At 41.9% G+C, this 114,014-nt stretch carries 129 protein-coding genes, 7 tRNA genes, 3 rRNA genes, 1 pseudogene, 1 riboswitch and 2 other annotated features (2 of these 143 running past the window's edge); of the genes and pseudogenes, 23 read left to right on the top strand and 117 right to left on the bottom strand.

The features are described from left to right. The 5 genes from NSQ25_RS01310 to NSQ25_RS01290 all read right to left on the bottom strand — a co-directional run. A protein-coding gene (locus NSQ25_RS01310) for an aldo/keto reductase (RefSeq protein WP_034283114.1) crosses the window boundary here: on the bottom strand, positions 1–18 show its beginning. Its footprint begins 810 nt before the window's first position; only the first 18 of its 828 coding nucleotides appear in the window; the start codon lies at positions 16–18; its stop codon lies beyond the left edge, outside the window. An 81-nt stretch (positions 19–99) separates the two neighbouring features. Beyond that, positions 100–516 (bottom strand): DUF5301 domain-containing protein, encoded by a 417-nt coding sequence (locus NSQ25_RS01305; RefSeq protein WP_326136102.1) that lies wholly within the window; start codon positions 514–516, stop codon positions 100–102. A 30-nt stretch (positions 517–546) separates the two neighbouring features. After that, positions 547–1,008, bottom strand: coding sequence for a DUF523 domain-containing protein (locus NSQ25_RS01300; RefSeq protein WP_326136103.1), 462 nt, complete (start codon positions 1,006–1,008; stop codon positions 547–549). Beyond that, positions 1,005–1,235 (bottom strand): hypothetical protein, encoded by a 231-nt coding sequence (locus NSQ25_RS01295; protein ID WP_041115244.1) that lies wholly within the window; start codon positions 1,233–1,235, stop codon positions 1,005–1,007. The genes NSQ25_RS01300 and NSQ25_RS01295 overlap by 4 nt, the downstream gene beginning before the upstream one ends. A 105-nt stretch (positions 1,236–1,340) precedes the next feature. Next, positions 1,341–1,799 (bottom strand): MarR family transcriptional regulator, encoded by a 459-nt coding sequence (locus NSQ25_RS01290; RefSeq protein WP_034283105.1) that lies wholly within the window; start codon positions 1,797–1,799, stop codon positions 1,341–1,343. A gap of 201 nt (positions 1,800–2,000) precedes the next feature. Between NSQ25_RS01290 and NSQ25_RS01285 the strand changes: the two genes are divergently transcribed. Beyond that, on the top strand, positions 2,001–2,768 hold the full coding sequence (locus tag NSQ25_RS01285) for a GNAT family N-acetyltransferase (protein ID WP_326136104.1): 768 nt from the start codon (positions 2,001–2,003) through the stop codon (positions 2,766–2,768). Positions 2,769–2,821: 53 nt separating this feature from the next. Here the strand turns inward: NSQ25_RS01285 and NSQ25_RS01280 are convergent, their stop codons facing one another. Next, positions 2,822–3,994, bottom strand: coding sequence for an MFS transporter (locus NSQ25_RS01280; protein ID WP_251232553.1), 1,173 nt, complete (start codon positions 3,992–3,994; stop codon positions 2,822–2,824). A gap of 77 nt (positions 3,995–4,071) precedes the next feature. After that, positions 4,072–4,171: riboswitch (purine riboswitch) on the bottom strand. Between the two features lie 387 nt (positions 4,172–4,558). Between NSQ25_RS01280 and proS the strand changes: the two genes are divergently transcribed. Together proS and NSQ25_RS01270 are read left to right on the top strand one after the other, a co-directional pair. After that, the gene (gene proS / locus NSQ25_RS01275; RefSeq protein WP_326136105.1) at positions 4,559–5,992 is read left to right on the top strand and encodes a proline--tRNA ligase; all 1,434 of its coding nucleotides are present in this window, start codon (positions 4,559–4,561) and stop codon (positions 5,990–5,992) included. Between the two features lie 144 nt (positions 5,993–6,136). Then, positions 6,137–6,313 (top strand): hypothetical protein, encoded by a 177-nt coding sequence (locus NSQ25_RS01270; protein WP_165585036.1) that lies wholly within the window; start codon positions 6,137–6,139, stop codon positions 6,311–6,313. A 35-nt stretch (positions 6,314–6,348) separates the two neighbouring features. On the opposite strand, the gene NSQ25_RS01265 is transcribed toward NSQ25_RS01270, so the two are convergent. The 7 genes from NSQ25_RS01265 to NSQ25_RS01235 all read right to left on the bottom strand — a co-directional run bounded on the left by NSQ25_RS01265 (position 6,349) and on the right by NSQ25_RS01235 (position 10,430). Beyond that, positions 6,349–7,125, bottom strand: a complete 777-nt coding sequence (locus NSQ25_RS01265) for a sulfite exporter TauE/SafE family protein (protein ID WP_065215404.1) — start codon at positions 7,123–7,125, stop codon at positions 6,349–6,351. 58 nt (positions 7,126–7,183) lie between these two features. Beyond that, on the bottom strand, positions 7,184–7,414 hold the full coding sequence (locus NSQ25_RS01260; protein ID WP_034283076.1) for a sulfurtransferase TusA family protein: 231 nt from the start codon (positions 7,412–7,414) through the stop codon (positions 7,184–7,186). 33 nt (positions 7,415–7,447) lie between these two features. Next, positions 7,448–8,575 carry an MBL fold metallo-hydrolase gene (locus NSQ25_RS01255; protein ID WP_214755577.1) on the bottom strand — a complete coding sequence of 376 codons (1,128 nt, stop codon included), beginning with the start codon at positions 8,573–8,575 and terminating at the stop codon, positions 7,448–7,450. Between the two features lie 14 nt (positions 8,576–8,589). After that, a complete protein-coding gene (locus tag NSQ25_RS01250) occupies positions 8,590–9,150 on the bottom strand; it encodes a sulfurtransferase TusA family protein (RefSeq protein ID WP_061110451.1) in 561 nt (186 codons plus the stop codon). Positions 9,151–9,197: 47 nt separating this feature from the next. Continuing rightward, complete coding sequence (locus NSQ25_RS01245; RefSeq protein WP_025092501.1) at positions 9,198–9,551, bottom strand: rhodanese-like domain-containing protein; 354 nt, start codon at positions 9,549–9,551, stop codon at positions 9,198–9,200. Positions 9,552–9,563: 12 nt separating this feature from the next. Continuing rightward, positions 9,564–10,046, bottom strand: coding sequence for a DsrE/DsrF/DrsH-like family protein (locus NSQ25_RS01240; protein ID WP_041088802.1), 483 nt, complete (start codon positions 10,044–10,046; stop codon positions 9,564–9,566). Positions 10,047–10,169: 123 nt separating this feature from the next. Beyond that, positions 10,170–10,430 carry a metal-sensitive transcriptional regulator gene (locus NSQ25_RS01235; RefSeq protein WP_003217059.1) on the bottom strand — a complete coding sequence of 87 codons (261 nt, stop codon included), beginning with the start codon at positions 10,428–10,430 and terminating at the stop codon, positions 10,170–10,172. A gap of 183 nt (positions 10,431–10,613) precedes the next feature. Here NSQ25_RS01235 and NSQ25_RS01230 point away from each other — a divergent pair, with 183 nt between their 5' ends. Next, positions 10,614–11,120: a hypothetical protein gene (locus NSQ25_RS01230; protein WP_065215407.1), complete on the top strand. Its 507-nt coding sequence runs from the start codon at positions 10,614–10,616 to the stop codon at positions 11,118–11,120. 40 nt (positions 11,121–11,160) lie between these two features. Next, entirely contained in the window at positions 11,161–11,769 is a 609-nt protein-coding gene (locus tag NSQ25_RS01225) for a transglutaminase family protein (RefSeq protein WP_065215408.1), read from the top strand. Positions 11,770–11,910: 141 nt separating this feature from the next. On the opposite strand, the gene NSQ25_RS01220 is transcribed toward NSQ25_RS01225, so the two are convergent. Beyond that, positions 11,911–12,747, bottom strand: coding sequence for a helix-turn-helix transcriptional regulator (locus NSQ25_RS01220; protein WP_065215409.1), 837 nt, complete (start codon positions 12,745–12,747; stop codon positions 11,911–11,913). A 103-nt stretch (positions 12,748–12,850) separates the two neighbouring features. Here NSQ25_RS01220 and fabF point away from each other — a divergent pair, with 103 nt between their 5' ends. Continuing rightward, entirely contained in the window at positions 12,851–14,083 is a 1,233-nt protein-coding gene (gene fabF, locus NSQ25_RS01215; RefSeq protein ID WP_065215410.1) for a beta-ketoacyl-ACP synthase II, read from the top strand. 335 nt (positions 14,084–14,418) lie between these two features. On the opposite strand, the gene NSQ25_RS01210 is transcribed toward fabF, so the two are convergent. Then, entirely contained in the window at positions 14,419–14,796 is a 378-nt protein-coding gene (locus NSQ25_RS01210; RefSeq protein ID WP_034284218.1) for a multidrug efflux SMR transporter, read from the bottom strand. A gap of 277 nt (positions 14,797–15,073) precedes the next feature. Between NSQ25_RS01210 and NSQ25_RS01205 the strand changes: the two genes are divergently transcribed. The 4 genes from NSQ25_RS01205 (at position 15,074) to NSQ25_RS01190 (ending at position 20,593) form a co-directional block, all read left to right on the top strand. After that, complete coding sequence (locus NSQ25_RS01205) at positions 15,074–17,137, top strand: thioredoxin domain-containing protein (protein WP_326136106.1); 2,064 nt, start codon at positions 15,074–15,076, stop codon at positions 17,135–17,137. Between the two features lie 152 nt (positions 17,138–17,289). Then, the gene (locus tag NSQ25_RS01200) at positions 17,290–18,060 is read left to right on the top strand and encodes a SurA N-terminal domain-containing protein (RefSeq protein ID WP_039176104.1); all 771 of its coding nucleotides are present in this window, start codon (positions 17,290–17,292) and stop codon (positions 18,058–18,060) included. A gap of 224 nt (positions 18,061–18,284) precedes the next feature. Then, the gene (glpT, locus tag NSQ25_RS01195; RefSeq protein ID WP_326136107.1) at positions 18,285–19,619 is read left to right on the top strand and encodes a glycerol-3-phosphate transporter; all 1,335 of its coding nucleotides are present in this window, start codon (positions 18,285–18,287) and stop codon (positions 19,617–19,619) included. 92 nt (positions 19,620–19,711) lie between these two features. After that, on the top strand, positions 19,712–20,593 hold the full coding sequence (locus tag NSQ25_RS01190) for a glycerophosphodiester phosphodiesterase (RefSeq protein WP_326136108.1): 882 nt from the start codon (positions 19,712–19,714) through the stop codon (positions 20,591–20,593). Between the two features lie 38 nt (positions 20,594–20,631). Here NSQ25_RS01190 and NSQ25_RS01185 read toward each other — a convergent pair whose 3' ends face one another. The 7 genes from NSQ25_RS01185 to NSQ25_RS01155 all read right to left on the bottom strand — a co-directional run bounded on the left by NSQ25_RS01185 (position 20,632) and on the right by NSQ25_RS01155 (position 26,204). After that, positions 20,632–22,020: an amino acid permease gene (locus NSQ25_RS01185; protein ID WP_326136109.1), complete on the bottom strand. Its 1,389-nt coding sequence runs from the start codon at positions 22,018–22,020 to the stop codon at positions 20,632–20,634. A 286-nt stretch (positions 22,021–22,306) separates the two neighbouring features. Then, a complete protein-coding gene (locus NSQ25_RS01180; protein ID WP_046313627.1) occupies positions 22,307–22,912 on the bottom strand; it encodes an ABC-2 transporter permease in 606 nt (201 codons plus the stop codon). Then, positions 22,896–23,771, bottom strand: a complete 876-nt coding sequence (locus NSQ25_RS01175; protein WP_046313625.1) for an ABC transporter ATP-binding protein — start codon at positions 23,769–23,771, stop codon at positions 22,896–22,898. Before NSQ25_RS01175 ends, NSQ25_RS01180 begins: the two co-directional genes overlap by 17 nt. Before the next feature lie 5 nt (positions 23,772–23,776). After that, entirely contained in the window at positions 23,777–24,148 is a 372-nt protein-coding gene (locus tag NSQ25_RS01170) for a GntR family transcriptional regulator (protein WP_003217079.1), read from the bottom strand. 169 nt (positions 24,149–24,317) lie between these two features. Continuing rightward, on the bottom strand, positions 24,318–25,445 hold the full coding sequence (locus tag NSQ25_RS01165; protein ID WP_326136110.1) for a DUF418 domain-containing protein: 1,128 nt from the start codon (positions 25,443–25,445) through the stop codon (positions 24,318–24,320). A 176-nt stretch (positions 25,446–25,621) separates the two neighbouring features. Continuing rightward, the gene (locus tag NSQ25_RS01160) at positions 25,622–25,909 is read right to left on the bottom strand and encodes a hypothetical protein (protein ID WP_046313621.1); all 288 of its coding nucleotides are present in this window, start codon (positions 25,907–25,909) and stop codon (positions 25,622–25,624) included. Then, positions 25,902–26,204 (bottom strand): DUF2089 family protein, encoded by a 303-nt coding sequence (locus NSQ25_RS01155; protein ID WP_046313618.1) that lies wholly within the window; start codon positions 26,202–26,204, stop codon positions 25,902–25,904. Before NSQ25_RS01155 ends, NSQ25_RS01160 begins: the two co-directional genes overlap by 8 nt. Before the next feature lie 189 nt (positions 26,205–26,393). Here NSQ25_RS01155 and NSQ25_RS01150 point away from each other — a divergent pair, with 189 nt between their 5' ends. The 3 genes from NSQ25_RS01150 to NSQ25_RS01140 are packed head-to-tail and all read left to right on the top strand — an operon-like array spanning position 26,394 to position 28,442. After that, positions 26,394–26,819: a DUF4064 domain-containing protein gene (locus tag NSQ25_RS01150; RefSeq protein WP_326136111.1), complete on the top strand. Its 426-nt coding sequence runs from the start codon at positions 26,394–26,396 to the stop codon at positions 26,817–26,819. A gap of 13 nt (positions 26,820–26,832) precedes the next feature. Continuing rightward, positions 26,833–27,522, top strand: coding sequence for an ABC transporter permease subunit (locus tag NSQ25_RS01145; RefSeq protein WP_046313613.1), 690 nt, complete (start codon positions 26,833–26,835; stop codon positions 27,520–27,522). Next, on the top strand, positions 27,522–28,442 hold the full coding sequence (locus tag NSQ25_RS01140) for an ABC transporter ATP-binding protein (RefSeq protein WP_046313611.1): 921 nt from the start codon (positions 27,522–27,524) through the stop codon (positions 28,440–28,442). The genes NSQ25_RS01145 and NSQ25_RS01140 overlap by 1 nt, the downstream gene beginning before the upstream one ends. Positions 28,443–28,572: 130 nt before the next feature. On the opposite strand, the gene NSQ25_RS01135 is transcribed toward NSQ25_RS01140, so the two are convergent. The 9 genes from NSQ25_RS01135 to NSQ25_RS01095 form a co-directional block, all read right to left on the bottom strand. Continuing rightward, positions 28,573–28,704 (bottom strand): hypothetical protein, encoded by a 132-nt coding sequence (locus NSQ25_RS01135; protein ID WP_259407243.1) that lies wholly within the window; start codon positions 28,702–28,704, stop codon positions 28,573–28,575. 68 nt (positions 28,705–28,772) lie between these two features. Beyond that, positions 28,773–29,288, bottom strand: a complete 516-nt coding sequence (locus NSQ25_RS01130; RefSeq protein ID WP_326136112.1) for a HEAT repeat domain-containing protein — start codon at positions 29,286–29,288, stop codon at positions 28,773–28,775. Between the two features lie 19 nt (positions 29,289–29,307). Continuing rightward, entirely contained in the window at positions 29,308–30,729 is a 1,422-nt protein-coding gene (gene skfF, locus NSQ25_RS01125; protein WP_326136113.1) for a sporulation killing factor system integral membrane protein, read from the bottom strand. Next, positions 30,722–31,444 carry an ABC transporter ATP-binding protein gene (locus tag NSQ25_RS01120; RefSeq protein WP_034284233.1) on the bottom strand — a complete coding sequence of 241 codons (723 nt, stop codon included), beginning with the start codon at positions 31,442–31,444 and terminating at the stop codon, positions 30,722–30,724. The genes skfF and NSQ25_RS01120 overlap by 8 nt, the downstream gene beginning before the upstream one ends. Positions 31,445–31,669: 225 nt before the next feature. Next, positions 31,670–32,068, bottom strand: a complete 399-nt coding sequence (locus NSQ25_RS01115) for a RidA family protein (RefSeq protein ID WP_326136114.1) — start codon at positions 32,066–32,068, stop codon at positions 31,670–31,672. Between the two features lie 115 nt (positions 32,069–32,183). After that, positions 32,184–32,948 (bottom strand): ABC transporter permease subunit, encoded by a 765-nt coding sequence (locus NSQ25_RS01110; RefSeq protein ID WP_211043979.1) that lies wholly within the window; start codon positions 32,946–32,948, stop codon positions 32,184–32,186. Next, the gene (locus NSQ25_RS01105) at positions 32,945–33,862 is read right to left on the bottom strand and encodes an ABC transporter ATP-binding protein (protein WP_326136115.1); all 918 of its coding nucleotides are present in this window, start codon (positions 33,860–33,862) and stop codon (positions 32,945–32,947) included. Before NSQ25_RS01105 ends, NSQ25_RS01110 begins: the two co-directional genes overlap by 4 nt. Positions 33,863–33,876: 14 nt before the next feature. After that, positions 33,877–34,068 carry a PLD nuclease N-terminal domain-containing protein gene (locus NSQ25_RS01100; RefSeq protein WP_003217265.1) on the bottom strand — a complete coding sequence of 64 codons (192 nt, stop codon included), beginning with the start codon at positions 34,066–34,068 and terminating at the stop codon, positions 33,877–33,879. A 160-nt stretch (positions 34,069–34,228) separates the two neighbouring features. After that, positions 34,229–34,585, bottom strand: coding sequence for a DUF2200 domain-containing protein (locus NSQ25_RS01095; protein WP_326136116.1), 357 nt, complete (start codon positions 34,583–34,585; stop codon positions 34,229–34,231). A gap of 178 nt (positions 34,586–34,763) precedes the next feature. Between NSQ25_RS01095 and NSQ25_RS01090 the strand changes: the two genes are divergently transcribed. Next, complete coding sequence (locus tag NSQ25_RS01090; protein ID WP_326136117.1) at positions 34,764–38,195, top strand: restriction endonuclease; 3,432 nt, start codon at positions 34,764–34,766, stop codon at positions 38,193–38,195. Between the two features lie 58 nt (positions 38,196–38,253). Here NSQ25_RS01090 and glmS read toward each other — a convergent pair whose 3' ends face one another. From glmS to NSQ25_RS01030, 12 genes are all read right to left on the bottom strand, one after another. Beyond that, positions 38,254–40,056, bottom strand: coding sequence for a glutamine--fructose-6-phosphate transaminase (isomerizing) (gene glmS, locus NSQ25_RS01085; protein WP_326136118.1), 1,803 nt, complete (start codon positions 40,054–40,056; stop codon positions 38,254–38,256). 575 nt (positions 40,057–40,631) lie between these two features. Further along, positions 40,632–41,978: a phosphoglucosamine mutase gene (gene glmM / locus NSQ25_RS01080; protein ID WP_034284242.1), complete on the bottom strand. Its 1,347-nt coding sequence runs from the start codon at positions 41,976–41,978 to the stop codon at positions 40,632–40,634. Positions 41,979–42,003: 25 nt separating this feature from the next. Further along, positions 42,004–43,431 (bottom strand): YbbR-like domain-containing protein, encoded by a 1,428-nt coding sequence (locus tag NSQ25_RS01075; protein WP_061110477.1) that lies wholly within the window; start codon positions 43,429–43,431, stop codon positions 42,004–42,006. After that, complete coding sequence (gene cdaA, locus NSQ25_RS01070) at positions 43,424–44,245, bottom strand: diadenylate cyclase CdaA (protein WP_008344027.1); 822 nt, start codon at positions 44,243–44,245, stop codon at positions 43,424–43,426. Before cdaA ends, NSQ25_RS01075 begins: the two co-directional genes overlap by 8 nt. A gap of 216 nt (positions 44,246–44,461) precedes the next feature. Next, the gene (gene rsiW / locus NSQ25_RS01065; protein ID WP_326136119.1) at positions 44,462–45,088 is read right to left on the bottom strand and encodes an anti-sigma-W factor RsiW; all 627 of its coding nucleotides are present in this window, start codon (positions 45,086–45,088) and stop codon (positions 44,462–44,464) included. Between the two features lie 14 nt (positions 45,089–45,102). Next, positions 45,103–45,666, bottom strand: coding sequence for an RNA polymerase sigma factor SigW (sigW, locus tag NSQ25_RS01060; RefSeq protein WP_024424449.1), 564 nt, complete (start codon positions 45,664–45,666; stop codon positions 45,103–45,105). 183 nt (positions 45,667–45,849) lie between these two features. Next, on the bottom strand, positions 45,850–46,761 hold the full coding sequence (gene rocF, locus NSQ25_RS01055) for an arginase (RefSeq protein WP_024424450.1): 912 nt from the start codon (positions 46,759–46,761) through the stop codon (positions 45,850–45,852). A 136-nt stretch (positions 46,762–46,897) separates the two neighbouring features. Then, a tRNA-Gln gene (locus NSQ25_RS01050) sits at positions 46,898–46,969 on the bottom strand. Positions 46,970–46,973: 4 nt separating this feature from the next. Continuing rightward, positions 46,974–47,058, bottom strand: a tRNA-Tyr gene (locus NSQ25_RS01045). Positions 47,059–47,086: 28 nt separating this feature from the next. Continuing rightward, positions 47,087–47,159 (bottom strand) — tRNA-Thr (locus tag NSQ25_RS01040). A 3-nt stretch (positions 47,160–47,162) separates the two neighbouring features. Next, a tRNA-Val gene (locus NSQ25_RS01035) sits at positions 47,163–47,238 on the bottom strand. A gap of 6 nt (positions 47,239–47,244) precedes the next feature. Continuing rightward, a tRNA-Glu gene (locus tag NSQ25_RS01030) sits at positions 47,245–47,319 on the bottom strand. 220 nt (positions 47,320–47,539) lie between these two features. On the opposite strand from NSQ25_RS01030, the gene murQ reads away from it, so the two are divergent. The 6 genes from murQ to NSQ25_RS01000 are packed head-to-tail and all read left to right on the top strand — an operon-like array spanning position 47,540 to position 55,272. Further along, positions 47,540–48,451: an N-acetylmuramic acid 6-phosphate etherase gene (gene murQ / locus NSQ25_RS01025; RefSeq protein WP_326136120.1), complete on the top strand. Its 912-nt coding sequence runs from the start codon at positions 47,540–47,542 to the stop codon at positions 48,449–48,451. Positions 48,452–48,465: 14 nt separating this feature from the next. Then, positions 48,466–49,335 (top strand): MurR/RpiR family transcriptional regulator, encoded by an 870-nt coding sequence (locus NSQ25_RS01020; protein WP_041106088.1) that lies wholly within the window; start codon positions 48,466–48,468, stop codon positions 49,333–49,335. After that, entirely contained in the window at positions 49,332–50,711 is a 1,380-nt protein-coding gene (locus tag NSQ25_RS01015) for a PTS transporter subunit EIIC (RefSeq protein WP_326136121.1), read from the top strand. The genes NSQ25_RS01020 and NSQ25_RS01015 overlap by 4 nt, the downstream gene beginning before the upstream one ends. A 13-nt stretch (positions 50,712–50,724) precedes the next feature. After that, entirely contained in the window at positions 50,725–52,080 is a 1,356-nt protein-coding gene (gene pbp4b / locus NSQ25_RS01010) for a penicillin binding protein PBP4B (RefSeq protein WP_326136122.1), read from the top strand. A gap of 13 nt (positions 52,081–52,093) precedes the next feature. After that, positions 52,094–54,013 carry a glycoside hydrolase family 3 protein gene (locus NSQ25_RS01005; protein WP_326136123.1) on the top strand — a complete coding sequence of 640 codons (1,920 nt, stop codon included), beginning with the start codon at positions 52,094–52,096 and terminating at the stop codon, positions 54,011–54,013. Positions 54,014–54,024: 11 nt separating this feature from the next. Continuing rightward, the gene (locus tag NSQ25_RS01000; protein ID WP_326136124.1) at positions 54,025–55,272 is read left to right on the top strand and encodes a DUF1343 domain-containing protein; all 1,248 of its coding nucleotides are present in this window, start codon (positions 54,025–54,027) and stop codon (positions 55,270–55,272) included. A 43-nt stretch (positions 55,273–55,315) separates the two neighbouring features. Here NSQ25_RS01000 and NSQ25_RS00995 read toward each other — a convergent pair whose 3' ends face one another. The 7 genes from NSQ25_RS00995 to NSQ25_RS00965 form a co-directional block, all read right to left on the bottom strand. After that, positions 55,316–56,281, bottom strand: a complete 966-nt coding sequence (locus NSQ25_RS00995; RefSeq protein ID WP_034283929.1) for a bile acid:sodium symporter family protein — start codon at positions 56,279–56,281, stop codon at positions 55,316–55,318. Between the two features lie 62 nt (positions 56,282–56,343). After that, positions 56,344–57,783 (bottom strand): SulP family inorganic anion transporter, encoded by a 1,440-nt coding sequence (locus NSQ25_RS00990; RefSeq protein WP_326136125.1) that lies wholly within the window; start codon positions 57,781–57,783, stop codon positions 56,344–56,346. A 355-nt stretch (positions 57,784–58,138) separates the two neighbouring features. Continuing rightward, positions 58,139–58,211, bottom strand: a tRNA-Thr gene (locus NSQ25_RS00985). Position 58,212: 1 nt separating this feature from the next. Beyond that, positions 58,213–58,287: transfer RNA gene (locus tag NSQ25_RS00980), tRNA-Asn, on the bottom strand. Between the two features lie 42 nt (positions 58,288–58,329). After that, positions 58,330–58,445 (bottom strand): 5S ribosomal RNA (rrf, locus tag NSQ25_RS00975). Positions 58,446–58,506: 61 nt separating this feature from the next. Further along, positions 58,507–61,437, bottom strand: a 23S ribosomal RNA gene (locus NSQ25_RS00970). 182 nt (positions 61,438–61,619) lie between these two features. Next, positions 61,620–63,168 (bottom strand): 16S ribosomal RNA (locus NSQ25_RS00965). Together the 16S, 23S and 5S rRNA genes with 2 tRNA genes alongside form the textbook arrangement of a ribosomal RNA operon. 376 nt (positions 63,169–63,544) lie before the next feature. Here NSQ25_RS00965 and pdaB point away from each other — a divergent pair. After that, a complete protein-coding gene (gene pdaB / locus NSQ25_RS00960; RefSeq protein WP_024425619.1) occupies positions 63,545–64,309 on the top strand; it encodes a polysaccharide deacetylase family sporulation protein PdaB in 765 nt (254 codons plus the stop codon). On the opposite strand, the gene NSQ25_RS00955 is transcribed toward pdaB, so the two are convergent. Further along, complete coding sequence (locus NSQ25_RS00955; RefSeq protein ID WP_111927725.1) at positions 64,302–64,904, bottom strand: KinB-signaling pathway activation protein; 603 nt, start codon at positions 64,902–64,904, stop codon at positions 64,302–64,304. The two genes, pdaB and NSQ25_RS00955, sit on opposite strands and share 8 nt — an antisense overlap. Positions 64,905–64,994: 90 nt before the next feature. Here NSQ25_RS00955 and gerD point away from each other — a divergent pair, with 90 nt between their 5' ends. Next, entirely contained in the window at positions 64,995–65,573 is a 579-nt protein-coding gene (gene gerD, locus NSQ25_RS00950) for a spore germination lipoprotein GerD (RefSeq protein WP_065215438.1), read from the top strand. A 37-nt stretch (positions 65,574–65,610) separates the two neighbouring features. Here the strand turns inward: gerD and NSQ25_RS00945 are convergent, their stop codons facing one another. From NSQ25_RS00945 to NSQ25_RS00935, 3 genes are all read right to left on the bottom strand, one after another. Then, entirely contained in the window at positions 65,611–66,669 is a 1,059-nt protein-coding gene (locus tag NSQ25_RS00945; protein ID WP_024425873.1) for an Mrp/NBP35 family ATP-binding protein, read from the bottom strand. 103 nt (positions 66,670–66,772) lie between these two features. Next, the gene (gene cwlD, locus NSQ25_RS00940; RefSeq protein WP_034283867.1) at positions 66,773–67,486 is read right to left on the bottom strand and encodes an N-acetylmuramoyl-L-alanine amidase CwlD; all 714 of its coding nucleotides are present in this window, start codon (positions 67,484–67,486) and stop codon (positions 66,773–66,775) included. Positions 67,487–67,544: 58 nt separating this feature from the next. After that, positions 67,545–67,988, bottom strand: coding sequence for a DUF2521 family protein (locus tag NSQ25_RS00935; protein WP_034283869.1), 444 nt, complete (start codon positions 67,986–67,988; stop codon positions 67,545–67,547). Positions 67,989–68,140: 152 nt separating this feature from the next. Here NSQ25_RS00935 and NSQ25_RS00930 point away from each other — a divergent pair, with 152 nt between their 5' ends. Continuing rightward, positions 68,141–68,710: a DUF4825 domain-containing protein gene (locus NSQ25_RS00930; RefSeq protein WP_041115147.1), complete on the top strand. Its 570-nt coding sequence runs from the start codon at positions 68,141–68,143 to the stop codon at positions 68,708–68,710. Between the two features lie 36 nt (positions 68,711–68,746). On the opposite strand, the gene NSQ25_RS00925 is transcribed toward NSQ25_RS00930, so the two are convergent. The 63 genes and pseudogenes from NSQ25_RS00925 to gltX all read right to left on the bottom strand — a co-directional run. Then, a complete protein-coding gene (locus tag NSQ25_RS00925) occupies positions 68,747–69,763 on the bottom strand; it encodes a serine hydrolase (RefSeq protein WP_326136013.1) in 1,017 nt (338 codons plus the stop codon). A gap of 171 nt (positions 69,764–69,934) precedes the next feature. Beyond that, a complete protein-coding gene (locus NSQ25_RS00920; protein WP_326136012.1) occupies positions 69,935–70,408 on the bottom strand; it encodes a GNAT family N-acetyltransferase in 474 nt (157 codons plus the stop codon). Between the two features lie 277 nt (positions 70,409–70,685). Then, positions 70,686–71,210 carry a GNAT family N-acetyltransferase gene (locus NSQ25_RS00915; RefSeq protein WP_326136011.1) on the bottom strand — a complete coding sequence of 175 codons (525 nt, stop codon included), beginning with the start codon at positions 71,208–71,210 and terminating at the stop codon, positions 70,686–70,688. Positions 71,211–71,386: 176 nt separating this feature from the next. Further along, the gene (rpsI, locus tag NSQ25_RS00910; protein ID WP_034283876.1) at positions 71,387–71,779 is read right to left on the bottom strand and encodes a 30S ribosomal protein S9; all 393 of its coding nucleotides are present in this window, start codon (positions 71,777–71,779) and stop codon (positions 71,387–71,389) included. Between the two features lie 20 nt (positions 71,780–71,799). Continuing rightward, a complete protein-coding gene (gene rplM, locus NSQ25_RS00905; protein WP_003217042.1) occupies positions 71,800–72,237 on the bottom strand; it encodes a 50S ribosomal protein L13 in 438 nt (145 codons plus the stop codon). A gap of 165 nt (positions 72,238–72,402) precedes the next feature. Continuing rightward, the gene (gene truA / locus NSQ25_RS00900; protein WP_034283879.1) at positions 72,403–73,146 is read right to left on the bottom strand and encodes a tRNA pseudouridine(38-40) synthase TruA; all 744 of its coding nucleotides are present in this window, start codon (positions 73,144–73,146) and stop codon (positions 72,403–72,405) included. Between the two features lie 11 nt (positions 73,147–73,157). Continuing rightward, positions 73,158–73,955, bottom strand: coding sequence for an energy-coupling factor transporter transmembrane protein EcfT (locus NSQ25_RS00895; protein WP_034283880.1), 798 nt, complete (start codon positions 73,953–73,955; stop codon positions 73,158–73,160). After that, positions 73,952–74,821 (bottom strand): energy-coupling factor ABC transporter ATP-binding protein, encoded by an 870-nt coding sequence (locus tag NSQ25_RS00890; protein WP_039175989.1) that lies wholly within the window; start codon positions 74,819–74,821, stop codon positions 73,952–73,954. Before NSQ25_RS00890 ends, NSQ25_RS00895 begins: the two co-directional genes overlap by 4 nt. Continuing rightward, complete coding sequence (locus NSQ25_RS00885) at positions 74,797–75,639, bottom strand: energy-coupling factor ABC transporter ATP-binding protein (RefSeq protein ID WP_046314383.1); 843 nt, start codon at positions 75,637–75,639, stop codon at positions 74,797–74,799. Before NSQ25_RS00885 ends, NSQ25_RS00890 begins: the two co-directional genes overlap by 25 nt. A 125-nt stretch (positions 75,640–75,764) precedes the next feature. Beyond that, positions 75,765–76,127 carry a 50S ribosomal protein L17 gene (gene rplQ, locus NSQ25_RS00880; RefSeq protein ID WP_003216944.1) on the bottom strand — a complete coding sequence of 121 codons (363 nt, stop codon included), beginning with the start codon at positions 76,125–76,127 and terminating at the stop codon, positions 75,765–75,767. 75 nt (positions 76,128–76,202) lie between these two features. After that, a complete protein-coding gene (locus tag NSQ25_RS00875) occupies positions 76,203–77,147 on the bottom strand; it encodes a DNA-directed RNA polymerase subunit alpha (protein ID WP_003217009.1) in 945 nt (314 codons plus the stop codon). A 175-nt stretch (positions 77,148–77,322) separates the two neighbouring features. Further along, positions 77,323–77,718, bottom strand: a complete 396-nt coding sequence (gene rpsK / locus NSQ25_RS00870; RefSeq protein ID WP_003217231.1) for a 30S ribosomal protein S11 — start codon at positions 77,716–77,718, stop codon at positions 77,323–77,325. A gap of 20 nt (positions 77,719–77,738) precedes the next feature. Continuing rightward, positions 77,739–78,104: a 30S ribosomal protein S13 gene (rpsM, locus tag NSQ25_RS00865; RefSeq protein WP_003217023.1), complete on the bottom strand. Its 366-nt coding sequence runs from the start codon at positions 78,102–78,104 to the stop codon at positions 77,739–77,741. Positions 78,105–78,125: 21 nt separating this feature from the next. Further along, on the bottom strand, positions 78,126–78,239 hold the full coding sequence (gene rpmJ, locus NSQ25_RS00860) for a 50S ribosomal protein L36 (RefSeq protein WP_003156543.1): 114 nt from the start codon (positions 78,237–78,239) through the stop codon (positions 78,126–78,128). Between the two features lie 31 nt (positions 78,240–78,270). After that, entirely contained in the window at positions 78,271–78,489 is a 219-nt protein-coding gene (gene infA / locus NSQ25_RS00855; RefSeq protein WP_003217190.1) for a translation initiation factor IF-1, read from the bottom strand. Then, positions 78,467–78,755: pseudogene (locus NSQ25_RS00850) on the bottom strand (RNA-binding protein). The gene infA and the pseudogene NSQ25_RS00850 overlap by 23 nt, the downstream one beginning before the upstream one ends. A 45-nt stretch (positions 78,756–78,800) precedes the next feature. Further along, positions 78,801–79,547, bottom strand: coding sequence for a type I methionyl aminopeptidase (gene map, locus NSQ25_RS00845; RefSeq protein ID WP_003217210.1), 747 nt, complete (start codon positions 79,545–79,547; stop codon positions 78,801–78,803). Then, on the bottom strand, positions 79,544–80,197 hold the full coding sequence (locus tag NSQ25_RS00840; protein WP_034283883.1) for an adenylate kinase: 654 nt from the start codon (positions 80,195–80,197) through the stop codon (positions 79,544–79,546). The genes map and NSQ25_RS00840 overlap by 4 nt, the downstream gene beginning before the upstream one ends. Before the next feature lie 55 nt (positions 80,198–80,252). Beyond that, entirely contained in the window at positions 80,253–81,545 is a 1,293-nt protein-coding gene (gene secY, locus NSQ25_RS00835) for a preprotein translocase subunit SecY (protein WP_007496334.1), read from the bottom strand. 1 nt (position 81,546) lies between these two features. Beyond that, on the bottom strand, positions 81,547–81,987 hold the full coding sequence (gene rplO / locus NSQ25_RS00830; RefSeq protein WP_003216888.1) for a 50S ribosomal protein L15: 441 nt from the start codon (positions 81,985–81,987) through the stop codon (positions 81,547–81,549). A 30-nt stretch (positions 81,988–82,017) separates the two neighbouring features. Further along, a complete protein-coding gene (gene rpmD / locus NSQ25_RS00825) occupies positions 82,018–82,200 on the bottom strand; it encodes a 50S ribosomal protein L30 (RefSeq protein WP_003217067.1) in 183 nt (60 codons plus the stop codon). Positions 82,201–82,213: 13 nt separating this feature from the next. Next, entirely contained in the window at positions 82,214–82,714 is a 501-nt protein-coding gene (gene rpsE / locus NSQ25_RS00820; RefSeq protein ID WP_007496332.1) for a 30S ribosomal protein S5, read from the bottom strand. A 24-nt stretch (positions 82,715–82,738) separates the two neighbouring features. Continuing rightward, on the bottom strand, positions 82,739–83,101 hold the full coding sequence (gene rplR, locus NSQ25_RS00815; protein ID WP_008356544.1) for a 50S ribosomal protein L18: 363 nt from the start codon (positions 83,099–83,101) through the stop codon (positions 82,739–82,741). A 32-nt stretch (positions 83,102–83,133) separates the two neighbouring features. Further along, positions 83,134–83,670: a 50S ribosomal protein L6 gene (gene rplF / locus NSQ25_RS00810; protein WP_024425602.1), complete on the bottom strand. Its 537-nt coding sequence runs from the start codon at positions 83,668–83,670 to the stop codon at positions 83,134–83,136. A 31-nt stretch (positions 83,671–83,701) separates the two neighbouring features. Further along, entirely contained in the window at positions 83,702–84,100 is a 399-nt protein-coding gene (gene rpsH / locus NSQ25_RS00805) for a 30S ribosomal protein S8 (RefSeq protein ID WP_007496327.1), read from the bottom strand. Between the two features lie 31 nt (positions 84,101–84,131). After that, positions 84,132–84,317, bottom strand: a complete 186-nt coding sequence (rpsN, locus tag NSQ25_RS00800) for a 30S ribosomal protein S14 (RefSeq protein ID WP_008356542.1) — start codon at positions 84,315–84,317, stop codon at positions 84,132–84,134. 22 nt (positions 84,318–84,339) lie between these two features. Continuing rightward, positions 84,340–84,879 (bottom strand): 50S ribosomal protein L5, encoded by a 540-nt coding sequence (gene rplE / locus NSQ25_RS00795; protein WP_003217159.1) that lies wholly within the window; start codon positions 84,877–84,879, stop codon positions 84,340–84,342. 25 nt (positions 84,880–84,904) lie between these two features. Next, a complete protein-coding gene (rplX, locus tag NSQ25_RS00790; protein ID WP_008356538.1) occupies positions 84,905–85,216 on the bottom strand; it encodes a 50S ribosomal protein L24 in 312 nt (103 codons plus the stop codon). Between the two features lie 35 nt (positions 85,217–85,251). Then, positions 85,252–85,620: a 50S ribosomal protein L14 gene (rplN, locus tag NSQ25_RS00785; protein WP_003216882.1), complete on the bottom strand. Its 369-nt coding sequence runs from the start codon at positions 85,618–85,620 to the stop codon at positions 85,252–85,254. Between the two features lie 39 nt (positions 85,621–85,659). Further along, complete coding sequence (gene rpsQ, locus NSQ25_RS00780) at positions 85,660–85,923, bottom strand: 30S ribosomal protein S17 (protein WP_003216906.1); 264 nt, start codon at positions 85,921–85,923, stop codon at positions 85,660–85,662. Positions 85,924–85,948: 25 nt separating this feature from the next. Further along, a complete protein-coding gene (gene rpmC / locus NSQ25_RS00775) occupies positions 85,949–86,149 on the bottom strand; it encodes a 50S ribosomal protein L29 (protein WP_003217155.1) in 201 nt (66 codons plus the stop codon). Further along, on the bottom strand, positions 86,139–86,573 hold the full coding sequence (rplP, locus tag NSQ25_RS00770) for a 50S ribosomal protein L16 (protein WP_003156478.1): 435 nt from the start codon (positions 86,571–86,573) through the stop codon (positions 86,139–86,141). The genes rpmC and rplP overlap by 11 nt, the downstream gene beginning before the upstream one ends. 1 nt (position 86,574) lies before the next feature. Then, positions 86,575–87,231 (bottom strand): 30S ribosomal protein S3, encoded by a 657-nt coding sequence (gene rpsC / locus NSQ25_RS00765; protein ID WP_003217241.1) that lies wholly within the window; start codon positions 87,229–87,231, stop codon positions 86,575–86,577. Between the two features lie 3 nt (positions 87,232–87,234). Further along, positions 87,235–87,576, bottom strand: a complete 342-nt coding sequence (rplV, locus tag NSQ25_RS00760; RefSeq protein WP_007496316.1) for a 50S ribosomal protein L22 — start codon at positions 87,574–87,576, stop codon at positions 87,235–87,237. Between the two features lie 17 nt (positions 87,577–87,593). After that, positions 87,594–87,872: a 30S ribosomal protein S19 gene (rpsS, locus tag NSQ25_RS00755; protein WP_003216920.1), complete on the bottom strand. Its 279-nt coding sequence runs from the start codon at positions 87,870–87,872 to the stop codon at positions 87,594–87,596. A gap of 57 nt (positions 87,873–87,929) precedes the next feature. Next, positions 87,930–88,763 carry a 50S ribosomal protein L2 gene (gene rplB, locus NSQ25_RS00750; RefSeq protein WP_024425599.1) on the bottom strand — a complete coding sequence of 278 codons (834 nt, stop codon included), beginning with the start codon at positions 88,761–88,763 and terminating at the stop codon, positions 87,930–87,932. A gap of 28 nt (positions 88,764–88,791) precedes the next feature. Beyond that, positions 88,792–89,079, bottom strand: coding sequence for a 50S ribosomal protein L23 (rplW, locus tag NSQ25_RS00745; RefSeq protein WP_003217016.1), 288 nt, complete (start codon positions 89,077–89,079; stop codon positions 88,792–88,794). Further along, the gene (gene rplD / locus NSQ25_RS00740) at positions 89,079–89,702 is read right to left on the bottom strand and encodes a 50S ribosomal protein L4 (protein ID WP_024425598.1); all 624 of its coding nucleotides are present in this window, start codon (positions 89,700–89,702) and stop codon (positions 89,079–89,081) included. Before rplD ends, rplW begins: the two co-directional genes overlap by 1 nt. A 27-nt stretch (positions 89,703–89,729) precedes the next feature. Beyond that, positions 89,730–90,359 carry a 50S ribosomal protein L3 gene (gene rplC, locus NSQ25_RS00735; protein WP_024425597.1) on the bottom strand — a complete coding sequence of 210 codons (630 nt, stop codon included), beginning with the start codon at positions 90,357–90,359 and terminating at the stop codon, positions 89,730–89,732. A 37-nt stretch (positions 90,360–90,396) separates the two neighbouring features. After that, positions 90,397–90,705 carry a 30S ribosomal protein S10 gene (gene rpsJ, locus NSQ25_RS00730; RefSeq protein ID WP_003156464.1) on the bottom strand — a complete coding sequence of 103 codons (309 nt, stop codon included), beginning with the start codon at positions 90,703–90,705 and terminating at the stop codon, positions 90,397–90,399. A gap of 218 nt (positions 90,706–90,923) precedes the next feature. Next, the gene (locus NSQ25_RS00725; protein WP_326136010.1) at positions 90,924–91,883 is read right to left on the bottom strand and encodes an alpha/beta hydrolase; all 960 of its coding nucleotides are present in this window, start codon (positions 91,881–91,883) and stop codon (positions 90,924–90,926) included. A gap of 109 nt (positions 91,884–91,992) precedes the next feature. Further along, positions 91,993–93,183 carry an elongation factor Tu gene (tuf, locus tag NSQ25_RS00720; protein ID WP_034283892.1) on the bottom strand — a complete coding sequence of 397 codons (1,191 nt, stop codon included), beginning with the start codon at positions 93,181–93,183 and terminating at the stop codon, positions 91,993–91,995. A 118-nt stretch (positions 93,184–93,301) separates the two neighbouring features. Then, on the bottom strand, positions 93,302–95,380 hold the full coding sequence (gene fusA, locus NSQ25_RS00715) for an elongation factor G (RefSeq protein WP_326136009.1): 2,079 nt from the start codon (positions 95,378–95,380) through the stop codon (positions 93,302–93,304). Between the two features lie 54 nt (positions 95,381–95,434). Beyond that, the gene (rpsG, locus tag NSQ25_RS00710) at positions 95,435–95,905 is read right to left on the bottom strand and encodes a 30S ribosomal protein S7 (protein ID WP_003216884.1); all 471 of its coding nucleotides are present in this window, start codon (positions 95,903–95,905) and stop codon (positions 95,435–95,437) included. Positions 95,906–96,026: 121 nt separating this feature from the next. After that, positions 96,027–96,446 carry a 30S ribosomal protein S12 gene (gene rpsL, locus NSQ25_RS00705; RefSeq protein WP_003216962.1) on the bottom strand — a complete coding sequence of 140 codons (420 nt, stop codon included), beginning with the start codon at positions 96,444–96,446 and terminating at the stop codon, positions 96,027–96,029. A 113-nt stretch (positions 96,447–96,559) separates the two neighbouring features. Beyond that, on the bottom strand, positions 96,560–96,808 hold the full coding sequence (locus NSQ25_RS00700) for a 50S ribosomal protein L7ae-like protein (protein WP_024425593.1): 249 nt from the start codon (positions 96,806–96,808) through the stop codon (positions 96,560–96,562). A gap of 145 nt (positions 96,809–96,953) precedes the next feature. Continuing rightward, a complete protein-coding gene (rpoC, locus tag NSQ25_RS00695; protein WP_034283894.1) occupies positions 96,954–100,553 on the bottom strand; it encodes a DNA-directed RNA polymerase subunit beta' in 3,600 nt (1,199 codons plus the stop codon). A 61-nt stretch (positions 100,554–100,614) separates the two neighbouring features. Continuing rightward, a complete protein-coding gene (rpoB, locus tag NSQ25_RS00690) occupies positions 100,615–104,196 on the bottom strand; it encodes a DNA-directed RNA polymerase subunit beta (protein ID WP_326136008.1) in 3,582 nt (1,193 codons plus the stop codon). 255 nt (positions 104,197–104,451) lie between these two features. Then, on the bottom strand, positions 104,452–105,057 hold the full coding sequence (locus tag NSQ25_RS00685; protein ID WP_034283897.1) for a class I SAM-dependent methyltransferase: 606 nt from the start codon (positions 105,055–105,057) through the stop codon (positions 104,452–104,454). A 96-nt stretch (positions 105,058–105,153) separates the two neighbouring features. After that, positions 105,154–105,519 (bottom strand): 50S ribosomal protein L7/L12, encoded by a 366-nt coding sequence (gene rplL / locus NSQ25_RS00680; protein ID WP_008345418.1) that lies wholly within the window; start codon positions 105,517–105,519, stop codon positions 105,154–105,156. A 48-nt stretch (positions 105,520–105,567) separates the two neighbouring features. Continuing rightward, positions 105,568–106,068, bottom strand: coding sequence for a 50S ribosomal protein L10 (gene rplJ, locus NSQ25_RS00675; protein WP_024425590.1), 501 nt, complete (start codon positions 106,066–106,068; stop codon positions 105,568–105,570). Positions 106,069–106,137: 69 nt separating this feature from the next. Next, positions 106,138–106,278: a sequence feature (ribosomal protein L10 leader region), on the bottom strand. A 49-nt stretch (positions 106,279–106,327) separates the two neighbouring features. Continuing rightward, entirely contained in the window at positions 106,328–107,026 is a 699-nt protein-coding gene (gene rplA, locus NSQ25_RS00670) for a 50S ribosomal protein L1 (protein ID WP_017359164.1), read from the bottom strand. Positions 107,027–107,125: 99 nt separating this feature from the next. Beyond that, positions 107,126–107,551, bottom strand: a complete 426-nt coding sequence (gene rplK, locus NSQ25_RS00665) for a 50S ribosomal protein L11 (protein WP_003216956.1) — start codon at positions 107,549–107,551, stop codon at positions 107,126–107,128. 171 nt (positions 107,552–107,722) lie between these two features. Beyond that, positions 107,723–108,256: a transcription termination/antitermination protein NusG gene (gene nusG, locus NSQ25_RS00660; protein WP_003217197.1), complete on the bottom strand. Its 534-nt coding sequence runs from the start codon at positions 108,254–108,256 to the stop codon at positions 107,723–107,725. A gap of 171 nt (positions 108,257–108,427) precedes the next feature. Beyond that, complete coding sequence (gene secE / locus NSQ25_RS00655; RefSeq protein ID WP_008345422.1) at positions 108,428–108,604, bottom strand: preprotein translocase subunit SecE; 177 nt, start codon at positions 108,602–108,604, stop codon at positions 108,428–108,430. A 34-nt stretch (positions 108,605–108,638) separates the two neighbouring features. Next, positions 108,639–108,788 carry a 50S ribosomal protein L33 gene (rpmG, locus tag NSQ25_RS00650; protein WP_008356502.1) on the bottom strand — a complete coding sequence of 50 codons (150 nt, stop codon included), beginning with the start codon at positions 108,786–108,788 and terminating at the stop codon, positions 108,639–108,641. Positions 108,789–108,864: 76 nt separating this feature from the next. Continuing rightward, complete coding sequence (gene sigH / locus NSQ25_RS00645) at positions 108,865–109,521, bottom strand: RNA polymerase sporulation sigma factor SigH (protein WP_008345424.1); 657 nt, start codon at positions 109,519–109,521, stop codon at positions 108,865–108,867. Positions 109,522–109,584: 63 nt separating this feature from the next. After that, positions 109,585–110,097 carry a ribosome-dependent mRNA decay endonuclease Rae1/YacP gene (rae1, locus tag NSQ25_RS00640; protein WP_024425589.1) on the bottom strand — a complete coding sequence of 171 codons (513 nt, stop codon included), beginning with the start codon at positions 110,095–110,097 and terminating at the stop codon, positions 109,585–109,587. Positions 110,098–110,099: 2 nt separating this feature from the next. Continuing rightward, positions 110,100–110,849 carry a 23S rRNA (guanosine(2251)-2'-O)-methyltransferase RlmB gene (rlmB, locus tag NSQ25_RS00635; protein ID WP_024425588.1) on the bottom strand — a complete coding sequence of 250 codons (750 nt, stop codon included), beginning with the start codon at positions 110,847–110,849 and terminating at the stop codon, positions 110,100–110,102. Then, positions 110,833–111,264, bottom strand: coding sequence for a Mini-ribonuclease 3 (locus tag NSQ25_RS00630; protein WP_024425587.1), 432 nt, complete (start codon positions 111,262–111,264; stop codon positions 110,833–110,835). Before NSQ25_RS00630 ends, rlmB begins: the two co-directional genes overlap by 17 nt. Positions 111,265–111,267: 3 nt before the next feature. Then, complete coding sequence (gene cysS, locus NSQ25_RS00625; protein WP_326136007.1) at positions 111,268–112,668, bottom strand: cysteine--tRNA ligase; 1,401 nt, start codon at positions 112,666–112,668, stop codon at positions 111,268–111,270. Beyond that, the gene (cysE, locus tag NSQ25_RS00620) at positions 112,665–113,318 is read right to left on the bottom strand and encodes a serine O-acetyltransferase (protein ID WP_034283914.1); all 654 of its coding nucleotides are present in this window, start codon (positions 113,316–113,318) and stop codon (positions 112,665–112,667) included. Before cysE ends, cysS begins: the two co-directional genes overlap by 4 nt. An 81-nt stretch (positions 113,319–113,399) precedes the next feature. Further along, positions 113,400–113,630: a binding site (T-box leader), on the bottom strand. Then, positions 113,630–114,014 carry the 3' end of a glutamate--tRNA ligase gene (gltX, locus tag NSQ25_RS00615; protein WP_046314367.1) on the bottom strand. 1,067 nt of this gene lie beyond the right edge of the window, so only the last 385 of its 1,452 coding nucleotides appear in the window; the start codon falls outside the window, past its right edge — the gene reads right to left on this strand; it ends in the stop codon at positions 113,630–113,632. Its footprint overlaps the feature before it by 1 nt.

The raw sequence follows: 114,014 nt of genomic DNA, 5'->3' as shown, positions 1-114,014 counted from the left end.
ATCTGTTAATCCACTCATCAAACAAACCTCCGCTTCATTTTTAACTACCAAGCACTATACCCGAATTTTCGATTGATCATGCATGACATTCTGGCTGAGCTATTTGATATATTTTCCTATATCAACTTGATTGGTGTCAACGATTTGATATTCGCTGGTTTGATCTTTTGTTTTAGAAAAATCATATGTTTCTAAAAATGTTTGATCGTAAAAAGTCAGACCATATGTTTCCTTTTCATTCTCATACACTCTGATCCAATAAGACTCTTTTGAAGTTTTTTTAGTTTCATTCGTTTTCTTTAATTTCATACCCGAAAATTCCTTGAGTAACTTTTGAATATCCGCTTTCTTTTCCACTTTAACACGCTCATTATCATGCTCAATTTGAATCGAAGTCACCTTGTTTTGATCAATTGAGGCCACATTATCAAAAGAGTATGTTTTTGCATTGATCAGAAAATAAATACCAATTCCTAATAAAATAATGACGACTAAACCAATCATCCACTTTTTCAACCTAACTCCTCCTTCCTATTCTCAGCACACCTATAAAAACAGCGAAGTCCAATCATCCTCCTCAGAAAATACCTGAATCCCGTGCTGTTTGAGCAAGGCGGATGTCACTCCATCCCCAGCTTTTGTCCCCCCGTTAAAATCTCCGCGATAAATCATCCGGCTGCCGCAGGAGGGGCTGTACTCTTTTAACACAACCGCCTTCGCTTTCAGAGACTGAATCTGTTCCAGCGCCATTTTCGCACCTTTTACATACATCTCCGTGACATCATTTCCATGTACATCAATCACGGAGGCGAGGCCCTGTAATACATCATGTCCGTCTCCGCCAATGATTTCTGCGGGAGGTCTTGGCGTGGAAAGGCCGCCAAGCAGCTCAGGACAAACTGTGACTGCCTTTCCCTCCTCAACAAGCTCCTCAATTCGCTGATCTAATCGATGGCTGCCATTATAACGAACCTTCAATCCAGCAAGACAAGCACTGACGACAATCATGTATGTTCCTCACTTTTTTTGCTGACTTTAAAATAAATACATACAGGCAAGAAACATATCGTATTCACCAAAAAGGGCAGAGCACAATACAAAGCAGCAGCCCAAATCGGTTCTCCAGCTCCTGCAATACCAAAAAAATAAACAAATAATAGCACGCTGACAAACAATCCCACAAATGGCATGATGAATACGTATTTTTTATAATTTTCTATCATTTCTTTCTCCAATGAGCTCCCTCCCTTTCATCATGGCTTCAAACAACATCAATATATGTTAATTTTACCATAAAAAACCGAAACCATCTCCTTTTTACGATGGTTTCGGTTTTTTATCTATATCTTTTCTTTCCAAGCCTTTAAGAAGCGCTCAATCACTTGTAATTCATCTTCATGAAACTGCTGAAGAAATTCTAAATAGGACGTGACTGCTTTTTCATGCAGCTCATCATGAAGCGCTGCCAATTGCTTGCCTTCCTCTGTCAAAGAATAATAGACAGATTTCTTATCACCCTGCCGGTGGCAATAGTCCACCATGCCTTTTTCAATTAGTTTTTTCACAGCCTTTGTAATAGCTGGCTTTGATAGTTTTAGTTGCTGAGATAGAAATGTATTGTTTGATTCGTTTGGATTGGCTTGAATCATCGATAAAATGTGAAGCTGTGTGAGTGTCCATTCTTGTTTGAGTGTATCAGTCGTGGTAATCAGTGGATCTGTTGGATCATTCCGTCTCTTTTCCCTATGCATAATCAGATCTTGAATCGCTTTTAATACAATCTGCTCTTTTGTTTCCATCTGAACCTCCACTCTTAACTGGTTAATAAAATGGTACTAATAATGAAGAAAGGAGTCAAAAGAAATGTGGTTGTTAGTAAAATAATAGGTCATCAGACCTTAAAATTGTATATGTACTTTTATACTAGATTCCCCTCATCCTGTCACATGCTATAATCATGGGGATGTCATCCAATTTATCATAATGAAAAGGTGAGCTAAATGAAACCTGAACAACTAATGGCCATTCGCCAATTAGAAGAAAAGATACATCTGTTTTCCTCTGCTGTGAACGGAACCTTCCTTGCATCGGACGATTTCGTTCTATCCAATACTCAAATATCGACTGACACGTTCAATTTGCTCTTACCGACATCAGCTCAAATCCAAGATCCAAAAAAAGTGAAAGCTGCCATTGAACACATGCGGTCACAGAAACTCATCTTCAGCACATGGGTCGATCACCGTTTACTCCATCCTGATTGGGCTGATTTATTAAAGGAATATCAGCTTCAAGAGGTCGAACGCAATACCATCATGATGCTTGAGCATACAGGTGACATTGATCCAGTCACATCCTCATCACTTACAATCAAGGAAGTACTTGATGAGCAGACACTATTTGATTACAAACATATCTTTATTGAACTATTCAAAGGATCGACTGAGGCCGCCGCCTTAGAAGATTATTTCCAGCGTTTTTCGATTAAAAAATTACACTCAAAAGCTCGCATGTTCGTGGGATATGAACACCATAAGCCGGTCACAACAGGCTTATTATTCGAGACAAACGACAGCTACGGTATTTATGATGTCATAACAAGGGCAGAACACCGCGGCAAAGGACTTGGCAGTGACATGTTTCATTACCTTTTGACCAAGACAGAGAATAAACAAAAATGTGTCATCTTACAAGCATCAGCAGACGGCAAAAATATTTATCAACGTGCCGGCTTCCAACCAATCGGCGAAATGGCCGTCTTTGAATAGAAAGGTACTTTCCCTTTGAAATGAACATAAAAAAGCTGCCTATCTTTAGGCAGCTATTCAGCATGATGCTGACGATCCATATAAAGCGGCGGTCTCTTCAGCGAAATCACCGCACAGCTAAAGGCAATCAGTACAAACACAGCACCGAATTTAGCCAGATCAACAGAGGAACCGGTCATCGTAAACATGACTCCGCCAACCGCAGATCCAATCGAAATGCCAATTTGCAAGGCAGATGTATTTAAGCTCTGCTGAATATCAGACGTGACAGGATCTGTTTGAATCAAATAACTCTGCAAAGCAGGCGTCAGTGCCCAGCTGAGCGCTCCCCAAAGGACAACCATGATCATAAAGAGCGCGAACACACCCGCTGTATAAGGAAGGATAAACATGACGATCGCAAACGCCATAGTCACAAGCAAAATGGCTTTTCCTGAACCCAGTTTGTCACTGAGCCAGCCGCCAAACCCATTCCCGCCTATAGACGCAAGTCCGAAGATCAAATAACAAATACTAATCCAAAACGGGGTCATATGCAGAACTTCCATCAGAAATGGAGTGAAATAAGAATAAAGCATATAATGGCCTGCAAGCATAAACAAACTGATCAAGTGTGCACTAAAAATTTTCGGATGCCCTAAAGAACGAATCTGCTCTCTAAGAGGCGTCACTTTTTCAACAGGCATTTTTTCCAATAGAAAATAGATCAGCACCATCGATATGGCAGAAAGAATACTGATTCCTAAAAACATCACTCTCCAGCCAAAGCTCTCTGTAATAAAAATACCGATCGGTACACCGAGAACAAGTGAGGAGCTAATACCAATAAAAATCAGCCCTAATGCTTTCGCACGATGCGCTGGTTCCACCAATTTGGCAGTGATCGTCAAAGACAACACCACCACAAGCGCTGTACTCATCGCAATCAACACCCTAGATATCATGACAAGGGCAAAGGTCGAACTAAAATAAGTGAACACATTTCCTATTGTAAACACCAATAACGCGATTAAGTAAAGGCGCTTTCGTTCGATTTTGGCTGTCGCAGTCAGCAGCACGGGTGCTGAAATGGCGTACACAATCGCAAATACCGTAATGAGCTGTCCGGCTGTTGCAAGAGACACATTCAAATCCTCTGCAAGACTTGGCAGAATGCCACCAACCACAAGCTCAACTAATCCAACCGCAAAAGTAGAAACGGCTAATAAATATACTCTCCAGTTCATGTCTAACATCCCTTCTGTATATCATCGCTTTCACTTTTGATACAGGGTGCAGACAAACAAAAAAACCCTGATTACAAAAAAGGAAAGCGCGCTTTTGTAATCAGGATTTATCGGATCCTGGTAGAAACCCTCAAACCATATTATTGAGGTTATACAAGTCTATTTTTTTCTTCACATATATTAGCACAGCCTTACATAACTCGCAAGCTGTAAAAATAGAAAAATACTGCCATTCCGTTACCTAAACAAAAGGCGCTGTAAAAGGAATCAGAACAGCTTGCTTTCTCCCCCATTTACAGGTAAACTGATGGAAAATCAACGAACAAGGATCAACGTAGATCTGGAATAGTAGCTTGAATCGATCTTTAACAGAGAGGGAACGGTGCTGAGAAGTTCCTACTGACATCTTCAAGTGAACCTGCCGATTTAGTTCTGTTTCATACAGCGGTTCATACCGTTATCATGATTGAGTGTAAAGCTGTGCTTTAAATTAGGGTGGTACCACCAGGAATGGTCCCTAACTTAAAGTACAGCTTTTTTGTTTTAAAAAAGGAGGAACCTGCAATGTTAAAAAAACAATTTGTTGAAAAAATTACAAGCATGGAAGACGACTTTGCCCAGTGGTATACAGATGTTGTCACAAAAGCGCGGCTCGTCGATTATTCAAGCGTGAGAGGCAGTATGATCATTCAGCCGTATGGCTTTAAAATTTGGGAGAATATTCGCGACGAACTTGACCGCCAGATTAAAGAAACGGGTCATGAGAATGTCTATATGCCCCTCTTTATCCCAGAGAGCCTGCTGCAGCAGGAAAAAGATCATATCGAAGGCTTTGCTCCTGAAGTGGCGTGGGTCACACATGGCGGTGAATCCAAATTACAAGAAAGGCTCTGCGTCAGACCAACCTCTGAAGTGCTGTTCGCTGAGCATTACAAAAACATTATTCATTCCTACCGCGATTTACCAAAGCTATATAACCAATGGGCCAATGTCGTCCGCTGGGAAAAAACAACACGTCCCTTCCTCAGAACCCTTGAATTCCTATGGCAGGAGGGACACACGTGCCATGAGACTGAGCAAGAAGCGATTGAAGAAACAGAAAGAATGCTTCACACTTACGCTTCTCTTTGCGAAGATCTCCTTGCCATTCCTGTCATTAAAGGGAGAAAAACAGAGAAGGAAAAATTCGCCGGCGCTCGCTTCACCTATACGGTTGAAAGCTTGATGCATGACGGAAAAGCGCTTCAAACGGCCACTTCTCATTTCTTCGGGAACGGATTTGCCAAAGCATTTGGCATCGAATTCTTAAACCGTGAAGGAAAACTAGAGCATGTCCAGCAAACCTCTTGGGGTTTCACAACAAGAATTATCGGCGCTATGATCATGGTGCATGGCGATGACAGAGGGCTCGTCCTCCCGCCAAATATTGCGCCAACCCAAGTGCGTATCGTGCCAATCGCTTCTCATAAAGAAGGGGTACTGGATCATGCCTACGAATTGAAGGATCGCCTCGCCCGCATCGCACGTGCTGACATCGATGCAAGCGATAAACAGCCAGGCTGGAAATTCAACGAATGTGAAATGCAGGGTATTCCGCTACGTGTAGAAGTAGGACCAAAGGACATCGAAAAAGGACAAGTGATGCTCGCACGACGAGACACTGGTGAAAAGCAAGCTGTCACGTTAGATGCACTTGAACAAACCATCACAGCAACGCTTGAAGACATCCAGCGGACCATGTACGAAAAAGCGAAGGAACGATTACATGAAAAGACATCACACGCCCACACAATCGAAGAGATCGAGCAAATTCTTGCGGAAGAAAACCGATTGATTAAAGCCATGTGGTGCGGTGATGAAGCTTGTGAAAACGACATTAAAGAAAGAACAGGCGCGACCTCACGCTGTATCCCATTCGAACAGGAAACCATTTCTGACACATGTGTCTGCTGCGGAAAACCTGCATCTGATATGGTGTTCTGGGCGAAAGCCTATTAAGAAAATGAACGATAAAGAAGCATCTCTCATGATGCTTCTTTTTTTGTTAAAAAGACCCAAACTCCCATTGACCTCACCTGCACGATCCCCTATAATTCTTATTAATATAATCGGTTTTTAAGACTTTAACTGGAGTGGTGATACATGAAACGCTGGCCCTCATTCTTTGCCGAACGCTGTCCTAAATGTAAATCAGCATTAGAAGTCTCAAAGTCCAATGCCCTGCAAGGCAAAGTCGTGAAAACATGTCCCAACCTTCATTATCAAAAAGAGTACCACCCAGCACTAGAAACGTATATCGAGCACGATGACGTCAAATAAAAAAGACCAACACGTTTGCTTTGTTGGTCTTTTCTTTATAAAATATCCAGCCAAATTTTAACCGCTGTCGCCGTAATCATCACAGCAAGTGCCCATTGCAAGTAGATGGCATTGATTTTCTGACCGACCTTCGCACCAATCGGAGCTGCCACCAAACTTGCTGCCATCAGCACAACAGCAGGAAGAAGCATGACCTGACCCGTCAATACCTTTCCAGTCGATGCGCCTATCGCAGAAAGAAACGTAATCGCAAGTGACGATGCAATCGTCATCCGTACAGGAATTTTTAAAATAGACAGCATCACAGGCACTAAAATAAATGCGCCGCCTGCACCTAATACCCCGGAAACACTGCCAATCACAAAGGCAATAGCTGATGCCAGCCCTTTATGAAAAGTAACTTCTCCCTCTGCGTCTGCACGCTGTCCTTTTTTCGGAATCAACATGAGAATAACTGCCACAATGGCGAGTAATCCATAGACGAGGTTCATCCCTTTCTCCGGCATAAAATGTGATACATAACTGCCTAATAAGCTGCCCGCCAATATACTGCTTCCCATATATAAAATCAGCGAGCGATGTAAAAATCCGCTTTTCCGATAAGCGAGTACACCACCCAGCGTCGAAAAAAGCACTTGAATGGCGCCAATCCCTGATACCTCGTGTGCTGATAGTGCCATCACACCAAAAAGAGGCGGGATATAAAGCAGCATGGGATAGTTGATCACAGATCCGCCGATCCCCACCATTCCTGATAAGAAGGAACCAATACATCCGATGATAAAAAGTGTAATCAAAAATGCAAAATCCACGCTGGTCTCCTCCTTTGCAAAAGGAAAAGGGGATCTTCAGCAGATACCCCTACATCCTTTAGGACCCTTTTCTCACCCAGAACTTCAGCACGTGACCTTCTTCTGTCTGCGTGATCAATTCATGTCCGCTTGACTTCGCCCATGCGGCCAAGTCAGCTTTAGCCCCTTTATCTGTTGCATGTATTTCTAAAACTTGACCTTCCGCCAAGTCGTTCATTTTTTTCTTCGTTCGAATAATCGGCATTGGGCATGCGAGCCCTGTTACGTCTAAAATTTGATCTGATGTCATTTGATTGTTCCTCTTCTCTTATTTTATTGGACATTACCGAATCGCACAACGGTTTGGACCCATTTCCATTTCCCGCTGCTCTTCCATATCTGGGTTCAGCTTCCCCATATTGGCTTGACGAATCTCTTGAAAGGCATGCGGCTGTGCAGGCAGACCTTCCGTCACCATCTTTCTAAACACATGTTGATCTTCAATATGAAGCCCATGATTTTCTTTTAAAAGTGAGCCGAGCTCCTTCCAAACACTGCCGTCTTCATTCATTTCTTCTTTGGTCATGAAGTGCGCAGGCAGAACGATGTATTCCTTTGAAAACGCCATATACCGTTCATAAAGCGTCTCTCTCAAATCATCTACCCAGTCCTCCGCCATTCCAGCAAGATCAGGTCTTCCAATTGAATCAATAAACAAAATATCACCTGAAAGAAGATATTGATTGTCTACGATAAAAGATGTTGAGCCGATCGTATGTCCCGGGGAATAAATGGGTTGAATATCAATAGAAGCTGTTCCAATCGTTATCCGCTGTCCTTCTTCAAGACGTTCATATTCAAAGGTTACCTCTTCTGCATCTTTTGACGGCAGCCAGTAGGCAGCACCAGTTAGTTCAGCCAGCTTTTTCCCACCAGAAATATGATCTGCATGAAGGTGAGTATCCATCACATGCGTCACAGAGACATCATGCTTTTTCGCAAAATCAATATAGACCTCCGTCATTCGAGCTGCATCCACAACCGCGGCTTCTCCATTGGACATGATCATATAGGACAGACACCCTTTGCCCATCCGTACAAATTGATACAGCTCTCCGCCGCCGCTTAAATCACCTATTTTCACTGGCTCTATATGCTCACTCCATGCCTTCATGCCGCCCTGCAAATAATGAACAGGCACGCCAGCCTCTGACAGCATCTCCGCCACCAGGATAGAGGAACCTTCCTTGGCACAAACCACCAGCACTTCACGGTCACTAGGAATGTGCTGTAAAAGGCCCTCTACTCCGTCAAGCAGATCAAAATAAGGCACATTCATATCAACGATTGCTTCCCCTTCAATCTTCCAGTCCTGCACATCTGCTTGGTTTCGCACATCTAGCAAAAAGAGCGGCTCTTTGCCCACGATCTTTTTTGTTAACTGCTCTGCAGTCATGGCTTTTACCGTCATGTTTTATTCAGCTCCTATTTTTCAATGGCTCCTGTCCAGCTATTCATGCCTGGCACCACATTGATTAATTGTTGAAATCCTCTCTCTTTTAGCTTTTGCGCAGCTAATTCACTTCTTCTGCCTGAATGACAGATGAGATAGATGTCCGATTCTCTTGTTAACTCCTCTGCACGATCTTCCACCTCACCAAGCGGGATATGGACGGCTCCTGGGATATGCCCCGCTTCGTATTCATCCAGCTCCCTTACATCCAAAATAAACAGAGATTGATCTTCTTTTACCTTCTGTTGAAAGGCATTCAAAGATATTTCCGAAATCATGGGCTCCCCCTCTTCTTCTTGCGCTCCGCCCTTACGAATCAAATGATGAAGCACCTGTCCTTCTACTCTTGTTCCTAAAAACTCATGACCGGCACTTTTTGACCAAGCCGCTAAATCCGCTGCTGATCCTTTATCAGTAGCTTGCACTTCAAGCACATCTCCTGGCAAAAGCTCATTCATTTGTTTTTTTGTTTTCACAATCGGCATCGGGCATGCCAATCCTTTTGCATCTAAAATGACTGTTGGTTGCTGCATGTGATGTCCTCCTTTATATAGGGGTGGGGGTATATTTTTATACGTGCTTAATGCCAAGCATTCATACCACCTTTGATGTTTGTAATATGAGTAAATCCTTGCTTCTTCAATATTTTCGCTGCCTGCATACTTCTCATTCCGCTTTGGCATATCACGTAGATCTCTTCATTTTTCTCAAGCTGAGAAGCTCGTTCTTTTAACTGAGGTAAAGGAATGTTTCGAAACCCTTTAATATGGTTTGTTTGAAATTCTACTGGAGATCGTACGTCAATGAGCTGTTGACCTTGGTTTTTCAGTTTTTTCTTCATATCAGCTGCATCCATTTGGTTCACACCTCGAACCGGCAGAAAGCGGCTCACAAGTAAGCCAATCACCAGGATGAACAAAATCGTTTGAATCATTTCATCACCTCACTAAATAAATAAATTCACATTCCCAATTTCAGCCTCTGCTAAATAAGCGGCGACACCAGCATATTGAATATCATCTAATAATTCTTTCTCCTGCAGCCCTAAAAGGTCCATCGTCATTGTACATGCTACGAGATTAATCTCCTGTTCCTTCGCCATATCAATGAGCTGCGGCAAGGTCATGGCATTGTGCTTTTTAATCACGTGCTTAATCATCTTCGGACCCATTCCAGCAAAATTCATCTTTGAAATGCCCATTCGATCAGCCCCGCGCGGCATCATCTTGCCAAACATTTTTTCTAAAAAACCCTTTTTCATTGGCACCATCTCATCCTTACGCAAGGCATTCAGCCCCCAAAAGGTATGAAAAATCGTCACTTCATGATCATAGGCTGCTGCACCATTTGCAATAATGTAAGCCGCCATCGCTTTATCATAATCTCCACTAAATAGCACAATCGTCGTGCGTTTTTTCTGTTCTTCCATTCTGCTCCTCCTTCATTATTACCCATGGGGGTATATAGAAAACAAAAAATATATACACATACCGGTAAGGGTATATTATAACAAGTAAAAAAATCCGTCAACCTTCAAAGGCTGAAGAATTTCTTACCGGCTCTTCACCAATAGCTCAACTGCCTCTTTCACAAGACCTTCCGTATCCTTGCCTTGTTCAAGACTTTCACGAACACATTGCTCAAGATTTGTACTCACAATCACACCCATTGCCCGATCAATGGCATTGCGTGATGCAGACAGCTGCGTCACCACCTCGCGGCAATCCTTTCCCTGCTCCATCATCGCAAGAACCCCTTTAATCTGCCCCTCAATCCGGCGAAGACGGTTCTTCATCTGCTGATTATATTCCATGCACAAGTACCCCTTTCTATTCTTTCTATGAACAGATAGTATACCCTAAGAGGTATTTAGTCAAACGACTTGCCCTACTCTTTTGTAGAGAATGTATGTGAAAAGAATTGCACATTCCACCATTTATTGATAAAAAGAAAATAATCAACGAACGAGAAATCATTGAAGAAAAGAGGACAGCCCATGACTTTACATCATTATATTGGATCAAACAAAGAACTGCCGCTTGGTACCATTGGTCAAAATCCTACCTATAAACCATTCTCTGAACTCAATATCAACATGTTTGATAAAAAACAAAAAAAGCTAAAAACCTATCAAAAAGAAGAACTTTTGATAGAAGTATTTGAAACAGAAGAGGATTTCGAAGGCATTCACATTGATTATCTAGATCCCGTCTATGAAGCGGTAAGAAACAAATTCACGCATCCTTTTGTTTATGAATTAGGCATCATTCATTCTCTTCGTGCACTTTTTAAATTCATTGAAAAAGAGCTGTCAAAAGGAGAAAGCATCGAAATCTATTCTTGTCTAGATGAACTGGAAACGAAAGAAAAGGACGATCAATTGGATGTAGAAATTGACCTAAGCAAAAAACGGTTTGGAAAACATATCGATTTTAAAGAGATCGATGAACTGATTGATATGTTTGAATTAGAAAACTTACAATATGTGTTGGTGAAGAAATAGACCTCCTGCGGTAAAAGTATAGAGAAAAGGGGACATCATCATGAACTTGACATGTGAATCTAAAAATTTTGATGATTATTTATGTGAACTAGCTGAAGTTGATTATTCTCATCCTCTTATTCGAGCAAAATCAAATGAACTTTTCAACCCTTTGCAGACAGAAATAGAAAAAGCAAAAGTAGCCTATGAGTTTGTTCGAGATGAAATTCCCCATACATGGGATATTCAATCCAAACGAGTGACTTGTCATGCATCAGAGGTATTAACATTTAAAGAGGGAATTTGCTACGCAAAGTCCAACCTATTAGCTGCTCTATTGCGCTCACAAGGAATACCCACAGGTTTCTGTTACCAGCGGTTAATGTTGTTCGATACGCCAGATAAGGGATATTGTATTCACGCATTAAATGCTGTATTTTTTCATTCACTTAATAAATGGATTCGATTAGATGCACGCGGCAACAAAACAGGAATTGATGCTCAATTTTCACTTGATCATGAAAGATTAGCTTTTTATACCCAACAAGAATTAGATGAAGTCGACTATCCTTTGATATATGTTAAACCACATCCAAAGACAATGAGCGTTTTAAAAGAACATACAGATGCTATTGAGATGTATAAACATCATTTACCAGAAACGATATAGGCTTGGGGGCAAAAAGACTTTCGACAATGCCAAACGTGAAAATAAACCGGTGCTTGTCAGCATCGGTTATGCCCCTTGTCACTGATTTGCATAGGATCTATTTTATATTAAATACACTCAATAACTTCATCCAAACGATATCTACCCTTCAATTAAACGTTTTAACTTAAGCTCCGTATCAGTATCCTCAACCGGAGTATAGACACTGCATCTTAAATCAGTATCCCCATACACTTGTAATGAAGTGAGATTAAACAACATTTTACCTGCCTTAGCATGACGAAATTCAATTAATACTTCAGGCGCATAGCTGATCTCATTTTCATTCCAAATTTTACGAAACTCAGGATATGCCTGCTCCATTTCTTCTATAAATTGCTCATACCATTCATCCGCCACATATTGTCCATAATACGTTCTAAATATGGCGATATATCCTCTAACAAAATGCTCCCAATTCACCGCTAAACTTTTAAATTCCTTTCTTGCGAATAGTAAGCGTATGATATTCCTTTCTGCCGGATTGATTTGTTCAAAGTCCAAAAATACATTAGCTGCTGCTTGATTCCAGCCAACAATCTGACTTCTTCTATCAGATACAATCGTCGGGCAATAACGAAGTTCCTGCAACATTTTCACTAAAGCCGGACTGATTTCCTTCTCATTCTCAATGATAAAGGATTGTTTCACTCCTTCCTCTAACGCTAAAGCGTACAAATATCTCCTTTCATCGTTATTTAATTGTAATGCATGAGAAATAGCATCTAATACCGAAGTCGATACTTTTATATCTCTGCCTTGCTCTAACCATGTATACCAAGTAAGACTCACACCGGCTAGTTGAGCCACTTCTTCTCTTCTCAGTCCTGGTGTTCTTCTGCGGGTTCCTACAGGTAAACCAACCATTTGAGGCGTAATTTTCGAACGTTGGTTTTTTAGAAATTCTGATAACGCTTGAAGTCTAGTTTCAGGTTTCATTTAGATCTCCCTTTAAAAGAGTATTAATTATACTAGGATAAACAACAACTTGTAATAGGATAACACAATGGATAAAGTTAATAAAAACAAGGAGGGAATGATCATGAAAAGAGTTGTCATTACTGGAATGGGAATTATTTCCCCACTTGGAAATGATGTAAATAACTTTTGGAATCAACTAATCAAAGGACAATCGGGAATATCTCTCATTGATTCTTTTGATACAACTGATTATAAAACAAAAATAGCTGGAATCGTTCGTGATTTCGATGCAGATGAAATATTGGGAAGAAAAGAAGCAAAACGTTTAGATTGTTTTAGCCAGTTTGCCTTAGCAGCAGCCGAACAAGCATTAAAAAATTCGCAATTACAGTTAGATCAAGTTGATCTTGAACGTTTAGGCGTATATGTTGGTTCAGGAATCGGGGGAATCCAATCGCTTGTTGATAATGTCAATGTATTAGATAAACGTGGTCCCTCAAGAGTAAGCCCCAGCCTTGTCCCCATGATGATTTCAAATGCAGCTGCGGCCCAAATCAGCATTAAATTAGGGGCACAAGGGCCATCATTGTCACCAGTCACAGCTTGTTCTATTGGGAACACCTCTATTGGCGAAGCTTTCAATGCGATCCGAAATGATGATGCAGATATTATATTTGCCGGAGGAGCAGAAGCTGCCGTCTCACAGATATCTTTGGCTAGTTTTGGAAACGCACATGCACTATCTACTAGAAACCAAGAGCCAAGCCTAGCCAGCCGTCCATTCGATACAGATAGAGATGGCTTTGTGATGAGTGAAGGCGCAGGTATCTTAGTATTAGAATCATTAGAAAACGCGATTCTTAGAGATGCGCCGATATTATGTGAAGTAGTGGGGTACGGAGCTAGTTCAGACGCTCATCATATGGTAGCATCCCACCCAGAAGGTAAAGGTGCCTACTTAGCCATGAAAAAGGCGTTGAGAAGTGCAAACATATCAACAGATGATATTGATGTTATTAGTGCACATGCAACAAGTACACAAGTAGGTGATCGTTCAGAAGTTCTAGCTATTAAGAAATTATTTGGTGAACGTTCAGTTGAAATTCCAACAACGGCAAACAAATCAATGACAGGGCATATGTTTGGTGCTGCCGGCGGAGTAGAAGCCATTGCTTTAGTGGAAAGTTTGAGACGAGGAATGATTCCGCCAACTATTAATGTAGAGAATCAAGATCCAGACTGCAACTTAGATGTTGTATTAGAAGCGAGACAGCTTCCTTTGAAATACGGGCTATCCAATTCTTTTGGTTTTGGAGGACATAATTCAGCCATCTTGTTAAAGCATTACGATTGATGTAGCTATCAAGGGTTTATAGCCCTTGATTTTTTTATTTTGGGAATACCTCACAGACAAATTATGAAGGGCCTCAATCTGATATATTAACCCCACAGATTTATACTATTATACTATATTTACATTAATTGTAATATATTAGATCAAAAAGCCATTTACAATTCTTAATGTAAAAAGGTACATTTTGGCTACGCGCAAGCAATTTGATTGCATTTCTTTGCTGCAATAGCAATACTTTCATGTCTTGACATGATAGATGTTGAAATGCAAAAAGAAAGAAAAGAGGATAACAAAAGTTATCCTCCGCTTTAATATTTATGTTCATGCTTTTCTAATCACTCAGCTTCATTGTTTGTTGTAGCGCTTGCGTTTTCAACACTATGTGCTTCACCATGACCTGGCCCGAAAAGATTTAATATTACAACTCCTACAAGTATCAAAACAATCCCAGTAACACTGGCAACGTTAATTTTTTCTTTCCAAATCAAAATCGAGATTATTGTAGTAAGAATAATACCTATACCAGACCAAAGTGCATAGGCGGTATTCAAAGGTATGGTCTTCATTGCAAGTGATAAGAAGAGCAGGGAGCCTATAAAAGAAATAATTGTACCAATAGTAGGGTAAAGTTTTGAGAAGCCTTCTGCAGCCTTGAGCATAGAAGAACCAATAAGTTCACCAATAATTGCGAGCAATAAATATAAATATGCCATTATTACTCTCTCCTCCTGTATAAAAAATCAACGACTTAAAAAACTGTTTAAACCTTTATAGGTTTACTTCACTAAATCTTTATTAAGTACAACTTTACAAGAAACCAAAAATGTTTTTAAGTCTTTATTTTTCAAAAAAATTGTGCGCAAAATGAGTGGTGATCCTTAGTCCAGTAGATAAAATCTAATCTAGATAATCTAATAAGATATAAACTAAACTGCACTATGGTACAGTAAACATAAAAACAAATAATGAAAAGTGAAAGAAGGTGAACCAATGCCCACTAACAATAAGCCCAATAGATTAATCGCTGAGAAGTCTCCTTATTTACTTCAACACGCTCACAACCCAGTTCACTGGTACCCGTGGGGGCAAGAAGCATTCGATAAAGCCAAACGTGAAGATAAACCAGTGCTTGTCAGCATCGGTTACGCCACTTGCCACTGGTGCCACGTCATGGCACACGAAAGCTTTGAAGATCAACAAGTCGCTGACATCTTAAATGAGCATTTTATTTCGATTAAAGTCGATCGTGAGGAGCGTCCAGATATCGACTCGATGTATATGTCGGTTTGTCAGATGATGACGGGGCAAGGCGGCTGGCCGTTGAACGTGTTTGTCACGCCGGATCAAAAGCCTTTTTATGCTGGGAAATATTTCCCGAAAAGAAGTGCTTACGGGCGGCCTGGCTTCATCGAGGCACTGACACAATTGCTGGATGCGTACCATAACGACCGGGATCATATTGAATCATTGGCAGAGAAGGCGACAAATAACCTGCGGATCAAAGCAGCAGGGCAGACAGAAAACACGCTGTCACAAGAGGCAATTCACAAAGCCTATTACCAGCTCATGACCAGCTTTGATACACTGTATGGCGGATTCGGCTCCGCACCGAAATTTCCTGCACCTCATATGCTCTCATTTCTGATGCGCTATCACGAATGGACAGGACAGGAGAATGCGCTGTATGCAGTCACGAAAACGTTAGATGGGATGGCAAATGGCGGTATATATGACCATATTGGTTCCGGTTTTTCTCGTTATTCAACAGACGAGAAATGGCTTGTGCCGCATTTTGAAAAAATGCTGTATGATAACGCCTTGCTGATGGAAGCTTACACAGAAGCGTATCAGCTCACCTCAAAACCTGAGTATGAAAAACTTGTCCAACGCCTGATTCAATTCATTAAACAAGATATGATGAATTCTAGCGGCTCCTTTTATTCAGCGATAGATGCAGATTCTGAGGGGAAAGAAGGACAATATTACGTCTGGGCAAAAGATGAGATCATCACCCATTTAGGGGAGGAGCTTGGCGCTTTATTTTGCGACGTCTATCACATCACAGAAGAGGGGAACTTTGAAGGGGAGAACATCCCTCATACCATTTCTACCTCTTTTGAGGACATCAAAGCCTCTTTTTCGATCGACGATAAAACCCTTCAATCCAAGCTGCAAGAAGCGCGGCATATTTTACAATCAGTCAGACAGCAGCGACCCGCGCCGCTTGTCGATGACAAGGTGCTTACATCTTGGAATGCGCTGATGATCGCAGCTCTCGCCAAAGCAGGAAGGGTCTTTGATGCAGAGGAAGCGATCCGTATGGCGAAGCAGGCGATGTCTTTTCTAGAAACACACCTCGTCCAACATGATCGGCTCATGGTCCGCTACAGAGAAGGTGACGTGAAGCATCTCGGCTTTATCGAGGATTATGCGCATATGCTAAAAGCGTATATGTCTTTATACGAAGCGACCTTTGAGTTAGCGTGGCTGGAAAAGGCGGCAGCCATTGCCGAGAACATGTTTGAGCTGTTTTGGGACAAGGAAAAAGGGGGCTTTTTCTTCTCGGGATCAGATGCGGAAGCGCTCCTCGTTCGAGAAAAAGAAGTGTACGACGGCGCCATGCCTTCTGGTAACAGCACCGCACTCCACCAGCTTCTTCAACTCAGCACAATGACAGGTCGTCAAGACTGGCTGAAAACATTAGAACAGATGTTCAAAGCCTTTTATGTGGATGTCTCTTCCTACCCAAGCGGACACACAGCATTTCTGCAAGGGCTCCTAAGTCAATATGCGGCGAAAAGAGAAATCATCATTCTCGGAAAAAACGGCGACCCTCAAAAAGAACAGCTTTTACAGGTGCTTCAAAAACGCTTCGTTCCATTTGATATCATATTGACTGCCGAAACAGGGAAAGAATTAGCGAAGCTCGCGCCCTTTACAAAAGATTACAAAACAATCGATGGCAAAACCACCGTGTATATTTGTGAAAACTACAGCTGCCGCCAGCCAATCACCGATATCGACGAAGTGATGGAACAATTATTCCACAATTGAGTTTGTCATGAGATGACTATGAGAAGACAAAATGAGGACAAACAGATAAAAAACATGTCAATCCGCTAACAAATTGTCTGTACGGTTTTATTTTTCCTAAAAAACGGTTAGAATGCGCACTAGACGTTCTCATACCGAAGGGAGAGAAAATGATGAAAAAGGTATCATACACACTCATCGCTTGTTTGTTATCTGTTGGACTTGCAGCCTGCTCGTCAAACGATGCCAAACAAGATAAGCAAAACGACGCAGCCAAAAACAAGGAAACAACACAGGCTGATCAAAAAGAGCAGCAAAAGCAAATGGAAGAAATGCAAAAGAAATTAGACGCACAAAAAATCGATGATCAAAAGGTCGTTGCGACCGTCAACAAAGACAAAATCACAGGCAGTGAATACAATAGCGCCTTATCTACCATTCAAGGCCAGCTTCAGCAATCCGGGCAAGACCCAACTTCTAAAGAAGGCGAGAAAGCAGTCAAGAAACAAACCATTGATGCGCTCGTAGGACAAGAGCTCATCCTGCAAGATGCTGAGAAGAAGGGCTTCAAAGCCTCTGACAAAGAGGTAGATAAGCAGCTAAAGGAAGAAAAGAAACAGTTCAAAGACAACGCTCAATTTGAAGAAGCACTTAAAAAGAGCGGACTCACATTGGATCAGCTGAAGAGTGACATTGCCGACAGCATCAAATACAGCCAATATGTCGATAAAGAAATCAAATCAGCCTCCGTCTCTGAGAAAGACGTCAAAGCGTACTATGATCAATACGCAGACCAAATGAAAAAACAAAAGCAAAAAGCACCAGAATACAAAGAGGTTAAATCACAAATTAAAAAACAGCTAGAATCTCAAGAAAAGCAAAAAGAAGTCCAAAAAGAAATTGAAAAACTAAAGAAATCTGCGAAAATTAATGTTTCTCTATAACCGCTAAGAAAAAATCCGCCATTGTGCGGATTTTTTTGTTACTTCATGAACTATTTTTCCAAATTTATGACAAAAGCCTCATCATAAACGTCTCTTCCATCCGATATGATGGGAGTACAAAAGAAAGCGCTAACAATTCTTTTGTCTCTGAAAAGGTACAGGATCAAAAGCAATTCTCGTACTTTTGCTTCAGTCAATCGGACATCTACAAAAGGAGGATCATTATGTTCAAATGGTTTAAACCTGCTCCGCATATCGACAGGCTTGATGATGCCAAAACAGACGAGACGTATAAGCGGCTGCGGCTGCAAGTCTTTCTAGGCATCTTTATCGGGTATGCGGGCTACTATTTGCTGCGCAAAAATTTCGCTTTTGCTATTCCATATCTACAGGAAGAGGGGTTCACAAAAAGTGAATTAGGCTTTGTACTCGCAGCCGTATCCATTGCTTATGGCTTTAGTAAATTCATCATGGGGATGATCTCAGACCGCTGTAACCCCAGATACTTTTTAGCTGCCGGACTCTTTTTATCAGCTCTTATCAATATCCTATTTGTCTCATTTCCATACGTCACATCCAGTGTATGGATCATGTTTTTATTCATGTTCTTAAACGGCTGGTTTCAAGGCATGGGGTGGCCGCCATGCGGACGTACGATGGCGCACTGGTTTTCGGTTAGTGAACGTGGTACGAAAATGTCCATTTGGAACGTCGCTCACAATATCGGCGGGGGGATTCTTGCACCGCTTATCACATTAGGGATTGTACTGTTTGCGACGTGGAAAAGCATCTTTTTCTTCCCTGCCATCATTGCCATTATCGTCTCCTTCGTGATCATTCTTCTTGTACGGGATACCCCGCAATCCACTGGTCTTCCGCCAATCGAGGAATATCGAAATGACTATCCGGCACAAAACTATGAGGATCAAGAAAAAGAATTAACAGTGAAAGAAATTTTATTTAAATATGTACTCAACAATAAATTCCTATGGTATATCGCCATTGCCAACGTGTTTGTATACTTCGTCCGTTACGGTGTTGTTGACTGGGCGCCGACCTACTTAACAGAAGCAAAGGGCTTTTCACCAGAGCATTCACGCTGGTCTTATTTTCTTTATGAATATGCAGGCATTCCCGGTACATTATTGTGCGGCTGGATTAGTGACCGCTTCTTCAGAAGCCGCCGCGCACCAGCTGGCGTCATTTTTATGGCCGGGGTGTTAATTGCCGTTCTCGTTTACTGGCTAAACCCTGCAGGCAATCCAATGGTCGATAACATTGCCCTTATCAGCATCGGCTTTTTGATTTACGGACCTGTCATGCTCATTGGACTTCAAGCCATTGATCTCGCTCCGAAAAAAGCGGCTGGCACTGCAGCCGGACTGACAGGCTTCTTCGGCTACATTGGCGGCTCTGCCTTTGCCAATGCCATGATGGGTGTCGTCGTGGATCACTATGACTGGACAGGAGGCTTCATTTTACTGGTTGGTTCTTGTGTGCTTGCGATTGTTTTCCTCGCCATGACATGGAATACAGGAAAGCGCGTAGAGCAAGCTTAATGAAAATCACATAAAAGATTCATATCCGCCCAACATGCTCTTTACATCTATTTCTTATGATGGAGGCAGTTACCGTAAAAGGAGGATAAAATATGAAGAAAAGTAGATTACTTGCTTACGTGTTGCTCTCTTTTGCTTTACTGTCTTTTGCGTGGGTGCCGGCCACCGTATCGGCACATGAAAACCTTTTATCTCCAGATCGCATCTTAACCGTTGCACACCGCGGAGCATCAGGGTATGCACCAGAGCATACCCTGGCTTCCTACAAGCTCGCCACAAAGATGAATGCAGATTACCTCGAACTCGACCTTCAAATGACAAAGGATGGGCATCTCATCGTGATGCATGATGAAACCGTTGACCGGACCACAAACGGAACAGGCTGGGTCAAAGACCTCACACTTGCCGAAATCAAACAGCTTGATGCTGGTACCTGGTTTAACGAATCCAATCCCGACAGACAAAATGCCAACTATATCGGACAGAGAGTCCTGACATTAGATGAGGTGCTGCGCTATTTCGGTAAACGAGAGAATTATTATATTGAAACAAAAAAACCAGACCTTTATCCGCAAATGGAAGAAAAACTATTGGCCGCCTTAAAGAAACATCATCTTCTTGGGAAACACACAAGAAAAGGGCAGGTTATCATACAATCCTTTAGTCAGGACAGCCTGATAAAGCTGCAGAAATTAGCTCCACGCCTGCCAAAAGTACAGCTATTAGACAGAAACCAAATGACATCCATCACAGACGATCAGCTCGACTTTATCAAAACGTACGCCGTGGGTGTTGGACCGAATTTCAGAGCATTAACACCTGAAAACGTCCAGCAGGTCAGAAGCCACGGACTCCTCCTTCATCCATATACAGTCAACAGCGAAGCAGACATGACCCGTCTACTGCAATACGGCGTCACCGGTCTTTTCACCAACTTTCCAGATGTCTTTAACCGTGTAAAAGCTTCACTCTAAATCAAAAAGCCTTGCGGTCCATCCCGCAAGGCTTTTGATTATTTCACCGTTTGATCAGAAGAAGCTGTTTCAATCGGCTTTCGTTTTCCAATTCCAAATACAAAAAAGCTAAGTGCCACTAAAATCAAGAATCCAATTGCTACAATAAGAGAAATACGCGTATCCTGATTAATGAGCATAAACACAAGAACCATCAATAAAAATCCGATTGTAAGATAGTTAGAAAACGGTGCTAACGGCATCTTGAACGGATGCTTTTCAAGCGCTGCCCCCTTTGCCTTTCTGAAGCCAATATGACTAATCAAAATGACAAACCAAGGCACCATCCCAGGAAGGACGCTCGCACTATACACATAGACGAAAATGTTTGGCGGAGAAACATAATTCAGGACCACTCCTATCGCTAAACCAATCAGCACAGCGAATGTCCCAAAATACGGTACACCGTTCTTCGAAATTTTCGTAAAGAAAGCAGGCGCCTGACCATTCACACCTAATGTATAAAGCATACGGCCCGCACTGAAAATACCACTATTACAGCCGGACATCGCTGCTGTAATGACAACAAAGTTAATAATACCAGCAGCTGCTGTAATCCCGATCTTCGCAAACGTCGCCACAAATGGACTGCCAAGGGTATTCAGCTGATCCCAAGGATACACAGTCACAATGACAAAGATCGCACCGATATAGAAAATCAAAATACGCCAGATGATACTTTTGATGGCATTTGTCAGCGTCTTTTGCGGATTTTGCGCCTCACCCGCTGTAATCCCAATCAGCTCGACACCTTGATAAGCAGCAATAACTAGAGACAATGCAAACAGGAATCCGCTAAACCCACCTGTAAAGAACCCGCCATGCGCCCAAAGGTTAGACAGCCCAATAGGAGTTCCGCCATTTCCAAATCCGAAGAAAATAATGCCTAAACCTGCAATAATCATCAAGATAATTGTCACAATTTTGATCATCGCAAACCAAAATTCAAACTCACCGAACGACTTAACCGAAATCAAGTTGGCTGCTCCTAAAATGATCATCGCAATTAACCCTGGAATCCACGCAGGCAGCTCTGGGAACCAATATTTCATATAAGCCCCAACCGCAATAATTTCAGACATTCCGACAATGACCCACTGGAACCAGTTACTCCAAGCCGTCATATACCCTGCAAGCGGATGAATATATTGATGCCCGAATGTAGCAAATGACCCTGTACTCGGCTCAAGATATAACATTTCTCCCATCGCACGCATAATAAAAAAGATAAAAATACCACACACTGCGTACGCTAGGAGAACCGATGGACCTGTCCACTGAATGGCCTTCGCTGACCCCATAAATAAGCCAACACCGATTGTGCCGCCAAGAGCGATCATTTGAATATGGCGGGCACTTAACCCTCTCTTTAATTCCTTTTGAGCCACTTTTCTTCCCCCTCATCAACAAACAACATAAAAAATAAAAATCAGAATTTTCATTCTGATTGAGAAACATCAATCTTTCGATGTATATTATCATAATAAATCTACCCTTAAAAAACAATTGTTTTTTTGAGGAAAACACTATTAACAAAATATTCTGACATAAAATTAAGTTCAAATTGTTTTATATTGATATAATCAATAACCAGAAAAATCTTCAAAAAAAGACCGCTCACACGGTCTTCTAAGCTCAAACTGTAAATTTATAGGGACATCAGCAATTGCTTTCCTAAAACACTTTCCTCTGATAAATCACAGTAGAAAGTCCCCAAGACAGCAAGTAGAAGAGCATAATCAGCACAGCTGACCCCGTATATAAAACAGGGATCGATAAATTCATAATAAAATCAGTGATCCCACTAAATTGCTCTGCTAAATAGAGAACAACAGGCGGACCCATAGCAGATAATACGATAAAGCCAATGATCACTGCCGTTGTGATATAACCAGGCTTTAAGATATAAAACAATGGAAATGTACACGCCGCGAACAATAAAAACAACCCGCTGCCAATCGCAATATCTGACAGCGAAAACAGCTTCCCAAACACAAATAATGCAGCACTTGTCAGCACGATCGAAATACTCATATAGAAAATGGCGCCAAGATAACGTGATGCGATAATTTCTTTACGTGTATAGGGCAAGGAGTTTAATAGAATATTCGTTTCTGCCTTTTCATCATACGCATATGTGTTAAATGGAATGAAGACACTAGCGACTAGAAACGTCAATACTGGATGGACATCCATGAAAATAAAAAATAAGATAAACGGAATAAAAATAAGTAACTGCTTCTTTTGCAAAATCACATCACGCTTAATTAAATAAAACATGCGCAACCCCGCCTTTCAAATAAAACATGATATCCTCAAGCGACGCCGGTTCAATCACAACAGCATCCCCAAAAATAAGTTTCACCTCATCAACACGATCGGTTAATGCTTCAAATCCGGCTGCTGTACGCTGGATATGGACAAAGGCCTTTTCTGTGTCTCGATCCAACAACTCCAGGCTCCCTTTCACAAGCGCATAACTTTCTGCCACTTCATGAATCGACTGTTGAAAGACCAATCTTCCATTTTGTATAAACGCAATATAATCCGCAATCCGGTCTAAATCAGTCGTCACATGCGTCGAGAAAAAGATCGTCTTATTTCCATCAATCATCAATTCTTGTAACGTGCTGAGCAGCTCTCTTCTAAAAACCGGATCTAAACCAGCAGTTGGTTCATCCATGATAATCAGCTCTGCATGATGCGACAGCGCAATCGCAAGTGAAGCCTTCATCTGCATCCCTTTTGAAAATGTTTTAATCGCTTTATTCAGCGGCAGACCAAACTGTTCAATATATTGATCAAAAAGCCGGTCATCCCAACGTTTATAGGCAGGAGCCACAATCCGTTTGATGTCCTTTAAATTCAACCCTGGAAAAAAAACATTGGCATCGTAAACAAATCCGATTCTTTCCTTAATTTCTTTTTCATGAGTATGATAATCCAATCCAAAGACCTTTATGTCACCTGAATCGGGTTTTAACAAATTCATGATCATTTTAATGGTGGTCGACTTACCCGCTCCATTCTCTCCAATAAACCCTGTAACAAAGCCTTTCTTAACCCGTAAATCAAGATCCTGAACGGAAAAGTCCTTGAATCGTTTCGATACTCCTTTGAATTCAATCACATGCTCCACTCATCTCACTCCTCATATAAAAACTTTAATAACTGCTGCAATTCATCAAAAGATAAGCCTAATTCTTTCCCGTTTGTGACTACTGCTCCAAGCTGTTCCTCGATCACCTTCAACTTCTTCTCTCTCATCACTTCTAGGTTTTGTTCCGCAACAAAAGATCCCTTGCCTACAATCGAATAAATAAATCCCGCTTTCTCTAGCTCTTCATACGCTCGCTTTGTTGTAATCACGCTAATTTGTAGATCCTTCGCCAGTTTTCGAATAGACGGCAGCGCTGCACCTTCCGCAAGCTCACCCGTTAAAATCATCGATTTGATTTGATTCGTAATTTGCTCATAGATAGGCTCCTTAGAATGGTTTGAAATCGTAATTTGCATATAAAAACCTCTTTTTTCAGATAGTTGAAACAAAATATTGTATATACACTATATATACATTATATACACACTAAAAGAATATTCAAGCATTTTAAAAAATGTTCTCCTCATTTTTTTAAAATAAAAAACCGCACAGCCCTTAAGCCATGCGGTTCTTTAACAAAATGCTTTATTTCCAATATACCCATTTTCCCATAAGCCACTCCACAGGACCTCTTCTCCATTTTTTCAAATAGAGATAGCTGATGAACAGCTGTGCTGTGTACAGTCCGACAGCAAGCAGCAGCCCAAACATTGATCCCAATTGTCCAAATAGACCAAGTCCATAAGAATAGAAAATCGTTGTACAAATAATCGACTGCGCTAAATAGTTTGATAGAGACAAACGGCCAAGTCCTGCAAGCAGACGTTTGAGGCCGTCGGCTGCCTTCGAATAGTAGAAAACAATAAAAGCCTGAATATACCCAATCGCCAGCACATAACCACCAAGAATCATCACAAATTCACTCCAAGGCGCATCAATGAACGTCGCACATTTTAGTGCAAGGCCGACGACAATGACCCAGACCCAGCCTTTGCGATAGGTCATCCCTCGATCTTCTTCTGTGAGATGCCCTCGTTTACCAATCACCATGCCTAGCAAGGTGAACGGTCCCACCATCATAGTACCGAAAAGAAACCCTAGTATTGGCATGAACACAATGGTCACGATCGCCAGAATAATAGTCACAATCATCATATCGTCTTCAACAGTAATCCGGCTGACCAAAATATCCCCATAAGCCCCCTTCGCATACACATCAGTTAAAAGCTCATCGTTCCCATAAACGAGGTTCATCATATATGGCACAACGACTAAAGATAACGCCCCTAACACACCAGACCAAATAAGCATTGTTTTAATCCGGCTTCTCAAAAACATCATCAAGAAAAATGTACAAGCTCCATAATAAAGAAGAATGTCACCATTCCAAATAAAGATGTAATGCAGCATCCCAAGCACAATAAGACCAAAACCTCGGCGAACGACTATGGCATTCGTATTTAATCCCTTGGCCTTCGTCAATTCAATCAGCTTGATAAAAGAATACCCAAACAAAAAGGAAAAGATCGGATAAAAAGACCCTTGGAACAAAATTTCCGTCACATATACACCGAATTCCTGCCCCCAAAAACTCGAATCAAACATTTTTTCAAAATCATAATCATATTGAAAATTAAGCATATTCACGATCAAAATACCTAATAAACTAAAACCACGTAAACTATCAATCAACTCAACCCTAGATCCCTTCAACACGACAGCTCCTTCGGACAATATAAAGATAAAGCATATTTATCATACCTTATTTTTAAAATTAAGGATATATCATCCTATAAAGTTGCTATTTTACTGAAGATATTTTGAACAGGAGTTTCATCATCTTCTATTAATATGTAATATGCTATCTCCATATAAAATGACTTAAAAATTTATAATACAATATCCTGTGATTTCATTTTTTCAATTTCTTTTTTCTTCTTTTGATGAAGCATTCTCCGGCCTCGATTCCATTCTTCGATCAAAAGAGCTAATCCCACCAACAGCAATATGATAAAACCAATATGATGATTTACCTGATACGTGAAATATAACCAACCCATTACTACTAAAAAGATAATAGGAATACACGCTCCCCACATCAAATGATTTCGTGTTGATAAGAAATACTGCAAAGCAAAAATGCTAACGATTATAAGAAAGTACAAGATTTCATTCATCATCTTTACCCCTTTCTGCTTTATATTTTTCTATTATACCTTTGGCCACTTCTAAACTGATTTTCTCTTCAATTGCAAGTTTTTTTACATATTTAATCAATGTTTCTTGTTCTAACGTGTCATTTAAACGAATTAATTCAATAATTCTGTCTAGACGAGTCCTGACCGTAGGATAGGACACATCATAATCTTTTGCCATTTGTTTTAAAGAGCCTGAACTGAGAATAAATTTTCTGATAAATTCTCTATCTTCAGCATCTACAGCTAGAATCCACGTAGGAATATCTTTTTCCATGTATCCACAACCTCTCTTTGCTAATAGCATAACATATATTAAATAAAAATGATCATAATTTCAATAATTTTTTTAACAATATTAAATTATTTTAAACTTTGTTAAAAAATATATGGATAAATGAACTATATCCATGATATTGTCTTTTTAAGATAACCAAACAATAAATTGGTATTTATGGAGGCTATTATGAATCAAACTTTAGAAAAATCACTTATTTTTTTAGGAATTTCATTATTTATTTTATTATCGATTGGAAGTTTTATATTGCATGAAGGTACAAGAAATAGTGAGGATACAAACAATTTAATTCAAAGCTTCTTACAAGATGAAAACATCACAGGTATCACACCAGAACAAATAATTGTCATTCTTTCGAACGGAACTATATATATGATCATTTTATCTATGCTAAGCAGCTTAGTTGGGGCAATTTCTTTACAAGTCATGAAAAGAAATGTGCGGGCTGCAGGTATTATGTTAATCACAACAGGTATTTCAAGTAGCTTATTAACTGTTTTCTCTGGCTTAATTGGCAGTGCTGCATATTTAATAGCTGGAATGATTTTAATTTCTAAAAATCATTCAGCCACAAAAAATAAAATCCATCTTTAGAGGAGGGGATGTCATGTTTGCAATAGGATTGAAAGAGTTTAAAGTACTGTTTAAAAGTATACGATCCATCCTAATTGTTTTTATCATCATTGGAATTTCAACAGGTACTGCAAAAATCCTTAGTCAATTTAGTAATCAATTCGATTCTCTAGGTCTAAATGAAAATGCATATGTAGGTGGATTAATGGTTTTACTTTTTATTGCCGCTCCACTTTTTATCACAAGTCTCGCTCATAACGCTGTGAATAAAGAGGTTTATTCTCGTACAGTTCGTTTCTTAGTCACTAAGACGTCCAGAAGTAGTATCTTACTTGGAAAATTTCTCGGGAATTTTCTGTTTTGGGTTGTATGTTTAACAATTTCTTTCATTCTAATAATGCCTTTCTCAAACGCATTTTACTTTTTAGAATTGATTCAGTCCATCATCTTTATCTCGTACTTTTTAGGGTTCAGCTTGCTGCTATCTACTATTATTTCAAGCCCTTCAATTACGATGTTTTTAGGCATAACAATATCCATTATTTTGCCGATCATTGGTATGATCAGCATCGGAACTACAAATGTTTTCATTCAAATCGTAAGTTACATCACACCATATTATTATTTCACAAACGATCAGACTGACTTCACTTATATTGTGGTCATATTCCCTGTCATATTTTTACTCATAAGTATCATCACTTTAAGAAAGAGGGATTTATAGTGTATGCACTTAAAACAAAAAAACTAACAAAAAAGTATGGAAATAAGATCGTGGTTAATGAAATAGATTTGACCATTGAAAAGGGAAAAATATTTGGGTTTTTAGGGAAAAATGGTGCTGGAAAGTCGACATTTATTAATATGATAACAGGCATCATTCAACCAACCGGAGGATACTACGAATTATTAGGTTACAAAAAAGCGCAACAAAAAGAATGTTGGAGGAGAATAGGAGTTCTTCCTGATTACTCATCACTTTATGAAAATATGACAGCCATTGAACATATGGAGTATTTCAGCAAAATATTGAAGTTATATTTGAAGAAAGAGGATTTATTAGAACTCCTTGATAAAGTTGAGTTAAAAGATGCTGCAAAATTAAAAACTAAACACTTTTCTTTCGGAATGAAAAAGAAACTGGGAATTGCACAAGCACTGATCAATAATCCAGAACTCATTTTCTTAGATGAACCTACTTCTGGGGTCGATGCGAACTCAGCATTGACAATCCATTCCATGTTGAAAGAAATCGCTGCAAATGGGACAACTATATTTTTAACATCACATAACTTAAATGAGGTAGAAAAATTATGTGACGAGGTGGCCATCATGAACAAGGGTGTTCTTCAAGCGAAAGGTAGTATCGAGGATTTAAGAAAAACCTATAAAAAGAATTTGACTGTTTATATTAAACACAGTGCCATTTGTAAGAACCAGCAGGAATCTTTATTAAGAGACTTGAAGGAAAACGTGGAAAAATGCAAAATTAACGAATTAAATTCCCATCTAGTGATTGAGGACGAAGCAAGAATCCCAACCATCAACAAACTATTCTTATCAAAAAATATTGATATTTTTAGATTAGAAGTCGATGAGCCCTCTTTAGAAGAAATATTTATGAACATTGACAATCCCATTTAAACAATCCATCAACTGTAGATTTATAAACGACATTTTATTAAATCTACAGTTGATAAGAATACTCTTTATAATGATGTCTGTTCTTCTTCTATGCGCATGACAAATTTAAGATAAAACAAGATGGCCAATCCTAAAAAATAAAGGAAAATTCCCATTCAGAACTAATTGGCACCACTTCAAGAATGAAAATAATCACTAGAACGATACCAACTCCTGCATAGAAAAATGCATTTCTTTTTAACTCTTTATTTGATCGAAACATAACGATCCCCTCTCTTATTTATTCCAAGTTTATGTGGCATAATTTTTATAACATATACACATTTAATATTACTCATCCCCTTTTTCCTTTAGCTGAAAAGCGATAATTTTCCCTAAAGCTTCCTCAGCAGCAAAAGGAGTAACGCTGCCTGTTGGATTTTCTTGTTCTTGTTTTAAGCACTCGTACATGTTTTTTTCAATTTTTGATGGATCAATCCAAGAGATACACCATGATGCCCAGAAACAAGTAGGTCCCTCATAACGTTTAGCCAGTTGCAGAAGGAAGGGCAAACTGGGCTGACCAATCCTCATGAGTGACATGGCAGCGGCCATTCTTGTATCTTCTTCGTCACTTTCTAATAGCCGAGATAGCGGTTCTGCTGCGTCCCCCGCATCTGCTCCAAATTCACCAAGTACAGCTGCTGCAATGTTCCGCAGAGAGCCTTTTTCTTTTAAAGCCTCAACAAGGACGGGCACTGCATCTTTTCCATATTTTCTTAAATCACCTATTGCTTGAACGATCGTTACTTCATTTGTATTGGCCAATTGTTGAACGGATTGAGACAGCTTATTTTCTGGTTTCATTTACAATCAACTCCTCTTTTTAATGAACCGCACGGTATCGATAACAAAGCACATAAAATCCAGCCCCAGCCGCTAGGGATACAATTGTAGTCAACAAGCCATCAGTGATGAGATGAATACTAATCATGACCATAGCACTGATCACAGACGCAAATAGCAATGATCGATAATAGGCGGCCAAAGCAAAACTCCTTTCTCTTCTCAGAGGCTGCATAAAGGCAAAGAGCCGTATGGCCAAAAACCATATATAAACTCCTCCACCAAATAAGGTCCAATACAAAACATCCTGAATCTCAACCAAATAAAGAGAAATCAAGTAGAAAGCATACAGCCAAAAGGTTTGAAAAGCTTCTAACAGAATGATTTTTTGATATAAAGCACCTGGAAAAAGGTAGAGCACTCCTGTTTGTGCGTGTCTTACAATCCCTGCATAATATGAACTAAAAAGAACGGATGCCGCGATGACGATCAAGAATAGATTCAGCCAATCTGAAAAATAAGTAAAGACGACATAGTAAGTACCAATTAACAGCATGGTAAATAGCACATGGAAGGTGATATATTTTTTTATCAGCAATAATTCAATCCAAAGAAAAGCCCAAATGCCCGTTAATGCCGGAAGTCCCCACCATGTCCTGCTCTTTTTTTGAACGATTGGACTTGATTGAATATGTTTCCCCTCAAATTCCTCCCAAAATACTGCTTCCTTGACTAAAGACTCCTTCATCTCTAAACGATGACTAGCCTTGTACATCATCATGAAAGATAGAAACATCACTCCAATAAAAATGAAGACAGAAAGAATGGAGAACTCTTCGATCATACGCCCAGCTTGAAACATCAAAGAATCAGCAAAGTTCATCACTGAGGGCTGTTTCATCATTAATTGATTCAAAACAAGCAGTGCATAGCTGAAAAACATCAATACAAAGCCGAGTAAGAGCAAACGCTTGTATACTCGAATGGTTCTAGCACAAGACATCGCAATCATCCAAGTTTCAACCAAACATAACAGCCCTGTCAGGATGAGTGATTTTCCAAGCAGAAACGGGTACTGATGCGTCATAAAAAACAGAAGTAGATCCGCAGTCACAGCAGAGACAATAAGAAGAGCCCCTCGCCAAAAAATGTGATACAACCATACACTGATGACAACTGTCCATAGAGAAGCGCCATTTCCATATAACCAAATGATATCGTTCATTTGACTAGGCAGCCGATTTGTAAACAAGCCAAACCCCGTATAGAGAACAAACAAACAGACAATGATCCACCCAGCTGCAACCGCATTCCAATCACCCATACTTGAAACTGCGCTTAGCTGAAAACCAATTGCCGCAATGAAAAGAAGTAAGATCAGAAAAGGCATTTTCTTTTCTTGATTTTTACTGATAAAGCGCCTTTGAGATTTCATCCATAATAGGGAGAGTGTGTTATTCACTTGACCACTCCCCCAGAAGTTGAATGACTTCTGCCCTCCACTCACTCTGTTCTTCCTTTAATTGAGGAACATCCATGTTCTTCATGATGGCACCATCTCGAATCAATACCACCCTGCTGGCCGTATCGAGAACGAACTCCAGACTATGAGTCGACACAAAGACCGAGCCACCTTGACTGCTTTTTTGTCTCAGCCAATCCGACAGCCACTGTTTTGACGGTATATCTAACCCAACAGTCGGTTCATCTAATATAAAAAGGGAGGCATCTTGAACAATGGCCCCTGCTAAGACAACACGCTGCTTTTGGCCTCTTGACAGCCTTCCGCACAGTTCATTCATCTTTTTTTCCATATTTACTTCTTTCAACGCTCCATATACCTTTTCCTTGATCTGTTTTAAGCCTTTATGATATCCACGTGCACGGAATTGAACATGTTCAGCAACCGTTAGGTCTGGATACAAATAGGGGTGATCAGGAATAAGCGCGACTTGTTTTTGAACATGGGAATGACCAGGCGGGAAACCCTCTATGAGAATTTCCCCTCCATCTGGTTTATATAGACCCGTTAAACATCGAATCGTTGTCGTCTTCCCGGCACCATTAGGCCCAAGCAGTGCCACAACCTCACCTGCTTCGATGGAAAACGACAAATCCTCTATCCCATCACCATTGCTATATCGTTTGCTTACATTCTGAACCTCCATGAATGGCATCAAATCTCTCCCTTTGATTAGAGTGATGTATGCTTATCTATGATGTGTTATAAAATCAAAAAACGAATGTCATTAGACCTACTAATCTATAAACCTAATATTACCATATAGAGAATAACAAGGTAATAGGAATGAGGTAATCTATTCTATATACAACGGAAAAAGAAAATAGATTATGTACAAAATAAAAAAAGATTGGGTTGCAGTATCCCAATCTTTTATCTATTAACCCAAAACGATCTCCTGACACGCCCAAGCATCCACCTCTACCTTTAAAGCAGGAGAAGCCAATGCCACCACATAAATCATTGTCATACAAGGCAGATGATCGCCTAAAAACTGCCCCATGATTCGTTTCCTGCTCTCAGCATCGAACTCTCCCACGAGATAAAAAACTAGTTTCGTTATATCTTCGACGGCCATATCTGCCGCTTCTACATTTCGTTTCACATTCTCTAATGCTAGTTCGAGCTGCTCCAACGGGCTCTCGGGAATTGTTCCATCCACCTCCATCCCCACTTGACCTGATAAGGTTAACCACCGCTGTGGCCCTGTTGTCTCTATTTGATGGGTATATGGTGCAACTGGCGGGTGAGTGGTCTCAGGATTACGTGATATTCTCATGAATAAAAACCCCTTTTCTGAAAATACAGTCAATTTTTATCATCATATCAAACTTTCTACCTTATTCAGATTTTTATGCTCATAGTAAACCTGAAGAAGCAATCGCAACAGCCTGCTATAATTCTTGTTTTCTAAAAAGAAACCATCCGATGAGAAAAAAGAAAACAATCAATACCGATACACCTAAAAAACTTGTAAGTGCCTGATCCGAATAAGTCCCCTTATGAATCATCTCTTCGGCTGCACTTGTCACGCCTTTAGGCGCAAACTTGCCTAATGTCTCTTCATAAAATGAAGGGACGGTAAACAGAATAAGGTTGATCAAAAGCGACACACCGCCAGCTGTGACAGAGCGTTGAAAGAACGCCGAAGCACAAATGGTCGATACCACAATCAGCAATAAATTTGGATAATAAAGAAGTGTTCCTTTTAACACATTGACCCAATTCACATGCCCAAATTGAATGTCCACATAATAAACAGAGGCAAGCACCGCCACCACCAAACTAAACAAAGTCAAACAGGCATAGGCGCATATTTTCGAGACATAGTAACTCGTTCGACTGATCGGTTTCACCATAATCATCGCGGTTACTCCAGAGGCACGCTCTCCAGCGATCGTCCCCATCACGATCATAATCAGGATAAACACACCTAGCGAATCAAATTTACTCAATGCACTCGCCAAAGCCTCTCCTGCACTAGGCTCTGGTATATAAAATGTAGATCCTTCAGGTAAATTAGCTGATTTCGATAGAAGATCCGGCAGCATTTTGAGCGTAATAGGCTGCGTAATCATTAAAATCGTAAAAATGATTGGCACAAACAACATTTTATAACTAGTGAATAACTCCCTAAATTCCTTTTTCAACATCATCATGCATTCACAACCTTCATGAAAATATCTTCAAGCGTCAGCTTAGATAGTCGATAATGGAGGAGAACACCGCCAGATTCAGTGATAAGACGAGGCAGCTCCTTCAATGCTATTTGTTGATCGTTCACTCGCACCTGATAAGCATCTCCTGTCTCAAAGCATTCCTCCACCCAATCCCTCTCTTTTAACAAAGCCAATAATTTCGTATCCTGTTGTTCTAATTGAAATTCAATCACTGGCTGGATATAGTCTTCTTTGATCTGTTTCATGGAAGAAGACATCTCAATTTTGCCACTGTTGATCATGATAATATGATCTGCCACACGTTCAATGTCATCTAAAATATGGGTCGACATAAAGATCAACATCTCTTGTTTCAGATGCTCAATTAATGTCAGAACGTCTTTTCTCCCCATGGGATCAAGTGCAGACACAGGTTCATCCAAGATGAGAACCTTCGGGCTGTTGATAAGCGCCTGCGCAATGGCAAGCCTCTGCTTCATGCCTCCGCTATAGCTGCCAATGGCACAATCCTTCGCCTCATACACCCGGCAAAGCTTCAACAGCTCCTCTGTTTTGGAGCGAATGATTTTCTTCTCTAAGTGAAATAACCCGCCAACCCAATGCATCCACTCCTGCCCCGTCATATCCTGATAAAATGCAGGATGCTGCGGACAATACCCAATCACATGACTGATTTGGTCCATCTCCTTTGCGACATCCGAACCAGCCACCTTCACGACCCCAGAAGTAGGACGAGCAAGCCCCGTCAAAATCCGGATCGTCGTTGTCTTCCCCGCTCCATTGGCTCCTAAAAAACCAACACATCCAACTTCCCCAACAGAAAAAGAAACCTCTTTTAACACTTCATGCCGTCCATACGATTTCGTCAGCCCGTGACACTCCAACATATTCAAGCGAATCCCCCCTACTAAGATTGTTTACGACCAAATATGAAATACGCAATAGGACCGGCACTCGCCACAAACACAATCACCAAAGCCCAAACCCACTTCACCTCTCCTCTGATCCTCGATGGATCTCTTTTCAGCAAATCAAACAAACCAATCACCATCAAAATCGCTTGCAGCAAAATAAGAGGTAATATCATCTTCATATCCATCCACGCCACTCCCTTTTCAAACGCCAATTTGTTTTGGTAACACTTCTTTTGACGACATGAAGAGGGAATTCGTTCAAATAGGTTTTATTTTATTGGTCGAATGGTCTATAAATATAAAAAATCCCAGTGAAAGTAAGTTCACTGGGATTGCTTGTGATGATCATGATGAACCTCGCAAAATCTTTTCCATCGTCTTTCCTTTCGCTAACTCATCAATCAGCTTATCTAGATAACGAATGTTTTTCATGGTTTCTTCCTCAATGTCCTCTACCCGAACACCACAAATGACGCCTTTGATTAAACTGCGGGAAGGTTGAAGCTCAGGAGCCTCAGCAAAAAAAGTTTCAACGTCTGTCTGTTTGTCCACCTGTTCCTGTAGCTCTTCCGGACTGTACCCCGTCAACCAACAAATAATCGTATCGACTTCAGCCTTTGTTCGTCCTTTTCTCTCTGCCTTTGCGATATAGAGAGGATAGACTTTTGCAAAGCTCATTGTGTAAATTTTATGTTTGGTCATTTGTTATTCCCCTTTTCTTAAAGTACTTTTATCCATGCATTAGGAGATAGTTAGCCTAACCTTTTATGTCCGATCTAGTATGAAGAAGCTAGCTACAAATAAACATTGAAATAATAACCATATTTACATAAATTATGATATAATTACTCGTTATCAACATGTGAAAGGAAGAAGAAAATTGTCTAATTACGATTTTCATGCATTACTTCAACCATTAGAGTTTGAAGTGTTGGTATGTGATGTAGTCTCTCAAAGAGATAACGTTCCCTTTAGAACCTTTAAAGAGGGGCGAGATCAAGGCATTGATGGTTTTTATACAGACGGTAAAACTGAAACCGTCATACAAGTAAAGCGTTATGCTCAGCAAGCTTTTAAGCCTTTAATACATTCTTTAAAGCAAGATCTACAAAAAGTTCGCAAATTAAAACCAGATCGCTATATCTTAGGGATATCAATGGCGTTAACACGTCAACAAACGAAAGATATTGTTGAATTATTTAAAGAATTCAATGTGACTGAGCACGATATATTAGATAGAGTTGAACTGAACAGACTTCTTTCACAGCCAACTTACAGAAAAGTGATAATTAATCAACCAAAGCTTTTAATTCCAAACTCAAATGTGCTTGAACACTTGTTAAAAGAATATCTACATAGTCGTATTTATAGAGAGTCTGCCTATAGATTAAAAGATGCTTGTAAAACAGCAAAAACTTTTATACCCTCAAAAGTCTATAGATCAGCAGTTACAAATTGGGACATTAACCGAACTATCATACTTTCCGGAGAACCAGGTGTTGGAAAAACAACTATCGCTCAAATTCTAGCTTTAGCCCATTTGTATCAAGATCAATTAAACGGATTTAGATGGGTATACTCAATCGATGATATATACAGTATGTTAGATGAAGACCAAATACAAGTTTTTATTTTAGATGATTACTGGGGAAGTATCCTCGAAAAAGAAAAGAATAAAAAAGAAGAAGAACGCTTAGCTAAGTTAATAAAGGATATCGAAAATTTTCCTAATGATACAAGATTAATTATTACAACAAGAGAATATATTCTTCAACAACTCATTCATAAAAGCCCTTTACTAAAAAAAGTATTTGATAACTATACCTTAATTTGCAACTTGGAAGCATACTCAGAGAGTGAAAAAGCAAGTATTTTATTTAGTCGTCTCTACTACTCAAAACTAAACTATGAGCATGTTAACTATTTGCATCTTCATACAGATAAAATTGTATATCACGACAATTATAATCCAAGGGTACTATCACTATTTTTAGATCAAAAACCTCAAAATTATGAAACACCAGAAGATTACTTAAATCGATTGTTAAATTATTTAGATTGTCCAAGTGATTTTTGGAGAGATATTTTTGATAATTTATCTAACGAAGCAAAGTTTTTAGCTTTTTTACTACTAATTACTTCAACACCTTCATTACAAGAGGATGTAGAAGTCGGCTACAAAAATTCTTTACATTATTATTTCAATGAAACGCATACGAAGAATTTAAGTGAGAGTCTTAGAGAACTTGAAGAAACCATGATCAAGACCGTTTATGATGATGAGTATGATGATATCTTTATATATTTTATAAACCCATCAGCACAAGATTTTCTGCTTGACTTCTTGAAAGAGAATTGTGAACAATGGATTCCTAAACTACTGCCTTGCTGCTCCTTCTATAATCAATTATTTTTTCTACTTAAAAATATATCACCTTCTTGTAGTTCAAATATTAGTGAACAGATCATACAAAGTTGCATAGAACATTATGATGATTATACAAATAGTTTTTCAGAAAACGATAATATATACAATATTGATATTTTAGAACTAAAAAAGGGGAGCTTAGATAGATTCTTTGATTTACTTAGAATTTATCTAACACAAAATCAAAAACAACCGAGACTTTATAAATTTTTAGAGTATAAAATCAATCAGTACTGTATTGATATGGGGAGTAATGATCCTAAAGAATATCGATATAATGATTTGCATAATTTACCTGATTATATCGTAAGTTGCACAAATATTGGAATGGCTTTTAACGGTTATAAATTAATAAATAAATACTTCAAAAACGCCTTTAGTGTGTTTCATTATAAAGCAATGGAGCGTTTTCGAGAAATATTTCCTAAGGAGTACGAAATATTTTATGAATCTTTTAACTCAAAAATCAGAAAAAATATAAAACAATTAATTTTTTCAGAGTTAGATTTTTTAGATGAAAACTCCATGGATGTAGAATTAGATATGTTAATTGATAGCATACCTGAATTATGTGATTTTTTTAGCGTTCAATACTCAATAGAAATGGATAAAGAAATTGAGCTTTTATATGGTCGTTCTCCTACACGAATAAATAATGACTATTCAATAACGAACAGTCATTTGCCAACTGAGGATAATTCAAGTGAACATGACCTAAATACAGTAAAATATAACGCATATGATTGGATGTACGGAAAAGAAGAGGCATTAATAGAAAACGATGAAGTTATCGAACTTATATCTAAAAGCAAACTTTCGAATGTGGTCAAAGATAAACTAATTCTCACATTAGACAATTATTCACCAGTTTACATCTATCAATTACTAAATACGAAAGAATCTTTGAATTTGTTAATTTCAACGTTAGAAAAAGACGGTTCAATAATGCCTGAGAGAGAAAGCGACTTATATATGAAGATGTTAACCCATTTAACTCAAGGTGATTCCACATTATTAATAAATTTAGCTAACTTTTGTATTGATTCATTTTATTCATTCATGTATCGGGAAAAACCTTTATTCCGAAAAGGAGAATTTTTAAAAAGTAACATTTATAGAGATCATTTAGCAGATAATCCTTCACTCAAAAATATTGTTTATGACCATTTAATATTAGAGGATGAACAGTGGTTACAATTTATTCATATTCCATTATTCGTCGCTTGCTTTTCGATGAGTATATGTTTTAGCGTTGATGATGATGAATTACTTGAAATCTACCCTGAAATATGGGGTGAAAACTCAAAAAAAATTAAACAAATAAAACTGGAGAATGGAAAAGAATTATCCGAACTATTTTATCCTGAATTTGGAGAATACTATATCTATAACAGTGAGTGGGAAAGCATATTATATCGGCTTTTCGAAGAGTTAAAACCATATCATTTTAATCAATTCTATGTTGAACCTGCCATTAAGCGATTTATGAAGCACTTGGGGCATGGCGATGAACCATCAAAGGTATTACAACTCATGTCTACTATGAAGCTGTTATTGGAATATGAACAGCATGATGAGATTAATCATATTGGCCAACAATATAGTATTAATGACGAACAAAATCTTATTGAGAAATTAGAAATAGCTGATTTTGATTTTTGGGATTTACCTCCGATTCACCAAAATACATTGACTTCTTTAATTAAAGGTAACTTAATAAAACGTAAATTACATAATTGGGAAGTACCTGTTTACAAAATAGAGAACATCTCTTTATTAAAAGAGCTTGGAGTTTATAGTCAATCATTAACATCCATAAAAAAGATTGAAAATCTCCTTAAACGCTTTGAAAATGGTGATTATTCGCAAATAAAGATAACCTGAACCAAAAAACACCCCTTTAACAAATTCTCTAAGGGGTGTTTCTTTAGTAAAATTAACCCTACTCCACCGTCACACTCTTCGCAAGGTTACGTGGTTTATCCACATCACACCCGCGGTGAAGGGCTGCGTAGTAAGCAATCAGCTGTAATGGAACAACAGATGCAAGTGGTGCAAGTGCTGGGTGTACAGCTGGAAGGACGAAACGGTCGCCTTCGTCTTCTAGGCCTTTTAGTGAGATGACACATGGGTTTGCTCCGCGTGCAACGACTTCTTTGACGTTACCGCGAATGCTGAGGTTCACGTGCTCTTGTGTTGCAAGGGCAATGACCGGTGTGCCTTCTTCAATTAAAGCAATTGTGCCGTGTTTGAGTTCTCCGCCAGCAAAGCCTTCTGCTTGGATGTAAGAGATCTCTTTTAGCTTCAGTGAACCTTCAAGGCACACATAGTAGTCAAGTCCTCTTCCGATAAAGAATGCGTTACGTGTCACTGTGAAGAAATCACGAGCGATTTGTTCCATTTCATCCTTTTGATCCACAAGGGCTTCCATTGCGTTTGCTACAATACCAAGCTCTTTCACAAGATCAAAGTCAAGAGATTGACCGTTTAATTCAGCTGCAACAGATGCAAGGATTGAAAGTACAGCGATTTGTGCTGTGTAGGCTTTTGTTGAAGCCACTGCAATTTCAGGTCCTGCATGAAGAAGCAATGTGAAGTCCGCTTCACGAGAAAGCGTAGATCCTGGTACGTTTGTGATCGTTAATGCTTTATGACCAAGTTCTTTGACTTGAACAAGTACAGCACGGCTGTCGGCAGTCTCTCCAGATTGAGAAAGGAAGATGAACAACGGCTTTTTCGATAGAAGCGGCATGTTGTAAGAGAATTCACTTGCTACATGGACTTCTACAGGTACTTTTGCCCAGTCTTCAATGTATTGTTTACCGACAAGTCCAGCATGGTAGCTCGTTCCGCAAGCCACAATGTAAATGCGGTCTGCTTCTGCTACTGCGCTTGCGATATCGCCAGCAACTGACAGCTTGCCGTTTTCGTCTTGATATTCTTGGATGATTTTACGCATAACAAGCGGCTGTTCATCCGTTTCTTTTAACATGTAGTGAGGATATGTGCCTTTCTCAATGTCGCTTGCATCAAGCTCAGCGATATAAGAAGGGCGTGTCATGATATCACCGTCAAGGTTTTTAATAATAACCTCGTCTTTTGTGACAATGACCATTTCTTTATCCATTAATTCCGCATATTCGTTTGTTACTTGAAGCATCGCCATTGCGTCAGAAGCCACAACGTTGAAATCTTCGCCGAAACCAACCAATAATGGGCTTTTGTTTTTCGCCACATAGATTGTTTCTTTGTTTTCGTTATCGAAAAGGGCAATCGCGTAAGAGCCTTTTAGTTGAAGAAGCGTTTGACGGAAAGCTTCCTCTGTATCAAGACCTCTGTTTACAAATTGTTCGATGACTTGAACAACAACCTCTGTATCTGTGTCGCTTTTTAGTGTGACGTCTTGTAAATATTCGCGTGTCAATTGTACATAGTTCTCGATGACACCGTTATGAACAAGCGTAAAACGGCCAGAAACACTTTGATGCGGATGCGCATTTAGATGGCTTGGTACACCGTGAGTTGCCCAGCGTGTATGTCCGATTCCTGCTGAAGATGCCACGTTTGCATCCACGACTTCACGAAGCTCAGCGATACGTCCTTTTTCTTTGAACACATGCACGCCATCTTCGTTTGCCACAGCGATACCTGCTGAATCATACCCGCGGTACTCAAGCTTCTCTAAACCTTTTAGTAAGATTTCCTTCGCATCATTCTGACCAATATAACCTACGATTCCACACATAAATTTTCTTCCTCCCGATCATGTGAAAGGGACAAAGAAAGCCTACTAAAATAGAAGGGACATTTCTTCGTCCCTCTCTACATGTTTAATTTGGGAGATCATGTGTATTCCCTTTGTACAAAGAGTCACCTCTTTGCTTTAAAGAAACACTTACGGCTGTGATCTCTTTTTTTGATCAGCCGGGAGGCATCCGCCGAAAATTCGATAACCTCCATCCTCGTCAACTAAGCATCTTTCGTCCGATCGCTTAGTTCGGGCGCTATAATTATAAGAGAGTTTCTGAACATCTACCCTGCCTTTCCTGATAGAATAAAAATCCAGTAACACAAGGATGATTGTACTATAAGGTCTGACCTCCGTCAATCACAATGTGCGGGTAATCCCCTTCATTTGAGAAAGTGAGACCTCCATACACTATATGCGATGAGGCTTGTCTCGTTCTACCTTTGATGTGCTCTCCTATGTATGAAGACAGCGGCAAATTGCCCTCGCTTATAAGATTCGTACAAATCCATCCATTTATGTCGCTTATTCGAAAAAAAAGCAAACCGCTGTTAGCGATTTGCTTTCATCTATTACTCAATACCCATTTCTTCTTTCACAACAGCTGTAATTCGAGCCACATATTCATTACACAGCTCTTTTGTTTTCGCCTCTGCCATGACACGTACAAGCGGCTCTGTTCCAGATGGACGAACAAGAATGCGGCCGTCACCATTCATCTCTTTTTCGACCTCTTGGATCACCGCTTTTACTTTTTCATTTTCTTCTACTTTATATTTATCAGACACTTTCACATTCACTAAAAGCTGCGGGAACTTTTCCATTTCCGCTGCAAGCTCTGATAATGTTTTTCCTGTCGCTTTGAGCGTATTCACAAGCATGATCGCAGAAAGCATGCCATCACCTGTCGTATTATAATCAAGGAAAATCAAATGACCTGACTGCTCACCGCCGACATTATAGCCGTCTTTTTTCATCGCTTCGACCACATAGCGGTCCCCAACAGCTGTTTGAATGCTCTTAATGCCTTGCTTCTCAAGCGCTTTATAGAAACCAAGGTTACTCATGACCGTTGACACGACGGTGTCATCCTTTAACCGGCCTTCATCCTTCAAATAACGTGCACATATGTACATAATTTGATCGCCGTCTACGATATCACCTTTTTCATCGACTGCAATTAAACGGTCACCGTCACCATCAAACGCAAGACCAATATCTGCACCCTTCTCCTTCACAAAAGCAGAAAGTGCCTCTGGATGAGTGGAACCTACACCATCATTGATATTCAATCCGTTTGGAGATGTTCCCATTGTGGACACATCAGCATCTAAATCTGCAAATAAATGTGTCGCTAGAGAAGAGGTTGCACCGTGTGCACAGTCAAGCGCCACGTGAATACCTGTAAAATCCTCGTCCGCTGTCTGCTTTAAGAATTGCAGGTATTTCTGACCGCCTTCAAAGTAGTCGTTCACCGTTCCAAGATCGGCTCCAACTGGGCGTGGTAATTGATCGACTGGCTGATCCATCAGCTGCTCAATTTCGTTTTCCTGTTCATCTGACAGCTTAAAGCCGTCACCGCCAAAGAATTTAATGCCGTTGTCTTGAACTGGATTGTGTGAAGCAGAAATCATGACACCCGCTTCAGCATCCATTGCCTTCGTTAAATAAGACACACCAGGTGTTGAGATCACACCTAGACGCATCACTTCGGCTCCAATTGAAAGTAAGCCTGCAACAAGCGCTCCTTCTAACATATGACCAGATACACGTGTGTCTCGACCAACGAGTACCTTTGGACGTTCTTTATCCTTCGTGAGCACATAGCCGCCAAATCTCCCAACTTTAAATGCGAGCTCTGGCGTTAATTCGCTATTCGCTACACCCCTTACACCATCAGTTCCAAAGTACTTGCCCATGTTTCAATCGCTCCTTTTTTACCATTCAAGAGGACGCTTCGTCCTCTTTTTTATCTTCTTTGACCCGCTGTCTTTGACTCGATTCTTTCTTTGCTTTATCTTGCGTGGATTCTTCTTTACTCTTCTCACCCTGATCATCGTCATCAGTTGATGGATCTTGTTGATCTTTTTGATTCTTCCGATCATTCGTCGAAGCCGGCTGATCCTCTGTTTCAGTAGAAGTGAGTTTCACTTTGACCTTTGATCTCGATAATGTCCAAGTCACATTTTGAGGACCATTCACTTGAACTTTGACCTCATGGGTTCCTTCGTTCAAGTCCCCTGCATTGATATAGGCTTCAACATCTGAAGCCTTTAGTTTATCAATCGCACTCTTTGATCCCTTTGCTGTTAACGTGAGCCGTCCAGAAGAGGGGCTCACAAAATCAGATGTGAGATCCTTGCTCAAACCCACGACAGAAATCGGTACATTATCGATCTTTTTTTCTTCAGCTGTTGCAACCTTCACTTTGATCTTAACGGTTTCGGGTGATACCTTTTTCACACCATCTGGCAGGGGAATTTCGGCATCAATCTCCGTATCATCTTTGATCTTGCTTAAGTCCAGCTTGACGCCATCAATAAAATCAAGTGCATCCAGCACCTTTTGAGAGCCGTACACTGTGACCTCACTCGGGCTTGTCTCAATGCTTGAGATGCTGATCCCTTCTGGCAAGCTGCCCGTCCGCTCAATTTTAAAAGGAACCTTTTTGCTCGGGCTTGAGATTGGGACCGTAATATCCACCACGGACGGACTTACTTCAACTGGCAGCTCATTCCCGCTGCTATCATACACAGTGAGCTTCGCTTCTTTTTCAATTTGCTGATCGACATCCTCTAAGTTTACAAAAGCTTTAATGACAGAAATTTTGTCGATGACGTCCTTTGATCCAGTAACTGTGACCTTTTTCGGATTCACAATGGGCTGTTCAGGTGAATAGCCGTCTTTGATTTTATTTTGATTATAAAACTCGGTTTCAACAGGAAATTCAGCTGTCGTTTTTTCTTGTATCGTCACAGTCGTCACAGATGGATTAATCGATAGTGTGAGTCCCTTCGATACATCTCTTGCCTTCAGCTCCACTTTATGTGTACCTGTCGATAAGTTCTGCATGTCTGCGTAAATTTCAAAATTCTTTGTTTGTCTTGCTGTTTTCACAGCACTAGTTGATCCTTTAATCGTGACATTGACTGTCTGCGGCACACCAGTGACGACGTACTTCTCGTCATCATAATACGCTTTAACAGGAATGTCGGTTAAAGTTGCTTCATCTGTCGTCGATGTTGGGAAAAAGGATTCACCGATTTTTTTCGGCGTGGGCGCTTGCGCTGAATTGACTGCACCATACAGCAATAAAGCGAAGACCAATGCAAGAAGCTTAACGGCCCAGCGATTATTCAAAATCTTATCCATTTTTCTTGCCCCTCCAATACCATTTGGTCGAGGAAGCATCTTTGCTGTTCTTACTAAATTCAGCAATCAGCATTTCTTCAAGCGCTTCTTCTGTCAATTCTCGGTGGAGATCACCATTCCTTGCGACAGAAATACCGCCAGTTTCCTCAGAAACGATGACAGTTAAGCTGTCTGTCACTTCACTAATTCCGACTGCAGCCCTATGACGCGTCCCCAGCTCCTTAGAGATAAAAGGGCTTTCTGACAGCGGTAAATAGCAAGCTGCAGCTGCAATCTCATCCCGCTTCATAATGACAGCACCGTCATGAAGCGGTGTATTCGGAATGAAAATATTAATGAGCAGCTCTGAACTCACCTTTGCATTCAAAGGAATTCCTGTCTCTATGTAATCATTCATTCCGGTATCGCGCTCAATTGTCAGCAGCGCGCCGATTCTGCGTTTCGCCATATAGTTAATTGCTTTTGTAATTGCCTCGATCGTTTTCTGCTGCTGTTCCTCTACAGGTGTCCCGCTTCTTGAGAAGAAACGGCCGCGCCCAAGCTGCTCAAGCGCTCTCCTTAGCTCTGGCTGAAAAATAATAATGATCGCAAGGAATCCCCACGTAATCGCTTGATCCATCAGCCATTGAAGTGTGTTAAGACCGAGATACGCACTTCCCATCCTGACGAGAACAATGACCACAATTCCCTTTAAAAGCTGAACCGCTTTTGTTCCGCGGATGACCATCATTAATTTATATATCACATACCAAACAACGAGAATATCAACAGCATTACCGAGGTACTGCAAAAAAGGAATATCCCCTAAAGCCATTTCCTCGTCCTCCAGAATTTTCAGTTATTCTTCGTTTGATGCATTTTTTAATAAAAAAAGAGCCTATGTATCAATACATAGCGTGGCTATTATACCACATTTTGTTTCAGCAAGGAAAATAGTTGCCATATCTGGCTGACTTGCTAGTATGCTTGAATCTCAGCAATGTATAGAAAAAGAGCAGCCCCCTTAGAGACTGCTCTTAAACCGCTTGAGTTACTTTTGCTCCTCTGGACCAATGACCCGCATCACGTTTTGTGCTGTTGATTTCATTTTGTACCAGATCCAATCAAACACTTCATTAATTTCATTAATTTGACCAGTGACTTGTCCGGCAGAAGCAGTCAGCTGTTCCCCATTGACGACGGTGACATTTCCATCAACCTTGCCTTCTACAATCAGCTTGCCATTTTTGACAGTGATGTCACCCTTTACGGTTTCCCCTTTAGGTACGGTCACTGTATCATTTTCAACGACGAGATTCGGCTGCTTTGACACACTGAAATTATGATCGGTATTCCAGCTCGTAAACAGACTGCCTCCCATTAAAATGAGAAAGAGGGCAGCGGCTACCATCAGCGGGTGAGCTTTGATCCATCTTTGAACCGACACATGCTTTTTCTCCTTTGGAAGACCTGCCATCACCTTTGCAGTGAAATCAGATGGTGCTTCTATATGAGATGTACTCTGCACTAGCGCGATGGATTTCTCAATTTGTTGAAAATGAGTACGGCACTCCTCACACGATTGCAGATGGCTTTTTAATTCTTTTTCGTCTTGGGGCTCAATGTCCCCGTCTAAATACTGATGCATAAGCTGGACGATTCTATCCTGACAGCTCATCAAAATCACCTCACTCAAAGGTCTCTCAACTGTTTCCGGAGAGCCTCTCTACCCCTGTGTATTCTCGTTTTCACCGTACCAACTGGTATATTCAGAATCTCACTTATTTCTTTTAACGAGAGTTCATCAATATACTTTAATACGATGACCGAACGATATTTGTCGGGTAACCTTAGAATTTTTTGCTGAATGGTACTCGATAATTCAAGAGACACCACCTCATCCTCTGGCAAAATGCCATCAGCAGCAATTTGAGAATACATATTTAATCCTTCTGTTCCTGCCACCTCTGCATCTAAATAATAATCCGGCTTTTTTTTGCGAATACGGTCGATGGTCAGGTTGGTTGCAATGCGGTACAGCCACGTGGAAAACTTACGATTCACATCAAAGCTTTCGATATTCACATAGGCACGAATAAACGCCTCCTGCGCAATATCCTCCGCTTCGTGTGCATTCCCAAGCATACGGTAGCACAGCTGATAAATTTTGTCTTTATACAGGTCTACGATGTCTGCAAATGCGTTCTGGTCGCCTTTTTTCACTTGCTTAATTCTCTTTTTAATCATTGTGTCCATAGTATATTCAACCTCTGCCTTCACCGGTCTTTATGTATACGAACCTCTTTCCAAAAGGTTTCATTCTCCTCTAAAAAATAGTGTAACAAATTTTTGACAGTGTGTTACGCTTATCAACCGGTAAAAACCTTAACATATCCTTAAATTTTCCCAAAACAAAAAAGAACGGGAACAAGTCCCGCTCTACAATAGCTTTTCACCCATTAATGAACCAATTAACGCAACTGCCGCTTCAGCGGTTTTGTTTTTCTCATCTAAAACCGGATTTACTTCAACAAATTCAGCAGACGTTAAAATACCTGCCTCCTCTAAAAGCTCCATTGCGAGATGACTCTCCCGGTAACTAATGCCGCCTGCAACCGGAGTACCTACACCAGGGCATTCCGCTGGATCTAATCCATCTAAATCAAGCGACAGATGGACACCATCTGTTCTTTCCTTTAGATACGCAATCGCTTCCTCCATCACCCTTGTCATCCCTAAACGATCAATTTCATGCATCGTATACACTTTAATGCCTTTCTCTCGAATTAATGCCCGCTCTCCTTCATCTAAAGATCGAGCACCAATTATAACGACATTTTCAGGCTTCAATTTAGGCGAATAACCGCCAATGTTCGTTAAATCTGCATGCCCAAAACCGAGACTGACAGCAAGCGGCATGCCATGAATATTTCCAGAAGGAGAGGTTTCCTCCGTATTCAAATCCCCGTGTGCATCATACCAAATGACACCTAAGTTTTCATAATGCTTGGCTACCCCAGCAAGTGTGCCTATCGCAATGCTGTGATCACCGCCTAAAATGAGCGGAAACGAACCAGATTGCACAATACTGTCAACCTTCTCAGCAAGCAGTTGATTTGCTCCAGCATTCTCCGTCAAATTCTTCAGCTTTTCACTTGTATATAAACCTTTCTCATCATCTCTTTGTTCAACTGGAATATCTCCAAGATCCTCTACATCAAATGAGAGCGTTTCCAATTTTTCTTTTACGCCTGCACAACGAATCGCACTCGGGCCCATATCGACGCCCCTTCTCGTTTGACCCAAGTCCATTGGAACTCCAATAATCGTGACCTTTTTTTGCTCTCCCATATGTACATCCCCTTTCCGTTCATGCTTATATTTTACTTTCTTGATGCCTTCTGACTCAACTCGACAACATTTTGAATAGTTATACAGTCCCTCTGCCAACATAAAAAAAGACACCTTTTTCAAAAAGGTGTCTTAACTGGGCTAGCTGGATTCGAACCAACGCATGACGGAGTCAAAGTCCGTTGCCTTACCGCTTGGCTATAGCCCAAAAATGGTGGAGGGGGACGGATTCGAACCGCCGAACCCGGAGGGAGCGGATTTACAGTCCGCCGCGTTTAGCCACTTCGCTACCCCTCCACATATGGAATTGATAAAGAAAAAACAGTGCCGGCAAGAGGACTTGAACCCCCAACCTACTGATTACAAGTCAGTTGCTCTACCAGTTGAGCTACACCGGCATATGGTGGAGGATGACGGGCTCGAACCGCCGACCCTCTGCTTGTAAGGCAGATGCTCTCCCAGCTGAGCTAATCCTCCACATCATGGTGACCCGTACGGGATTCGAACCCGTGTTACCGCCGTGAAAGGGCGGTGTCTTAACCGCTTGACCAACGGGCCAGTTTGTCAAGTTTGTTGTTTCCGTGAAGCTGACAAAAGTTATTATATACAGGTTGTCCCCCTTTTGTAAAGGGGATTTTTATTTTTTTTATTTTCTAACTATTTACTCCCTATTCGTTCAACAATTTGACTGAAATATAATTTCAATATTCAAATATAATATTGAAATTTCATATCATACTCAATATACTGAAAATGAAGAAATAAGGAGGTATGTCACATGCAGCCATCTCAACTGCGTTCTTTGACAACAGAATCAAGAAACCCCAACACAATGGGAATTTCTCAAGCAGATCCGCTTGAAATACTCCAGATGATCAATGAAGAAGATATGAAGGTCGCTCAAGCAGTCAACCTTGTACTTCCGCATGTCAAAACAGCAAGTGACTTTGCTTATGAATCCATCTCAAATGGAGGCAGACTCATTTATTTAGGCGCCGGAACAAGCGGCAGAATTGGCGTAATGGATGCTGTCGAATGTCCCCCAACCTATAGCGTCTCACCTGATGTCATTGTTGGCATCATGGCAGGCGGAGACTCAGCTTTTTCTCAAGCTGCCGAAGATGTGGAAGACAGTGAAGAAGCCGGCAAACAGGATTTAGTACACATCCACCTGACATCAAAAGATACAGTCGTCGGTATTGCCGCAAGCGGCAGGACACCTTATATCATCGGCGCTTTAAACTATGCAAAGTCGATTGGAGCTAAAACAGTAGCACTCAGCTGCAATGAACAAGCAGAAATTAGCGAGCTTGCAGATTGCGCCATTGAGGTCATTGTAGGACCAGAAGCCATCACTGGGTCAACAAGAATGAAAGCAGCATCCGCTCATAAAATGATTTTAAATATGCTTTCCACGTCTGTCATGATTAGACAAGGCAAAGTATATGAAAACCTGATGGTTGATGTAAAAGTCAGCAATCATAAATTAAAAGAACGCGCCATCACCATCATTCAACATGTGACAAACGCTTCCTACGAACAAGCCGTGAAGACTCTTGAAGCAGCAGACTTAGAAGTCAAAACGGCCATCGTCATGCTCCAAACAAACACAGACAAGAAAACAGCCAAAGATTTACTCAACAAAACGAATGACCACATCGACAAAGCGATCTCACGTTATCAATCCTAAAGGAGGCAGAGCTCATGTCAGCAGGTGGACTTACCCTACTACACACAATCAAATCAAAGCTTCCACAATCTGAAAAAATCATTGCAGACTATATCCTTGCCCATCCTGACAAAGTCATTAAAAGTACAGTACACGAAATCAGTCAGGCAGCCGGCGCAAGCAGCTCTGCAGTCATCCGTCTTTGTAAATCTCTCGGGCTGGATGGCTATCACGATTTAAAAATGCGGATCGCTGGAGACTTGATGCATGACGATAAACAAGGCTACAGAGATATCGAACAAGATGAACCGCTTCAATCCATTATTCAAAAAACAGCAGGAAACTCGATTCAATCGATCAAGGACACCGCTTCTATTTTAAATCCAGAAGCTTTAGAAAAGGCTGTTCAATTACTGCTGCATGCAAACCAAATTCATTTTATCGGTGTTGGTGCATCTGGCATCGTCGCAGCTGATGCCCAGCAGAAATTTCTCAGAATTAACTATGCAGCGACAGCCTTCACTGACATGCACATTGCATCTACGGTCATTGCAAATGCGGGAGAGAATGACATTGTGTTTGGTATCTCCTTTTCAGGAGAAACGTTAGACATCATTCAAGCCCTTCAGCTTGCAAAAGACAACCAAGTGAAAACCATTGCTTTAACACATCCAGGTCATACAAGCGTTTCTGCTTTATGTGATGTTCACCTATCGACGTCCGGTTCCAATGAAGCACCTTTTCGCAGTGCTGCCACTTCCTCTAGAATGGCACAGCTCTACTTAATTGATGTCTTGTTCCTCAGTTTAGCTTCTCGTCAATATGAAGAGACAGCGCAATATATTGACAAGACAAGGCATGCCATCCGCTCCATGAAACGAAAATCAAAGGGGGATTCAACATGAGTCATCAAAAGAAATATCAGCAGTTGGCGAAAGATATTCTTTCACTCTGTGGTGGTTCTGAAAATATCTCTTCCCATACACATTGTATGACAAGGCTCCGAATTACACCGATCGACAATGAAAAAGTTCACATCACAGCAATCAAAGAACTCGATGGCGTCATTGGCGTCGTCGAAGCAGAAACGCTTCAAATCATTTTAGGCACTGGCGTTGTCAACCAAGTATCAAGTGCGTTTGAAGAGCTGCTAAATGCCTCTGGCTCTTATGATTTAAACAACGAAGCACAAAAAAACAAGCAAGCCATTTCACAAAAGAACCGCACACCGTTCAAGCTGTTCTTACGGCGGATTGCCAGCATTTTCATTCCAATTATTCCGGCACTAGTTGCCTCAGGTCTGATTACCGGAATAACAAAAGCAATCGTGCAAGCAGGCTGGCTTGACGAAAAATCTCAAGCTGCGATTATTTTAACGGTTATCGGTTCTGGACTTTTCGCTTATCTCGGGATATTAGTCGGAACAAATGCCGCAAAGGAATTTGGAGGCTCTCCTGCATTAGGCGCATTAGCTGGTATCCTCATTATTAACCCAGCCTCCGCAGACATTATGTTATTTGGCACAAATATTCTACCAGGCAGAGGCGGACTCATCGGTGTTCTTCTAGCCGCCATCTTTATGGCACTTGTGGAAACCCGAATTAGACGCTTCGTCCCGCAATCACTTGATATCATCGTCACACCAACCATCACACTGCTCATTACAGGCATTTTCACGTACGTTGTCTTCATGCCAGTCGGCGGATTTATATCTGATGCCATCACCTCAGGACTGACTTATCTATTGAATATGGGCGGAATTTTGGCAGGATTTGTTCTTGGTGCTACCTTCCTCCCACTTGTTGTAACAGGACTTCACCAAGGGCTGACACCGATTCATATGGAACTCATCAATTCAATTGGAGATGACCCGCTTCTGCCAATTCTCGCTATGGGCGGTGCAGGACAGGTCGGCGCTGCATTCGCCATTTATATGAAAACAAAAAAGAAAAAGCTCAAAAGAGCCATCGCTGGCGGACTTCCTTCAGGGATGCTGGGCATTGGCGAACCACTCATTTTCGGTGTCACACTCCCGCTGGGACGACCATTTCTCACCGCTTGTCTTGGTGCAGGAATCGGCGGCGCATTTCAAGCCTACTTCCAAATTGCGACGAAAGCCATCGGGGTATCCGGTCTTCCATTAACCTTTATTGTTCACACACATCAAATGCTTCTTTACTTAATTGGACTATTTATCGCATATGTTGCTGGATTTTTCTTCACATACTTATTTGGATTTCATGATGATATGGCTGTTGAATTCGAGGATCACAATCAATAAGGAGGTCTAGACCTTGAAGAAATGTTTTCTTTTGATCACATGTCTGTTCATGCTCCTTGGGTTACCAGTACAAACATTTGCAACTAGCTCCCATCCTGTATCGTCTTTGTCTAAAACAGCACCTGAAGAATATCCCGTTTTAAAAAAAGCAAAACGACCGGAACAAGTAGGATTTTCTTCCAGGCAGCTGAGGAAGGTTGATCAAATGATTCAAAATGACATCAAAGCAGGATTTCCAGGAGCCGCTCTCATCATTATCAAGGACGGAAGAATCGTCCATCAAAAAGCCTATGGCTACCGGCAAAAATACGATGGCACAACAGAGCTCAAATCGTATAAAAAAATGAAAAAGGATACACTATTCGATCTGGCATCCAATACAAAAATGTATGCGACCAACTATGCCCTGCAAAAGCTTGTCTACGAGAAAAAACTTGATGTCAACGAAAAAATACAGACCATCCTTCCAGATTTTCAGGATGAACCTGATGCAAAAGTAACCGGTAAAGACCAGCTCAGGGTAAAAGATCTTCTCACCCATTCTGCGGGTCTCCCTTCCAGTGTCTTATTTTATAGCAAAGAATCAGCTGGCTCTTTTTATTCTCAAGACAGAAAAACAACGATGAAATGGCTGCCAAAGGTACCGCTGCAATACAAGCCAGGTACCCAGCACATTTATAGTGACATTGATTACATGCTGCTAGGCATGATCATCGAGAAGAAAACAGGCATGCCTCTTGATCAATATGTCGAGTCAACGATTTATCGGCCGCTAGGTCTCAAACATACAATGTTCAATCCACTGCAAAAAGGGTTCAAGCCGAAGCATTTTGCAGCAACTGAACGTTTAGGCAATTCACGAGACGGTGTCATCGATTTTGAAAACATCCGACGGTACACCCTGCTAGGTGAAGTACACGATGAGAAAGCATATTACTCAATGGCAGGTATCTCCGGCCACGCTGGACTTTTCTCGAATACCTCAGATATGGCCGTGCTGCTTCAGCTGATGCTTAATAAAGGAGGCTATGGAAAAACAACCATCTTTGATCAGGCTTCTATCGATCTCTTTACAGCCTCATCTGATACGAACCCAACTTACGGGCTAGGCTGGAGAAAAAACGGTCATACTGACATGGAATGGATGTTTGGAAAATATGCAAGTAACGAAGCCTATGGGCATACTGGCTGGACCGGCACCATGACGTTGATTGATCCTAAACACAATTTAGGTGTCGTGTTGCTGACGAATAAGAAACATTCACCCGTTGTTTCACCAGAAACAAATCCTAATCAATTTGAAGGTGACCTGTTCCCAACTGGTACTTATGGAAGCATCATGACCGCAATCTACGAATCTTTTCAGTAAAAGGAGGAATTCGATGTTGAAAGCTCTCTTCCCCGCTGCACTGGTTTTAGCCCTGCTAACCTCTTCCATTCCAACGGAAAAGGTTAGCTCTGCCTCTCTGCCAACCGCTAAACAAATGGTTCAAGACATGTCACTGGATGAAAAGATAGGTCAAATGCTCATGCCGGACTTTCGCAATTGGCAAACAAAAGATGAATCCGCACCTACAGGCTTCACAAAGATGAATAACGAAGTATCTCATCTTGTAGAAAAATATCATCTAGGCGGTGTCATCTTATTTGCCGAGAATGTCGTTGATACAAAACAAACCGTGAAACTCACCCATGAATTTCAAAAAGCATCACCAAACATTCCTTTACTCATTTCCATTGATCAAGAAGGCGGAATCGTCACAAGGTTACAAAAGGGAACACATTTCCCAGGAAATATGTCGATTGGTGCCTCTAGAAGCAAAAAAAATGCATATGACACAGGGAAAATCATCGGAAAAGAATTAAACGCCTTAGGCATCAATACAAACTTCTCTCCTGTGCTTGATGTGAATAATAACCCAAACAACCCCGTCATTGGTGTCCGTTCCTTTAGCTCTGATCCTGCTCTTGTCTCTAGACTTGGCCTTCAAACCATGAAAGGACTTCAAAAGGAAAAGGCCATTTCCACACTAAAACATTTCCCGGGACATGGTGATACAGCCGTCGATAGTCACTACGGCTTGCCGCTCGTAGAGCATGACCTAGATCGTTTAAAAAAGGTTGAGCTGTATCCGTTCCAACAAGCGATCAATGCTGGTGCAGATATGGTCATGACCGCTCATGTGCAATTTCCTGCCATTGATGACACAACGTATCGAAGCAAAAAAGATGGCGAGGACATCATGGTTCCAGCAACCTTATCAAAAAAAGTCATCACACACTTATTAAAAGAAGAGATGGGCTTTCAAGGTGTTGTTGTGACAGACGCACTAAATATGAAAGCGATTGCAGATAATTTCGGACAGGAAGAAGCCGTCGTGATGGCCATTAAGGCAGGTGTCGACATCGCTCTCATGCCAGCACCAGTCACCTCGTTAAAAACAGAGAAAAACCTAGAGAATGTATTCAATGCTGTCAAACAAGCGATTTTAAAGAAAGAGATTCCGATGTCGCAGATCAACGAATCTGTCGAAAAAATTCTTCAATTGAAAATCAAACGCGGCATTATTTCCTCCAAAAAACCAATCAATCTTGAGAAAAAAATCAAAAAAGCCACTCAAGTCGTTGGGAAAAAGTCGCACCTTAAAGCAGAACAAAAAATGGCACGTGAAGGGATCACCCTGCTTAAAAACAACAAAAAAACCTTACCTTTCAAGCCTAAAAAGAATGACAAAATCGTGGTCATGGCACCTTACGAAGATCAGACAAAAGCAATGTCTGTCACAGTCGAATCTCTCATGAAACAAAAAAAGATCAAGCCTGTAAGCATCCAGTCATATGCTTTTGCGGATAAAACGTTCACCAAAGATACAGCCAAACTGATTCAAGAAGCTGACTATGTCATCACTGGCTCTTACGTTGTCCAAAATGATCCAGCAGTGAATGATGGCGTAATTGATGACAATGTCCAGGATCCGAAAAAATGGGCAACCGCCTTTCCTCGTGCTGTCATGAAAGAAGCAGCAGCACAAAACAAAAAAATGGTCATCATGAGTCTTAGAAATCCTTATGATGCGGCAAATTTTAAAGAAGCCGATGCCTTACTAGCTGTGTACGGTTTTAAAGGCTACTCAAACGGACAATTCAATCAGCCAAATATTCCTGCTGGACTAGAAGTGATATTTGGAGCTGCATCACCTAAAGGGAAACTGCCAGTTGATATCCCATCTGTCACTCATCCAAATCAAACCCTTTACCCATTCGGCTATGGCCTCAACTTGAAAGGGAAACAGATCAAATAGGAGGGATTCTCTTGAAAAAAACAGCAAGCTTCATACTCGCAAGCATTCTCATGATGAGCACATTGACCGCCGCCTCTCCCGCAGATCAAGAACGAACAGTCACAAAAGGGAAAAAAGCATCAGTCAAAACAGGGATCGAAACACTACTCTCAAGCAATCTTTCATGGCTAAAAGGGAAAAGAGTTGGTCTCATTACAAACCCGACTGGCATCGATGCAAATATGAAAAGCAGTGTCGATCTCCTATTTGAACATCCAAATATCAAGCTCACTGCTTTATATGGACCTGAACACGGCGTACGCGGCGATGCACAAGCAGGAGAAGGCGTCGAATCCTATACCGATGAAAAAACAGGGCTTCCTGTGTACTCTCTTTATGGAAAAACAAGAAAACCAACTCCTGAAATGCTGAAAAATGTAGATGTCCTGCTGTTTGATATTCAAGACGTTGGTACTCGTTATTACACCTATATTTACACGATGGCCTATGCGATGGAAGCCGCTAAGGAAAACAACATTCCCTTTGTTGTCCTAGACCGCCCAAATCCCATTGGCGGACTAAAAGTAGAAGGACCTGTTTTAGAGCCTGAACACGCCTCATTTGTAGGGCTCTATCCCATCCCATTAAGACATGGAATGACCACTGGTGAACTTGCAAAACTGTTTAACAAAGAGTTTCATATCAATGCTGATGTAACAGTCATCAAAATGAAAAATTGGAAGCGTTCCATGACATTCGATGATACAAAGCTGCCGTTCGTCCTTCCTTCTCCTAACATGCCAACAGTAGATAGTACCTTTGTATATCCTGCCACAGGATTAATTGAAGGCACAAATGTCTCTGAAGGCAGAGGAACGACAAAACCATTCGAGCTCATTGGTGCACCATATATCAATAGCAGCGAGCTGGCAGATCATTTAAATAAGCTAAAACTAAAAGGCGTTCAATTTAGACCTGTGTCATTCACCCCCACATTTTCTAAACATGCCGGTACACTATCTCATGGTGTGCAGTTATATGTCACAGACCGCTCATCCTTCGAAGCGGTGAAAACGGGGTTATCCATCATCAAAGCAATACATGATTTATACCCTAATGACTTTGAGTTCCTTCAAACAGGCAGCTTTGACAAACTCATCGGGAATGGCTGGATGAAAGAAGAAATCAATAAAGGAACTTCCGTCAAACATATGATGAAACGATATCATCACGACCTCAAAACATTCGAAAAGAAACGAAAAAAATATCTCATCTATTAAGATCACAGAAAAAACCTCCATCTATCAAAGGATGGAGGTTTTTTCATGAGAAAGATTTGGTCACAGCAGGTGCTTTCAGCTCAAAACGATTGAGTAAGAAACCAAACAAGGCAGCAAGCACTTGCTGAAACAGCATGCCAATCACCACAGGAACAGCGACAGCAGGCGGGAAAAAGCTAATGGCAAGCACAGCCCCCGCACTAATGTTTCTCATACCGCCCGTATACACGATGGCCACAATCTCTCCTTGAGTACATTTCATCGTCTTTCCAATCAACCATGCAAACGCATATCCGCTCATCGCAATGAGAAAGACAGTCGCTGCCTTGCTAAAAAATGCGGCATCCAGTTCACGCAAGTATGGCGCAACAACAGAACTGTTAATCGACACCACTACAAACAAGCCTATTTTTGAAAAAGGTGACAGTGTCTGACTAATCATTTTTGTCACAGCAGGCTTTGCATATTGACGAACGAGCATCCCTAAAATAGATGGAAGCACCACCATCCCAAACAGCCCTTTCATGATCGCGACCATGTCCATATGAACCTGTGTACCGGCCAAAAGTGACAAACTGGCTGGCACAATCAATGGCGAAAGCAATGTATCAATTAAAATAATGGATAACGTTAACCCAACATTCCCCTTATACATTGCCGCCCATATTAAACTAGAAACTCCTGTGGGAATCACCATTGCAAGTGTCAAACCGGTGATCGTCATAGCATCACCCGCAAATATGAGATGTCCCGCTGACCAAGCATAAAGAGGCATCAACACGTGCAAAATCATAAACGATAAAATCAAAGGCAATGGGTGCATCACTGTATGCTTTAAAGCCGAAAAAGTAGAAGACAAACTCCCTGCAAAGGTCATCACAGCAAAAACCCATGGCACCAAAAACGTAAAATCCTTTAAATAGGCCGCCAATAAAACACCGAGTAACACACTAAAAGGTGTAATGAGCGGCATCATCCGGCCGAGTACTTGATTCAAACGCACAAGCATACCGGCCACCTCCATCCCTTCACTTTCTTACCTTTTCTATTGTAACAGACAGAAAGGCCTTTTTAAGAACCACTCACCTGTTTAATAAGCTTTTGACTTGATGTATCCATTCCAACTACGTCCACCTGGACGCCATTTGCTTGATACCTTTCCTTTATACGTTCTATCGCTGATACACCTGATTCATCCCATATACGTGCTTCAGACAAATCAATCACAACAGATTGGAGTTCTTTCCCCTGATGGAAAGCTTGGATCAAGTCAGTGACAGAAGCAAAGAAAATTTGTCCTTTAACTCGATATTCCCAAGTACCTGCCTGGCTTTCTTTAGACGTAATATGAAGCTTCGATATCTTTGCGACAAAGAATACCGCACTAAGCAGTACACCTGCAAAAACGCCTTTTGATAAATCATGAGTCAACACCACCGTCACGACCGTGACAACCATCACAATAGAATCTGTTTTCGGATTCTTTTTTAGCTGCTGAAAAGAACTCCAATCAAATGTGCCAATGGAAACCATGAACATCACAGCCACAAGAGCAGCCATCGGAATTTGAACCACGACATCACCTAGTACAAAAATCAGCACCATTAAAAAAGCACCCGCTACAAAGGTAGAAAGCCGGCCTCGTCCTCCTGCCTTCGTATTAATCACAGATTGGCCAATCATCGCACAACCAGCCATACCGCCAAAGAATCCCGCAACAACATTGGCAATCCCTTGACCTCTCGCTTCCTTGTTCTTATTACTAGACGTCTCTGTCATATCATCGACAATCTGTGCGGTTAAAAGAGACTCAAGTAAACCAACCATCGCAAGTGCTAAAGAATAAGGAAAAATGATAGCAAGTGTTTCCCAGCTAAACGGAACTTGAGGAATCAGAAAAACAGGCAAAGAACTAGGAAGCTCTCCCATATCTCCAACTGTTCTAACATCAATATGTCCAAATACAGCCAATAACGTCATTACAATAATGGCAATGAGTGGGGAAGGTATCACCTTTATCACCATAGGCAATAAATAAATGATCAGCAGGGCACCACCTGTCATCATATACATGGCTAATGATTCCCCAACGAAATGTGGAAGCTGAGCCATGAAGATCATAATAGCCAACGCATTGACAAAGCCAACCATGACGGACCTCGGAATAAATTTCATCAAACGAGATACTCGGCACAATCCGAACACAATTTGAATCAAACCCGTCAAAATCGTAGCTGCAAACAAATATTGCAACCCATGATCAGCAACCAAGTGAACCATGACGAGAGCCATAGCCCCTGTTGCAGCCGAAATCATGCCTGGGCGTCCACCAACAAACGAAATCACAATCGCAATACAAAACGATGCATACAACCCGACTTTCGGATCAACGCCCGCAATAATCGAAAACGCAATGGCTTCAGGAATTAAAGCCAGTGCGACTAATATACCCGCAAGAACGTCCTGACGTACATGTCCAAACCATTCTTGCTTTACAAATAAATCTTTCAAACCATCTACTCCTTTTTATATACATTCCGTACATGGAAAAAGAAGATCAACTATACCTGGAGATGAAGAAAGGAAAAACAAACGATACTTCACTTTCGGGGGAAAAGAGGAACGTACAGAGTCTTTTGATATAGAGGATATCACTTTAGTAAGAATAAAAGAAAGAGACTGAAGAATCAAGAACAAAAAGAAGGAGATAAGTAAAAAAGCGATGCAACAATGCTGTGCAAGCCGTTTTATTCGCTTTCCTAAAGTCATCAGTCTATTGATCATCGAGCAATTTAATATATATGTAAACAAACAAAAAAAGCCTTCTCATCATCGAGAAACCTTGTCATATCAACATATAGAGGAAAGCTTCCAAGCGGGCTCGAACCGCTGACCTCTTCCTTACCATGGAAGTGCTCTACCTACTGAGCTATGGAAGCATGGCTCCGCAGGTAGGACTCGAACCTACGACCGATCGGTTAACAGCCGATAGCTCTACCACTGAGCTACTGCGGAATGATAAAGTAACTTCTTCCATTGGAAGGATATAAACAAAAAGCTTGGCGGCGTCCTACTCTCACAGGGGGAAACCCCCAACTACCATCGGCGCTGAAGAGCTTAACTTCCGTGTTCGGTATGGGAACGGGTGTGACCTCTTCGCTATCGCCACCAAACCTGATGGAGAGAATGTTCTCTCAAAACTAGATAACAATGTTCATGCTTCACAATAGAATATAGGTTAAGTCCTCGATCTATTAGTATCTGTCAGCTCCACGTGTCACCACGCTTCCACCTCAGACCTATCAACCTGATCATCTTTCAGGGATCTTACTTCCTTGCGGAATGGGAAATCTCATCTTGAGGGGGGCTTCATGCTTAGATGCTTTCAGCACTTATCCCGTCCGCACATAGCTACCCAGCGATGCCCTTGGCAGAACAACTGGTACACCAGCGGTGCGTCCATCCCGGTCCTCTCGTACTAAGGACAGCTCCTCTCAAATTTCCTGCGCCCGCGACGGATAGGGACCGAACTGTCTCACGACGTTCTGAACCCAGCTCGCGTACCGCTTTAATGGGCGAACAGCCCAACCCTTGGGACCGACTACAGCCCCAGGATGCGATGAGCCGACATCGAGGTGCCAAACCTCCCCGTCGATGTGGACTCTTGGGGGAGATAAGCCTGTTATCCCCGGGGTAGCTTTTATCCGTTGAGCGATGGCCCTTCCATGCGGAACCACCGGATCACTAAGCCCGACTTTCGTCCCTGCTCGACTTGTAGGTCTCGCAGTCAAGCTCCCTTGTGCCTTTACACTCTGCGAATGATTTCCAACCATTCTGAGGGAACCTTTGGGCGCCTCCGTTACATTTTAGGAGGCGACCGCCCCAGTCAAACTGCCCACCTGACACTGTCTCCCTGCCCGATAAGGGCAGCGGGTTAGAAGGTCAATACAGCCAGGGTAGTATCCCACCGATGCCTCCACCGAAGCTAGCGCTCCGGTTTCCAAGGCTCCTACCTATCCTGTACAAGCTGTACCAACATTCAATATCAGGCTGCAGTAAAGCTCCACGGGGTCTTTCCGTCCTGTCGCGGGTAACCTGCATCTTCACAGGTACTATAATTTCACCGAGTCTCTCGTTGAGACAGTGCCCAGATCGTTGCGCCTTTCGTGCGGGTCGGAACTTACCCGACAAGGAATTTCGCTACCTTAGGACCGTTATAGTTACGGCCGCCGTTTACTGGGGCTTCAATTCGCACCTTCGCTTACGCTAAGCGCTCCTCTTAACCTTCCAGCACCGGGCAGGCGTCAGCCCCTATACTTCGCCTTACGGCTTCGCAGAGACCTGTGTTTTTGCTAAACAGTCGCCTGGGCCTATTCACTGCGGCTTCTCGGGGCTTTAACACCCTAAGAAGCACCCCTTCTCCCGAAGTTACGGGGTCATTTTGCCGAGTTCCTTAACGAGAGTTCTCTCGATCACCTTAGGATTCTCTCCTCGCCTACCTGTGTCGGTTTGCGGTACGGGCACCTCTCACCTCGCTAGAGGCTTTTCTTGGCAGTGTGGAATCAGGAACTTCGCTACTAAATTTCGCTCGCCATCACAGCTCAGCCTTTACGGGAAACGGATTTGCCTATTTCCCAGCCTAACTGCTTGGACGCGGATATCCAATACCGCGCTTACCCTATCCTCCTGCGTCCCCCCATTGCTCAAATGGTGAGGAGGTGGTACAGGAATATCAACCTGTTGTCCATCGCCTACGCCTTTCGGCCTCGGCTTAGGTCCCGACTAACCCTGAGCGGACGAGCCTTCCTCAGGAAACCTTAGGCATTCGGTGGACGGGATTCTCACCCGTCTTTCGCTACTCATACCGGCATTCTCACTTCTAAGCGCTCCACCAGTCCTTCCGGTCTGGCTTCACAGCCCTTAGAACGCTCTCCTACCACTGTTCGTAAGAACAGTCCGCAGCTTCGGTGATACGTTTAGCCCCGGTACATTTTCGGCGCAGAGTCACTCGACCAGTGAGCTATTACGCACTCTTTAAATGGTGGCTGCTTCTAAGCCAACATCCTGGTTGTCTAAGCAACTCCACATCCTTTTCCACTTAACGTATACTTTGGGACCTTAGCTGGCGGTCTGGGCTGTTTCCCTTTCGACTACGGATCTTATCACTCGCAGTCTGACTCCCAAGGATAAGTCATCGGCATTCGGAGTTTGACTGAATTCGGTAACCCGGTAGGGGCCCCTAGTCCAATCAGTGCTCTACCTCCGAGACTCTTACCTTGAGGCTAGCCCTAAAGCTATTTCGGAGAGAACCAGCTATCTCCAGGTTCGATTGGCATTTCACCCCTACCCACACCTCATCCCCGCACTTTTCAACGTGCGTGGGTTCGGGCCTCCATTCAGTGTTACCTGAACTTCACCCTGGACATGGGTAGATCACCTGGTTTCGGGTCTACGACCACGTACTCATGCGCCCTATTCAGACTCGCTTTCGCTGCGGCTCCGCATCTTCTGCTTAACCTTGCACGGGATCGTAACTCGCCGGTTCATTCTACAAAAGGCACGCCATCACCCGTTAACGGGCTCTGACTACTTGTAGGCACACGGTTTCAGGATCTATTTCACTCCCCTTCCGGGGTGCTTTTCACCTTTCCCTCACGGTACTGGTTCACTATCGGTCACTAGGGAGTATTTAGCCTTGGGAGATGGTCCTCCCGGATTCCGACGGAATTTCACGTGTTCCGCCGTACTCAGGATCCACTCTGGAGAGAACAATATTTCAGTTACAGGGCTGTTACCTTCTTTGGCGGGCCTTTCCAGACCTCTTCGCTTATATCATTCCTTTGTAACTCCGTATAGAGTGTCCTACAACCCCAAGAGGCAAGCCTCTTGGTTTGGGCTGTTCCCGTTTCGCTCGCCGCTACTCAGGGAATCGCATTTGCTTTCTCTTCCTCCGGGTACTTAGATGTTTCAGTTCCCCGGGTATGCCTTCTCATACTCTATGTATTCAAGTATGGATACTACTCCATTACGAGCAGTGGGTTTCCCCATTCGGAAATCTCCGGATCAAAGCTTGCTTACAGCTCCCCGAAGCATATCGGTGTTCGTCCCGTCCTTCATCGGCTCCTAGTGCCAAGGCATCCACCGTGCGCCCTTTCTAACTTAACCATTTCTTACTTTAGAAAGAATCACTATGTGTGATGAACTTTGCATTGCATTCAATGTGAATGTATTACTTATTGTTATCTAGTTTTCAAAGAACAATCCTGTCTCGCTAGAGACATGTTTTGAAGGAATGATCCTTCAAAACTAAACAAGACGAAAACGTACGCTGCTCCATATATCCTTAGAAAGGAGGTGATCCAGCCGCACCTTCCGATACGGCTACCTTGTTACGACTTCACCCCAATCATCTGCCCCACCTTCGGCGGCTGGCTCCATAAAGGTTACCTCACCGACTTCGGGTGTTGCAAACTCTCGTGGTGTGACGGGCGGTGTGTACAAGGCCCGGGAACGTATTCACCGCGGCATGCTGATCCGCGATTACTAGCGATTCCAGCTTCACGCAGTCGAGTTGCAGACTGCGATCCGAACTGAGAACAGATTTATGGGATTGGCTAAACCTTGCGGTCTTGCAGCCCTTTGTTCTGTCCATTGTAGCACGTGTGTAGCCCAGGTCATAAGGGGCATGATGATTTGACGTCATCCCCACCTTCCTCCGGTTTGTCACCGGCAGTCACCTTAGAGTGCCCAACTGAATGCTGGCAACTAAGATCAAGGGTTGCGCTCGTTGCGGGACTTAACCCAACATCTCACGACACGAGCTGACGACAACCATGCACCACCTGTCACTCTGTCCCCGAAGGGAAAGCCCTATCTCTAGGGTTGTCAGAGGATGTCAAGACCTGGTAAGGTTCTTCGCGTTGCTTCGAATTAAACCACATGCTCCACCGCTTGTGCGGGCCCCCGTCAATTCCTTTGAGTTTCAGTCTTGCGACCGTACTCCCCAGGCGGAGTGCTTAATGCGTTAGCTGCAGCACTAAGGGGCGGAAACCCCCTAACACTTAGCACTCATCGTTTACGGCGTGGACTACCAGGGTATCTAATCCTGTTCGCTCCCCACGCTTTCGCTCCTCAGCGTCAGTTACAGACCAGAGAGTCGCCTTCGCCACTGGTGTTCCTCCACATCTCTACGCATTTCACCGCTACACGTGGAATTCCACTCTCCTCTTCTGCACTCAAGTTTCCCAGTTTCCAATGACCCTCCCCGGTTGAGCCGGGGGCTTTCACATCAGACTTAAGAAACCGCCTGCGAGCCCTTTACGCCCAATAATTCCGGACAACGCTTGCCACCTACGTATTACCGCGGCTGCTGGCACGTAGTTAGCCGTGGCTTTCTGGTTAGGTACCGTCAAGGTGCGAGCAGTTACTCTCGCACTTGTTCTTCCCTAACAACAGAGCTTTACGATCCGAAAACCTTCATCACTCACGCGGCGTTGCTCCGTCAGACTTTCGTCCATTGCGGAAGATTCCCTACTGCTGCCTCCCGTAGGAGTCTGGGCCGTGTCTCAGTCCCAGTGTGGCCGATCACCCTCTCAGGTCGGCTACGCATCGTCGCCTTGGTGAGCCATTACCCCACCAACTAGCTAATGCGCCGCGGGTCCATCTGTAAGTGACAGCCGAAACCGTCTTTCATCCTTGAACCATGCGGTTCAAGGAACTATCCGGTATTAGCTCCGGTTTCCCGGAGTTATCCCAGTCTTACAGGCAGGTTACCCACGTGTTACTCACCCGTCCGCCGCTAACATCCGGGAGCAAGCTCCCTTCTGTCCGCTCGACTTGCATGTATTAGGCACGCCGCCAGCGTTCGTCCTGAGCCAGGATCAAACTCTCCGAAAAAGTACAAAACCGAAGTTTTGCTTTTCGCCAGTTTGACTGACTACCTATGAAGTTTCATAGGATTTTTTTATAAAAACTCGAATTAACAGGTACGTTTTGTCTTGTTTAGTTTTCAAAGATCATCTCCGCCGTTCTTAGCGGCTTTAATAATATAACATTTCGCTTCATCTTATGTCAACAACTTTTTTCAAGTTTATTTCCCGAAGCGTTTTGTGTTTGTCACTGTGTGTCAGCGACGATTAATAATATATCACGAAAACATTCTATCGGTCAACGCCTTTTCGAAACTTTTTTTGAAATAGTTTTATTAAGCATCTTAAACCCTTGTCCTGCATACAATCAAGTAACAATCTTGGACAAGGCAGGAGTGTTTGAATTGAGTCGATTATATGTGTTGCCTATTAAACGGCTGAAGCAAGTTGTCATTATTCTTGTAGCAGCCCTTGCAGCTGCAACCTTTTTTTATGTACAAAAGGCACCGCCGCTGTCGGTATTTAAAACTGAACATGGACCCCGAGCCATTTATAAAGGAGAGACTTCATCAAAACATGTCTCTCTCACTTTTAATATTGGCTGGGGGGATGAGAAGGCTGTTCCTATTTTAAATGTCCTTCGAGAGTACGGTATAAAGAACGCCACTTTCTTTCTGTCTGCTTCTTGGGCTGAGCGTCATCCTGATATCGTGAAACAAATTAGGGAGGACGGCCATCAAATTGGAAGCCTCGGCTATGCTTATAAAAATTATAGCCAGCTTGAAGATAGTGAAATCAAGCAAGATCTTGTCCGTGCACAAAATACATTTCAAAAGCTTGGACTAGATGACATTCAACTATTAAGACCGCCAACTGGACAGTTTAACGAAACAGCACTGAAAATTGCCACACAGTACGGTTATACCGTTGTTCATTACAGCATCAATTCACAGGATTGGCTGAATCCGGGTGTCGACCAAATTGTTCAAAATGTAAATGATCGAATGAAAAGCGGAGACATTGTTCTCCTTCACGCCTCAGATTCAGCAACCCAAACCGCTCAAGCCTTACCAGCTATTTTGAAACAAATAAAAGAAAAGCATTTAAAAAATGTGACAGTTGGCGAACTGATCTCCAACACGAAAACAAAGTCATCAGAAGTTAAGTAGCTTTCGCTTTTGAAAACCGCGGCATCGCTAACAGCTGAAACGCATTACAGCCTAATAGCGGGAACAGCATTAAATACAGCCAGTCCTCTTCATTGACTCTGAGCGCCGGGAACCATTCTAACGACGTGATGACGACCATGAGAAACATTGCGGAAATAAATGTTTTCTTAGAGGACTGCTGCTGTTTAAAATAAGCCACGATCAATGCAAACACACCGATAAAAACAGGCAGCCACAAGTATGGAAGAAATGAATCATTCTCCCCGAAAAACAAAAATCGCAAGTAAGCTAAATCAAACAGCACAAAAATCACAAGAAACAGCTGGATGGTATTCCATAAAGAATGTGACCGGAAAATCTCTAACGCAAACCGGTGCACCGTCAAGAAGACAACAAACCCCATCTGACTAATGACACTAAAGATCATCCCTACACCAATGAACCAAAACAACACAGATGCGATCTCTAGAATTTCAAACGATATAAAAAGCTTCTGATATTTCCCCCACTCCAGCGCAAAGCCTACCACGCTTGTAATGACCGCTCCAACAGCTAGCACAGAGAAGAAAAAACGAACTAAATCCCGACTTTTCATTGAATTGATCCAACCCCTATTTTTGTTATGTATAAATTTACGTGAAACATTCATATTAAAAGTAAGACATGTAACGAAAGGAGCCACAGTATGTCAAAAGGCATCTTGCGTATAATGAGCTGTTTTCTTCTTTTATCTCTAACAGCTTGTGCTCCCAAAACCCAATCCTCATCTAATATGGACTATGACGAAACAAAAAAAATGGTCGTCGATATATTAAAGACAGATGACGGTAAAAAGGCCATTCAACAGTTATTAAATGACGAGGCAATGAATGAAGCTTTGGTAATGGATGAACAAACTGTGAAAAAAACGATAGAGAAAACACTGACTTCTGATAAAGGCAAAGAGTTCTGGAAGAAGGTCTTTGAGGATTCTAAATTTGCCGAGACTTTCGCAAAATCCATGCAGCAACAGCATGAAAGAATGTTAAAACAGCTAATGAAGGATCCTGACTATCAACAGCTGATGATGGATATTCTCAAGGATCCTGAGATGGAAAAGAAATACGGTGAACTGGTAAAAAGCAAAGAGTTTAGAAAACACTTAGAAAAAGTCATTACGGAAACATTAAGCAGCCCTCTTTATAAGAAGAAATTCGAAGATGAGCTCAAAAAGGCAGCATCCGAAAGCAGCAGTGAATCCGGTTCGCAAGGAAGCGACAGTTAAACATCACCCGAGTGGCATTCATCCACTCGGGCTTTCATTATGCTTTCACTGCTAATTGTTCAATGACTTTATTTGCAATGTGTTGATACACTTCTCCTGTCGGATGACTCGCATCATAGACAGAGGGCGCGAAATCATCCTCATTCCAATCAGGCTGTCTTAAAGGAATTTGGCCAAGGACTGATACACGCAGCTCTTCAGCCAGCTTGTCTCCGCCGCCTTTTCCAAAGACGTATTCCTTTTCACCTGTTTTTTTGCTTTCATAATAGCTCATATTCTCAACGACCCCGAGCACCTCATGATCTGTTTGCAGTGCCATTGCGCCTGCTCTTGCTGCAACGAAGGCAGCTGTCGGATGCGGTGTAGTGACAATGATTTCTTTACAGCTAGGCAGCATTGTATGAATATCAAGCGCCACATCTCCCGTTCCAGGCGGAAGGTCTAATAGTAAGTAATCTAATTCTCCCCACTCAACTTCATGGAAGAAGTTATTTAACATTTTTCCAAGCATCGGTCCTCTCCAAATAACCGGTGCATTTTCTTCAACAAAAAAGCCCATTGAAATCACTTTGACACCAAAGCGCTCCACAGGAATAATTTTTTCCCCTTTAACTGTTGGTCTGACAGTGATTCCCATCATATCCGGTACACTAAAGCCATAAATATCAGCATCAATCAGCCCGACTTTTTTCCCTAGACGAGCCAGCGCTACAGCAAGGTTAACAGAAACAGTCGATTTACCAACGCCGCCCTTTCCACTCGCAATCGCTAAGAACTCAGGCGGATTTTTAGAGTTAAGCAGAGTTTCTTCCTCATCTTGTGATGGCATAAACTTTTCAAGTGTTTCCTGAGGCAGTTCCTCAAAACGAAGTCCTACTGTGTTAGCACCTGCTGCTTTCAAGGCTTGTACGATGTCTTGCTGCAGCTTCATCTGCTCAGCAGTGCCTGTTTTAGCAATGGCCACCTTTAGGCTCACATGCTCTTTCTCAGGCTTTAGGCTGATTTCCTTGATGGCATCCAGCTCACCAAGCGGTATATGAAGGAAAGGTTCGTCCATCTTCCCAACTAGTTTTCTCACATCATCTTGTCCGATCATAGCAGAACCTCACCCTTTATTGAATTCGTTTACAATCCAAGTATATCATACATATCCTTACAATGTCTGTCCTGTTTGCCTGCGATCAAAAGGAAAAAGCCCCTTATTCAGGAGGCTCTTTTTGCTCTGTTAAATATCTTAAAATCCCTTTATAAATAGAGGCAGCAATTTGATCCTGATATTTAGGTGTTGCCAGCTGGCCAGCCTCTTTCGGGTTGGAGAGAAATCCAATTTCCACAAGAGCTCCTGGCTTTGTGACATTTTGCATTAAATAAATGCCATTAATCCGCTTCGCCTTTCGATCCGTGTTTTCAAGATTTCTGCGTAATTCATCTTGAATAAACTTCGCTGCCTTTTCATTCTCTTCATACTTTCCATAAAAAAACGTCTGAGCCCCGCTCCATTTGTTTGATGGTATCGCATTTAAATGAATGCTTAAATAGAGATCCGCTTCAGATTCATTGATGACTTTGACGCGGTTCCTTAAATCCTCCGCTTTCTTTCGGGCATATCCCCTTGTATTCTTTGATGATAAATCAGAATCATCCTCTCGGGTCATGAGAACAAGCGCTCCCTGCTCCTGCAAATAGTCACGTATCTTCATGGATACATCCAGTGCAATCTCTTTCTCAAGCAGTTCTCCTCCTACAGCCCCTCCATCTGGACCGCCGTGACCCGGATCTAAATAGATGATCTTCCCGCTTAGAGGCAAATTCCACGATTTCCATGAATCATCATTTAGAAATTGAAACCTGAATAAGAATAAGAGGACAATAAACCCAATTAAAAACCCTGTCCACTTCAGCTTTCTTTTCATCCCTGTCCCTCCCATACACCATTATTTTATAGATATGGGACAAGGACTGGAAATATGCTTAGTGCAGCCGAAGCTTGTGTCTTTTTTCTGATTCACGAAAGCCTTCCTGCCACCACATGCTTAAAAAATCCTTTGCAAATGGATATAAACATGACATCTTCCGCTCCATACGGAACATATTCCCCCACGATTGCAAGCATCCTGCCAGCTCTTCAATCAGCTCAGCTTCCTCCTGGAAGGACCGCTTTTTGATATCGTCGAATGATTCGCCGTATTTACTCGACTCACCGTATCTCCCGCCAGCTAAGAAAGCTTCAATGGCGAAATCGATGCAGCCATCACTCATAATACCCGCTGGATCATCTGCAAATGGAAACAGCTTCTTTGTGAATTTCTCGGAAGCAGCCGTTACTTGTTGAAGAGACAATGTACGCAAAAGCTTCTTTTCAAGCGTGACATCTCGTTTTGTTTTCAGTTGATAAAATGAAAGCACTTCTGCCATGGACTGAACTCCTTTTTTCTTTGTATTGTTCGTTGGTTTGAACAAAACATGCAGTTCAGTAAATGGAAATGACGGCCTGTGAACGATCGGAATGGAAAATTGTGATAAAATAGACATTTACATATAGAAAGAACAATAAAGGGGCAAAATCAATGAAGAAATGGATGTATATCCTGCTGCTACTTACAGTCGTCCTATCTGCGTGCAGCAGTCAAGCCAGCGAGAAAAAGAGCGATATGAAAGGAATAGCAGACATATCCTTAAAACAACTTTCAACACACAAAAACACGTATCTCGGTGACAATTCAGCCATTCGTGAAATCTTATCAGATCTTCCTGGAGGCGTCATTCGTGAATTTGAAATCATCGATAGGAAAGCATTAGACGTCACGTATGGAGTAAAAGAAAATGCAGGCTATACAGAAGAACAGTTTGACGCCTTCTGGTTTGATCAAAAGGATACGATCGAAAAAACGTATTTATACAACGCCATCGCACTTTTTATTCTGGTCGATAACGTAGAGCAAGTGACACTTAACATGACCTCTAAAGACGAGCCGTCCGTCACGTTTAAAAGAAAACAGCTAGAAAAAGAGCTCCCTCACCCTTTTAAAAAGTACAAAGACGATACAGCGCTTTGGCAAAAGGAACTGGTTGATGGAGTTGTGAAGTCAAAAAAGAAACGCCAAGATGTATACAAAGCGTTTCCAATGCAGAAATAATAAAACAGAGGGGTGTTTCCCTCTGTTTTTTGATGTTTATGTAGTGAAAGCCTGTATCAAGCGTTGTCGAAAGTTTTGATCCACTGCTGCAGTAAGCATAAATTCGTTGAATACTCCCCCAATCCAGTGAGAATTGTTCGCTTTCAGATCATTGATAAAAAGAGAAATGGATATAGAGGATGTATCTGTTCTTCGATATAAAGCACCTGTGAAAACGAACAATGTTGCTCCGCCTTTATACCAAAGATATTCATCTGTTTCCTTTTTCAATGTTTCTCCCAGTACGATTTGGCTAAAAAGACTCTTTTCTTCTATTGTTAACAGCTCATCCTGGAGACGTTTCATAAAATGTGCATATTGATTGGTTGTAGACTTTGTCAACTTTTGCGTCAGTAATGATTGAATACGCCAGCCTAATAAGTTCTTTTTTTTCATTTTTTCTTCTAACGCCTTTTTATACTCTGGGTCATTTTTCATGATATTAAAAATCTCATTCATTAGAGATTTGTATTGTTCTTCGGATACACCGCTCATTTTCTTGAATGCATCCCGCCGACGATCAGATACATAAGCGGACCACAAAATCATTGGCGTCAGCGGCATGAGTTCATCATGTTCTGTAAGACCTGCTTGTTTCATCTGATCATTGATCTTTTCTAAGCCCAGCCGGTCAATCAAATAATCCGTACAAGCATTCGAACTGAATTGCATCATCCCTTTGGCAACATCTAATAAAGCCGCATGCTCAGAAAAATCATTGACCTCCAGCCAGTACGCGTGCGCACCACCGTCTGTTCTATCAATATAAAACCGCTCTATATCAGACAATGCCACTTTTTTCTCTAGCTTGATGGCGCCGCTCGATACAGCTTTAACAAAATGAAATAAAACCACTAATTTCACCGTACTTGCAAGTGGTGTTTTTTGATCAGCATTCCATTCTAACACCACATCATCATTTTCAATGATTGTCACTGAAACGTCCTTTTTGTTTTTTGCGACAAATGTCAAAAGATCTTCCTTCGTTTTCTTCATATCTCTTTTATACAGCAAGACTTGAACCACCACGTAAAGTATGACCACACATATGACAATTAGACCGATTTTGAATAACATGTTTCTCCTTTCTCAATAACAGAGGATGTACACATTCAATATAACAAATATTTCAAATAAAGGCACAAAAAAGGCAGAGGTTCGTGAATCCTCCGCTTCTTGTTGTCCTTATTCATGGGGCAGATGCAGCTTCATTCCTTCATGCGTGGCTTCAAACCCTAATTTCTCATAAAAATGGCGTGCTTCTGGCCTCTGTTTGTCTGTTGTCAGCTGAATCATATGACATCCGCGGTCGCTTGCGCGTTGAATGGCCCACTTTATGAGCATCGAGCCAACTCCTTTTCCTCTATGAGTCGAAGCCGTACGAACTCCTTCGATGGATGCTCTCCATCCTCCTTGATGTGTAAGAAATGGCGTCATGGTTAACTGAAGAACACCAATTGCTTCTTCCTGGTCACACGCAACAATGAGTTCAATATTTGGATCAGCATCAATTGAATGAAAGGCTTTGATATAGCTTTCTAATAACGGGCGAGTGTAACGCTCTCTCTTTTGACCTAACTTATCATCTGAAAGCATGAAGATGATTTTGTCGAGGTCTTCTTGCACGGCTTCTCTACATGTTAATTGATTTAGATTCAATGAAAGCACCTCCTGGGATGGACGTAAACTATCTTCACTTACCAAAATACCAATTGCAACCGTTTTTCTATAAGATTTGATCAGCTGCTTTTTTTAACCACATAACTAGGCGGCAGTGTGTACCCTTGGTTTTCTTGAATGGGAAAACTCAATGATAAGAAATGCTTCAAAGATCCTCATGGCGAAGTCCCTCTTCTGCTTATTTGATCTGATTATATCAACATCGAAAGCGGAGTGATATTTGAAATGGTGAATTACTTCATATCATGAAAACTTATCAAGCCCTCTTCACGAACCATTCCTCTTGTAAGATGGCATAGTAAAACTCATCCCACCACTCATTTCCTTGTGGTATACATTTTTTAAAATACCCCTCTCTCCTCATCCCCATTTTCTCCATCACTCTCCACGATGGCACATTCTCAGGCTGACAAGTGGCAATGATCCGATGTAAGTTTAGTGTGTGAAAACCATGATGTAAGACAGCATACGCCGCTTCTGATGCATAGCCCTTGTTTTGATAGGCAGGATTGAAGACCCAGCCAATCTCATATGTGTGCTCACCAAAGTATGGATGAAACGCGATATGACCAATGCATGTTTGATATTCTTTTAACAGGACAGCGACATACTTAGCATTTTCATGACGATTATTTTTGACAAACTCCTTCGCATCTTCTTTAGAAAAAACACCTCCCGGAATATACTTCATCACCGCCGGATCAGATGTATATGCATAAACATCATGCCAATCATCCTCGGCAAATGATCGAATGATACATCTTTCTGTTGTTAGATTCATATGACACCCCTCCATAGACTTCGTTTTTTAAACAGAAACCTTGCTATGATCCTATTTTATATGTTTCCAAACAGAAAAAAACACAAATAAAAAAGCACCAGCAGGATGCTGATGCTTTTTTTATAAGGTTTGTCTGTAACAAACCTTTGTAAAACGTCCATACAATATAAAATTGATTAACGTTTTGAGAACTGAGGAGCTCTACGTGCGCCTTTAAGACCGTATTTCTTACGCTCTTTCATACGAGGATCACGAGTAAGAAGTCCAGCACGTTTAAGTGGTGTACGGTACTCAGGATCTACTTCTAGAAGAGCACGAGAGATACCGTGACGAATTGCTCCAGCTTGACCAGAGAATCCACCACCGTGAACATTTACAAGAACATCGTAGCTGTTAGCTGTTTCTGTGATGTTCAAAGGCTGTTTCACGTCTTCGATTAAAGCAGCGAATGGAATGTATTCAGTAATTTCACGATTATTAACGACGATACGGCCTTCACCTGGAACTAAGCGAACGCGCGCTACAGAACTTTTACGACGACCTGTACCGTAATATTGAACCTGTGCCAAATTGTTAACCTCCCTTATAATTAACCGCGAAGTTCGTAAACTTCAGGTTGTTGTGCTTGATGTGGATGCTCAGAACCACGGTACACATTTAATTTTTTGAACATTTGACGACCTAGTGGACCCTTTGGAAGCATACCTTTGATAGCAAGCTCCAACATTTTCTCAGGGTAGTTTGTACGCATCTCAAGAGCAGTTCTTTGTTTCAAACCGCCTGGGTGCATCGTGTGACGGTAGTAAATTTTGTCCGTCAATTTCTTACCTGTTAATTCAATTTTCTCAGCATTGATGATGATGACGTGATCACCTGTATCAACGTGTGGTGTATAAGTTGGTTTGTGCTTACCGCGCAAAAGTGATGCTACTTCAGTAGAAAGACGACCTAGAGTCTTGCCTGCCGCATCAACAACTAGCCATTTGCGCTCAATTGTGCTTGCGTTCGCCATTGGTGTTGTACGCATGAGTTTCCCTCCTAAATAAATCAATGAATTTTCCTTGAATCAAATGCTACGTTCTATTTCAAAACACAGATAAGTCTTCCGGGGCTTATTTGTGGGGTTGAAATACATACCATATGATATCTTATAACTTTCTGCTTCCTGTGTCAAGAACATGTTACACCTGGTTTAGTTGTCATAGAAAACTTCCCATAAATACAGTCCGTGACTAGGCGCAGTCTTGCCTGCCGCTTCGCGATTTCGGGCGGCAAGCATAGCTTTTATCTCCTCGGGGTGAAATTTACCAGAACCGATTTCAAGCAACGTTCCAGCGATAATCCGCACCATATTGTATAAAAAGCCATTCCCTCTCACACGCATTTCAAGCCCGTCTGAGACGTTTTTCCACTCGAGGGCATAAATAACCCTCACCTTGTCCTGAACCTCTGTATTGGCCGCACAGAAGCTTGTAAAGTCATGCGTCCCAATCAGGTGCTCAGCGGCTTCTCTCATTTTATCGATATCCAGCCGGTAAGGATAGTGGCAGGCATACTGTCTCGTGAACACATTTTGGTGTGTTTCCGTTGAGACCTTATAACGGTACTCCTTCGAAACAACACCAAATCTGGCATGAAACGAGTCATCGACCTCCTCAGCCTTTAGAACACGGATATCATCCGGCAGCAAGCTGTTAAGGGCAAAAGGCCATCTCTCCATCGGGATCGAGAGCGGGGTGTCAAAATGGATGACCTGTCCCTTTGCATGGACACCGCTGTCCGTCCGGCCGGAAGCCACAATCGGAATCAGTTCATCCTGTTTGTGCATTCTTGCAAGGGCTGACTCTATCTCCGTCTGAACGGTTCGCTGCCCTGGCTGCACCTGATAGCCTTTAAAATGTGTCCCATCGTAGGATACGGTACATTTGACCTTCATCTAGGAATCACCTAATTTCTAAGCAGCACAAGGAGTGCTGTTAACAAGATGAATAAAAGCAGCGTGAACGTGTCCTTCATGCCCCAGACAAGCTGACGGTACTTCGTCCGTCCTTCTCCTCCGCGGTAGCCTCTCGCTTCCATCGCGGTCGCCAGTTCTTCTGCACGCTTAAACGCACTGACGAAAAGCGGAACAAGCAAAGGAACGATGGCTTTCATGCGATCCTTTAAAGGCCCGCTTGTAAAATCAACACCTCGTGCCATTTGTGCCTTCATGATTTTATCCGTCTCTTCTAATAACGTCGGAATAAACCGAAGAGAGATGGACATCATGAGAGCAAGCTCATGAACAGGCAGTTTGATTTTACGGAATGGGTGCAGAAGCTTCTCCATCCCGTCTGTCACTTCTATAGGCGTTGTGGTTAACGTAAGAAGTGTCGTCATCATGATGAGATAGACAAAACGGAGTGAAATGAATATTCCTTGCTTTAAACCTTCTTCATAAATATTCAGAAAACCAAAGTGGAATAGCAAGGCGCCATCCTTTGTCATGAAAATATGCAGAATAAAGGTAAACAGGACAATCCATAGGATCGGCTTCATTCCCTTGAGAATAAAGTATAGCGGCACCTGAGAAACCATCACCACAAGGATGGTAAAGACACCTAAAAGCCCGTAAGTGATGTAATTATTAGCAAAAAAAACAATAAAGACAAAAAAGAAAATTGATAACAGCTTTGTCCTTGGATCAAGACGATGGACAAAGGATGAACCTGGCACATATTTGCCGATAATCATACTATCCATCATGATGTCGTGTCCTCCTGATAAAGAGCTGTTAAGGCTTCTGCCATTTCATCCATCGTCAGAAGCGGCCTTGGAAACGTAATACCAAGCTTTTCTTCTACAGTCTGCTGGAATTTAATCGTTTCTGGGAGGTCGAGACCAAACGAAGACATGTCTGTACGATTGGCAAACAACTCTCTCGGCGTACCTGTCGCCTTCACTGTCCCTTTATGCATCACAATCATTTGATCCGCATAATGAGCGGCATCTTCCATACTGTGTGTGACCAGAATCGTGGTGAGGTTTGCCTTTTGATGAAGGTCATAGAACATGTCCATGATTTCCTTCCGCCCGCGTGGATCCAGCCCAGCAGTCGGCTCATCAAGCACAAGCACTTCTGGCTCCATCGCTAAAACGCCTGCAATCGCCACACGTCTCATTTGACCGCCGCTTAATTCAAAGGGAGATCGAGATAATAGGGACTCAGGAAGACCAACCAGTTTCAGCATCTCCTTCGCCTTCGCTTCTGCCTTCTCTTGAGGAACACCGAAGTTCATCGGGCCAAAGCAGATATCCTTGAGGATGGTTTCCTCAAAGAGCTGATGCTCAGGAAACTGAAACACGATGCCTACCTTTTTCCGGAGGGGTTTCATATCCTTCTGCTTTTTATTGGCTTGTAAAACTGTCTCTCCAAGCGCAATGCTCCCCTTCGTTGGTTTGAGCAATCCATTTAAATGCTGCAGCAATGTAGACTTACCAGAGCCCGTATGACCAATGACAGCGACATAGCTGCCCTCTTTGATGGAAGCATTGACATCATACAAAGCGAGACGCTCAAACGGCGTTTTCATTTGATAACGATGCTCTAATTCTTTGATCGTAATGTCCATAGCTCTTTCACCAATCCTTCTTGTGTCAAATGGGCATTTGCAAGCGGCACACCTTGCTGCTTCAATTGCTTGCTCAATCGATAGGAAAATGGCAGATCAAGTCCAATCTGAACCAGCTGTTCATCTAGTTCAAATACTTCCTCTGGCGTTCCCTCGGCAAATTTCTTCCCGCCATTCATCACAATGACGCGGTCTGCTTTGGCAGCCTCGTCTAAATCATGTGTGATGGAAATGACTGTGACCGTTCCTTGTTCCTTCAGTAGTCTAACAGTCTCTAACACTTCTTCACGGCCAATCGGATCAAGCATTGATGTTGCTTCATCCAAGATCATGATGTCAGGGCTTGCGGCAAGCACACCTGCAATGGCGACTCTCTGCTTCTGCCCGCCTGATAGATGGTGCGGCTCTTGATCAAGAAACTCCTGCATATTGACCTGTTTGACAGCCCAATCTACACGTTCTATCATCAATTCCCGCTCAACCCCGTTATTTTCTAAACCAAAAGCCACATCATCACGAACTGTTGAGCCCACAAATTGGTTATCTGGGTTTTGAAAGACCATTCCAACCTTTTGGCGAATATCCCAAACACTTTCTTCTTTGAGCTCAATCTCTCCAACCTTGACCGTACCAGCATCCGGTAAAATGAGCCCATTCAGCACACGGGCAAGTGTGGATTTACCTGAACCGTTATGACCAACAATGGCGAGCCATTCATTTTGATTCACATGCAGTGACACTTGATCTAAAGCGGGCTTGTCCGCATCCTTGTGATAACGAAATACAATGTCCTTTACGTCAATTAATGTCTTCCCCATCTCTACCGGACCTCCTCTCAGCTCAACCTCTTCTTTGCTTATTCCTAAAAAAGCCGTAGTACCTAAAAAAGGGCATAGATCCAGTTATGAACTGTCCCGCCCTTTCTTAGATACACGATATGTGATTAAACTAATTCAATGACAGCCATTGGTGCGCCATCGCCGCGACGAGGTCCAAGCTTCATGATACGAGTGTATCCACCTTGGCGATCTTCGTAGCGAGTTGCAACGTCAGCGAATAATTTTTGAAGTGCATCTTGGTTTGTTTCAGCGTTAGCTACTTCATTACGAATGTAAGCTGCAGCTTGACGGCGAGCATGAAGATCTCCGCGTTTGCCAAGAGTGATCATTTTTTCAACTACAGAGCGAAGTTCTTTCGCACGTGTTTCAGTTGTTTCGATGCGTTCGTTGATGATCAAATCAGTCGTTAGGTCACGAAGCATTGCTTTACGTTGTGCACTAGTGCGTCCTAGCTTTCTGTATGCCATGTGATGTCCCCTCCTTAATTAGAGATGCTGTATGAATAAAAAACACACGAAAATCCTAGTTCACAATGAAACTAGTCAATCGTCTTTACGAAGACCCAGTCCAAGTTCTTCTAGTTTCGCTTTCACTTCTTCAAGAGATTTACGTCCAAGGTTACGAACTTTCATCATATCCTCTTCTGTCTTGTTAGCAAGCTCTTGAACAGTGTTAATACCCGCACGCTTCAAACAGTTGTAAGAACGAACAGAAAGATCAAGCTCTTCAATTGTCATTTCAAGCACTTTTTCTTTTTGGTCTTCTTCTTTCTCAACCATGATTTCAGCATGCTGAGCTTCGTCAGTTAACCCAACGAAAATATTCAGGTGTTCAGTTAAAATCTTAGAACCTAGAGCGATCGCTTCTTTCGGTCCTGTGCTTCCATCAGTCCATACATCTAGTGTTAATTTATCATAGTTTGTGATTTGCCCAACACGGGTGTTCTCCACTTGATAAGTCACACGAGATACAGGTGTATAGATTGAGTCGATCGGAATCACACCGATTGGCTGATCGTCTCTTTTGTTTGCATCAGCAGGATTATACCCGCGACCTCTTTGTGCAGTTAAGCGAACACGGAAGCTCGCATTCTTGCCAAGAGTTGCGATGTGAAGATCTGGATTTAAGATTTCAATATCGCTGTCGTGTGTAATATCAGCAGCTGTTACAGTACCTTCATCTTGTACATCAATTTCAAGCGTCTTCTCTTCTTCAGAGTAGATTTTGAGTGCAAGCTTTTTAATGTTTAAGATAATCGTTGTAACATCTTCAACCACGCCTTCGATCGTTGAGAATTCGTGTAAGACACCATCTATCTGGATCGATGTTACAGCTGCACCAGGAAGTGAGGATAAAAGGATACGACGAAGGGAGTTCCCTAAAGTGGTACCATATCCACGCTCAAGTGGCTCTACGACAAACTTGCCATACTTGGCATCGTCGCTGATTTCAACCGTTTCGATTTTTGGTTTTTCAATTTCGATCATCTAATAAAACCCTCCTTCAAAACGTCGAAACCTCGAATAGAATCATATGAGATTCCATCCGAAATTCCTCATTGTTTAGTCCCGTATGTGCTCAGGCAACGAGTCGTGTATTCGTCTCATAAATAACTGTATCATAACCCATTATTGACAGGGACACAAAATCTATACAAACAAATTACACGCGGCGACGTTTTGGTGGACGGCATCCGTTATGAGGAACTGGAGTTACGTCTCTAATTGCAGTAACTTCAAGACCTGCAGCTTGAAGTGCACGAATTGCAGCTTCACGACCAGAACCAGGACCTTTAACAGTTACTTCAAGTGTTTTAAGACCGTGTTCGATAGAACCTTTAGCAGCAGTTTCAGCAGCCATTTGTGCAGCGAAAGGAGTAGATTTACGAGAACCTCTGAATCCTAATGCACCAGCACTTGACCAAGAAATTGCGTTTCCATGAACATCAGTAATCGTTACAATCGTGTTGTTGAAAGTGGAACGGATATGAGCGATTCCAGCTTCAATATTCTTTTTCACGCGACGTTTACGCGTATTTTGTTTACGAGCAGCAGCCATTCTTTAACTACCTCCTTTACTTATTTTTTCTTGTTAGCTACAGTACGACGCGGACCTTTACGAGTACGCGCGTTGTTTTTTGTGTTTTGTCCACGAACAGGAAGTCCTCTACGATGACGGATTCCGCGGTAGCTTCCGATTTCAATTAGACGCTTAATGTTAAGTGAAACTTCACGACGAAGGTCACCTTCTACTTTAAGTTTGTCAATGATATCACGGATTTTACCAAGTTCGTCTTCAGTTAGATCGCGAACGCGAGTGTCTTCAGAAACACCTGCTTCTTTAAGGACTTGTTGCGCAGTCGTACGACCAATTCCAAAAACATATGTTAAAGAAATGACAACACGCTTATCACGTGGAATATCTACACCAGCAATACGAGCCATGATTTGGGCACCTCCTTGTTATTAGCCTTGTTTTTGTTTATGTTTTGGGTTTTCACAGATCACCATTACTTTTCCTTTTCTGCGAATCACTTTACATTTTTCACAGATAGGTTTAACAGATGGTCTCACTTTCATGTGTTTCCAACCTCCTTCTTCCGGAGTTGCTTTATTTGTAACGGTACGTAATTCTACCACGAGTTAAGTCATATGGAGATAATTCTACCGTAACTTTGTCTCCAGGTAAAATGCGAATGAAGTGCATACGGATTTTTCCTGATACATGAGCCAAAACTGTATGACCATTCTCTAGTTCAACTTTGAACATTGCGTTTGGCAAAGTTTCTGCTACAGTACCTTCCACTTCAATTACATCGTCTTTCGCCATTCAAGTGTTCTCCCTTCTTCAAATCAGTAACTTGCTCTCTGACAAATGTCCAAATGAGAATCTCTCAATTGTTCATCTATCACCCGACCTGTTTTGAATATACTGTTCTGAACTTCCGGAGATACGCAATCATAAAAGGTTATATGATTGATATTTTTTCTTAGGAGAATGAAATTTACGCTTTTCTCCGTCTGCGATTAGTACATGGCAGCCAACGAACATGCCGATGACACCTGTATACTGATCTTGTTCTTTCTTTGGACTATACAGACAACCTGCCCGATTTGGGCCTGAAAGGCTTCAGTGAAGACCTAAATCTTAGTCAGTATATCAAAACCTGTATCTGTAATCGCAATCGTATGCTCAAAGTGAGCACACTTTTTCCCATCAACCGTTACAACCGTCCAGTTATCAGCCAATGTTTTCACATATCGGCTGCCTGCGTTCACCATCGGTTCGATGGCCAACACCATCCCAGGTTTTAGCCGCGGGCCTTTGTTGGGCGGACCATAATGAGGAATTTGAGGGTCCTCATGAAGATCCTGTCCGACCCCATGTCCAACATATTCTCTAACAACTGAAAAATTTTCATTTTCAACATACGTTTGTATGGCATGGGAAATGTTCGACAGACGTTCGCCTGGCTTTGCTTCCTGTAAGCCTTTATATAGAGATTCCTCTGTGACTTCCAGTAGTTTGCGGTCTTCATCACTGATTACCCCAACTGGATAAGTCCAAGCAGAGTCACCATGATAGCCATTTAACTTTGCGCCAATATCGATACTAATGATGTCACCATCACGTAAAACCCGTTTACCAGGAATACCGTGAACGAGTTCTTCATTCACCGAAACGCAAATGCTCCCGCGAAAACCATTATACCCTTTAAAAGATGGGATTGCACCCTGCTTTGTAATAAAACGTTCGGCAATTTGATCCAATTCTTTTGTCGAAATACCTGGTTTTATATGTTTCTTCAGCTCTTCATGAGTCAGTGCGACAATACGTCCAGCTTCTCTCATAATCTCAAGCTCGCGAGGAGTTTTACAGATAATCATTTATTTAATCCTCCAAGCAGGTCCTTGATATCTGCATACACATCGTTAATGTGCTTCGCACCATCAATGTTTACAAGATATCCTTTTTCTGAATAGAAGTTCAGTAAAGGTTCAGTCTGCTTTAAGTTTACTTCAAGTCTAGTCGAAACGGTTTCTGCATTATCATCTGCACGTTGATAAAGCTCGCCTCCACACTTGTCGCAAACATTTTCTTTCGCAGGTGGATTGAATACTAAATGATATGTTGCTCCGCAATTTTTGCAAATTCTTCGGCCAGTCAGACGCTCCATCAAAGCATCTTTATCGACTTTAATATTAATGACATAATCAATCGTTCTGCCAAGGTCCTTTAGAATTTCTTCTAAAGCTTCAGCCTGAGCGACTGTTCGCGGAAATCCGTCCAGAAGAAAACCTTGTTCACAATCATTTTTGCCAAGTCTTTCTCTAACAATACCGATTGTGACCTCATCAGGAACAAGCTCTCCTTTATCGATAAAGGATTTTGCTTCGAGCCCAAGTTGTGTCTCCTCTTTCATAGCAGCGCGGAACATATCTCCTGTTGAGATATGAGGGATCCCATAATCATCAACAATTCGTTCTGCCTGAGTGCCTTTACCAGCACCCGGAAGCCCCATTAAGACTAAGTTCATTTCGGATTTCCCCTTCCTTACTTAGAGAGGTTGGGCAGCTGCCCAGCCCTCTGTTTTATTTCATAAATCCACGGTAATTTCGTTTCACTAATTGGCTTTCAAGCTGTTTCATTGTTTCAAGTGCAACACCTACAACAATGAGAAGACTTGTGCCGCCAATTTGTGCAGCGGAAGGTAATCCAGCGAATTGAATGAAAAAGATAGGAAGTATTGAAATCACGGCTAAGAAAATGGCGCCCACAAACGTGAGTCGGTACAAAATGCTCGTAATTCTATCTTGAGTCATTTTCCCTGGACGAACTCCCGGGATATAGCCACCCTGCTTTTGCAGATTTTCAGCCATTTGTTCAGGATTGACTTGGACAAAGGCATAAAAATATGTGAAAGCAACAATCAGTGCTACATAAATCGTCATACCGATTGGCTTAGTATAGTCAAAGTTGTTGGTTATCCAAGTTGTCACATTATTGGTTCCGAAGAACGATGCGATCGTCTGCGGAGTAATAATGAAAGAAACGGCAAAGATGACTGGAATCACCCCTGCTGGATTCACTTTTAATGGAAGGTGCGTTGCTTGACTAGCAGACATTTGTGCACGGCCAGTTCCCTTTGAATATTGAATTGCAATCTTTCTCACTGCCATTTGAATGTAAATAACACCGATAACAATGACAAGAATGGCAATGACAATAAGGGCAATTTTAAGGATTTGCATGAACAGCTGTCCATCTCCACCTACAAATTGTTGAGCGTACACTTGTTTTAATGTTTGAGGGATACCAGCGATGATACCGGCAAAGATAATAATCGAAATACCGTTACCAACACCGTGAGCAGTAATCTGCTCACCCAGCCACATTAAAAATGCTGTTCCCGCAGTGAGTACGACCGCAATTAAGAGATACGTTGAAACACCAGGGTTTTCAATCAGCATGCCTCCTGCCATATTGTTAAATCCATATGACATTCCTAGCGCCTGGATAAATCCTAGAACAATTGTAAAATACCTTGTGAATTGTGCTAATTTTCGGCGGCCAACCTCTCCTTGCTTTGACCACTCAGTAAACTTCGGAACAACATCCATCTGCAAGAGCTGAATGATGATCGAAGCAGTGATATACGGCATAATCCCCATTGCAAGAATGGAGAATTGGAAAAGTGCCCCGCCCCCAAACGTGTTGAGGATTCCGAAAACACTCATTTGATCCTGTGCCTGGAGAACTTCGGCGTTCACATTAGGCACAGGGATGAAAGCACCTATACGAAAGACGACTAACATTAAAAGTGTGAATATAATCTTATTCCGTATATCTTTCACGCGCATAAAATTGGAGATTGTCTTAAACAAGTTAGATCACCTCGGCTGTACCGCCAGCAGCTTCAATCGCTTCTTTCGCAGAAGCAGAGAATTTATTGGCTTTTACAGTTAATTTTTTTTCTAATTTACCGTTGCCAAGAATTTTTACTCCTGCTTTTAACTTGCTTATTGCACCAGTCTCTAGAAGAAGTTCAGGAGTTACTTCCGTTCCTTCGTCAAAACTGTTTAATCTGTCTAAGTTGATTACCGCGTAATCTTTACGGTTGATGTTTGTAAAACCACGTTTTGGAAGGCGTTGGAATAAAGGCATCTGACCACCTTCGAAACCAGGGCGTACACCGCCGCCAGAACGAGCGTTTTGACCTTTATGACCTTTACCAGAAGTTTTACCGTTACCTGATCCAATACCACGACCAACACGGTTGCGTACTTTACGTGAACCTTCTGAAGGCTTCAATTCATGAAGTTTCATTTGGGCACCTCCTTATCGATTAAAAATGTTTTATTGTTCTTTAACAGAAACTAAATGAGACACCTTGTTAATCATGCCGCGGATCGCTGCATTGTCTTCATGTACGACTGTTTGGTTTGTTTTCTTAAGACCAAGAGTACGAACAGTGACACGCTGATCTTCAGGGCGACCGATTACACTGCGTTTGAGGGTAATTTCTAATTTATTTGCCATTATTGTTCCCTCCTTATCCTAACAGGTCTTCTACAGATTTTCCACGAAGCTTCGCTACATCTTCAGCACGTTTAAGCTCACTTAAACCTTGAAGTGTTGCGCGGATCATGTTGATCGGTGTATTAGAACCTAGAGATTTAGAAAGGATATCAGCTAGACCAGCAAGCTCAAGTACCGCACGAACTGGGCCTCCAGCGATAACTCCTGTACCTTCTGAAGCAGGCTTCAATAGAACGTTTCCTGCACCGAATCGACCGATGATTTCATGTGGAATTGTAGTTCCAACCATTGGTACTTCAATTAAATTCTTTTTCGCATCTTCAACAGCTTTGCGGATCGCTTCTGGTACTTCTTGTGCTTTACCAGTACCGAAACCTACATGACCGTTTTTGTCACCGACAACAACTAAAGCTGCAAAACGGAAACGACGTCCACCTTTAACAACTTTCGCTACGCGGTTAACCGTAACTAAGCGTTCTTCTAACTCTAATTTGCTTGGGTCAATACGACTCATTCGGATGTGTCCCTCCTTCTTTTATTAAAATTTAAGTCCAGCCTCACGAGCAGCTTCAGCTAGAGCTTTTACACGTCCATGATATAGGTATCCTCCGCGGTCAAATACCACGTTAGAGATTCCTTTTTCAACAGCACGTTTTGCAACAAGTTCGCCAACTTTCGTAGCAGCTGCAGTGTCAGAACTATTCTCGATCTTTAACTCTTTATCAAGAGTAGAAGCACTTACAAGTGTTACACCGTTAACATCATCAATTACTTGAGCGTAGATATTCTTGTTAGAACGGAAAACGTTAAGGCGAGGTCTTTCAGCAGTACCTGAAAGTTTCGCACGAACACGAGCATGTCTTTTAAGACGAGTAGCGTTTTTGCTAGTTTTCGTAATCATCCGAGTCACTCCTTTCTTCACATTAAGCGATCTTACTTACCAGTTTTTCCTTCTTTACGGCGAACGAATTCACCTTCGTAACGAATTCCTTTACCTTTGTAAGGCTCTGGAGCACGGACAGCGCGGATGTTAGAAGCTAGAGCTCCTACACGCTCTTTATCGATACCTTTAATGATTACTTTCGTTTGAGATGGAACTTCGATTTCAACTCCAGCCTCAGGAACGATTTCAACTGGATGAGAGTATCCAACGTTAAGAACAAGTTTGTTTCCAGATTTAGCTGCACGGTAACCGACACCGATAAGTTCTAAACCTCTTTCGAAACCTTTAGATACACCTTCAACCATGTTTGCAATCAAGCTACGTGTTGTACCATGTAATGCACGGTGTTCTTTATTTTCAGACGGACGGCTTACAGTTAAGACGTTGTCCTCAATTTTAATTTCCATATCAGGGTGAAATGCACGAGTTAGTTCACCTTTTGGTCCCTTTACTGTCACTGTGTTATCGTTGTTTGTCACAGTAACTCCTGAAGGGATCTCGATTAGTTTTTTACCTATACGAGACATACCAAGCACCTCCATTCATCTTAAACTTTTTTTACCATACGTAAGCAAGTACTTCTCCACCAGCTTGTTTAGCACGGGCTTCTTTGTCCGATAAAACACCTTGTGATGTAGAAATAATTGCGATTCCAAGTCCGTTAAGTACACGTGGTACTTCATTTGATTTCGCATATACGCGTAAACCAGGTTTACTGATTCTTTTAAGACCAGTGATAACACGTTCGTTGTTTTGGCCGTATTTAAGGAACAAACGGATAATTCCTTGTTTGCTGTCTTCGACGTACTCAACGTCACGGATAAAACCTTCACGCTTTAAGATTTCAGCAATTTCTCTTTTGATTTTTGAAGCCGGTACTTCTAGCTTCTCATGACGTACCATGTTCGCATTGCGAATACGAGTCAGCAAATCTGCAATCGGATCTGTCATAACCATTATTTAATAACCTCCTTCCCATTTATGGGGATTACCAGCTGGCTTTTTTAACGCCAGGAATTTGTCCTTTATATGCAAGTTCGCGGAAACAAATACGGCAAAGTTTAAACTTACGAATAACTGAATGTGGACGACCACATCGTTCGCAGCGCGTATACTCTTGAACTTTAAACTTTTGTTTGCGTTGTTGTTTCGCAATCATAGACTTTTTAGCCACGATTTCGCCTCCCTTTCATTGATTATTTCTGGAACGGCATACCTACTTGAGTTAATAACTCACGTGCTTCTTCGTCCGTATTGGCAGTAGTAACGATAACGATATCCATACCGCGGACCTTTGTTACTTTATCGTAATCAATTTCTGGGAAGATTAACTGTTCTTTAATACCAAGCGTGTAGTTTCCACGACCGTCGAAAGATTTCTTAGAAATCCCGCGGAAGTCACGTACACGTGGTAAAGACACAGAAATAAGTTTATCAAGGAAATCATACATGCGCTCTCCGCGAAGTGTTACTTTCGCACCGATTGGCATTCCTTCACGTAGACGGAATCCAGCAATAGACTTCTTCGCACGAGTAACGACAGGTTTTTGACCAGCGATAAACGTTAATTCTTCAACAGCAGTATCGATTGCTTTAGCGTTTTGAACAGCGTCACCAACACCCATGTTGATCACGATTTTTTCGATTTTTGGCACTTGCATTACTGATTTGTATTCAAACTTAGAAACTAATGCAGGTGTAATTTCTTTTACATACTTTTCTTTAAGGCGGTTCATGAGAAAGACCTCCCTTCCTTATTTACTATTTATCTAGAACTTGCCCAGATTTTTTCGCTACACGGACTTTCTTTCCGTCCTCAACTTTATACCCAACACGTGTCACTTCACCCGTTTTAGGATCAAGCGGCATTACGTTTGATACGTGGATCGGCGCTTCTTGTTCAGAAATTCCGCCTTGAGGGTTAGCTTGGGTTGGTTTAGAGTGTTTTTTCACAAGGTTAATACCTTCTACTAAAACACGTTCCTTTTTAGGGAAAGCAGCAAGGATGACACCTTGTTTACCTTTATCTTTACCAGAGATAACCACTACTTTATCGCCCTTTTTAACATGCATTTAATCGCACCTCCTTGAGTCGCGGATTGTATTCATTAAAGTACTTCTGGTGCTAGAGAAACAATTTTCATATAGTTGTTTTCACGAAGTTCACGTGCTACTGGTCCGAAGATACGAGTTCCACGTGGGCTCTTGTCGTCACGAATGATGACACATGCATTTTCGTCGAAACTGATGTAAGATCCATCGTTTCTGCGAGCTCCGCTCTTAGTACGAACGATAACTGCTTTCACAACTTCACCTTTTTTGACAACGCCTCCAGGTGTTGCTTGTTTAACCGTACAAACAATGACATCACCGATGTTAGCCGTTTTACGTCCAGAGCCACCAAGAACTTTAATCGTTAGTACTTCGCGTGCGCCAGAGTTGTCAGCTACTTTTAAACGAGTCTCCTGTTGAATCATTAATGTTACCTCCTTTCGGAAAAAGAAATCCGAACTTTATTAGATAATAACGGCTTCTTCGACAACTTCAACTAGACGAAAGCGTTTAGTCGCAGATAAAGGACGAGTTTCCATGACCTTTACGATGTCTCCGATTTTTGCTTGGTTGTTTTCATCATGTGCTTTGAACTTCTTAGAGTATCTTACACGTTTGCCATAAAGTGAATGCTTTTTGTATGTTTCAACTACAACAGTGATGGTTTTATCCATTTTGTCAGAAACAACACGACCTTGATACACTTTACGTTGGTTACGTTCGCTCATGTTTGCGGGGCCTCCCCTCTAATTATTATTTATTAGCAGCGATTTCTCTTTGACGAATCACAGTTTTCATGCGTGCGATTGATTTACGCACTTCACGAATGCGAGCAGTATTTTCAAGCTGCCCAGTCGCTAATTGGAAACGAAGATTGAAAAGTTCTTCTTTAAGAGACTTTACTTTTTGTTCAATTTCAGCAGTGGTAAGGTCACGAATTTCATTAGCTTTCATTTGATTCACCACCAATTTCTTCACGTTTTACGAACTTCGTTTTAATTGGCAATTTGTGAGATGCAAGACGAAGAGCTTCACGAGCAACTTCTTCAGACACACCAGAAATTTCAAATAAAACTTTGCCCGGTTTCACTACAGCTACCCATCCTTCTGGAGCACCTTTACCGGAACCCATGCGGACCTCTAGAGGTTTAGCTGTGTATGGCTTAGAAGGGAAAATTTTAATCCAAACTTTACCGCCACGTTTCATGTAACGAGTCATAGCAATACGAGCAGCTTCGATTTGACGGTTTGTGATCCAAGAAGCTTCAAGAGCCTGGATACCGTACTCACCGAAATGTACTTCAGTACCGCCTTTTGCACGACCACGCATTTTTCCACGATGTTCTCTGCGATACTTCACGCGTTTTGGCAATAACATATTATTTTCCTCCTTCCGCAGTATTCTTCTTAGTTGGAAGGACTTCTCCACGATAGATCCATACTTTTACGCCAAGCTTACCATAAGTAGTGTCAGCTTCAGCAGTAGCATAGTCGATGTCAGCACGAAGTGTGTGCAATGGAACAGTACCTTCACTGTAATATTCAGAACGAGCAATATCTGCACCGCCAAGACGACCAGAAACCATTGTTTTGATTCCTTGTGCTCCAGCACGCATTGTGCGTTGGATTGTTTGTTTTTGTGCACGACGGAATGAAATACGGTTTTCAAGTTGACGAGCGATGTTTTCAGCAACTAGCTGAGCATCAAGATCTGCTCTCTTGATTTCAAGAATGTTGATGTGTACACGTTTGCCAGTTAGGCTGTTAAGAGCTTTACGAAGTGCTTCAACTTCAGATCCGCCTTTACCAATTACCATACCTGGTTTAGCCGTGTGGATTGTGATATTTACGCGGTTTGCAGCACGTTCGATTTCAACTTTAGAAACAGACGCGTCAGACAAACGCTTGCTGATGAATTCACGGATTTTCAAGTCTTCATGTAAGAAGTCAGCGTAATCTTTTCCTGCGAACCATTTAGATTCCCAATCACGAATGACGCCAATACGAAGACCTACTGGATTTACCTTTTGACCCACGGATTATCCCTCCTTCTTTTCTGATACAACGATTGTAATGTGGCTAGTACGTTTGTTAATTGCGCTCGCACGACCCATAGCACGTGGACGGAATCTCTTAAGTGTTGGACCTTCGTCAACGAATGCTTGAGTAATCACTAGGCTGTTAGCGTCCAACTCGTAGTTGTGCTCAGCGTTTGCGATAGCAGATTTTAATACTTTTTCAATAATTGGTGAAGCAGCCTTAGGTGTAAGGTTTAAGATAGAAACTGCTTCTCCTACTTGCTTACCTCGGATCAGGTCCATTACTAGACGTGCTTTACGAGGAGCAATACGGACTGTTCTTGCGACAGCTTTAGCTTGCATTTAAAAGCCTCCTCTCATTAGCGTCTTGTTTTTTTATCGTCACTAGCATGACCTTTGTAAGTACGGCTTGGTGCGAATTCGCCCAATTTGTGACCTACCATATCTTCAGAAATGAAAACAGGTACATGTTTGCGTCCATCATAGACAGCGATTGTGTGACCGATGAATTGTGGGAAAATTGTAGAACGACGAGACCAAGTTTTTACGACTTGCTTTTTGTCAGTTTCATTCAATTTCTCGACTTTAGCCATCAAATGATCATCAACAAATGGTCCTTTTTTTAAGCTGCGAGCCATTGTGGAACCTCCCTTCGTGATTGAACTACGGTCCTAAATGAACCGTAGACAACCCCGTTACTTGTTTTTACGACGACGTACAATGAATTTATCAGACTTGTTGGTTTTCTTACGAGTCTTGAATCCAAGAGTCGGTTTACCCCATGGAGACATTGGTGATTTACGTCCGATTGGAGCGCGTCCTTCACCACCACCGTGTGGGTGATCGTTAGGGTTCATTACAGAACCACGAACTGTTGGGCGTACGCCTTTCCAGCGAGAACGTCCAGCTTTACCGATGTTGATTAATTCGTGTTGCTCGTTTCCAACTTGACCGATAGTCGCACGGCAAGCAGAAAGAATCATGCGAACTTCTCCTGAGTTCAAACGTACAAGAACGTATTTACCTTCTTTACCAAGAACTTGAGCAGAAGTACCAGCAGAACGAACTAATTGTCCACCTTTACCTGGTTTTAATTCAATGTTATGCACAACTGTACCAACTGGGATGTTGATAAGTGGAAGAGCATTACCTGGTTTGATGTCAGCTTCTGGTCCAGAAGTAACTTCAGTACCAACTTGGATTCCTTTCGGAGCAAGAATGTAACGTTTCTCACCATCTGCATAGTTTACAAGAGCGATGTTAGCTGAACGGTTTGGATCATACTCGATTGTAGCAACGCGTCCAGGTATACCGTCTTTATCACGCTTAAAGTCGATGATACGGTATTGACGTTTGTGACCGCCACCTTGATGACGAACAGTCAATCTACCTTGGTTGTTACGTCCGCCTTTTTTGTGTAGCGGTGCAAGCAACGATTTTTCTGGTTTGTCAGTCGTGATTTCAGCAAAATCTGAAGTAGTCATGCCACGACGACCATTACTGGTTGGTTTATACTTTTTAATCGCCATTTTGAATTTCCCTCCTTCTTTTTAAGATTTACGCTTCAAAAATTTCGATTTCTTTGCTGTCAGCAGTTAATTTCACGATCGCTTTTCTGCGACGGCTAGTCATACCAGTGTAGCGTCCAACGCGTTTTGATTTTCCTTTGTAGTTTTGAACGTTGACTTTCTCAACTTTCACTCCAAAGATTTCTTCAACAGCGTCTTTCACTTCTGTTTTGTTAGCTCTGACATCAACTTCGAACGTGTACTTCTTCTCTGTCATTAGATCAGCAGAACGTTCAGTAATGATAGGGCGCTTTAGAACATCACGAGGATCTTTCATTATGCAAGTCCCTCCTCTACTTTTTCAACCGCTGCTTTAGTGATCAGAAGTTTGTCGTGGTTGACAACGTCAAGAACGTTGATACCGTTAGCTTCAACAACTGTTACTCCAGGGATGTTACGAGCAGATAAAGCAACTGTTTCGTTTGCATCCGCAGTGACGATCAACGCTTTCTTCTCGACAGATAATCCTTTAAGGATGCCTGCGAATTCTTTCGTTTTCACTGCATCAAGAGTCAGATCTTCAAGAACGATGATGTTGTTGTCGATTACTTTAGAAGACAATACTGACTTGATAGCCAAGCGGCGAACTTTTTTAGGTAATTTATAAGAATAACTGCGTGGTGTTGGACCGAATACGATACCGCCTCCGCGCCATTGTGGTGAACGGATAGAACCTTGACGAGCACGACCTGTACCCTTCTGTCTCCAAGGCTTACGACCTCCGCCACGTACTTCAGAACGAGTTTTTACTTTGTGAGTTCCTTGACGTAAGGAAGCTCTTTGCATAAGAATAGCATCGAATACTACGCTTTCGTTTGGCTCGATTCCAAACACAGAAGCGTTTAATTCGATTTCACCGTTAGTAGAACCGTTTTGGTTATATAATGCTACTTTTGGCATGACTTGTTTCCTCCTTTCCTAAGAGAGTTATTTAGATTTAACTGCACTCTTTACAGTTACTAGAGATTTTTTAGCGCCTGGTACGTTTCCTTTGATCAATAGAAGATTGCGTTCTGCATCAACTTTAACGATCTCAAGGTTTTGGACAGTAATTTGCTCTCCGCCCATACGACCTGGAAGAAGTTTACCTTTGAATACACGGTTTGGATCAACAGGTCCCATTGAACCAGGACGACGGTGGTAACGTGAACCGTGAGTCATTGGTCCGCGTGATTGTCCGTGGCGTTTGATAGCCCCTTGGAATCCTTTACCTTTTGATGTTCCTGTTACATCTACGATATCTCCATTTGCGAAAATATCAACTTTGACTTCCTGACCAACTTCATACGCATCTAACTCCGCACCGCGTAATTCTTTTACGAAGCGCTTAGGAGCAGTTTCCGCTTTAGCAACGTGGCCTTTCTCTGGTTTGTTAGAAAGCTTTTCACGTTTGTCATCAAAACCGATTTGGATTGCTTCATAGCCATCCGTGTCAACAGTCTTCTTTTGAAGAACAACGTTAGCAGCAGCCTCAACAACAGTTACAGGGATAAGATCACCGTTTTCTGCGAATACTTGCGTCATACCAATTTTTCTACCTAAGATTCCTTTGGTCATTCGTCACACCTCCTATAATATGTGTTTTCTATTTGAATTAAAGTTTGATTTCGATATCTACACCAGATGGTAAATCTAAACGCATAAGTGCATCAACTGTTTGCGGAGTTGGATTCACGATGTCGATTAGACGTTTGTGAGTACGCATCTCGAATTGCTCACGAGAATCTTTGTACTTATGCACCGCACGAAGGATTGTGTAAACTGATTTTTCAGTTGGAAGCGGAATTGGACCAGATACACTAGCACCAGAACGCTTAGCCGTTTCAACAATCTTCTCAGCAGATTGATCAAGAATTCTATGATCATATGCTTTTAAACGAATACGAATTTTTTGTTTTGCCATTATTTTCCCTCCTTTTCGCCTACTTACGTTAGACAGTTCTCCGTGAGAAAAACCTGATCACCTCGCCATGGCAAAGCGGCCGGGTGTGTCAGCAACCTCTCACTTCATCGCAGTCAAAGACCAACATGCACTATTGTACCAAATTGGCCTGCGTGTTGCAATAATAAATCGGATAAATTTATGATTTGCACACTTTTCATATTATACAGGGATTCAGCCTATAAATCAAGCTTTCCCTGAAGATGATGTATAGCAGTCTTTCTTATGATACGTATAAATTCATCTGGTTCCTCAATGTGCGGGGAATGTGCAGAGTCTTTAAAGGTAAACCATTCTTTGATTGGTGCTTTTAATTGATCAACATATGGTTTTGATACAGCAGCTGGTGTAATCATGTCGTGATCGCCAATGAGAAAGTAGCACGGTATTAATATAGTAGAAACTCGGAATTGAATACTCTCATTCATTAGCTGATCCCATAGCTTGTCTTGACTAAACTTCTGTCCTTTCATGAACTTCCATTTATCTTTAAGCTGATATTGCTTACTAAAAAGAAACCCTTTTAGCATTTGAAAAACCGGTTTCCATCTATGTGTGAGACCTACGCTCGCAAACTCTTTATATAGAGAAAACAAGGCATGAGCTGATGTCCGTTTCCATGGAGGGGGCGTCAGTAATCGCAGACACCCAGTAAACAGACGATTGCGATGATATTTCTTCAAAAGGAGCTCGTACGATACGATATCTTCCTTTAACACATCTACTACCTGACTAATCCCGTAATATGCATGATAAAGATCTGGACGCTTATGTACTGCTTGTATGGCAATTAATGATCCCCACGAGTATCCTGCGATATACAATTTTGAATGACCTAGATAAGTTAGAAGCTTCTCTGTCAGTTCAATCGTGTCTTCAATAAATTGCTGAATGGTCATCGATGCATCGGGAAGATTCTCTTGATAGGAAAGTCCTGCACCTCTCTGATCCCAATGGACAACTGTAAAGTCCTGATCAAGTTCCCCGTGAAAGGAATCAATATAACTGATTTGAGCCGAGCCGGGCCCGCCGTGTAAAAATAAAAGTACAGGCTTCGTTTCACTCGTCTGGTCTTCTTTAATCATAATCCATTGGTCAATCCCGCCGATCGACCATTTTTTCAAATATGTCTTTACCATTCCAGCGATCCTCTCGGTTCCATTTAGATTCTATAGCTTATAGTAGCCGTTCTGATCTGGAAAAGCAAAAAAAGAGACCCTTTTGCAAGGAGTCTCTTTTGTATGTTTATTACTTAATGATAGTTGAAACGACACCAGAACCTACAGTACGTCCACCCTCACGGATAGAGAAACGAGTTCCTTCTTCGATAGCGATAGTAGAGATAAGTTCAACTTCCATCTCAGTGTTATCGCCAGGCATTACCATTTCAGTACCTTCTGGAAGATGTACGATACCAGTTACGTCAGTTGTACGGAAGTAGAACTGCGGACGGTAGTTAGCGAAGAATGGAGTATGACGTCCACCCTCTTCTTTAGAAAGTACATAAACTTCAGCTTTGAAACGGCTGTGTGGAGTGATTGTACCTGGTTTAGCAAGTACTTGACCACGTTGGATATCTTCACGAGATACACCACGAAGTAGTGCACCGATGTTGTCACCAGCTTCAGCGTAGTCAAGAAGTTTACGGAACATTTCAACACCTGTAACAGTTGTTTTACCGTTTTCTTCTTGAAGACCGATGATTTCAACTTCGTCACCGACTTTAACTTGTCCACGCTCAACACGACCAGTAGCAACTGTTCCACGACCAGTGATTGAGAATACGTCCTCAACTGGCATCATGAATGGCTTCTCAGTGTCACGCTCTGGAGTTGGGATGTACTCATCAACCGCATCCATAAGTTCAAAGATTTTTGCTTCGTAATCAGCATCTCCTTCAAGAGCTTTAAGAGCAGAACCTTTGATAACTGGTACATCGTCACCAGGGAAGTCATAGTCAGAAAGAAGGTCACGAACTTCCATTTCAACAAGTTCAAGTAACTCTTCATCGTCAACCATGTCACATTTGTTAAGGAATACTACGATGTATGGTACACCTACGTTACGAGAAAGTAGGATGTGCTCACGTGTTTGTGGCATTGGACCATCAGCAGCAGATACTACTAAGATCGCGCCGTCCATTTGAGCAGCACCAGTGATCATGTTTTTAACATAGTCAGCGTGTCCTGGGCAGTCTACGTGTGCATAGTGACGAGTTTCAGTTTCATACTCAACGTGTGCAGTTGAGATTGTGATTCCACGCTCGCGCTCTTCTGGAGCACCATCGATTTGGTCATAAGCCATAGCTGTACCTTTACCAGATTTCTTATGAAGAACTGTTGAGATAGCAGCAGTTAGAGTTGTTTTACCATGGTCAACGTGTCCAATTGTACCAATGTTAGCATGCGATTTGGAACGGTCGAATTTTTCTTTAGCCATTCTAAAAATCCTCCTTAAAGGTTCATTGTATTTGGTATAGAGTGATAGAAAGTGAAGAGTTACCTCTCACTTTCTGATCTTCAATAGTAGTTATACTTTAGTTTAAAGGCAAAATCAATTATTCACCTTTATTTTTTTTGATGATTTCTTCACTGATGCTCTTAGGCACTTCTTCGTAGTGATCCATGTGCATAGTGAAAGTACCGCGTCCTTGTGTGTTAGAACGGAGTGCAGTAGCATATCCGAACATTTCAGAAAGTGGAACCATAGCGCGAACAACTTGAGCGTTACCGCGAGCTTCCATACCTTCTACACGTCCACGACGAGATGTGATATCACCCATGATGTCTCCCATGTATTCTTCAGGGATAACAACTTCCACTTTCATCATTGGCTCAAGTAGAACTGGGTTACATTTGCTGACAGCATTTTTCAATGCCATAGATGCAGCAATTTTGAACGCCATTTCGTTAGAGTCAACATCGTGGTAAGATCCATCAAATAATTTTGCTTTGATGTCGATTAATGGGAATCCAGCTAATACACCATTTTCAAGTGAATCTTCAAGACCTGCTTGAATTGCTGGGATGTATTCACGTGGAACAACCCCACCGACGATTGCATTTTCAAATTCGAATCCTGCGCCTTCTTCGTTTGGTTCGAATTCAATCCAAACGTGTCCGAACTGACCGCGTCCACCAGACTGACGTACGAATTTACCTTCAACTTTTGCACCAGAACGGAATGTTTCACGGTACGCAACTTGAGGAGCACCTACGTTAGCTTCAACCTTGAACTCACGCTTCATACGGTCAACAATGATATCAAGGTGAAGCTCACCCATACCAGAGATGATCGTTTGACCAGTTTCAGGGTTTGTTTGTGTACGGAATGTTGGATCCTCTTCAGCTAGTTTAGCTAAAGCGATACTCATTTTATCTTGGTCAGCCTTAGATTTAGGCTCAATAGCTACATCGATAACTGGCTCTGGGAATTCCATAGACTCAAGGATAACAAGATTTTTCTCGTCACAAAGAGTATCACCAGTAGATGTATCTTTAAGACCTACAGCTGCTGCGATATCCCCTGCATATACAGTAGAGATTTCTTCACGGCTGTTTGCGTGCATTTGAAGGATACGTCCAACACGTTCACGCTTGTTCTTAGAAGAGTTCTTCACGTATGAACCAGAATCAAGTGTTCCAGAGTATACGCGGAAGAAAGTTAGTTTCCCAACATAAGGGTCAGTCATAACTTTAAATGCAAGAGCTGCGAATGGTGCGTCATCAGTAGACTCACGAACAACCTCTTCATTTGAATCTGGCAGGATACCTTTAATTGCAGCAACATCAGTTGGTGCAGGCAGGTAGTCAAGCACAGCATCAAGTACAAGCTGAACACCTTTGTTTTTGAAAGCAGATCCAACAAGAACTGGGTAGAATTCAACATTCAATGTTCCTTTACGGATTGCAGCTTTCAATTCAGGAATTGTGATTTCTTCACCCTCAAGGTATTTTTCCATAAGCTCTTCATCAAGCTCAGCGACAGCTTCAATTAGGCTGCTGCGAAGCTCTTCAGCTTTGTCTTTATACTCAGCAGGGATTTCTTGTGCATCAGAGCGAGTTCCAAGGTCATCTTCGTAGAAGTATGCTACGTTTTCTACAAGGTCGATGATTCCTTCGAATTGATCTTCAGCGCCGATCGGCAATTGAATTGCATGAGCGTTCGCTTGAAGACGATCTCTTAATGTGCTTACAGAGTAAAGGAAGTCCGCACCGGTTTTATCCATTTTGTTAACGAATACGATACGAGGTACTCCGTAAGTTGTTGCTTGGCGCCAAACTGTTTCAGTTTGTGGCTCTACACCTGATTGTGCATCAAGGACAGCAACCGCACCATCAAGTACACGTAAAGAACGTTCAACTTCAACAGTGAAGTCTACGTGTCCTGGTGTATCGATGATGTTTACACGGTAACCTTTCCATTGTGCTGTAGTAGCAGCAGAAGTGATTGTAATACCACGTTCTTGCTCCTGCTCCATCCAGTCCATTTGTGAAGCTCCTTCGTGAGTTTCACCAATTTTATGGATACGACCAGTGTAGTACAAGATACGCTCAGTCGTTGTCGTTTTACCGGCATCGATGTGAGCCATGATACCAATATTACGAGTTTTGTCTAAGGAGAACTCTCTTGCCATTGGGTAATTTCTCCTTCCTCATTAGGGAATAGTTTTTTTAGTTTGGTATAAATCCTACCAGCGGTAGTGAGCGAATGCTTTGTTCGCTTCTGCCATTTTGTGTGTGTCTTCACGTTTCTTAACAGCAGCACCAGTGTTGTTAGCTGCGTCAAGGATTTCGTTAGCAAGACGCTCTTCCATCGTTTTTTCTCCACGAAGACGAGCATAGTTTACTAACCAGCGAAGACCTAAAGTAGTACGACGGTCTGGGCGAACTTCTACAGGAACTTGGTAGTTAGCTCCACCTACACGACGTGCTTTAACTTCAAGAACTGGCATGATGTTTTTCAAGGCTTGTTCGAAAACCTCCATCGCTTCATTACCAGTACGTTCTTTGATGATATCAAATGACTTGTAGAGGATTGTTTGTGACTTTCCTCTTTTACCGTCGATCATCATTTTGTTGATCAAACGAGATACAAGTTTAGAATTGTAAATTGGATCTGGCAATACGTCTCTTTTTGCTACAGGACCTTTACGTGGCATCTGAATAGCCTCCCTTCTCTTTTAAAAGGATTTCTATCTGTCTCTCATCTCAATATCATTGTCAGCTGCCTGACTCCACTGATCTGATATCAACTTCTAAAAACCCTTATGTTTGTTTGTATTATTTGCTTTGTTTAGGGCGTTTTGTTCCGTATTTAGAACGTCCTTGCATACGACCGTCAACTCCGGCAGTATCAAGCGCACCACGAACGATGTGGTAACGTACACCCGGTAAGTCTTTTACACGTCCGCCACGGATAAGTACTACACTGTGCTCTTGTAGGTTATGTCCGATACCAGGAATGTAAGCTGTTACCTCAATCAGGTTAGACAAACGTACACGAGCATATTTACGTAGTGCTGAGTTTGGTTTTTTCGGTGTCATTGTACCGACACGAGTACAAACCCCGCGCTTCTGTGGAGATGTTACGTTAGTGTGCTCTTTTTTGAAACTGTTGTATCCTTTGTTAAGTGCAGGTGACTTTGAGTTTTCAACTTTACTCACGCGTCCTTTGCGTATTAGCTGATTAATTGTAGGCATGTTGTTATTCCTCCCTTCATTACTTTTTTTATAACCCACATACCCAGGTGGTTCATCAAAAGGCAAAAAACAATGCTTTTGCATTTTATACATGCAAAAACAAAACAAGTACGCTATAACATAATGGCAACAGCTGCTGCCCCAACTTCAATTCCGCAGGCCTTGCCGAGCTTTTTCATGGAATCTACCACTAAGATGTCTACACCCTTCTCTTGCGCTAGTTTCAATACACTAGCGGTTAAAGCAGGATCAGCATCTTTCGCTACGACGACTTCCTTAACTGAATCTCGTTTCAGAGCTTTTACTGTTTGCTTCGTACCAATAATAATGGATTGAGCCTGTGATACTTTATCATAAGACATCGAATATCCTCCAAAGTAACAGGTTTTATTTTGAGCACCTTGGTTATATTATCATCATGGCAGAAGGATGTCAATATCGTATGACAGATTATCTTGACATCCTTCACCATTTTTTGATGATTTTATAGGAATCTCACGAGAAAGATTACTCTACAGGAACCATGTCGTCAGACGGCTGCACTTGCGAAACCGGCTTAACTTTACGGTAGTTTGGCATTCCCGTTCCAGCAGGAACAAGTTTACCGATGATCACATTCTCTTTCAAGCCAAGCAGTTCATCACGTTTTCCTTTGATCGCCGCATCTGTTAGGACACGAGTCGTTTCTTGGAAGGATGCCGCAGACAAGAATGAGTCTGTTTCAAGTGAAGCTTTTGTAATACCAAGAAGAACTGGACGGCCTGTTGCAGGACGTTTGCCTTCGAATAGTACTTTTTTGTTTGCTTCAGTGAATTGATGTACATCAAGAAGTGTGCCTGGTAATACATCTGTATCCCCTGCATCAGCGACACGCACTTTACGAAGCATTTGGCGAACCATTACCTCTACGTGCTTATCTCCGATTTCTACCCCTTGCATACGGTATACTTTTTGTACTTCATGAAGCAGATATTCTTGAACAGCTGTCATGTCAGTCACTTTAAGAAGTTCTTTCGGATCGATTGAACCTTCTGTAAGTACTTGACCACGAGTGACTGCGTCACCTTCAACAACTTTCAGACGTGCATTGTAAGGAGCTGTGTATGAGCGAGTTTCAACTTCGCCTTGAACCACAATTTCCTGCTGCTTGTCACGAACATCGTTAATTTCAGCAACGACACCATCAATTTCAGAAATTGTCGCTTGCCCTTTCGGATTACGCGCTTCAAATAGCTCTTGGATACGAGGTAAACCTTGAGTGATATCGTCTCCTGCTACCCCACCGGTGTGGAACGTACGCATTGTAAGCTGTGTTCCTGGCTCACCGATTGATTGTGCAGCGATGATTCCAACCGCTTCACCGACTTCAACGTCAGTACCAGTTGCAAGGTTACGGCCGTAGCATCGTTTACATACACCATGAGGCGTGTTACATGTAAATGCTGAACGGATCCATACTTCCTCAATTCCTGCTTCAACTACTTCAAGTGCTTTATCTTCATCAATTAGTTCGTTTTCGGCTACAATGACTTCGCCTGTTTCAGGATGAACAATTGGTTTTCTCGCAAAACGTCCGATCAGACGTTCTTCAAGTTTCTCAATAATTTCATTTCCTTCTTTAATGGACTTCGCCAAGATTCCACGGTCTGTACCGCAATCTGTTTCACGGATGATAACATCCTGTGCAACGTCAACGAGACGACGCGTGAGGTAACCTGAGTCAGCTGTTTTAAGGGCTGTATCGGCAAGACCTTTACGCGCACCGTGAGTGGAAATAAAGTATTCCAATACGGTTAAACCTTCACGGAAACTAGATTTAATCGGAAGTTCGATGATACGTCCAGCCGGGTTGGCCATCAGACCACGCATACCAGCCAGCTGAGTGAAGTTAGACGCGTTACCACGCGCTCCAGAGTCACTCATCATGTAGATTGGGTTGACTTCATCAAGGGACTTCATCAGTTTACCTTGGATGACATCTTTAGAAGAACTCCAGATTGAAATAACTCTCTCATAACGCTCTTCTTCAGTAATCAAACCACGTCTGAATTGCTTCATGACGTTATCTACTTTTGCTTGTGCTTCTTCAAGAATTTGCTGCTTATCATCTAATACGACGATATCAGACACACCAACCGTAATACCGGCTTTAGTAGAGTATCTGAAACCAAGATTTTTCATGCGGTCAAGCATTTTAGATGTCTCAGTGATATGGAATCTCTTAAAGATTTCCGCAATGATTTTCCCTAAAATACCTTTTTTGAACGGCGCATTAATTTCTTGTTTCTCGATCGCAGCTTTTACATCCTCACCTTTTTCAAGGAAGAAACGATCAGGTGTTTTTTCTTCAATATTGCTCTTTGTCGGCTCATTCATGTATGGGAATGATTCCGGTAAGATTTCGTTAAAGATCAGTTTTCCAACTGTTGTAATCAACAATTTAGAACGCTGTTCATCAGTGAATGTCACATTCTTCAACGAGCTAGCTGCAACAGCTACACGTGTATGAAGATGCACATAACCATTTTGATAAGCTAGAAGGGCTTCGTCAGTATCTTTGAAGACCATACCTTCTCCGATAGCACCTTTGCGCTCAAGTGTAAGGTAGTAGTTACCAAGCACCATATCCTGAGATGGCGTAACAACTGGTTTTCCATCTTTCGGGTTCAAAATGTTTTGAGCAGCAAGCATTAAGATACGAGCTTCAGCTTGAGCTTCAGCAGATAATGGTACGTGAACCGCCATTTGGTCACCGTCAAAGTCAGCGTTGTAGGCTGTACATACAAGTGGATGAAGACGAATTGCGCGTCCTTCCACAAGTGTAGGTTCAAACGCTTGAATACCAAGTCTGTGAAGAGTCGGTGCACGGTTTAGTAAGACTGGATGCTCACGAATAACTGATTCTAAAACATCCCATACTTCCGGCTGCACGCGCTCAATTTTACGCTTCGCACTCTTGATGTTGTGAGCTAATCCTTTTTCAACAAGCTCCTTCATCACGAATGGTTTGAATAATTCAAGAGCCATTTCTTTCGGAAGTCCACACTGATACATTTTCAAATGTGGTCCTACGACGATAACGGAACGTCCAGAATAGTCAACACGTTTACCAAGCAAGTTTTGACGGAAACGTCCTTGTTTCCCTTTCAGCATGTGAGAAAGAGATTTCAATGGTCGATTTCCTGGTCCTGTTACTGGTCGGCCTCTACGTCCATTATCAATCAAGGCATCGACAGCTTCTTGAAGCATACGCTTCTCGTTCTGAACGATGATGCTTGGCGCGCCAAGATCTAATAAACGCTTCAGACGATTGTTACGGTTGATGACACGACGATAAAGGTCGTTCAAGTCAGAAGTAGCAAAACGTCCACCATCAAGCTGAACCATTGGACGTAATTCTGGCGGAATAACCGGAAGTACATCAAGAATCATCCAAGATGGTTTGTTTCCTGAGTTACGGAAGGCTTCTAACACTTCAAGGCGTTTGATCGCACGTGTACGTCGCTGTCCTTGAGCAGTTTTCAGCTCTTCCTTCAGTGTATCTACTTCTTTTACAAGATCGATATCTTGAAGAAGTTTGTTGATTGCTTCTGCACCCATAGCTGCTTGGAATGTATTACCGTATTTATCTAAATAAGCACGGAATTCTTTCTCAGAAAGAAGTTGTTTCTTCTCAAGCGGTGTGTTGCCCGGATCTGTCACGACGTAAGAAGCGAAGTAGATCACTTCTTCTAACGCACGTGGTGACATATCAAGAACAAGACCCATACGGCTTGGGATACCTTTGAAATACCAAATGTGGGAAACTGGGGCAGCCAGTTCGATATGCCCCATTCTCTCACGACGGACTTTTGCCCGTGTTACTTCTACACCACAACGGTCACATACAACACCCTTATACCGAACGCGTTTATACTTCCCACAATGACATTCCCAGTCTTTTTGCGGTCCGAAGATACGTTCACAAAAGAGACCATCTTTTTCAGGTTTCAGTGTACGATAGTTAATCGTTTCAGGCTTTTTCACTTCACCAAAAGACCAAGAACGGATTTTATCAGGTGATGCGAGACCGATGTTCATATACTCAAAATTGTTCACATCTAGCAAGGGGCCTACCTCCCTTTTAATCTTCGGGTTATACCCTAGTCACTTGCTCTAATCGTTTCTGCTATTCTTTTGTGACTGCGTCACGTTCAAGATCGACAGGTGCGAGGTCTGCAGCATCTTCGTCATTAGATAACGCTAATCCGTCTGCTTTCTTCGTTTCCTCATCGTCTTCTAAATCTCTCATTTCTATCTCTTCTTCATCGCCAGATAGGATTTTCACATCCATACCTAAACTTTGAAGTTCTTTGATTAACACTTTGAATGATTCAGGGACACCTGGTTCAGGTACGTTATCCCCTTTGACGATGGCTTCGTATGTTTTCACACGACCCACAACGTCATCCGATTTAACTGTTAAGATCTCTTGAAGTGTATATGCTGCACCGTAAGCTTCAAGTGCCCATACTTCCATCTCTCCGAAACGCTGACCACCAAACTGTGCTTTACCGCCAAGTGGCTGCTGCGTAACAAGTGAGTATGGTCCAGTTGAACGAGCGTGAAGTTTATCGTCAACCATGTGAGCCAGTTTGATCATGTACATGATTCCGACAGATACACGGTTGTCGAATGGTTCACCAGTTCGACCGTCATAAAGGACTGTTTTCGCATCACGGGACATACCTGCTTCTTCAAGCGTTTCCCAAACATCTTCCTCGCGCGCACCATCAAATACTGGTGACGCAATGTGGATGCCAAGGTAACGTGCAGCCATACCCATATGAAGCTCAAGTACCTGACCGATGTTCATACGAGATGGTACCCCTAGAGGGTTCAACATGATATCGATCGGTGTTCCGTCTGGAAGATAAGGCATATCTTCTTCTGGAAGGATTTTAGAGATAACCCCTTTGTTACCATGTCGTCCGGCCATTTTGTCACCTTCAGAAATCTTACGTTTCTGAACGATGTATACGCGGACTAATTGGTTTACACCTGGAGGTAATTCATCTCCATCTTCACGGTTGAAGACTTTTACATCGTGGATAATTCCGCCGCCGCCGTGTGGAACACGCAGTGACGTATCACGAACTTCACGAGCCTTTTCACCGAAGATTGCATGTAATAGACGTTCTTCAGCTGTTAGTTCAGTTACACCTTTAGGCGTAACTTTACCTACAAGAAGGTCTCCGTCTTTTACTTCTGCACCAATACGGATGATTCCGCGCTCGTCAAGGTTGCGTAAAGCATCTTCCCCAACGTTTGGAATATCACGAGTGATTTCTTCTGGTCCAAGCTTTGTATCACGAGCTTCTGATTCATATTCTTCAATATGAATAGACGTGTAGACGTCATCTTTTACAAGGCGCTCACTCATGATGATCGCATCCTCGTAGTTGTAACCGTCCCAAGTCATGAATCCGACCATAACGTTACGTCCTAGAGCCAATTCACCTTTTTCCATAGAAGGTCCGTCTGCAAGAATTTCTCCTTTAACGACTTCATCTCCAACACTTACGATAGGGCGCTGGTTGTAGCAAGTCCCTTGGTTAGAGCGGACAAATTTCAGCAGGCTGTATTTGTCTAGGTTTCCTTTGACTTGTTGTCCGTCAACGTCTTCATAACGGCGAACCCAAATATTTTTTGCTTCTACACGTTCTACAACACCTGGATAGCGGCAGATGACAGCAGCACCAGAGTCTTTACCTGATACGTACTCCATCCCTGTACCAACAATTGGTGATTCCGGCTGCATCAAAGGCACAGCCTGACGCTGCATGTTTGCTCCCATTAGAGCACGGTTAGAGTCATCGTTTTCTAAGAATGGGATACATGCTGTCGCTGCAGAAACAACCTGCTTTGGCGAAACGTCCATGTAGTCAACGCGGTTTCGAGGAACAACGGTGTTTTCCCCTCTGAAACGAGCAATGATATTATCATCGATAAACGAACCATCATCAGCTAACTGAGCGTTCGCTTGTGCTACTACGTAGTTATCCTCTTCATCAGCAGTTAAGTAATCGATTCTCGGTGTCACTTTACCAGTTTCAGGATCAACCCGGCGGTAAGGTGTTTCGATAAATCCGAAGCGATTCACTTTTGCAAATGAAGATAGAGAGTTGATCAAACCAATGTTTGGACCCTCTGGTGTTTCAATCGGACACATACGTCCATAGTGAGAGTAGTGAACGTCACGAACTTCCATTCCTGCACGCTCACGTGTCAAACCACCCGGTCCAAGCGCTGACAGACGACGTTTGTGCGTCAATTCAGCAAGCGGGTTTGTTTGATCCATGAACTGAGAAAGCTGAGAACTACCAAAGAACTCTTTGATAGAAGCGATCACAGGACGAATGTTGATCAGCTGCTGAGGTGTGATCGTGTTTGTGTCTTGAATCGACATTCTTTCACGAACAACACGCTCCATTCTGCTTAAACCAATACGGAATTGGTTTTGCAGAAGTTCACCTACAGAACGCAGACGACGGTTACCAAGGTGGTCGATATCATCTGTGTCACCTACACCATGAAGAAGGTTGAAGAAGTAACTGATTGATGCAATGATGTCAGAAGGCGTGATGTTTTTCACAGCTTCCTCTACATATGCATTTCCAATCACGTTGATCACTTGCTCGCCTTCTTGATCAGTCGGTGCATAAATCTTAATAGATTGAAGTTCTACTTCATCTTCTACTACGCCACCATTAGGATAAAGCTTTCTAAATCCGATGCCGTTTTCTAAGTATGGAAGAACTTTATCAAGAACTCTTCTGTCTAAAATATGACCTTTTTCTGCTAGAATTTCACCTGTTTCAGGGTCAACTAACGTTTCAGCCAATTTTTGATTGAACAGTCTATTTTTAATATGAAGCTTCTTATTAATCTTGTAGCGTCCAACATTTGCTAGGTCATATCTCTTCGGATCGAAGAAGCGAGAGTCTAGCAAGCTTTTCGCATTTTCAACAGTTGGCGGCTCTCCAGGACGGAGGCGCTCGTAGATTTCGAGAAGTGCTTTATCTGCATTCTCTGTATTGTCTTTTTCCAGCGTGTTGCGTAAGTATTCATTCTCGCCAATGAGGTCAAGAATCTCTTGATCAGAGCTGAAGCCGAGAGCACGCAAAAGAACCGTAACCGGCAACTTACGTGTGCGATCGATGCGTACATAGACTACATCCTTCGCATCAGTTTCGTATTCTAACCATGCGCCACGGTTTGGAATGACAGTCGCAGTAAAACCTTTTTTACCGTTTTTGTCTACTTTACCACTGAAATATACACTTGGAGAACGCACTAACTGAGAAACGATTACACGTTCCGCACCATTAATGATAAAAGTACCTGTGTCTGTCATGATTGGGAAATCACCCATAAACACATCTTGGTCTTTTACTTCTCCAGTTTCTTTGTTAATTAAACGAACTTTTACTCTTAGTGGAGCAGAGTAAGTTACATCACGTTCTTTTGATTCTGCTACAGGATACTTAGGATCCCCTAGGCTGTAATCAATGAATTCAAGAGAAAGGTTACCAGTAAAATCCTCAATTGGGGATATATCTTGAAACATCTCTCTAAGACCCTCATCAAGAAACCACTGATAAGAAGAGGTTTGAATTTCAATGAGATTTGGTAATTCTAACACTTCGCTTATGCGTGCGTAGCTTCTGCGCTGGCGGTGTCGTCCATACTGAACTAGTTGACCTGTCAACTGATTCACCCCTCAAATCATGCGTATTATATGTGTAAAAAGTATTTCTGTCTTTCAAATGTCAGTAAAGAAATACTTTTACAAGACAAAAGAAAAAAGGGTTTCTAAAATAAGAAAACCACATCCAAAAACAAATACCGATTTTATTAGTTTTCCCAAGTATGCATAATTTATACAAAATAGTTGTTTTTTAAGCCTATCAAGCAAAATATACACATTGGCATTTTATAATGTTAACACAGCTAGGAAACTGCGTCAAACTTTTTTAGCTTTGATTATATAGTAGCCCTTTTTTTTCAGCACAACCTCGACTTCTTCAAAGAGCTGCTCTAATTTTTCAATCGCAGATGGTCCACCTTGCTTCTTCTGAATAACCACCCACAACTCACCTTCCGGCAATAAATGATCAGCACTTTTTTCAAAGATCGCATGTACAACTTTCTTCCCTGCCCGTATTGGGGGATTGGTCAGTATAGAGGCAAAAGCAGCTGAGGAATGAACATTCGAGAACAAATCACTTTGATAGATGCGGACATTATCAATGCGATTATGTTTAGCGTTTTCCTTTGAAAGTTCGACTGCTCTTTCGTTCACATCAATCATATGAATGGTACGGCTAGTCATTTCGTTTGCTAACGATAAGCCAATCGGTCCATAACCGCAACCGACATCTAAGACATCGCCATCCAAATCAGGTTCTTCGAAAGCTTCAATTAAAAGCCTTGAACCAAAGTCGACTTCTTTCTTAGAAAACACTCCACTGTCACTTGTAAAAGTAAAGGTACGGTTTCTCAAGGTGAAGTCCCATGTCTGTTTATTGCTTTTCACTGATGGCTTTTCCGTATAATAGTGGTCACTCATGGTGAATGGACCTCCTCTGGATTCAATCGTTTCAGGAGATTAGAAAAGAAAAAGCCCGCCAGTAAAAGCGAGCTTTCCCAAAAGATTAGGCGAAGATTACTTAACTTCTACAGAAGCGCCAACTTCTTCAAGCTTAGCTTTAAGTTCTTCAGCTTCTTCTTTAGCAATACCTTCTTTAAGTGGTTTTGGAGTGTTGTCAACAAGTTCTTTAGCTTCTTTCAAGCCAAGACCAGTGATTTCACGAACCACTTTGATAACTTTGATTTTTTGGTCTCCAGCACCAGCAAGTACTAGATCAAAATCAGTTTTTTCTTCAGCAGCAGCACCGCCACCAGCAGCTACAGCTACAGGAGCAGCAGCAGTTACGCCAAATTCTTCTTCGATTGCTTTTACTAAGTCGTTTAACTCAAGTACAGTTGCTTCTTTAACTGAAGCAATGATTTCTTCGATATTTAAAGCCATTTGTAATTCCTCCATTTTAAGTTTTTTTACGTAAACGTAAAGTACGCATTAAGCGCCTTGTTCTTCTTTTTGATCTGCAACTGCTTTAGTAGCAAGAGCAAGATTACGAACTGGAGCTTGAAGAACGCTAAGCAACATAGAAAGTAAGCCTTCGCGAGACGGAAGTTCCGCAAGAGCCTTCACTTCTTCTACAGTCGCTACGTTTCCTTCGATGACACCAGCTTTGATTTCTAAAGCTTCGTGGCTTTTCGCAAATTCGTTGATGATTTTCGCAGGTGCGATAACATCTTCGTTACTGAATGCGATAGCGTTTGGACCTGTTAAGAAATCGTTTAAACCCGTTAGTTCAACTTGTTCAACTGCACGGCGAGTCAAAGTGTTTTTGTAAACTTTGAATTCTACGCCAGCTTCACGAAGCTGTTTACGAAGTTCAGTCACTTCAGAAACAGAAAGACCGCGGTAATCTACAATGACAGTAGACATACTATCTTTAAATTTAGAAGTAATTTCATCAACGACAACTTTTTTAGTATCGATTGCATTGCTCATGGTTACACCTCCTGTACATTCTTTGTGTAACACTTATACCGATCAGGCCATCACGTTCCTAACGAACGGTTCTCCATATAAAAAGCCTCCATTAAGACATGGAGGCTGTATATACAAGCATACGTTAACGTAAGACTGTGACATATACACCTCGGCGGGTTATTTAAGCCATAAGGCCCCTGCTGTCTACGGTATAAATGGACATTATTCTATTTTACAACATTTTGATATTATCAAAATGGTTGTCATAAGTCAAGAATTATTTTGCAGAGAAAGAAGATGGATCCACTTTCACGCCAGGGCCCATAGTAGATGTAACAGAAACGTTTTTCACGTATACACCTTTAGCCGCTGCAGGTTTTGCTTTAAGGATTGTGTCATAGATTGTTGCAAAGTTCTCAACAAGCTTTTCGTCCTCGAAAGAAACCTTTCCGATTGGCGCGTGGATGTTACCAGCTTTATCAACGCGGTATTCTACTTTACCAGCTTTGATTTCATTGATTGCTTTTTCAACTTCGAACGTTACAGTTCCTGTTTTAGGGTTTGGCATAAGACCTTTTGGTCCAAGTACACGACCGATCTTACCAACTTCACCCATCATGTCAGGTGTCGCAACGATTACATCGAATTCGAACCAGCCTTGTTGGATTTTAGTGATGTAATCAGAATCTCCAACGTAGTCTGCTCCAGCAGCTTCTGCTTCTTTTGCTTTTTCGCCTTTAGCGAACACAAGAACGCGTTGAGTTTTACCAGTTCCGTTAGGAAGTACAACTGCACCGCGGATTTGTTGATCGTTTTTACGAGGGTCTACGCCCAAACGAAAAGCAACTTCTACAGTCGCATCAAATTTAGCTGTATTTGCTTTTTTTGTAAGAGAAACAGCTTCAGCTACATCATACGCTTTAGTACGATCGATCAGCTTAGCAGCTTCTACATACTTTTTACCTTTTTTAGCCATTATAAAAATCCTCCTTATGTGGTTTTAGCGGAATAACCTCCCACGAATAAGGGTTGCGAACTTGTCAAAACCAAACTCGCAACCCAACAAGACAAAAAATTAATCTTCGATGACAATACCCATACTGCGTGCAGTACCTTCAACCATGCGCATAGCTGATTCAACGCTAGCAGCGTTTAAGTCAGGCATTTTTGTTTCCGCGATTTCGCGTACTTTATCACGCTTAACAGTTGCCACTTTATTACGGTTAGGTTCACCAGAACCAGACTCAATACCAGCTGCTTTTTTAAGTAAAACTGCAGCAGGTGGAGTTTTAGTAATAAATGTAAATGAACGGTCTTCAAAAACCGAAATTTCAACAGGAATGATAAGACCAGCTTGGTCAGCTGTACGAGCGTTAAACTCCTTACAGAATCCCATGATATTAACACCGGCTTGACCTAGTGCAGGTCCAACTGGTGGAGCTGGGTTAGCTTTTCCAGCAGGAATTTGCAATTTAACAACTTTAACTACTTTTTTAGCCACGAGACACACCTCCTTAAAGTCCGTGATGTGGTAATAGGGGAATCCCCCTCCCACTCAACAACTTCATTCTTTATATGAATGACGAAATAACTAGCTAGCGATCTTGAGTGAACTCAAGACGTACCTTTGCTATATTACCACTTCTATACACTCATTTCAAGCTCTTTTGAATTACAATTTATCGATCTGCGTGAACTCAAGTTCAACAGGTGTTTCTCTACCAAACATATTAACGAATACTTTGACTTTGCTTTTATCGTAGTCAATTTCTTCAATAGAGCCAGTGAAGTTAGCAAATGGTCCATCGATGACCTTAACTGTTTCTTTCAGTTCAAAGTCGATTTCTGTTTTGCGTTCTTCAAGACCCATTCTCTTCAGAATGGTTTCGGCTTCGCCTGGCAGCAGCGCAGTCGGCTTTGAGCCTGATCCAGCTGATCCAACGAATCCAGTGACACCTGGTGTATTACGAACGACATACCAAGAGTCGTCAGTCATCACGATTTCCACTAGGACATAGCCAGGGAATACTTTCTTTTTGACAACTTTTTTCTTACCATTTTTAATATCCGTTTCTTCTTCTTCTGGTACGACGACGCGGAAGATTTTATCCTGCATGCCCATTGATTCAACACGCTTTTCCAAATTCGCTTTTACTTTGTTTTCATAGCCAGAGTACGTATGCACAACATACCAATTCTTTTCCATTTTCGTTCAGGACTATTTAGTCCTTCCCTCCCCACATTTCATAATGTCTATTTGACGAATCTCGAGTAACGGTAAATATTTTCAAGCAATTGAAAAAACCCGTAAAACGGGTTTTTTGGCAAGTCATATTATGATCTATTATAGCACGTTCAGCAGACCATTATTCAAGTATTAATGAATTAATTCGATTAATTGTGAGATTCCTATATCAAGAAAAGAGAAAAAGATGGCAAAGAATACGACTGTTAAAATAACAGTGATTGTGTAGCGGACCATTTCGTTCTTCTTTGGCCAGCTGACCTTTTTCATTTCTTTTCCGACACTTTTTAAGAAACTGATAATACGCATGTAAAAGACCTCCACAGATTAAAGAACCCAAATCTTACTTCGTTTCTAAATGTGTTTTATGTGAATTACAAGTCTTGCAATATTTCTTAACTTCTAATCTTTCAGCTGCTGAAGCAACACTTTTCATTGTCGTATAATTGCGGCTTCCGCAGTCTTTACAGGCTAGAGTAATCTTTTTCCTCATATTTACACCTATTTTCTCGACATCATTTCATTAGTACCTTATCACAGTGTCGAAAAAGCTGTCAATATAGGTTTGATTAGAGACTAATCTCGCGAAGCTCTAAATATTTCTCTAATTTTCTCTTTACTCTTTGGAGTGCGTTATCAATTGATTTCACATGACGATTTAAATCTTCAGAAATCTCTTGATAGGATCTGCCATCAAGATAAAGCACAAGTACCTTTCTTTCCAGCTCGCTTAGCAGTTCACCCATCTTCATTTCGATATCATCAAATTCTTCTTTGCTAATAATTAAGTCTTCTGGGTTAAGCGCTTTAGCACCGGAAATGACATCCAATAATGTTCTGTCCGATTCTTCGTCGTAGATCGGCTTGTCTAATGATACATAGGAATTTAACGGGATATGTTTTTGGCGAGTAGCTGTTTTAATTGCGGTGATAATTTGGCGGGTAATACATAATTCTGCAAAAGCCTTAAATGAAGTAAGCTTGTCCTCTCTGAAATCGCGGATAGACTTATAAAGTCCGATCATTCCCTCTTGGACAATGTCCTCTCGATCCGCTCCTATCAAGAAATAAGATCTTGCTTTCGCACGTACAAAATTGCGGTATTTCGTTATTAAATAATCTAGCGCATCACTATCTCCGACATGAACCCTTTCAATGACTTGTTCATCTTCCAACTGGCAAAATTGCTCTCTGATGGACTTACCCTTGCTGTTGTTTAGATTCACTTCGATCCCCCCGACCGCACCTAGATAGAAATATTATACATTAATGGTTGAAATATCGTCAAGCTATTCCAGATTCCCCCGCCGCCATTTTTCAAACGTTTTCAATACATCTTCTGACAATTCAATCTTAGATGCTGGTTTATCAGAAGTAATCTTTTTGACCCTCGTTTCAATCTTTCGTTCTATCACTTCAATCTCTCTTAAAAGCTCACGAGCCGACTTCCGAAGAGCTCCTTGTCCAAAAATAGCCCATTGTTCCGTAAAATCTGAGGTTGCCACATGAATTTGCGTCCGGATATTATTCAAATCCTGCGCCAGCTTTTCAATCCGCTCATCCGCCGTTTCATTCTCTCTCGTAAAGATGACCTCTACTCGGTGGTTGGTCCGCTTCTTTTCAATTCCTTTGACCATATGGGCATCGAATACGACAATGACTCGATACCCTGTGTATGCTTGATATTCTGCTAAATGTTGAATCAGTACGTCTCTGGCTTCTTCAAAGCTGTTTTCCTTTAAGTGCTGCAGCTGAGGCCATGCACCTATCATGTTGTATCCATCGACTAAGAGGATATCCATCTCTATTCTCCTAACGGATAACGTTTTCGATACACTTCATACATCAATAAACCAGCGGCAACTGATGCGTTTAACGAAGTAACCTTCCCGGCCATAGGCAGTTTAATCAGAAAATCACACTTTTCCTTAATCAATCGGCCAATTCCTTTTCCCTCGCTGCCAATCACAAGAGCCAGCGGCATTGTGCCATCAAATTGTCTGTAATCCTGTTTAGCAGACGCATCTGTTCCCGCAACCCAGATTCCTCTTTCTTTCATTTCATCAAGGGCTCTTGAAAGATTGGTCACTTTTGCAACAGGAATATGCTCAATTGCTCCAGTGGATGCCTTAGCAACTGTTGTTGTTAGACCGACCGCTCTCCTTTTCGGAATGACAATCCCGTGTGCACCTACAGCATCTGCCGTTCTCATAATAGATCCTAAATTATGCGGGTCTTCAATCTCATCTAAAATCAGAAAGAAAGGCTGTTCATTCCGCTTTTCAGCGATTTGATACAGGTCGTCCAATTCTGCATATTCATATGCTGCTACTTGTGCAACGATTCCCTGGTGCTGACCTGTAACCATTTGATCAAGCTTTTTCCTCGGAACATACTGAATGGTGATATTTTGCTTTTTAGCGAGTTCAATGACCTGCTGGGCTTGTCCTTTTACAGTGTTTTCTGCCATCCAGAGCTTGTATAACTCCCGATCTGACTTCAGTGTCTCAATCACTGCATTTTTCCCAATGACATAATCATGTTGCTGACTCATTTGTCTTCCTCCCTGACGTTCCGATTTCAATCGCCTGACCAATCAGCTCTTCTAAGCGTTCGTCCTGCTTTTCGATAAATAAATAACCCATGAGCGCTTCAAACGCTGTACTATAACGATACGTTTGAACGTCTGTGTTTTTAGGCACTGTGCCTGATTTTGCGTTTCTTCCTCTTTTCAGCACCGCTTCTTCTGCTTCAGTGAAAAAGCCTTGCTGCTGAAGCGTAAATAAAATAGCAGCCTGTGATTTAGCTGAAACAATTTTGCTTGCTCGTTTGTGCAGCTCATTTGGTTTTGTCGCCCCCGTTTGGAGGAGGTGATGCCTCACATATACTTCAAAAATGGCATCACCCATATAAGCCAGCGCAAGTCCGTTCAGCTGTTTACCGTCTTTCAGCTTTTCAAAATTCAACATTGCCTATTCTCCTCTTTTCCAGCGAGTACCTTGAGGAGTGTCCTCCAACACAATATTCATGTTCTTTAATTGATCACGAATTTGATCAGATAGGGCAAAGTCACGATTTCTTCTAGCTTTATTGCGTTTTTCAATTAACGCTTCTACCTCTTCGTCAAGCGTGTGCTTTTCTTCTAATGAGAAGCCGAGAACAGACGTAATTTCTTGGAACAAGCCGATAAATGCCTTGATCACTTCCTCCGAAGTATGATCATTTTCCATATAATAATTCGCCTGTTTCGCTAATTCGAATAAAACAGAGATCGCATTTGCCGTATTGAAGTCATCATTCATTTCGGAAATAAATGTTGCACGCTGCTCTTCAATTTTTGCCAGCCATTCAGCATTGTCTTCCGTGATATTTGTGCTGCTCTCTAGACGGTGATGTAAATTCGCATACGATGTTTTGAGTCGGTTAAACGCACTCTTTGTACTTTCTAATAAATCCATTGAGTAATTAATTGGGTGGCGATAGTGCACCGACAACATAAAGAAGCGAAGCACATCAGGATCTTGTTCTTTCACAATGTCATGCACCAGCACAAAGTTGCCAAGTGATTTTGACATTTTTTCATTATCGATATTAATATACCCGTTATGCATCCAATACTTCGCAAAAGGCTTCCCTGTCAAAGCCTCAGATTGGGCAATTTCATTCTCATGGTGAGGGAATGTTAAATCCTGTCCGCCAGCATGAATATCGATCGTATCACCTAAATATTTTTTGACCATTGCCGAGCATTCAATGTGCCAGCCTGGGCGTCCTTCGCCCCACGGGCTATCCCAAGAGATTTCCTGATCCTTTGCAGCCTTCCAAAGAGCAAAGTCCAGTGCATCTCGTTTCTTTTCACCTACTCGAATACGGGCACCTGTCTTCAGTTCATCAATTGATTGGTGAGAAAGCTTTCCATAGCCTTCAAATGAGCGTGTGCTGTAATACACGTCGCCATCTGCTTCATAGGCGTAGCCTTTTTCAATCAATGTGGCAATAAACGCAATGATATCATCCATGTTTTCCGTCACTCGCGGGTGAAGGTCTGCTTTTTTGCAGCCGAGTGCACTGACGTCTTCGAAGTAGGCCTGGATAAACCGGTCAGCAATTGTCGGCACATCTTCTCCGAGTTCGTTGGCTGCTTTGATGAGTTTATCATCCACATCTGTAAAGTTTGATACAAAGTTCACATCGTAACCGCTGTATTCTAAATACTTACGTACAGTGTCATAAACAATAGCAGGTCTAGCATTCCCGATATGAATGTAGTTATAAACGGTTGGTCCGCACACATACATCTTGACCTTTCCTGGCTCAAGCGGGACAAATTCTTCCTTCTTACGTGTCAATGTATTATAAATATTGATTGTCATGATTGTTCTTCCTTTCTGCTCAATGAAGCCAGCTCACCTTTTAGCTTTTCCATTTCTCGTTCCAATTCTTTGAAACGATCGGAAATTGGATCTGGCAAATCTTGATGATTGAGATCACGATTGATTTTCTTTCCATTTTGAACGACGACTCGCCCAGGTATACCGACAACGGTGGAATGGTCGGGTACGTCCTTTAACACGACCGACCCCGCTCCAATCTTGGCTCCTTTTCCAACTGTAATGGAACCAAGCACCTTGGCACCTGTCGCAATGAGGGCATCGTCTAAAATGGTCGGATGCCGCTTTCCCTTTTCTTTCCCTGTTCCCCCTAATGTCACGCCTTGGAAAACAGTGACGTTGTCTCCAATTTCACATGTTTCCCCGATCACGACGCCCATGCCGTGATCAATGAAGAACCGCCTGCCAATGGTTGCCGCCGGATGAATTTCCACCCCTGTGAAAAAACGGCTGACCTGAGAAATGATCCGCGCAATAAAGTACAGCTTCCGCTTATAAAATGCATGCGCAATACGGTGAGCCCAAATCGCATGAAGTCCTGAATAGGTTAGCACTACTTCAATATAGCTTCTAGCAGCAGGATCTTGATCAAACACAGTATCAATATCTTCTTTCAGCATTTTGAAAAACACATGCTCCCCCCGTTCTTCCCCATGAATCTCTCTTAGGACTTGCTCTCTTTTTTGGACAAATAAAAAACGCCTCTGCCAAATGACAGAGACGTTTTGAAAACGCGGTTCCACTCTGTTTAGAAAGCCACTTATCTTGAAGCCTTCTCAACTTAATCCCATAACGGAGGGTACCGCCCTTGCATACTAACGTACGTGTTCCTCAAGGGTCTTGAGGGTGCATTTCCAACATCTGCCCATAAGTCTCTTTCAGCCGGTGGAGACTCTTTCTGTGATGGACGAGTACATTGTACTTCTCCCTCGCAACGATTTCTTTATATTTGTTTAATGCGGTTTAATACCGTTTCTTTACCTAGTAATTCAATACTTTGCGGAAGTTCTGGGCCATGCGTTTGTCCTGTGACAGCCACACGAATCGGCATGAATAGTTTCTTGCCTTTATGCCCTGTTTCTTTTTGTACCGCTTTAATGGCAGCCTTGATTTCATCAGGTGTGAAAGACTCAAGCTGTTCAAGCTGACCTGCAAAAGATGCCATCACTTCTGGTACTTGCTCCTCTGCTAGAACTTCCTTTGCCTCTTGATTATACTCAATTTGCTCCTTAAAGAACAACTCTGTCAACTCAACAATTTCTGCTCCGTAGCTTAATTGTTCGTGATACAGAGAAATAAGCTTGCGTACCCACGTGTTTTCTTCTTCA

It is taken from the genome of Bacillus sp. FSL R5-0512 (genome assembly GCF_038593295.1).
In the GTDB taxonomy this organism is placed as follows: Bacteria; Bacillota; Bacilli; order Bacillales; family Bacillaceae; genus Bacillus; species Bacillus safensis.
Note: the sequence above shows the minus strand (reverse complement) of the source record. Positions and strands in the feature narration are given on the sequence as shown.

What these genes read in the sequence shown, in the direction of transcription:
- infA (WP_003217190.1), bottom strand. Translation starts at nt 78,489, where the DNA reads ATGGCGAAAGACGATGTAATTGAAGTGGAAGGTACTGTAGCAGAAACT.
- rae1 (WP_024425589.1), bottom strand. Translation starts at nt 110,097, where the DNA reads ATGGATATCCTCTTAGTCGATGGATACAACATGATAGGTGCATGGCCT.
- NSQ25_RS01245 (WP_025092501.1), bottom strand. Translation starts at nt 9,551, where the DNA reads ATGATTCAAACGATTTTGTTCATCCTGGTGATTGGCTTACTTGTGAGC.
- NSQ25_RS00700 (WP_024425593.1), bottom strand. Translation starts at nt 96,808, where the DNA reads ATGTCTTATGATAAAGTATCACAGGCTCAATCCATTATTATTGGTACG.
- sigW (WP_024424449.1), bottom strand. Translation starts at nt 45,666, where the DNA reads ATGGACACAATGATTAAAAAGAGAATTAAGCAAGTGAAAAAAGGCGAC.
- rpsK (WP_003217231.1), bottom strand. Translation starts at nt 77,718, where the DNA reads ATGGCTGCTGCTCGTAAACAAAATACGCGTAAACGTCGCGTGAAAAAG.
- NSQ25_RS01130 (WP_326136112.1), bottom strand. Translation starts at nt 29,288, where the DNA reads ATGAAACCAGAAAATAAGCTGTCTCAATCCGTTCAACAATTGGCCAAT.
- fusA (WP_326136009.1), bottom strand. Translation starts at nt 95,380, where the DNA reads ATGGCAAGAGAGTTCTCCTTAGACAAAACTCGTAATATTGGTATCATG.
- NSQ25_RS01120 (WP_034284233.1), bottom strand. Translation starts at nt 31,444, where the DNA reads ATGCCATTCATGGAGGTTCAGAATGTAAGCAAACGATATAGCAATGGT.
- NSQ25_RS01155 (WP_046313618.1), bottom strand. Translation starts at nt 26,204, where the DNA reads ATGGAAAAAGATATTCCTACGTGGATTCTAGCTGTAGATGCTGAAGAT.
- rpsM (WP_003217023.1), bottom strand. Translation starts at nt 78,104, where the DNA reads ATGGCTCGTATTGCTGGTGTAGATATTCCACGTGATAAGCGTGTTGTC.
- fabF (WP_065215410.1), top strand. Translation starts at nt 12,851, where the DNA reads ATGAAAAGAGTTGTCATTACTGGAATGGGAATTATTTCCCCACTTGGA.
- NSQ25_RS00685 (WP_034283897.1), bottom strand. Translation starts at nt 105,057, where the DNA reads ATGAGTGACCACTATTATACGGAAAAGCCATCAGTGAAAAGCAATAAA.
- rplF (WP_024425602.1), bottom strand. Translation starts at nt 83,670, where the DNA reads ATGTCTCGTATAGGTAAAAAACTAATCGAGATCCCTTCAGGAGTTACT.
- NSQ25_RS01280 (WP_251232553.1), bottom strand. Translation starts at nt 3,994, where the DNA reads ATGAACTGGAGAGTATATTTATTAGCCGTTTCTACTTTTGCGGTTGGA.
- rpsH (WP_007496327.1), bottom strand. Translation starts at nt 84,100, where the DNA reads ATGGTTATGACAGATCCGATTGCAGATTTGCTGACTCGTATTCGCAAT.
- NSQ25_RS01180 (WP_046313627.1), bottom strand. Translation starts at nt 22,912, where the DNA reads ATGTTTTATTTAATTAAGCGTGATGTGATTTTGCAAAAGAAGCAGTTA.
- NSQ25_RS01300 (WP_326136103.1), bottom strand. Translation starts at nt 1,008, where the DNA reads ATGATTGTCGTCAGTGCTTGTCTTGCTGGATTGAAGGTTCGTTATAAT.
- NSQ25_RS01135 (WP_259407243.1), bottom strand. Translation starts at nt 28,704, where the DNA reads ATGTTTCGATCAAATAAAGAGTTAAAAAGAAATGCATTTTTCTATGCA.
- NSQ25_RS01200 (WP_039176104.1), top strand. Translation starts at nt 17,290, where the DNA reads ATGAAAAAGGTATCATACACACTCATCGCTTGTTTGTTATCTGTTGGA.
- rpmD (WP_003217067.1), bottom strand. Translation starts at nt 82,200, where the DNA reads ATGGCAAATAAATTAGAAATTACCCTCAAACGCAGTGTAATCGGTCGC.
- secE (WP_008345422.1), bottom strand. Translation starts at nt 108,604, where the DNA reads ATGCGTATTATCAGTTTCTTAAAAAGTGTCGGAAAAGAAATGAAAAAG.
- glpT (WP_326136107.1), top strand. Translation starts at nt 18,285, where the DNA reads ATGTTCAAATGGTTTAAACCTGCTCCGCATATCGACAGGCTTGATGAT.
- NSQ25_RS01235 (WP_003217059.1), bottom strand. Translation starts at nt 10,430, where the DNA reads ATGGAATATAATCAGCAGATGAAGAACCGTCTTCGCCGGATTGAGGGG.
- rpsE (WP_007496332.1), bottom strand. Translation starts at nt 82,714, where the DNA reads ATGAGTCGTATTGACCCAAGCAAATTAGAGTTAGAAGAACGCTTAGTT.
- rplP (WP_003156478.1), bottom strand. Translation starts at nt 86,573, where the DNA reads ATGTTATTGCCAAAACGCGTGAAGTATCGCAGAGAACATCGTGGAAAA.
- NSQ25_RS00945 (WP_024425873.1), bottom strand. Translation starts at nt 66,669, where the DNA reads ATGATCGGACAAGATGATGTGAGAAAACTAGTTGGGAAGATGGACGAA.
- glmM (WP_034284242.1), bottom strand. Translation starts at nt 41,978, where the DNA reads ATGGGCAAGTACTTTGGAACTGATGGTGTAAGGGGTGTAGCGAATAGC.
- proS (WP_326136105.1), top strand. Translation starts at nt 4,559, where the DNA reads ATGTTAAAAAAACAATTTGTTGAAAAAATTACAAGCATGGAAGACGAC.
- rpsS (WP_003216920.1), bottom strand. Translation starts at nt 87,872, where the DNA reads ATGGCTCGCAGCTTAAAAAAAGGACCATTTGTTGATGATCATTTGATG.
- NSQ25_RS01075 (WP_061110477.1), bottom strand. Translation starts at nt 43,431, where the DNA reads ATGGATAAGATTTTGAATAATCGCTGGGCCGTTAAGCTTCTTGCATTG.
- NSQ25_RS01240 (WP_041088802.1), bottom strand. Translation starts at nt 10,046, where the DNA reads ATGGAAGAACAGAAAAAACGCACGACGATTGTGCTATTTAGTGGAGAT.
- NSQ25_RS01110 (WP_211043979.1), bottom strand. Translation starts at nt 32,948, where the DNA reads ATGATGATGTTGAAAAAGGAATTTAGGGAGTTATTCACTAGTTATAAA.
- cwlD (WP_034283867.1), bottom strand. Translation starts at nt 67,486, where the DNA reads ATGAAAAGAAAGCTGAAGTGGACAGGGTTTTTAATTGGGTTTATTGTC.
- rplR (WP_008356544.1), bottom strand. Translation starts at nt 83,101, where the DNA reads ATGATTACGAAAACTAGCAAAAACGCTACTCGTCTTAAAAGACATGCT.
- NSQ25_RS00915 (WP_326136011.1), bottom strand. Translation starts at nt 71,210, where the DNA reads ATGAATCTAACAACAGAAAGATGTATCATTCGATCATTTGCCGAGGAT.
- nusG (WP_003217197.1), bottom strand. Translation starts at nt 108,256, where the DNA reads ATGGAAAAGAATTGGTATGTTGTGCATACGTACTCTGGCTATGAAAAC.
- rsiW (WP_326136119.1), bottom strand. Translation starts at nt 45,088, where the DNA reads ATGAGCTGTCAGGATAGAATCGTCCAGCTTATGCATCAGTATTTAGAC.
- rpsL (WP_003216962.1), bottom strand. Translation starts at nt 96,446, where the DNA reads ATGCCTACAATTAATCAGCTAATACGCAAAGGACGCGTGAGTAAAGTT.
- NSQ25_RS01095 (WP_326136116.1), bottom strand. Translation starts at nt 34,585, where the DNA reads ATGACCAAACATAAAATTTACACAATGAGCTTTGCAAAAGTCTATCCT.
- rpsJ (WP_003156464.1), bottom strand. Translation starts at nt 90,705, where the DNA reads ATGGCAAAACAAAAAATTCGTATTCGTTTAAAAGCATATGATCATAGA.
- NSQ25_RS00930 (WP_041115147.1), top strand. Translation starts at nt 68,141, where the DNA reads ATGAAGAAATGGATGTATATCCTGCTGCTACTTACAGTCGTCCTATCT.
- rpmG (WP_008356502.1), bottom strand. Translation starts at nt 108,788, where the DNA reads ATGAGGAAAAAGATTACTCTAGCCTGTAAAGACTGCGGAAGCCGCAAT.
- glmS (WP_326136118.1), bottom strand. Translation starts at nt 40,056, where the DNA reads ATGTGTGGAATCGTAGGTTATATTGGTCAGAATGATGCGAAGGAAATC.
- rpmJ (WP_003156543.1), bottom strand. Translation starts at nt 78,239, where the DNA reads ATGAAAGTGAGACCATCTGTTAAACCTATCTGTGAAAAATGTAAAGTG.
- NSQ25_RS00895 (WP_034283880.1), bottom strand. Translation starts at nt 73,955, where the DNA reads ATGATGGATAGTATGATTATCGGCAAATATGTGCCAGGTTCATCCTTT.
- NSQ25_RS01100 (WP_003217265.1), bottom strand. Translation starts at nt 34,068, where the DNA reads ATGGATATGAAGATGATATTACCTCTTATTTTGCTGCAAGCGATTTTG.
- NSQ25_RS01205 (WP_326136106.1), top strand. Translation starts at nt 15,074, where the DNA reads ATGCCCACTAACAATAAGCCCAATAGATTAATCGCTGAGAAGTCTCCT.
- rpsG (WP_003216884.1), bottom strand. Translation starts at nt 95,905, where the DNA reads ATGCCACGTAAAGGTCCTGTAGCAAAAAGAGACGTATTGCCAGATCCA.
- rplX (WP_008356538.1), bottom strand. Translation starts at nt 85,216, where the DNA reads ATGCATGTTAAAAAGGGCGATAAAGTAGTGGTTATCTCTGGTAAAGAT.
- cdaA (WP_008344027.1), bottom strand. Translation starts at nt 44,245, where the DNA reads ATGGCTTTAGGGGATATTCCTTTTTTGCAGTACCTCGGTAATGCTGTT.
- NSQ25_RS01015 (WP_326136121.1), top strand. Translation starts at nt 49,332, where the DNA reads ATGAGTCATCAAAAGAAATATCAGCAGTTGGCGAAAGATATTCTTTCA.
- rplC (WP_024425597.1), bottom strand. Translation starts at nt 90,359, where the DNA reads ATGACCAAAGGAATCTTAGGTAGAAAAATTGGTATGACGCAAGTATTC.
- rplD (WP_024425598.1), bottom strand. Translation starts at nt 89,702, where the DNA reads ATGCCAAAAGTAGCATTATATAACCAAAACGGTTCTACTAACGGTGAA.
- NSQ25_RS01145 (WP_046313613.1), top strand. Translation starts at nt 26,833, where the DNA reads ATGTTTGCAATAGGATTGAAAGAGTTTAAAGTACTGTTTAAAAGTATA.
- rplA (WP_017359164.1), bottom strand. Translation starts at nt 107,026, where the DNA reads ATGGCTAAAAAAGGTAAAAAGTATGTAGAAGCTGCTAAGCTGATCGAT.
- NSQ25_RS00885 (WP_046314383.1), bottom strand. Translation starts at nt 75,639, where the DNA reads ATGGGGAAGACATTAATTGACGTAAAGGACATTGTATTTCGTTATCAC.
- truA (WP_034283879.1), bottom strand. Translation starts at nt 73,146, where the DNA reads ATGAAGGTCAAATGTACCGTATCCTACGATGGGACACATTTTAAAGGC.
- rplN (WP_003216882.1), bottom strand. Translation starts at nt 85,620, where the DNA reads ATGATTCAACAGGAGACTCGTTTAAAAGTAGCTGACAACTCTGGCGCA.
- rpmC (WP_003217155.1), bottom strand. Translation starts at nt 86,149, where the DNA reads ATGAAAGCTAATGAAATTCGTGACCTTACCACTGCTGAAATTGAACAA.
- NSQ25_RS01210 (WP_034284218.1), bottom strand. Translation starts at nt 14,796, where the DNA reads ATGGCATATTTATATTTATTGCTCGCAATTATTGGTGAACTTATTGGT.
- rplJ (WP_024425590.1), bottom strand. Translation starts at nt 106,068, where the DNA reads ATGAGCAATGCAATCGATACTAAAAAAGTTGTCGTTGATGAAATTACT.
- NSQ25_RS00840 (WP_034283883.1), bottom strand. Translation starts at nt 80,197, where the DNA reads ATGAACTTAGTCTTAATGGGGCTTCCGGGTGCTGGTAAAGGCACTCAG.
- rocF (WP_024424450.1), bottom strand. Translation starts at nt 46,761, where the DNA reads ATGGGAGAGCAAAAAAAGGTCACGATTATTGGAGTTCCAATGGACTTG.
- gerD (WP_065215438.1), top strand. Translation starts at nt 64,995, where the DNA reads ATGTCAAAAGGCATCTTGCGTATAATGAGCTGTTTTCTTCTTTTATCT.
- cysS (WP_326136007.1), bottom strand. Translation starts at nt 112,668, where the DNA reads ATGACAATCAATATTTATAATACATTGACACGTAAGAAGGAAGAATTT.
- rplW (WP_003217016.1), bottom strand. Translation starts at nt 89,079, where the DNA reads ATGAAAGATCCTCGTGATGTTCTAAAGCGCCCTATCATTACTGAACGT.
- NSQ25_RS01115 (WP_326136114.1), bottom strand. Translation starts at nt 32,068, where the DNA reads ATGAGAATATCACGTAATCCTGAGACCACTCACCCGCCAGTTGCACCA.
- NSQ25_RS01260 (WP_034283076.1), bottom strand. Translation starts at nt 7,414, where the DNA reads ATGACATCAGATCAAATTTTAGACGTAACAGGGCTCGCATGCCCAATG.
- NSQ25_RS00725 (WP_326136010.1), bottom strand. Translation starts at nt 91,883, where the DNA reads ATGGTAAAGACATATTTGAAAAAATGGTCGATCGGCGGGATTGACCAA.
- NSQ25_RS00995 (WP_034283929.1), bottom strand. Translation starts at nt 56,281, where the DNA reads ATGCTTGTGCGTTTGAATCAAGTACTCGGCCGGATGATGCCGCTCATT.
- NSQ25_RS00875 (WP_003217009.1), bottom strand. Translation starts at nt 77,147, where the DNA reads ATGATCGAAATTGAAAAACCAAAAATCGAAACGGTTGAAATCAGCGAC.
- NSQ25_RS01020 (WP_041106088.1), top strand. Translation starts at nt 48,466, where the DNA reads ATGTCAGCAGGTGGACTTACCCTACTACACACAATCAAATCAAAGCTT.
- NSQ25_RS01250 (WP_061110451.1), bottom strand. Translation starts at nt 9,150, where the DNA reads ATGCAGCAACCAACAGTCATTTTAGATGCAAAAGGATTGGCATGCCCG.
- rplV (WP_007496316.1), bottom strand. Translation starts at nt 87,576, where the DNA reads ATGCAAGCTAAAGCTGTCGCAAGAACAGTCCGTATTGCTCCTCGTAAA.
- NSQ25_RS01170 (WP_003217079.1), bottom strand. Translation starts at nt 24,148, where the DNA reads ATGCAAATTACGATTTCAAACCATTCTAAGGAGCCTATCTATGAGCAA.
- NSQ25_RS00935 (WP_034283869.1), bottom strand. Translation starts at nt 67,988, where the DNA reads ATGGCAGAAGTGCTTTCATTTTATCAACTGAAAACAAAACGAGATGTC.
- rplB (WP_024425599.1), bottom strand. Translation starts at nt 88,763, where the DNA reads ATGGCGATTAAAAAGTATAAACCAACCAGTAATGGTCGTCGTGGCATG.
- tuf (WP_034283892.1), bottom strand. Translation starts at nt 93,183, where the DNA reads ATGGCTAAAGAAAAATTCGACCGTTCCAAATCGCATGCTAACATTGGT.
- NSQ25_RS00630 (WP_024425587.1), bottom strand. Translation starts at nt 111,264, where the DNA reads ATGTTGAATTTTGAAAAGCTGAAAGACGGTAAACAGCTGAACGGACTT.
- NSQ25_RS01255 (WP_214755577.1), bottom strand. Translation starts at nt 8,575, where the DNA reads ATGACGGTAAAAGCCATGACTGCAGAGCAGTTAACAAAAAAGATCGTG.
- NSQ25_RS00955 (WP_111927725.1), bottom strand. Translation starts at nt 64,904, where the DNA reads ATGAAAAGTCGGGATTTAGTTCGTTTTTTCTTCTCTGTGCTAGCTGTT.
- rpsQ (WP_003216906.1), bottom strand. Translation starts at nt 85,923, where the DNA reads ATGAGCGAACGTAACCAACGTAAAGTGTATCAAGGTCGTGTTGTTTCT.
- NSQ25_RS01230 (WP_065215407.1), top strand. Translation starts at nt 10,614, where the DNA reads ATGACTTTACATCATTATATTGGATCAAACAAAGAACTGCCGCTTGGT.
- NSQ25_RS00890 (WP_039175989.1), bottom strand. Translation starts at nt 74,821, where the DNA reads ATGGACATTACGATCAAAGAATTAGAGCATCGTTATCAAATGAAAACG.
- rplQ (WP_003216944.1), bottom strand. Translation starts at nt 76,127, where the DNA reads ATGGCATACAGAAAGCTAGGACGCACTAGTGCACAACGTAAAGCAATG.
- NSQ25_RS01225 (WP_065215408.1), top strand. Translation starts at nt 11,161, where the DNA reads ATGAACTTGACATGTGAATCTAAAAATTTTGATGATTATTTATGTGAA.
- NSQ25_RS01160 (WP_046313621.1), bottom strand. Translation starts at nt 25,909, where the DNA reads ATGAATGAAATCTTGTACTTTCTTATAATCGTTAGCATTTTTGCTTTG.
- rplE (WP_003217159.1), bottom strand. Translation starts at nt 84,879, where the DNA reads ATGAACCGCCTTAAAGAAAAGTATGTAAAAGAAATTACACCTGCATTA.
- rplO (WP_003216888.1), bottom strand. Translation starts at nt 81,987, where the DNA reads ATGAAACTTCATGAATTGAAGCCTTCAGAAGGTTCACGTAAAGTACGC.
- murQ (WP_326136120.1), top strand. Translation starts at nt 47,540, where the DNA reads ATGCAGCCATCTCAACTGCGTTCTTTGACAACAGAATCAAGAAACCCC.
- NSQ25_RS01190 (WP_326136108.1), top strand. Translation starts at nt 19,712, where the DNA reads ATGAAGAAAAGTAGATTACTTGCTTACGTGTTGCTCTCTTTTGCTTTA.
- rplL (WP_008345418.1), bottom strand. Translation starts at nt 105,519, where the DNA reads ATGGCTTTAAATATCGAAGAAATCATTGCTTCAGTTAAAGAAGCAACT.
- NSQ25_RS01150 (WP_326136111.1), top strand. Translation starts at nt 26,394, where the DNA reads ATGAATCAAACTTTAGAAAAATCACTTATTTTTTTAGGAATTTCATTA.
- map (WP_003217210.1), bottom strand. Translation starts at nt 79,547, where the DNA reads ATGATTATCTGTAAAACTCCTCGCGAGCTTGAGATTATGAGAGAAGCT.
- rplM (WP_003217042.1), bottom strand. Translation starts at nt 72,237, where the DNA reads ATGCGTACAACACCAATGGCGAACGCAAGCACAATTGAGCGCAAATGG.
- NSQ25_RS01270 (WP_165585036.1), top strand. Translation starts at nt 6,137, where the DNA reads ATGAAACGCTGGCCCTCATTCTTTGCCGAACGCTGTCCTAAATGTAAA.
- NSQ25_RS01220 (WP_065215409.1), bottom strand. Translation starts at nt 12,747, where the DNA reads ATGAAACCTGAAACTAGACTTCAAGCGTTATCAGAATTTCTAAAAAAC.
- rlmB (WP_024425588.1), bottom strand. Translation starts at nt 110,849, where the DNA reads ATGAGTCAGCAACATGATTATGTCATTGGGAAAAATGCAGTGATTGAG.
- NSQ25_RS01290 (WP_034283105.1), bottom strand. Translation starts at nt 1,799, where the DNA reads ATGGAAACAAAAGAGCAGATTGTATTAAAAGCGATTCAAGATCTGATT.
- NSQ25_RS01285 (WP_326136104.1), top strand. Translation starts at nt 2,001, where the DNA reads ATGAAACCTGAACAACTAATGGCCATTCGCCAATTAGAAGAAAAGATA.
- NSQ25_RS01005 (WP_326136123.1), top strand. Translation starts at nt 52,094, where the DNA reads ATGTTGAAAGCTCTCTTCCCCGCTGCACTGGTTTTAGCCCTGCTAACC.